This window comes from Saccharopolyspora indica (assembly GCF_027853965.1).
In the GTDB taxonomy this organism is placed as follows: Bacteria; Actinomycetota; Actinomycetes; order Mycobacteriales; family Pseudonocardiaceae; genus Saccharopolyspora; species Saccharopolyspora indica.
Map to the genome: position 1 here is coordinate 567,998 of NZ_JAQGLB010000002.1, position 112,838 is coordinate 680,835.

General features: G+C 67.4%; 120 protein-coding genes, 4 tRNA genes and 1 riboswitch (2 of these 125 running past the window's edge). Of the genes, 71 read left to right on the top strand and 53 right to left on the bottom strand.

The window, feature by feature from the left end:
- The 12 genes from OU416_RS06540 to OU416_RS06595 all read left to right on the top strand — a co-directional run.
- On the top strand, positions 1-845 hold the 3' portion of the coding sequence (locus OU416_RS06540) for a UDP-N-acetylmuramoyl-tripeptide--D-alanyl-D-alanine ligase (RefSeq protein WP_270925902.1). It extends 622 nt beyond the left edge of the window; 845 of the gene's 1,467 nt are visible here — the last part of the coding sequence; its start codon lies off the left edge, out of view; it ends in the stop codon at positions 843-845.
- Entirely contained in the window at positions 842-1,912 is a 1,071-nt protein-coding gene (gene mraY, locus OU416_RS06545; RefSeq protein WP_270925903.1) for a phospho-N-acetylmuramoyl-pentapeptide-transferase, read from the top strand. Before OU416_RS06540 ends, mraY begins: the two co-directional genes overlap by 4 nt.
- 62 nt (positions 1,913-1,974) lie before the next feature.
- The gene (murD, locus tag OU416_RS06550; protein WP_270925904.1) at positions 1,975-3,372 is read left to right on the top strand and encodes a UDP-N-acetylmuramoyl-L-alanine--D-glutamate ligase; all 1,398 of its coding nucleotides are present in this window, start codon (positions 1,975-1,977) and stop codon (positions 3,370-3,372) included.
- Between the two features lie 6 nt (positions 3,373-3,378).
- Entirely contained in the window at positions 3,379-4,779 is a 1,401-nt protein-coding gene (ftsW, locus tag OU416_RS06555) for a putative lipid II flippase FtsW (protein WP_270925905.1), read from the top strand.
- A 20-nt stretch (positions 4,780-4,799) separates the two neighbouring features.
- Positions 4,800-5,930: an undecaprenyldiphospho-muramoylpentapeptide beta-N-acetylglucosaminyltransferase gene (gene murG / locus OU416_RS06560; protein ID WP_270926087.1), complete on the top strand. Its 1,131-nt coding sequence runs from the start codon at positions 4,800-4,802 to the stop codon at positions 5,928-5,930.
- Between the two features lie 56 nt (positions 5,931-5,986).
- Complete coding sequence (gene murC, locus OU416_RS06565) at positions 5,987-7,351, top strand: UDP-N-acetylmuramate--L-alanine ligase (protein ID WP_372907161.1); 1,365 nt, start codon at positions 5,987-5,989, stop codon at positions 7,349-7,351.
- Positions 7,348-8,094, top strand: coding sequence for a cell division protein FtsQ/DivIB (locus OU416_RS06570; protein ID WP_270925907.1), 747 nt, complete (start codon positions 7,348-7,350; stop codon positions 8,092-8,094). Before murC ends, OU416_RS06570 begins: the two co-directional genes overlap by 4 nt.
- A 233-nt stretch (positions 8,095-8,327) precedes the next feature.
- On the top strand, positions 8,328-8,714 hold the full coding sequence (locus OU416_RS06575) for an effector-associated constant component EACC1 (RefSeq protein WP_270925908.1): 387 nt from the start codon (positions 8,328-8,330) through the stop codon (positions 8,712-8,714).
- Positions 8,715-8,718: 4 nt separating this feature from the next.
- Positions 8,719-12,882, top strand: coding sequence for a type VII secretion protein EccCb (gene eccCb, locus OU416_RS06580; RefSeq protein WP_270925909.1), 4,164 nt, complete (start codon positions 8,719-8,721; stop codon positions 12,880-12,882).
- Between the two features lie 147 nt (positions 12,883-13,029).
- Complete coding sequence (locus OU416_RS06585) at positions 13,030-14,361, top strand: ABC transporter substrate-binding protein (protein ID WP_270925910.1); 1,332 nt, start codon at positions 13,030-13,032, stop codon at positions 14,359-14,361.
- Between the two features lie 141 nt (positions 14,362-14,502).
- Complete coding sequence (locus OU416_RS06590) at positions 14,503-15,447, top strand: carbohydrate ABC transporter permease (protein ID WP_270925911.1); 945 nt, start codon at positions 14,503-14,505, stop codon at positions 15,445-15,447.
- Positions 15,440-16,240, top strand: coding sequence for a carbohydrate ABC transporter permease (locus OU416_RS06595; protein ID WP_270925912.1), 801 nt, complete (start codon positions 15,440-15,442; stop codon positions 16,238-16,240). Before OU416_RS06590 ends, OU416_RS06595 begins: the two co-directional genes overlap by 8 nt.
- Before the next feature lie 61 nt (positions 16,241-16,301).
- On the opposite strand, the gene OU416_RS06600 is transcribed toward OU416_RS06595, so the two are convergent.
- The gene (locus tag OU416_RS06600; protein WP_270925913.1) at positions 16,302-16,688 is read right to left on the bottom strand and encodes a hypothetical protein; all 387 of its coding nucleotides are present in this window, start codon (positions 16,686-16,688) and stop codon (positions 16,302-16,304) included.
- Positions 16,689-16,824: 136 nt separating this feature from the next.
- On the opposite strand from OU416_RS06600, the gene OU416_RS06605 reads away from it, so the two are divergent.
- Positions 16,825-17,706, top strand: a complete 882-nt coding sequence (locus OU416_RS06605; RefSeq protein WP_270925914.1) for a helix-turn-helix domain-containing protein — start codon at positions 16,825-16,827, stop codon at positions 17,704-17,706.
- Between the two features lie 24 nt (positions 17,707-17,730).
- Entirely contained in the window at positions 17,731-17,937 is a 207-nt protein-coding gene (locus OU416_RS06610; protein WP_270925915.1) for a DUF397 domain-containing protein, read from the top strand.
- A 75-nt stretch (positions 17,938-18,012) separates the two neighbouring features.
- On the opposite strand, the gene OU416_RS06615 is transcribed toward OU416_RS06610, so the two are convergent.
- The 4 genes from OU416_RS06615 to OU416_RS06630 form a co-directional block, all read right to left on the bottom strand.
- Positions 18,013-18,861, bottom strand: a complete 849-nt coding sequence (locus tag OU416_RS06615) for a WXG100-like domain-containing protein (protein WP_270925916.1) — start codon at positions 18,859-18,861, stop codon at positions 18,013-18,015.
- A complete protein-coding gene (locus tag OU416_RS06620) occupies positions 18,861-19,199 on the bottom strand; it encodes a type VII secretion target (protein WP_270925917.1) in 339 nt (112 codons plus the stop codon). Before OU416_RS06620 ends, OU416_RS06615 begins: the two co-directional genes overlap by 1 nt.
- Positions 19,200-19,209: 10 nt before the next feature.
- The gene (locus OU416_RS06625; protein ID WP_270925918.1) at positions 19,210-19,647 is read right to left on the bottom strand and encodes a YbaB/EbfC family nucleoid-associated protein; all 438 of its coding nucleotides are present in this window, start codon (positions 19,645-19,647) and stop codon (positions 19,210-19,212) included.
- A gap of 125 nt (positions 19,648-19,772) precedes the next feature.
- The gene (locus OU416_RS06630) at positions 19,773-20,555 is read right to left on the bottom strand and encodes a hypothetical protein (protein WP_270925919.1); all 783 of its coding nucleotides are present in this window, start codon (positions 20,553-20,555) and stop codon (positions 19,773-19,775) included.
- Positions 20,556-20,620: 65 nt separating this feature from the next.
- On the opposite strand from OU416_RS06630, the gene OU416_RS06635 reads away from it, so the two are divergent.
- A complete protein-coding gene (locus OU416_RS06635; RefSeq protein ID WP_270925920.1) occupies positions 20,621-21,610 on the top strand; it encodes a helix-turn-helix transcriptional regulator in 990 nt (329 codons plus the stop codon).
- A gap of 124 nt (positions 21,611-21,734) precedes the next feature.
- Here OU416_RS06635 and OU416_RS06640 read toward each other — a convergent pair whose 3' ends face one another.
- Positions 21,735-22,658: an SDR family oxidoreductase gene (locus OU416_RS06640; RefSeq protein WP_270925921.1), complete on the bottom strand. Its 924-nt coding sequence runs from the start codon at positions 22,656-22,658 to the stop codon at positions 21,735-21,737.
- A gap of 512 nt (positions 22,659-23,170) precedes the next feature.
- Here OU416_RS06640 and ftsZ point away from each other — a divergent pair.
- From ftsZ to OU416_RS06700, 12 genes are all read left to right on the top strand, one after another.
- Positions 23,171-24,607 carry a cell division protein FtsZ gene (ftsZ, locus tag OU416_RS06645; protein ID WP_270925922.1) on the top strand — a complete coding sequence of 479 codons (1,437 nt, stop codon included), beginning with the start codon at positions 23,171-23,173 and terminating at the stop codon, positions 24,605-24,607.
- Between the two features lie 170 nt (positions 24,608-24,777).
- The gene (pgeF, locus tag OU416_RS06650; protein ID WP_270925923.1) at positions 24,778-25,497 is read left to right on the top strand and encodes a peptidoglycan editing factor PgeF; all 720 of its coding nucleotides are present in this window, start codon (positions 24,778-24,780) and stop codon (positions 25,495-25,497) included.
- Positions 25,494-26,228 carry a YggS family pyridoxal phosphate-dependent enzyme gene (locus tag OU416_RS06655; RefSeq protein WP_270925924.1) on the top strand — a complete coding sequence of 245 codons (735 nt, stop codon included), beginning with the start codon at positions 25,494-25,496 and terminating at the stop codon, positions 26,226-26,228. Before pgeF ends, OU416_RS06655 begins: the two co-directional genes overlap by 4 nt.
- A gap of 74 nt (positions 26,229-26,302) precedes the next feature.
- Complete coding sequence (locus OU416_RS06660; RefSeq protein WP_270925925.1) at positions 26,303-26,935, top strand: cell division protein SepF; 633 nt, start codon at positions 26,303-26,305, stop codon at positions 26,933-26,935.
- Between the two features lie 19 nt (positions 26,936-26,954).
- A complete protein-coding gene (locus OU416_RS06665; RefSeq protein ID WP_093160639.1) occupies positions 26,955-27,239 on the top strand; it encodes a YggT family protein in 285 nt (94 codons plus the stop codon).
- Positions 27,240-27,286: 47 nt separating this feature from the next.
- A complete protein-coding gene (gene wag31, locus OU416_RS06670; protein ID WP_270925926.1) occupies positions 27,287-28,114 on the top strand; it encodes a DivIVA-like cell division protein Wag31 in 828 nt (275 codons plus the stop codon).
- 82 nt (positions 28,115-28,196) lie between these two features.
- Positions 28,197-28,622 (top strand): hypothetical protein, encoded by a 426-nt coding sequence (locus OU416_RS06675; RefSeq protein ID WP_270925927.1) that lies wholly within the window; start codon positions 28,197-28,199, stop codon positions 28,620-28,622.
- A 525-nt stretch (positions 28,623-29,147) separates the two neighbouring features.
- Positions 29,148-32,303, top strand: coding sequence for an isoleucine--tRNA ligase (gene ileS / locus OU416_RS06680; RefSeq protein WP_270925928.1), 3,156 nt, complete (start codon positions 29,148-29,150; stop codon positions 32,301-32,303).
- 147 nt (positions 32,304-32,450) lie between these two features.
- A riboswitch (SAM riboswitch) is annotated at positions 32,451-32,566 on the top strand.
- 36 nt (positions 32,567-32,602) lie between these two features.
- Entirely contained in the window at positions 32,603-33,940 is a 1,338-nt protein-coding gene (locus tag OU416_RS06685; protein WP_270925929.1) for an aminotransferase class V-fold PLP-dependent enzyme, read from the top strand.
- Between the two features lie 130 nt (positions 33,941-34,070).
- Positions 34,071-34,739 carry a signal peptidase II gene (gene lspA, locus OU416_RS06690; RefSeq protein WP_372907158.1) on the top strand — a complete coding sequence of 223 codons (669 nt, stop codon included), beginning with the start codon at positions 34,071-34,073 and terminating at the stop codon, positions 34,737-34,739.
- 41 nt (positions 34,740-34,780) lie between these two features.
- The gene (locus OU416_RS06695; RefSeq protein WP_270926089.1) at positions 34,781-35,665 is read left to right on the top strand and encodes an RluA family pseudouridine synthase; all 885 of its coding nucleotides are present in this window, start codon (positions 34,781-34,783) and stop codon (positions 35,663-35,665) included.
- A gap of 45 nt (positions 35,666-35,710) precedes the next feature.
- Positions 35,711-36,007 (top strand): hypothetical protein, encoded by a 297-nt coding sequence (locus OU416_RS06700; protein ID WP_270925930.1) that lies wholly within the window; start codon positions 35,711-35,713, stop codon positions 36,005-36,007.
- Between the two features lie 6 nt (positions 36,008-36,013).
- Here OU416_RS06700 and OU416_RS06705 read toward each other — a convergent pair whose 3' ends face one another.
- The 4 genes from OU416_RS06705 to OU416_RS06720 all read right to left on the bottom strand — a co-directional run bounded on the left by OU416_RS06705 (position 36,014) and on the right by OU416_RS06720 (position 40,233).
- Positions 36,014-37,393 carry an NAD(P)(+) transhydrogenase (Re/Si-specific) subunit beta gene (locus OU416_RS06705; RefSeq protein ID WP_270925931.1) on the bottom strand — a complete coding sequence of 460 codons (1,380 nt, stop codon included), beginning with the start codon at positions 37,391-37,393 and terminating at the stop codon, positions 36,014-36,016.
- Positions 37,390-37,695: an NAD(P) transhydrogenase subunit alpha gene (locus tag OU416_RS06710; protein ID WP_093345003.1), complete on the bottom strand. Its 306-nt coding sequence runs from the start codon at positions 37,693-37,695 to the stop codon at positions 37,390-37,392. The genes OU416_RS06705 and OU416_RS06710 overlap by 4 nt, the downstream gene beginning before the upstream one ends.
- Positions 37,696-37,740: 45 nt before the next feature.
- Positions 37,741-38,850, bottom strand: coding sequence for a Re/Si-specific NAD(P)(+) transhydrogenase subunit alpha (locus OU416_RS06715; RefSeq protein WP_270925932.1), 1,110 nt, complete (start codon positions 38,848-38,850; stop codon positions 37,741-37,743).
- 450 nt (positions 38,851-39,300) lie between these two features.
- The gene (locus tag OU416_RS06720) at positions 39,301-40,233 is read right to left on the bottom strand and encodes an AsnC family protein (RefSeq protein WP_270925933.1); all 933 of its coding nucleotides are present in this window, start codon (positions 40,231-40,233) and stop codon (positions 39,301-39,303) included.
- Between the two features lie 188 nt (positions 40,234-40,421).
- Here OU416_RS06720 and dnaE point away from each other — a divergent pair, with 188 nt between their 5' ends.
- Complete coding sequence (gene dnaE / locus OU416_RS06725) at positions 40,422-44,030, top strand: DNA polymerase III subunit alpha (protein WP_270925934.1); 3,609 nt, start codon at positions 40,422-40,424, stop codon at positions 44,028-44,030.
- A 57-nt stretch (positions 44,031-44,087) separates the two neighbouring features.
- On the opposite strand, the gene OU416_RS06730 is transcribed toward dnaE, so the two are convergent.
- Positions 44,088-45,641 carry a multicopper oxidase family protein gene (locus OU416_RS06730; protein WP_270925935.1) on the bottom strand — a complete coding sequence of 518 codons (1,554 nt, stop codon included), beginning with the start codon at positions 45,639-45,641 and terminating at the stop codon, positions 44,088-44,090.
- Positions 45,638-46,060 (bottom strand): hypothetical protein, encoded by a 423-nt coding sequence (locus OU416_RS06735; protein ID WP_270925936.1) that lies wholly within the window; start codon positions 46,058-46,060, stop codon positions 45,638-45,640. The genes OU416_RS06730 and OU416_RS06735 overlap by 4 nt, the downstream gene beginning before the upstream one ends.
- A 110-nt stretch (positions 46,061-46,170) precedes the next feature.
- Between OU416_RS06735 and OU416_RS06740 the strand changes: the two genes are divergently transcribed.
- Positions 46,171-47,055, top strand: a complete 885-nt coding sequence (locus tag OU416_RS06740) for a LysR family transcriptional regulator (RefSeq protein ID WP_270925937.1) — start codon at positions 46,171-46,173, stop codon at positions 47,053-47,055.
- Positions 47,056-47,128: 73 nt separating this feature from the next.
- Here OU416_RS06740 and OU416_RS06745 read toward each other — a convergent pair whose 3' ends face one another.
- Entirely contained in the window at positions 47,129-49,558 is a 2,430-nt protein-coding gene (locus OU416_RS06745) for a beta-glucosidase H (RefSeq protein ID WP_270925938.1), read from the bottom strand.
- Between the two features lie 180 nt (positions 49,559-49,738).
- Here OU416_RS06745 and OU416_RS06750 point away from each other — a divergent pair, with 180 nt between their 5' ends.
- Positions 49,739-50,965: a cytochrome P450 family protein gene (locus OU416_RS06750; RefSeq protein ID WP_270925939.1), complete on the top strand. Its 1,227-nt coding sequence runs from the start codon at positions 49,739-49,741 to the stop codon at positions 50,963-50,965.
- A 115-nt stretch (positions 50,966-51,080) separates the two neighbouring features.
- Here OU416_RS06750 and OU416_RS06755 read toward each other — a convergent pair whose 3' ends face one another.
- Positions 51,081-52,574 (bottom strand): potassium/proton antiporter, encoded by a 1,494-nt coding sequence (locus OU416_RS06755; protein WP_270926090.1) that lies wholly within the window; start codon positions 52,572-52,574, stop codon positions 51,081-51,083.
- A 153-nt stretch (positions 52,575-52,727) separates the two neighbouring features.
- Between OU416_RS06755 and OU416_RS06760 the strand changes: the two genes are divergently transcribed.
- The 3 genes from OU416_RS06760 (at position 52,728) to OU416_RS06770 (ending at position 55,581) form a co-directional block, all read left to right on the top strand.
- On the top strand, positions 52,728-53,912 hold the full coding sequence (locus tag OU416_RS06760; protein WP_270925940.1) for a sensor histidine kinase: 1,185 nt from the start codon (positions 52,728-52,730) through the stop codon (positions 53,910-53,912).
- Positions 53,909-54,556 carry a response regulator transcription factor gene (locus OU416_RS06765; protein WP_270925941.1) on the top strand — a complete coding sequence of 216 codons (648 nt, stop codon included), beginning with the start codon at positions 53,909-53,911 and terminating at the stop codon, positions 54,554-54,556. The genes OU416_RS06760 and OU416_RS06765 overlap by 4 nt, the downstream gene beginning before the upstream one ends.
- Before the next feature lie 77 nt (positions 54,557-54,633).
- The gene (locus tag OU416_RS06770; protein ID WP_270925942.1) at positions 54,634-55,581 is read left to right on the top strand and encodes a hypothetical protein; all 948 of its coding nucleotides are present in this window, start codon (positions 54,634-54,636) and stop codon (positions 55,579-55,581) included.
- 226 nt (positions 55,582-55,807) lie between these two features.
- Here OU416_RS06770 and OU416_RS06775 read toward each other — a convergent pair whose 3' ends face one another.
- The gene (locus tag OU416_RS06775; protein ID WP_270925943.1) at positions 55,808-57,778 is read right to left on the bottom strand and encodes an arabinofuranosyltransferase; all 1,971 of its coding nucleotides are present in this window, start codon (positions 57,776-57,778) and stop codon (positions 55,808-55,810) included.
- Positions 57,779-58,001: 223 nt separating this feature from the next.
- Here OU416_RS06775 and OU416_RS06780 point away from each other — a divergent pair, with 223 nt between their 5' ends.
- Complete coding sequence (locus tag OU416_RS06780) at positions 58,002-58,613, top strand: DUF2567 domain-containing protein (RefSeq protein ID WP_270925944.1); 612 nt, start codon at positions 58,002-58,004, stop codon at positions 58,611-58,613.
- A 60-nt stretch (positions 58,614-58,673) separates the two neighbouring features.
- Here OU416_RS06780 and OU416_RS06785 read toward each other — a convergent pair whose 3' ends face one another.
- The 3 genes from OU416_RS06785 to OU416_RS06795 all read right to left on the bottom strand — a co-directional run bounded on the left by OU416_RS06785 (position 58,674) and on the right by OU416_RS06795 (position 61,073).
- The gene (locus OU416_RS06785; protein ID WP_270925945.1) at positions 58,674-59,633 is read right to left on the bottom strand and encodes a hypothetical protein; all 960 of its coding nucleotides are present in this window, start codon (positions 59,631-59,633) and stop codon (positions 58,674-58,676) included.
- A gap of 259 nt (positions 59,634-59,892) precedes the next feature.
- Complete coding sequence (locus OU416_RS06790; RefSeq protein WP_270926091.1) at positions 59,893-60,564, bottom strand: LON peptidase substrate-binding domain-containing protein; 672 nt, start codon at positions 60,562-60,564, stop codon at positions 59,893-59,895.
- 56 nt (positions 60,565-60,620) lie between these two features.
- Positions 60,621-61,073 carry a hypothetical protein gene (locus OU416_RS06795; RefSeq protein WP_270925946.1) on the bottom strand — a complete coding sequence of 151 codons (453 nt, stop codon included), beginning with the start codon at positions 61,071-61,073 and terminating at the stop codon, positions 60,621-60,623.
- 42 nt (positions 61,074-61,115) lie between these two features.
- Between OU416_RS06795 and OU416_RS06800 the strand changes: the two genes are divergently transcribed.
- On the top strand, positions 61,116-61,736 hold the full coding sequence (locus OU416_RS06800; RefSeq protein ID WP_270925947.1) for a TetR/AcrR family transcriptional regulator: 621 nt from the start codon (positions 61,116-61,118) through the stop codon (positions 61,734-61,736).
- Here the strand turns inward: OU416_RS06800 and OU416_RS06805 are convergent.
- Both OU416_RS06805 and OU416_RS06810 read right to left on the bottom strand, forming a co-directional pair.
- Positions 61,703-62,458, bottom strand: coding sequence for a hypothetical protein (locus OU416_RS06805; protein WP_270925948.1), 756 nt, complete (start codon positions 62,456-62,458; stop codon positions 61,703-61,705). The genes OU416_RS06800 and OU416_RS06805 overlap by 34 nt on opposite strands.
- Positions 62,459-62,479: 21 nt before the next feature.
- Complete coding sequence (locus OU416_RS06810) at positions 62,480-63,130, bottom strand: NUDIX hydrolase (RefSeq protein ID WP_270926092.1); 651 nt, start codon at positions 63,128-63,130, stop codon at positions 62,480-62,482.
- Positions 63,131-63,282: 152 nt separating this feature from the next.
- On the opposite strand from OU416_RS06810, the gene nadA reads away from it, so the two are divergent.
- The 4 genes from nadA to OU416_RS06830 all read left to right on the top strand — a co-directional run bounded on the left by nadA (position 63,283) and on the right by OU416_RS06830 (position 67,864).
- Positions 63,283-64,299, top strand: a complete 1,017-nt coding sequence (gene nadA, locus OU416_RS06815; protein WP_270925949.1) for a quinolinate synthase NadA — start codon at positions 63,283-63,285, stop codon at positions 64,297-64,299.
- Positions 64,296-65,900 carry an L-aspartate oxidase gene (locus tag OU416_RS06820; protein ID WP_270925950.1) on the top strand — a complete coding sequence of 535 codons (1,605 nt, stop codon included), beginning with the start codon at positions 64,296-64,298 and terminating at the stop codon, positions 65,898-65,900. Before nadA ends, OU416_RS06820 begins: the two co-directional genes overlap by 4 nt.
- Positions 65,897-66,745 carry a carboxylating nicotinate-nucleotide diphosphorylase gene (nadC, locus tag OU416_RS06825; RefSeq protein WP_270925951.1) on the top strand — a complete coding sequence of 283 codons (849 nt, stop codon included), beginning with the start codon at positions 65,897-65,899 and terminating at the stop codon, positions 66,743-66,745. The genes OU416_RS06820 and nadC overlap by 4 nt, the downstream gene beginning before the upstream one ends.
- 198 nt (positions 66,746-66,943) lie before the next feature.
- Complete coding sequence (locus tag OU416_RS06830; protein WP_270925952.1) at positions 66,944-67,864, top strand: CPBP family intramembrane glutamic endopeptidase; 921 nt, start codon at positions 66,944-66,946, stop codon at positions 67,862-67,864.
- Positions 67,865-67,959: 95 nt separating this feature from the next.
- Here the strand turns inward: OU416_RS06830 and OU416_RS06835 are convergent, their stop codons facing one another.
- Positions 67,960-68,778 (bottom strand): SAM-dependent methyltransferase, encoded by an 819-nt coding sequence (locus tag OU416_RS06835; RefSeq protein ID WP_270925953.1) that lies wholly within the window; start codon positions 68,776-68,778, stop codon positions 67,960-67,962.
- A gap of 153 nt (positions 68,779-68,931) precedes the next feature.
- Complete coding sequence (locus OU416_RS06840; protein WP_270925954.1) at positions 68,932-69,723, bottom strand: carbon-nitrogen hydrolase family protein; 792 nt, start codon at positions 69,721-69,723, stop codon at positions 68,932-68,934.
- Positions 69,724-70,022: 299 nt separating this feature from the next.
- Here OU416_RS06840 and OU416_RS06845 point away from each other — a divergent pair, with 299 nt between their 5' ends.
- A complete protein-coding gene (locus OU416_RS06845) occupies positions 70,023-70,649 on the top strand; it encodes a GntR family transcriptional regulator (protein ID WP_270925955.1) in 627 nt (208 codons plus the stop codon).
- Positions 70,650-70,691: 42 nt separating this feature from the next.
- On the opposite strand, the gene OU416_RS06850 is transcribed toward OU416_RS06845, so the two are convergent.
- Positions 70,692-71,933 carry an MFS transporter gene (locus tag OU416_RS06850; protein ID WP_270925956.1) on the bottom strand — a complete coding sequence of 414 codons (1,242 nt, stop codon included), beginning with the start codon at positions 71,931-71,933 and terminating at the stop codon, positions 70,692-70,694.
- A gap of 21 nt (positions 71,934-71,954) precedes the next feature.
- Between OU416_RS06850 and OU416_RS06855 the strand changes: the two genes are divergently transcribed.
- A complete protein-coding gene (locus OU416_RS06855) occupies positions 71,955-73,493 on the top strand; it encodes a recombinase family protein (protein ID WP_270925957.1) in 1,539 nt (512 codons plus the stop codon).
- Positions 73,494-73,571: 78 nt separating this feature from the next.
- Here OU416_RS06855 and OU416_RS06860 read toward each other — a convergent pair whose 3' ends face one another.
- The 30 genes from OU416_RS06860 to OU416_RS40270 all read right to left on the bottom strand — a co-directional run bounded on the left by OU416_RS06860 (position 73,572) and on the right by OU416_RS40270 (position 93,444).
- Entirely contained in the window at positions 73,572-73,775 is a 204-nt protein-coding gene (locus OU416_RS06860) for a hypothetical protein (protein WP_270925958.1), read from the bottom strand.
- Positions 73,776-74,627, bottom strand: a complete 852-nt coding sequence (locus OU416_RS06865) for a peptidoglycan recognition protein family protein (protein ID WP_270925959.1) — start codon at positions 74,625-74,627, stop codon at positions 73,776-73,778.
- A 6-nt stretch (positions 74,628-74,633) separates the two neighbouring features.
- Complete coding sequence (locus tag OU416_RS06870; protein ID WP_270925960.1) at positions 74,634-75,191, bottom strand: hypothetical protein; 558 nt, start codon at positions 75,189-75,191, stop codon at positions 74,634-74,636.
- Complete coding sequence (locus OU416_RS06875; RefSeq protein WP_270925961.1) at positions 75,188-75,412, bottom strand: hypothetical protein; 225 nt, start codon at positions 75,410-75,412, stop codon at positions 75,188-75,190. The genes OU416_RS06870 and OU416_RS06875 overlap by 4 nt, the downstream gene beginning before the upstream one ends.
- Before the next feature lie 113 nt (positions 75,413-75,525).
- Complete coding sequence (locus tag OU416_RS06880; RefSeq protein WP_270925962.1) at positions 75,526-75,855, bottom strand: hypothetical protein; 330 nt, start codon at positions 75,853-75,855, stop codon at positions 75,526-75,528.
- 15 nt (positions 75,856-75,870) lie between these two features.
- Positions 75,871-76,512, bottom strand: a complete 642-nt coding sequence (locus OU416_RS06885; protein WP_270925963.1) for a hypothetical protein — start codon at positions 76,510-76,512, stop codon at positions 75,871-75,873.
- A gap of 4 nt (positions 76,513-76,516) precedes the next feature.
- Complete coding sequence (locus OU416_RS06890) at positions 76,517-78,994, bottom strand: hypothetical protein (RefSeq protein ID WP_270925964.1); 2,478 nt, start codon at positions 78,992-78,994, stop codon at positions 76,517-76,519.
- Positions 78,995-79,834 (bottom strand): hypothetical protein, encoded by an 840-nt coding sequence (locus tag OU416_RS06895; RefSeq protein ID WP_270925965.1) that lies wholly within the window; start codon positions 79,832-79,834, stop codon positions 78,995-78,997. It lies immediately after the preceding gene.
- A gap of 2 nt (positions 79,835-79,836) precedes the next feature.
- Positions 79,837-82,314: a hypothetical protein gene (locus OU416_RS06900; protein ID WP_270925966.1), complete on the bottom strand. Its 2,478-nt coding sequence runs from the start codon at positions 82,312-82,314 to the stop codon at positions 79,837-79,839.
- A 99-nt stretch (positions 82,315-82,413) separates the two neighbouring features.
- On the bottom strand, positions 82,414-82,797 hold the full coding sequence (locus OU416_RS06905) for a hypothetical protein (RefSeq protein WP_270925967.1): 384 nt from the start codon (positions 82,795-82,797) through the stop codon (positions 82,414-82,416).
- A complete protein-coding gene (locus OU416_RS06910; protein ID WP_270925968.1) occupies positions 82,794-83,165 on the bottom strand; it encodes a phage tail assembly protein in 372 nt (123 codons plus the stop codon). The genes OU416_RS06905 and OU416_RS06910 overlap by 4 nt, the downstream gene beginning before the upstream one ends.
- A gap of 112 nt (positions 83,166-83,277) precedes the next feature.
- Complete coding sequence (locus tag OU416_RS06915; RefSeq protein ID WP_270925969.1) at positions 83,278-83,898, bottom strand: phage tail tube protein; 621 nt, start codon at positions 83,896-83,898, stop codon at positions 83,278-83,280.
- Between the two features lie 2 nt (positions 83,899-83,900).
- Positions 83,901-84,197: a hypothetical protein gene (locus OU416_RS06920; protein WP_270925970.1), complete on the bottom strand. Its 297-nt coding sequence runs from the start codon at positions 84,195-84,197 to the stop codon at positions 83,901-83,903.
- A gap of 125 nt (positions 84,198-84,322) precedes the next feature.
- Positions 84,323-84,640, bottom strand: a complete 318-nt coding sequence (locus tag OU416_RS06925; RefSeq protein WP_270925971.1) for a DUF5403 family protein — start codon at positions 84,638-84,640, stop codon at positions 84,323-84,325.
- The gene (locus tag OU416_RS06930) at positions 84,640-84,993 is read right to left on the bottom strand and encodes a hypothetical protein (protein WP_270925972.1); all 354 of its coding nucleotides are present in this window, start codon (positions 84,991-84,993) and stop codon (positions 84,640-84,642) included. The genes OU416_RS06925 and OU416_RS06930 overlap by 1 nt, the downstream gene beginning before the upstream one ends.
- Positions 84,990-85,403, bottom strand: a complete 414-nt coding sequence (locus OU416_RS06935; protein ID WP_270925973.1) for a Gp19/Gp15/Gp42 family protein — start codon at positions 85,401-85,403, stop codon at positions 84,990-84,992. Before OU416_RS06935 ends, OU416_RS06930 begins: the two co-directional genes overlap by 4 nt.
- 210 nt (positions 85,404-85,613) lie before the next feature.
- Positions 85,614-86,630: a phage major capsid protein gene (locus OU416_RS06940; RefSeq protein ID WP_270925974.1), complete on the bottom strand. Its 1,017-nt coding sequence runs from the start codon at positions 86,628-86,630 to the stop codon at positions 85,614-85,616.
- 15 nt (positions 86,631-86,645) lie between these two features.
- Positions 86,646-87,143 (bottom strand): hypothetical protein, encoded by a 498-nt coding sequence (locus OU416_RS06945; RefSeq protein WP_270925975.1) that lies wholly within the window; start codon positions 87,141-87,143, stop codon positions 86,646-86,648.
- A gap of 60 nt (positions 87,144-87,203) precedes the next feature.
- Complete coding sequence (locus OU416_RS06950; protein ID WP_270925976.1) at positions 87,204-87,998, bottom strand: VG15 protein; 795 nt, start codon at positions 87,996-87,998, stop codon at positions 87,204-87,206.
- A 2-nt stretch (positions 87,999-88,000) separates the two neighbouring features.
- The gene (locus OU416_RS06955) at positions 88,001-89,404 is read right to left on the bottom strand and encodes a phage portal protein (RefSeq protein ID WP_270925977.1); all 1,404 of its coding nucleotides are present in this window, start codon (positions 89,402-89,404) and stop codon (positions 88,001-88,003) included.
- On the bottom strand, positions 89,404-90,777 hold the full coding sequence (locus tag OU416_RS06960; RefSeq protein WP_270925978.1) for a terminase large subunit: 1,374 nt from the start codon (positions 90,775-90,777) through the stop codon (positions 89,404-89,406). Before OU416_RS06960 ends, OU416_RS06955 begins: the two co-directional genes overlap by 1 nt.
- A complete protein-coding gene (locus OU416_RS06965) occupies positions 90,764-91,078 on the bottom strand; it encodes a hypothetical protein (RefSeq protein ID WP_270925979.1) in 315 nt (104 codons plus the stop codon). The genes OU416_RS06960 and OU416_RS06965 overlap by 14 nt, the downstream gene beginning before the upstream one ends.
- A gap of 50 nt (positions 91,079-91,128) precedes the next feature.
- Positions 91,129-91,202: transfer RNA gene (locus OU416_RS06970), tRNA-Leu, on the bottom strand.
- A gap of 63 nt (positions 91,203-91,265) precedes the next feature.
- Positions 91,266-91,338, bottom strand: a tRNA-Phe gene (locus OU416_RS06975).
- Positions 91,339-91,384: 46 nt separating this feature from the next.
- Positions 91,385-91,452, bottom strand: a tRNA-Trp gene (locus tag OU416_RS06980).
- Positions 91,453-91,501: 49 nt separating this feature from the next.
- Positions 91,502-91,576, bottom strand: a tRNA-Pro gene (locus tag OU416_RS06985).
- Between the two features lie 559 nt (positions 91,577-92,135).
- The gene (locus OU416_RS06990) at positions 92,136-92,501 is read right to left on the bottom strand and encodes a hypothetical protein (protein ID WP_270925980.1); all 366 of its coding nucleotides are present in this window, start codon (positions 92,499-92,501) and stop codon (positions 92,136-92,138) included.
- 18 nt (positions 92,502-92,519) lie between these two features.
- The gene (locus tag OU416_RS06995; protein WP_270925981.1) at positions 92,520-92,726 is read right to left on the bottom strand and encodes a hypothetical protein; all 207 of its coding nucleotides are present in this window, start codon (positions 92,724-92,726) and stop codon (positions 92,520-92,522) included.
- Positions 92,719-93,111 carry a hypothetical protein gene (locus OU416_RS07000; RefSeq protein ID WP_270925982.1) on the bottom strand — a complete coding sequence of 131 codons (393 nt, stop codon included), beginning with the start codon at positions 93,109-93,111 and terminating at the stop codon, positions 92,719-92,721. Before OU416_RS07000 ends, OU416_RS06995 begins: the two co-directional genes overlap by 8 nt.
- Positions 93,112-93,126: 15 nt before the next feature.
- A complete protein-coding gene (locus OU416_RS40270) occupies positions 93,127-93,444 on the bottom strand; it encodes an HNH endonuclease (protein ID WP_372907157.1) in 318 nt (105 codons plus the stop codon).
- Positions 93,445-95,071: 1,627 nt separating this feature from the next.
- Between OU416_RS40270 and OU416_RS07005 the strand changes: the two genes are divergently transcribed.
- From OU416_RS07005 to OU416_RS07145, 30 genes are all read left to right on the top strand, one after another.
- Positions 95,072-95,344, top strand: a complete 273-nt coding sequence (locus OU416_RS07005) for a hypothetical protein (RefSeq protein WP_270925983.1) — start codon at positions 95,072-95,074, stop codon at positions 95,342-95,344.
- 77 nt (positions 95,345-95,421) lie between these two features.
- Positions 95,422-96,009 (top strand): hypothetical protein, encoded by a 588-nt coding sequence (locus OU416_RS07010; RefSeq protein WP_270925984.1) that lies wholly within the window; start codon positions 95,422-95,424, stop codon positions 96,007-96,009.
- A gap of 60 nt (positions 96,010-96,069) precedes the next feature.
- Positions 96,070-96,333, top strand: a complete 264-nt coding sequence (locus tag OU416_RS07015; RefSeq protein WP_270925985.1) for a hypothetical protein — start codon at positions 96,070-96,072, stop codon at positions 96,331-96,333.
- A gap of 9 nt (positions 96,334-96,342) precedes the next feature.
- Positions 96,343-96,519, top strand: a complete 177-nt coding sequence (locus tag OU416_RS07020; RefSeq protein ID WP_270925986.1) for a hypothetical protein — start codon at positions 96,343-96,345, stop codon at positions 96,517-96,519.
- 67 nt (positions 96,520-96,586) lie between these two features.
- Complete coding sequence (locus tag OU416_RS07025) at positions 96,587-97,186, top strand: hypothetical protein (RefSeq protein WP_270925987.1); 600 nt, start codon at positions 96,587-96,589, stop codon at positions 97,184-97,186.
- 68 nt (positions 97,187-97,254) lie between these two features.
- Positions 97,255-97,485, top strand: a complete 231-nt coding sequence (locus OU416_RS07030) for a hypothetical protein (RefSeq protein ID WP_270925988.1) — start codon at positions 97,255-97,257, stop codon at positions 97,483-97,485.
- 28 nt (positions 97,486-97,513) lie between these two features.
- Positions 97,514-97,696: a hypothetical protein gene (locus OU416_RS07035; RefSeq protein ID WP_270925989.1), complete on the top strand. Its 183-nt coding sequence runs from the start codon at positions 97,514-97,516 to the stop codon at positions 97,694-97,696.
- Between the two features lies 1 nt (position 97,697).
- Complete coding sequence (locus OU416_RS07040) at positions 97,698-98,012, top strand: hypothetical protein (RefSeq protein WP_270925990.1); 315 nt, start codon at positions 97,698-97,700, stop codon at positions 98,010-98,012.
- Positions 98,009-98,812 (top strand): hypothetical protein, encoded by an 804-nt coding sequence (locus OU416_RS07045; RefSeq protein ID WP_270925991.1) that lies wholly within the window; start codon positions 98,009-98,011, stop codon positions 98,810-98,812. The genes OU416_RS07040 and OU416_RS07045 overlap by 4 nt, the downstream gene beginning before the upstream one ends.
- Positions 98,813-98,990: 178 nt before the next feature.
- Complete coding sequence (locus OU416_RS07050; protein ID WP_270925992.1) at positions 98,991-99,278, top strand: hypothetical protein; 288 nt, start codon at positions 98,991-98,993, stop codon at positions 99,276-99,278.
- A 178-nt stretch (positions 99,279-99,456) separates the two neighbouring features.
- Entirely contained in the window at positions 99,457-99,606 is a 150-nt protein-coding gene (locus OU416_RS07055) for a hypothetical protein (protein WP_270925993.1), read from the top strand.
- Positions 99,607-99,693: 87 nt separating this feature from the next.
- Positions 99,694-99,990 carry a hypothetical protein gene (locus OU416_RS07060; RefSeq protein WP_270925994.1) on the top strand — a complete coding sequence of 99 codons (297 nt, stop codon included), beginning with the start codon at positions 99,694-99,696 and terminating at the stop codon, positions 99,988-99,990.
- Positions 99,987-100,187: a hypothetical protein gene (locus OU416_RS07065; protein ID WP_270925995.1), complete on the top strand. Its 201-nt coding sequence runs from the start codon at positions 99,987-99,989 to the stop codon at positions 100,185-100,187. The genes OU416_RS07060 and OU416_RS07065 overlap by 4 nt, the downstream gene beginning before the upstream one ends.
- Positions 100,188-100,622: 435 nt before the next feature.
- Positions 100,623-101,174, top strand: a complete 552-nt coding sequence (locus tag OU416_RS07070; RefSeq protein ID WP_270925996.1) for a hypothetical protein — start codon at positions 100,623-100,625, stop codon at positions 101,172-101,174.
- A gap of 382 nt (positions 101,175-101,556) precedes the next feature.
- The gene (locus OU416_RS07075; protein ID WP_270925997.1) at positions 101,557-102,345 is read left to right on the top strand and encodes a RecB family exonuclease; all 789 of its coding nucleotides are present in this window, start codon (positions 101,557-101,559) and stop codon (positions 102,343-102,345) included.
- A gap of 67 nt (positions 102,346-102,412) precedes the next feature.
- The gene (locus tag OU416_RS07080; protein ID WP_270925998.1) at positions 102,413-104,194 is read left to right on the top strand and encodes an AAA family ATPase; all 1,782 of its coding nucleotides are present in this window, start codon (positions 102,413-102,415) and stop codon (positions 104,192-104,194) included.
- Positions 104,088-104,612 (top strand): endonuclease VII domain-containing protein, encoded by a 525-nt coding sequence (locus OU416_RS40275; protein ID WP_372907156.1) that lies wholly within the window; start codon positions 104,088-104,090, stop codon positions 104,610-104,612. Before OU416_RS07080 ends, OU416_RS40275 begins: the two co-directional genes overlap by 107 nt.
- Positions 104,613-104,684: 72 nt before the next feature.
- On the top strand, positions 104,685-104,894 hold the full coding sequence (locus tag OU416_RS07085) for a hypothetical protein (protein ID WP_270925999.1): 210 nt from the start codon (positions 104,685-104,687) through the stop codon (positions 104,892-104,894).
- A 26-nt stretch (positions 104,895-104,920) separates the two neighbouring features.
- Positions 104,921-105,148, top strand: a complete 228-nt coding sequence (locus OU416_RS07090) for a hypothetical protein (protein ID WP_270926000.1) — start codon at positions 104,921-104,923, stop codon at positions 105,146-105,148.
- Positions 105,129-105,518 (top strand): dATP/dGTP diphosphohydrolase domain-containing protein, encoded by a 390-nt coding sequence (locus OU416_RS07095; RefSeq protein WP_270926001.1) that lies wholly within the window; start codon positions 105,129-105,131, stop codon positions 105,516-105,518. Before OU416_RS07090 ends, OU416_RS07095 begins: the two co-directional genes overlap by 20 nt.
- On the top strand, positions 105,511-106,284 hold the full coding sequence (locus tag OU416_RS07100; RefSeq protein WP_270926002.1) for a metallophosphoesterase: 774 nt from the start codon (positions 105,511-105,513) through the stop codon (positions 106,282-106,284). The genes OU416_RS07095 and OU416_RS07100 overlap by 8 nt, the downstream gene beginning before the upstream one ends.
- Before the next feature lie 28 nt (positions 106,285-106,312).
- Positions 106,313-106,942 carry a hypothetical protein gene (locus OU416_RS07105; RefSeq protein ID WP_270926003.1) on the top strand — a complete coding sequence of 210 codons (630 nt, stop codon included), beginning with the start codon at positions 106,313-106,315 and terminating at the stop codon, positions 106,940-106,942.
- Between the two features lie 10 nt (positions 106,943-106,952).
- On the top strand, positions 106,953-107,189 hold the full coding sequence (locus tag OU416_RS07110; RefSeq protein ID WP_270926004.1) for a hypothetical protein: 237 nt from the start codon (positions 106,953-106,955) through the stop codon (positions 107,187-107,189).
- Positions 107,186-107,332, top strand: coding sequence for a hypothetical protein (locus OU416_RS07115; protein WP_270926005.1), 147 nt, complete (start codon positions 107,186-107,188; stop codon positions 107,330-107,332). The genes OU416_RS07110 and OU416_RS07115 overlap by 4 nt, the downstream gene beginning before the upstream one ends.
- Positions 107,332-109,359 carry a glycyl radical enzyme family protein gene (locus tag OU416_RS07120; protein WP_270926006.1) on the top strand — a complete coding sequence of 676 codons (2,028 nt, stop codon included), beginning with the start codon at positions 107,332-107,334 and terminating at the stop codon, positions 109,357-109,359. Before OU416_RS07115 ends, OU416_RS07120 begins: the two co-directional genes overlap by 1 nt.
- Positions 109,360-109,439: 80 nt before the next feature.
- Positions 109,440-109,655, top strand: coding sequence for a hypothetical protein (locus tag OU416_RS07125; protein WP_270926007.1), 216 nt, complete (start codon positions 109,440-109,442; stop codon positions 109,653-109,655).
- Between the two features lie 209 nt (positions 109,656-109,864).
- Positions 109,865-110,263, top strand: a complete 399-nt coding sequence (locus OU416_RS07130; RefSeq protein ID WP_270926008.1) for a hypothetical protein — start codon at positions 109,865-109,867, stop codon at positions 110,261-110,263.
- A gap of 65 nt (positions 110,264-110,328) precedes the next feature.
- Complete coding sequence (thyX, locus tag OU416_RS07135) at positions 110,329-111,060, top strand: FAD-dependent thymidylate synthase (protein WP_270926009.1); 732 nt, start codon at positions 110,329-110,331, stop codon at positions 111,058-111,060.
- A 79-nt stretch (positions 111,061-111,139) separates the two neighbouring features.
- Positions 111,140-111,895, top strand: a complete 756-nt coding sequence (locus OU416_RS07140; RefSeq protein ID WP_270926010.1) for a hypothetical protein — start codon at positions 111,140-111,142, stop codon at positions 111,893-111,895.
- 9 nt (positions 111,896-111,904) lie between these two features.
- Positions 111,905-112,838 carry the 5' end (the start) of a DNA polymerase gene (locus OU416_RS07145; protein ID WP_270926011.1) on the top strand. It continues 1,049 nt past the right edge of the window, so the window shows 934 of its 1,983 coding nt (coding positions 1-934); it begins with the start codon at positions 111,905-111,907; the stop codon falls past the right edge of the window.

The following is a 112,838-nucleotide window of genomic DNA, read 5'->3' on the forward strand; positions in this document are numbered from 1 at the left end:
TCGGGCACGCGCACCTCGGCGAGTTCGGCTCGCAGGAAGCGGTGGCGCAGGCCAAGGGCGAGCTGCCCGAGTCGCTGCCCGCGGACGGCGTGGCGGTGCTCAACGGCGACGACCCGCTGGTCGCGGCGATGGCCGAGCGGACCAGGGCGCGCGTGGTGCTGGTCGGGGAGCGCCCCGACGCGCACGTGCGGGCCGAGGACATCGACGTCGACGAGCAGGCCCGGCCGACGTTCACGCTGGTCACCGCCGAGGGCTCGGCGCGGGTGACGCTGCCGCTGTTCGGCGAGCACCACGTCGGCAACGCGCTGGCCGCCGCGGCGGTCGCGCTGGAGCTCGGCGCGAGCCTCGACGAGGTCGCCGAGCGGTTGAGCTCGGTGCGGCGGGTGTCGGCGCGGCGCATGGAGGTCAGCGAGTCCGCCGACGGCGTCACGGTCGTCAACGACGCGTACAACGCGAACCCGGAGTCGGTGCGCGCCGCGCTGAAGACGCTGGCCGCGATGACCCGCGGCCGTCCCGGCCGGGCCTGGGCGGTGCTCGGGCCGATGGCCGAGCTCGGCGAGGCCGACGTCGAGGCGCACGACGAGATCGGGCGGCTGGCCGTCCGGCTGAACATCGACCGGCTGGTGGTGGTCGGCGAACAGGCCCAGGCGATGCACCAGGCGGCAACGCTGGAGGGTTCGTGGGGAGAGGAGTCGGTTCTGGTGCCGGACGTCGATGCGGCTGTCGCGCTGCTGCGCGCCGAGCTGCGTCCCGGTGACGTTGTCCTGACCAAGGCGTCGAACTCCGCCGGCATGTGGCGGGTCGCCGAGGCCTTGCTGACGGGTGCGGGAGGGCAGACGGCGTGAAGCCGATCCTGGTGGCGGCCGCGGTCGCCCTCGTCATCTCGATCCTGTTCACCCCGTACCTGATCCGGGTCTTCTCCAGGCAGGGCTTCGGCCAGGAGATCCGCGAGGAGGTGCAGAGCCAGCACGCCGCCAAGCGCGGCACCCCGACCATGGGCGGGGTGGCGATCCTGGTCGCCATGTGGTGCGGCTACCTGGCCACCCACCTGATCATGGGCGATCAGCCCACCATCAGCGGGCTGCTGGTGCTGGGCCTGACCACCGCGCTGGGCGTCGTCGGGTTTCTGGACGACTTCATCAAGATCCGCAAGCAGCGCAACCTCGGGCTGAACAAGACCGCGAAGCTGGTCGGCCAGCTGGTGGCCGCGGTGCTGTTCGCGGTGCTGGCCATCCGGTTCCCGAACGAGAACGGCGTGACGCCGGCGTCCACGGAGCTGTCGTTCCTGCGCGACATCTCGGTGATCTCCTTCGGCGCGATCGGGTTCGTGATCTTCGCCTACGTGGCGATCAGCGGCTGGTCCAACGCGGTCAACTTCACCGACGGCATGGACGGCCTGGCCGGTGGTACCGCGGCGATGGTGCTGGCCACCTACGTGCTGGTGTCGTTCTGGCAGCTGCGCAACGACTGCTTCGCCGTCTCCGGCCCGGCGCCGGGCTGCTACACGGTGCGCGACCCGCTGGACATCGCGGTGGTCGCGGCGGCGGCGATGGCGGCCTGCGTCGGGTTCCTGTGGTGGAACGCGGCGCCCGCGAAGATCTTCATGGGCGACACCGGTTCGCTGGCGCTCGGCGGCCTGGTCGCCGGGCTGTCGATGGTCACCCGCACCGAGCTGCTGATGATCATCATCGGTGGCGTGTTCGTGGTCGAGGCGCTGTCGGTGGTGCTGCAGATCGTGGTGTTCCGGACCACCCGGCGCAGGCTGTTCCGGATGGCGCCGTTCCACCACCACTTCGAGCTGGCCGGGTGGGCGGAGACCACGGTGATCATCCGGTTCTGGGTGCTCGCCGGGATCAGCTGCATGTTCGGCGTCGGCCTGTTCTACGCGGACTGGCTCGCCCTGGCCCGGTGATCGGCACTCGGTGAGCGGCGGTGGGAGCACCGCCGCTCACGACTCACGATGAGGAGGACGGCGTGGCAAGCCGGTTCCAGGGATTGCAGGTGCTGGTGGCCGGGGCCGGGGTGTCCGGCCGCTCGGCCGCCGAGGCGCTGCTCGCGGCGGGCGCGTCGGTGACCGTCACCGACGGTTCCGCCGATCGGCTCGCCGCCCTGGCCTCGTTGCAGTCGCAGGGCGCGGAGCTGGTGGCCGGTCTGGCCGAGCCGCCCGCCGGCACCGATCTGGTGGTCACCAGCCCGGGCTGGCGGCCGGACGCGCCGCTGCTGGCGGCCGCGGCCGTCGCCGGTGTCGAGGTGATCGGCGAGGTCGAGCTGGCCTGGCGCCTGGACCGGGAAGCCGAATCCCCGGCGACCTGGCTCGCGGTCACCGGCACCAACGGCAAGACCACCACGGTCAGCATGCTGGAGTCGGTGCTGCGCGCGGCCGGGGTCGACGTGGTGGCCTGCGGCAACGTCGGGCTGCCGGTGGTCGACGCGGTCCGCGCCGGGCACGCGGTGCTCGCCGTGGAGCTGTCCAGCTTCCAGCTGCACTGGTCGGAGTCGGTCGAGCCGCACGCCGCGGTCGTGCTCAACCTGGCCGCCGACCACCTCGACTGGCACGGCGACCTGGAGTCCTACGGCGCCGCCAAGGCCAAGATCTACGCGGGCAACGCGGTTTCGGTGGCCAACTCCGACGACGAGTGGTCGACGCGGCTGGTCGCGGCGGCGGGCGGGCGGACGGTGTCCTTCACGCTCGGCGCCCCGCAGCGGGACCAGCTCGGCGTCGAGGACGGGCAGCTGGTCGACCGGGCCTTCGGTGACCGGGTGGTGCTCGCGTCGCTGGCCGACGTGCACCCGGCGGGCCCGCACAACGTCGCCAACGCGCTGGCCGCGGCGGCGCTCGCGCGCGCCCACGGGGTGCGGCCGGAGGCGGTGGCCGAGGGCTTGCGGGCGTTCCAGCCCGGCGCCCACCGCTCGGTCCCGGTGGCCGAAGCCGCCGGTGTGTCCTATGTGGACGATTCGAAGGCGACCAACCCGCACGCCGCGGACGCCGCGCTGCGCGCGCACCCCCGCGTGGTGTGGATCGCGGGCGGCCTGCTCAAGGGCGCGGAGGTGGACGAGCTCGTCGCCGCCAACGCCGACCGGCTCGCCGCCGCGGTGCTGATCGGCCGGGACCGGGCGCAGTTCGCCGCCGCACTGGCCCGACACGCCCCGGATGTGCCGGTGCGCGAGGTCTCGGCGGGGGACGATGCGGGCATGCTGCAAGCTGTCCGGTCGGCCCACGAGTTCGCGAGCCCGGGTTCGGTGGTGCTGCTCGCCCCGGCCGCCGCCTCGATGGACATGTTCACCGATTACGCCCACCGGGGCCGCGCTTTCGCCGACGCGGTGCGCGAAGTCCTCGCCGACACCCCGACGGCGCCCGCGCACGGCGGGTGATCCGCCGTGCCCACCGCCACCAAGACGGCCCGCAAGCGCGCCGGCCTGAGCGTGCTGTCCCCGCTGACCGCGTGGCTGACCCGGCCGCTGGCGTCGTTCCACCTGCTGCTGGCGGTCTTCGGCCTGCTGACGGTCTTCGGCCTGGTGATGGTGCTCTCGGCCTCCAGCGTCGACTCGTTCAACAAGGACGGTTCGTCCTACACCGTCTTCACCAAGCAGGTGCTCTACTGCATCGCCGGGCTGGTGCTGTTCTACGCGGCGATGCGGGTGCCGGTGAAGCTGATGCGCCGCTACAGCCTGATCCTGCTCACCATCTGCGTGGGCCTGCTGGCGCTGGTGCTCACCCCGCTCGGAGCCAAGGTCAACGGCGCGCAGAGCTGGTTCATCGTGGCCGGGGTGTCCTTCCAGCCGGTCGAGTTCGCCAAGGTCTCCTTCGCGCTGTGGGGCGCGCACGTGCTGGTCACCAAGCGCGGCCTGATGAACCAGTACCGCCACCTGCTGGTGCCGGTGGTGCCCGCCGCGCTGCTGATGTTCACGCTGGTGATGCTGCAGCCCGACCTCGGTTCGACGATCACGCTGTTCGTGGTGCTGCTGGCCCTGCTGTGGTTTGCCGGGGCGCCGCTGCGGCTGTTCCTGATGGCGCTGCTGGGCGCGGTCACCGCCGGCGTGACGCTGGCCATGGTCGCCGACTACCGGATGGCGCGGATCACCGCGTTCATGGACCCGATGGCCGACCCGTCCGGAAACGGCTTCCAGGCCCGGCAGGCGCTGTTCGCGCTGGCCGACGGCGGGCTGTTCGGCCGCGGGCTGGGGCAGGGCTGGTCGAAGTGGCAGTACCTGCCCAACGTGCACAACGACTTCATCTTCGCGGTGATCGGTGAGGAGCTCGGGTTCGTCGGCTGCGCGATCGTGCTGGCGCTCTACGGCACCACCGCCTACGTGGGCATGCGCATCGCGTTCCGCAACACCGACCCGTGGATCCGGCTGGTGTCGGCCACGCTGACCACCTTCCTGGTCGGCCAGGCGATCATCAACGTCGGCTACGTGGTGGGCCTGCTGCCCACCACCGGGCTGCCGCTGCCGCTGATCTCCTCCGGCGGATCGTCGGTGGTGACCAGCATGCTGGTGTTCGGCCTGCTGGCGAACTTCGCCCGGCACGAACCCGAGGCGATCGCCGCGCTACGGTCTTTGGGACCGGGCAGGGTCGGCAAGCTGCTGCGGCTGCCCACCCCGGCGCCGTACCGGCCGCCGGCCAAGCGTCGTCCGGCACGACCCACCCCACGAAGCCGACCGGGAGCGAAGGGCTCCGGCGCGGCGGCAACACGCCGGGGAGGCGGGGACACCCGCGCGCGCGGTGCGCGCAGCGGTCCCGGCTCCCGGGCGCAGACACGAGGAGGACACCGTTGAGCGGCGAGCAGACGGCCCGCATCGACCAGGGCGCGCTGGGCGACCCCAGGGGTGCTGCCGCGGCACGGCGCCCGCTGTCGGTCGTGGTCGCCGGTGGCGGCACCGCCGGGCACGTCGAGCCCGCGCTGGCGCTGGCCGACGCGGTGCGCAGGCTGCGGCCGGACGTGCGGGTGACGGCGCTGGGCACCGAGCGCGGCCTGGAGAACCGGCTGGTGCCCGCGCGCGGCTACCCGCTGGAGCTGATCCCGCCGGTGCCGATGCCCCGCAAGCCCAACGTAGACCTGCTGAAACTGCCGCTGAAGGTGCGGGATTCGGTGAAGCAGACCCGCGCGGTGCTCGACCGCGTCGGTGCGGACGTGGTGGTCGGCTTCGGCGGCTACGTGTCGCTGCCCGCCTACCTCGCCGCCCGCGGCCGGGTGCCGATCGTGGTGCACGAGGCCAACGCGCGCGCGGGCCTGGCGAACAAGGTCGGCGCGAAGTTCGCCGAGCGGGTGCTGGCGGCGACCCCGGACAGCGGCCTGCCGGGCGCGCAGACCATCGGGATCCCGCTGCGCGAGTCCATCACCAGGCTGGACCGCTGGGCGCTGCGGGCGCAGGCCCGACAGCACTTCGGGCTGCACCCGCACGCCCCGACGATCCTGGTGTTCGGCGGTTCGCAGGGCGCCCGCACGCTCAACAACGCGTTCTCCGGCGCGGCCGAGGCGCTGGGCCGGGCCGGGATCGGCGTGCTGCACGCGCACGGCCCGAAGAACACCCTCGCGGTGCAGCAGGTCATGGGCGCGCCGGTCTACAACGCGGTGCCCTACCTGGAGCGGATGGACCTGGCCTACGCGGCCGCGGACCTGGTGGTGTGCCGGTCCGGGGCGATGACGGTGGCCGAGGTCTCCGCGCTCGGACTGCCCGCGGTGTTCGTGCCGCTGCCGATCGGCAACGGTGAGCAGGCGCTCAACGCGCAGCCGGTGGTGTCCACCGGCGGGGCGCGGTTGATCGCCGACAGCGACATGACTTCGCAGCGGGTGATCGACGAGATCCTGCCGCTGGCGCTGGACCCGCAGCGGCTGCAGGAGATGAGCCGCGCGACCCTCGGCACCGGGCACCGGGAGGCCGACCACGTGCTGGCGCAGATCGTGCTGGAGGTGGCCGGCCAGTGACCGCGACGACAGACGTGCTGGCCAGGGTGCACCTGGTGGGCATCGGCGGTGCCGGGATGAGCGGCATCGCCCGCATCCTGCTGGCCCGCGGCCAGCAGGTGTCCGGTTCGGACGCCCGCGACTCGCGGACCGTGCTCGCGCTGCGGGCGCAGGGCGCGCACATCGGCATCGGGCACCGGGCGGAGAACCTGGACCAGTTCGACGGCGAGCCGACGGCGGTCGTGGTGTCCACCGCGATCCGCCCGGACAACCCCGAGCTGGTGGCCGCGCAGGAGCGCGGCATCACGGTGCTGCGCCGCGCCGAGGCGCTGGCGGCGCTGATGGCCGGGCACCGGGTGGCCTGCGTGGCGGGCACCCACGGCAAGACCTCGACCACGTCGATGCTGACCGTGGCGCTGCAGCACTGCCGGTTCGACCCGTCGTTCGCCATCGGCGGCGACCTCAACGAGTCGGGCGCGAACGCCCACCACGGCGACGGCAGCATCTTCGTCGCCGAGGCCGACGAGAGCGACGGCTCGTTCCTGGTGTTCGCCCCGTCGGTGGCGGTGGTGACCAACGTCGAGCCCGACCACCTGGACCACCACGGCACCGCCGAGGCCTACACCAAGGTCTTCGAGGACTTCGTGCGGCGCATCGAGCCCGGTGGCGTGCTGATCGCCTGCGCCGACGACGCGGGCTCGGCCGAGCTGGCCGACCGCGCGGAAGCAGCCGGGATCCGGGTGCGCCGCTACGGCAGGACCGCGACCGGTGCCGAGGACGCGCGGCTCGTCGACTACCGGGCCGAGCAGGGCACCGGCGTGGCGACCGTGGAACTCGGCGGCGAGCGCATCGACGTGCAGGTCTCGGTGCCGGGCGAGCACATGGCGGGCAACGCGATCGCCGCGGTGCTGGCCGGGCTGGAGCTCGGCGCACCGCTGGGCGGGTTGCTCGACGGGCTCGCCGCGTTCGGCGGGGTGCGGCGCCGGTTCGAGTTCCGCGGGCGGGCGCGGGGAATCCGCGTCTACGACGACTACGCGCACCACCCGACCGAGGTGGACGCCCAGCTGCGGGCGGCGCGCCCGGTGGCCGCCGACGGCCGGCTGGTCGTGGTGTTCCAGCCGCACCTGTACTCCCGCACGGCGGCCTTCGCCGCGGAGTTCGCGACCGCGCTGGCGCTGGCCGACGAGGTGGTCGTGCTCGACGTCTACGGCGCGCGCGAGGACCCGCAGCCCGGTGTCACCGGCAAGCTGATCGCCGACCAGATCCCGCTGCCCGCCGGGAAGGTGCACTACCAGCCGTCCTTCACCGAGGTGACGCCGCTGGTCGCGGGCCTGGCCCGCGCCGGTGACCTGGTGCTGACCATGGGCGCCGGGGACGTGACGATGCTCGGCGCGGAGATCCTCGCGGAGATCGATCGCAACGTCCCGGAGGTCCGGGGGTGACTTCGACGCGTCGCCGCGCGGGGGAGCGGCCCGGGGTGCGCAGCACCCGGGGACGCCCGGTGCGCGGCGACGCGGCGGCCGCACCGAAGTGGCGCCGCTGGGCGCTGCCGCTGGTGCTGGCCGCGGTGACGGTGCTGGCCCTGGTCCTGTACTTCACGCCGGTGCTGGGCGTGCGGTCGGTGGAGGTCCTGGGCAACACCTCGCTCGACCACGACGAGGTGGTGCGGGTGTCCGGCATCGAGACCGGGACCCCGATGATGCAGGTCGACGCGGGCGAGATCCGCGACCAGCTGCAGACCGTGCCGAAGATCGCCGCGGCCGAGGTGACGCTGTCCTGGCCGTCCTCGGTGCAGGTCCGGATCACCGAACGGGTCCCGGCGGCGTTCCTGGTGGCGCGCAACGGGATCCAGCTGGTGGACGCGACCGGGATGCCGTTCCAGACGGTCCCGGATCCGCCTGCGGACCTGCCGGAGCTCAAGGTCCGCGAGGCCTCCCAGACCGACCCGGCGACCAAGGCCGGGATGCTGGTGCTGACCTCGGTGCCGGAACCGGTGCGCGGCGAGATCACCGCGGTGCTGGCGGAGAACCCGAACGACATCCGGTTGCTGCTCGAGGGCGACCGCCAGATCGAGTGGGGCTCCCAGGAGGACGCGGAGAAGAAGGCGGCGATACTCCCGGCGCTGCTGACCCGCCCGGGCAAGGTCTACGACGTGACCACCCCGGCCCTGCCGACCGTCTCCTGATGCCGATAGGCCGTCCTCGTGCAGGTCAACTGCCGTGAGCGTTTTGTGGTGCCATAGCACCCCAAACCACTCACGGTCTTTGACCAGGGAGAACTGATCCGCCGTGGTCCGGGCCGCGTCCACGGCGTGACCACTCCGGCCCTGCCTGCCGCCGGTGTGATCGATCGGGCACGGTGGGTGAGCCGGTTTTGATATACATGGCTGGCCAATCGTGGAAGGCGTTGGGAGTGGGCATGGTTGAGGCGAGGATCAGCATCCACGAGCCGACCGCTCCGCCGCAGCGGCTGCACGAGCTGCACGACCAGCTGGCCCGCGAGCTCCGCTCGGTGCCGGGCGTCGAGTCGCGGCGGGCGCGGGAGGAGGCCCCGCAGGACAGCAAGTCCGGCGTCGGCGCCCACCTCGCCGAGCTGATCATCGGTGGCACGTTCTCCGTTGGCACGGTCGCCGCCGTCACGAAGGTCCTCATCGCGCTGATCAACCGGTCCGCGAGCCGCTCGGTGACCGTGAAGAAGGCCAACGGCGAGGAGATCACCGTCACCGCGGCCTCCGCCGAGGCCCAGCAGCGGCTGGTGGAGTTCTTCGCCGAGGACGAGGAAGCCCGGCGCGCGGCCGAGCGCTGACCCGATGGGCACCCGGCACGCGCTGCTCGTCGCGACCTCCAGCTACACCGATCCCGGACTGCGGCGGCTGCGCTCGCCGGTGCAGGAAGCGCACGAGCTGCGCGATCTGCTCTCCGACCCGGCCATCGGAGCATTCGACTCGGCGGTGATGGCCGTCAACGAGTCGAAGGCCGAGATCGAGCGGCGGATCGAGGCGTTGTTCCGCGATCGCACGTCCGAGGACACGGTGCTGCTGTTCATCTCCGGGCACGGCATCAAGAACGACTACGGCGAGCTGTTCTTCGCCGCCTGCAACACCGAGCTCCAGCTGCCGTACTCCACCGCGATCCCGGCCGTGGTGGTGCAGCGGCTGATCCGGGAGAGCCAGGCGCAGTCCGCCACCGTGGTCCTCGACTGCTGCTACAGCGGCGTGTTCACCAACGACATCCTCGCCCGCTCCTCGACCTCGATCGACGTCGAGGAGCAGCTGGGCGGCGGTGTCTACGTGATGACCGCGACCAACGAGATCGAGTACGCCTACGAGCAGGAGAAGCTCGTCCTCAACAAGCCGGTGTCGGCCAGCGTGTTCACCTCCGCGCTCATCGAAGGCCTGCGCACCGGTGCCGCCGACACCGACCGCGACGGCGTCATCACCGCGGAGGAGCTGTACCAGTTCGCGTCGCGGAAGGTCCGCGCCATCGGGGAGCAGACGCCCAAGAAGGGCGGGGTGGGCCAGGGCGCGATCCGCGTCGCGAAGGCGGCGCGCAGCCAGCTGTCGGGCGAGGGCGGGTCGAAGCTGCTGGTCGGCGAGCTGATCGCGCCCGATGCCGCGGCACCGGGAGTTCCGATCGGGAAGGCGCACGAGGTCGACCGCCACCACGGCGACCTGGTGCGCGTCGACCCGTTCGGGCACCAGGGGCACCTCGCGGTGGTCGGCCGGTTCCGCTCCGGCAAGTCGACCCTGCTGCGGACGCTGGTCGTCGGGCACGCCGCGACCCACCCGGCGACGGAGGTCCGGTTCCACTGCCTGGACAGCGATGGCGCGCTGGTCGGCCTGCAGCGCTGGGACAACGTCGCGGCCAACGCGATCGACCTGGCCGGAGCCCAGGCGGTGCTCCGCGACGTCGGTGACCTCATCGCGCAGCGCAAGCAGCTGTTCCACCGGTACGGCATCGAGAACATCGACACCTACCGGGCGCTGCGCCGCAAGAGCGCCGACCGGATGCCCGGCATCGACCACGCCGACGTGTTCCTGGTCGTCGACGGCTGGGAGACCTTCGCCGAGGACGTCCCGGACTTCACCACGTCCATCCGCAAGATCGCCGAACGCGGCCTGGCCTGCGGCGTGCACGTCGTCCTCACCGCCCGGCAGTGGGAGAACATCCCGCGCCAGGTGGCGCTGCTGCTGCAGGCGCACATCGAGCTCACCCTGGACGAGCCCGCCACCTCGCGCATCGACCCGGAGCTGGCCGCGACGCTGCCCGCGGAACCGGGATGGGCGCTGTCCGGCCGCCAGCGGTTCCGGGTGGCGCTGCCGAGGATGGACGACGAGGAGGAGCTCGTCGACCTCATCGACGTGCTGGAGCAGCCGGGCGTCGTGCCGGAAGCGCCGCGGGACGCCTTCGCCGTCCCGGTCGATCCGGCGGAGTTGTGGTACCTGGGCGATCGCGCACCGCGCCCGGTCGAGGACCGGTACAAGGTCGTGTTCGGCGTGGACGAGGCCGGGCGCCCGGTGGAGCTCGACATCAAGGAGACGGCGCGGGGCGGGATGGGCCCGCACGGCCTGTGCATCGGCTCGACCGGTTCCGGCAAGTCGGAGTTCCTGCGCACCTTCGTGCTCGGCATGATGGCGGCGCACGACACGACCGAGCTGAACTTCGTGCTGATCGACTTCAAGGGCCGTGCGACGTTCCAGGACTTCGCCGCCGCGCCGCACGTTTCGGCGGTCATCTCGAACCTGGAGAACGACGGTTCGCTGATCGACCGGATGGCCGACGCGCTGGCGGGCGAGCTGAACCGCCGCCAGGAGGTCCTGAACAAGGCCGGTGCGAAGAACGTCTGGGACTACCGGCAGATGGCCGCGGCGGGCGATGAGCGCTGCCGGGAGCCGCTGCCCGCGCTGGTCGTGGTCGTCGACGAGTTCTCCGAGCTGCTCTCGCAGCAGCCGGACTTCATCGAGCTGTTCGTGATGATCGGCAGGCTGGGCCGTTCGCTGCAGGTCCACCTGCTGCTGGCCTCCCAGCGGCTGGAGGAGGGCAGGCTGCGCGGTCTGGACGCGCACCTGTCCTACCGGATCGGGCTGAAGACCTTCAGCGCGGCGGAGTCCCGCGCGGCGCTCGGCACGCCGGACGCCGCGGACCTGCCCGCCTCCGGTGGGCACGGATATCTGAAGCACCCCAACGGGATGGACCGGTTCCGCGCGGCCTACGCATCGGGCCCGACGGATTCCGGTGCCAGCTTCCTGGACGAGGTGCTGGCCGGGCTCCGCGACCTGCGCCCGGAAGCCCGCGAGATCTGGCTGCCGCCGCTGGACCTCCCGCCCACTTTGGACGCTCTGCTGGCGGCGACCGGGCCGACCGGGCGGTTGCAGGTGCCGGTCGGGCTGATCGACGTGCCGTACCAGCAGCGGCAGGAGCCGATGCTGGTGAACCTGAGCGGCCCGGCCGGGCACGGCGCGGTCGTCGGCGGCACCCGCTCCGGCAAGTCCACCGCGCTGCGCACGATGATCGCCGCGCTGGCGCTGACGCACACGCCGCAGGAGGTGCAGTTCTACTGCCTGGACTTCGGCGGCGGCGGGCTGTTCGCGCTGCGCGACCTCCCGCACGTCGGCGGCGTAGGCGGCCGCCGCGACCGGGAGCTGGTCGCCCGGACCGTCGGCGAGCTCAAGTCGTTGCTGGACCGGCGGGAGGCCTGGTTCCAGCAGTACGGCGTCGAAGGCATGACCGACTACCACAACCGCAAGCGCGACGGCGCGTTCCGCAACGACCAGCACGGTGACGCGTTCCTGGTCATCGACGGGTGGCGGACGTTCCGCGAGGAGTTCGAGCACCTCGAGCACGACGTGCTGAACCTGGCCGCCAACGGGCTGGCCTACGGCATCCACGTCGTCATCACGGCGACGCGGTGGGCGGAGATCCGCCCCGCGGTGAAGGACCTGATGCAGACCCGCATCGAGCTGTGCCTCGGCGACCCGAGCGAATCGGAGATCGAGCGCAAGCTCGCGGTCAAGGTTCCGCACGGCCGTCCGGGACGCGGCCTGCACGCCTCCAAACTGCACTTCCTGACCGCGCTGCCGCGAGTGGACGGCGCGCGGCTCGGTGCGCGGCGGGACTGGGAGTCGTACAACGAGGACCTCGCCGAGGGCGTCGCCGCGCTGGTCGAGCAGGTGCGGAGCTCGTGGCAGGGCGCTCCGGCGCCGCCGGTCCGGTTGCTGCCGAAGCTGCTGTCGCACGAGCAGCTGCCGCGGCCGGAGCAGCAGCCGAAGCTGGGGCCGAAGCTGGTGCCGATCGGCATCGACGAGGACGAACTCGCCCCGGTCTACCTGGACTTCGCCGCCGAGCCGAACTTCTACGCGTTCGGCGAGCGGGAGTCGGGCAAGACCTCGCTGCTGCGCACGATCGTCCAGGGCATCACCGAGCGGTACACGCCGAAGGAAGCGCTGATCCTGCTGGTCGACTACCGGCGCACGATGCTCGGCTTCCTCGAAACCGGCCACCTGCTGGAGTACTCGGTCGCCGCGCCGCAGCTCCACGTCAACGTCAAGGACGTCGTCACATCGCTGAAGAGACGCCTGCCAGGACCGGACGTCACGCAGGAGCAGTTGAAGAACCGCTCCTGGTGGAAGGGCCCGGAGCTGTTCGTCGTCGTCGACGACTACGACCTGGTGGCCCCGCAGGGCAACAACCCGCTGGCACCGCTGGCGGAGTTCATCCCGACGGCCGGTGACGTGGGTCTGCACGTCGTGCTGGCCCGCAGCTCCGGTGGTGCGAGCCGGGCGTTGTACGAGCCGCTGATCGCCAGGATGCGCGAGACGTCGAGCCCGGGACTGGTGATGAGCGCGGACAAGGACGAGGGCCGGCTGGTGGCCAACATCAAGCCCCGCCACCTCCCGCCGGGCCGGGGAATCCTGGCGAGCCGGCGCCTCCGCGGTCCGCAGCTGATCCAGACCGCGTTCATCCCGCCGGAATGATCTTGCCCGGCCTACCACCCCGGCCTGCCCGAAGGTCCTGGATTCGATCTTCCTCCCCAGGTGGGCACGAACGGCCCATTGACCCGGGCTGCGAGTGATCCATAGCGTTCGGGCAATCGTTTTCCACGCGCCCGAAGGAGTGATCGAGTGGCTCGCAGGGCGATCAGCCGGCGCTCGTTCCTGGGCGGTGCCGGTGCCGCGGCGCTGGCCGCTCCGGTGCTGGCCGGGTGCGGTCCGGCGCGCAACCCGAACGAGATCACCTTCTGGAACTTCTACGGGCCCGGCGGGCAGCAGAAGTCGCAGAGCGACTGGTTCGTGCAGCTCGCCGAGGAGTGGAACGCCACCCACGAGGTCAAGGTCCGGCTGCGCTACGTGCCGACCAAGGACTACACCTCCGGGCCGACGCTGCAGACGTCGTTCAGCGCGGGCGCCGGGCCGGACGTCTTCCTGCTCAGCCCCGGCGACTTCCTGCGCTACCACAACGGCGGCGCGCTGCTCGACCTCACACCGCACCTGACGCCCGAGGCGCGCGCCGACTTCCTGCCGCAGGTGATGCAGACCCGCCTGGTCGGTGACCGCGTCTACGGCCTGCCGATGGAGATCGAACCGCTCGCGCTCTACTACAGCGAGGCCGCCTTCGAGCAGGCCAAGCTCGCCGAGGGCGACCTGCCGCGCAGCTGGGACCAGCTGCTCTCCGTCGCCGAGCGGCTGACCACCCCGGACCGGTTCGGGATGCTGCTGGAGACCAATCCGGGCTACTACCAGAACTTCACCTTCTACCAGTCGATGTGGATGGCGGGCGGCGAGGTGTTCACGCCGGACCAGCGGCGAGCGGCGTTCAACGGGCCGGAGGTGCACGCCGCGCTGCAGTTCTGGCAGGACACCGTCACCGCCGGTGTCGCGCCGCGCCGGGTGAAGGGCTCGGGCGCCAACGACTCGATCTCCAACATCTCCGACGGCTACTGCGCCATGCAGCAGCTCGGCATCTGGGGCATCGCCGAGATCGCCGAGCAGGCCCCGGACTTCCGCTACGGCGTCGTCCCCATGCCCAGCCCGGCGGGCGGCGCCTACACCACGGCCCTGGGCAGCTGGGCGATGGTCGCCAACGCGCACAGCGCCAACCCGCAGGCCGCGGCCGAGTTCGTGGTGTGGGCGCTGGGCTCCCAGGACCCGGCGTGCATCGAGCGGATGCGCCGCTGGAACACCGTGGCCAAGACCAACCTGCCGCCGCGCTACTCCGTGCAGCGCGCCGCGGAGCAGCACGGTGCCTTCGACAGCGGGCCGATGCGGGTGTTCAAGGAGCAGGTGATGACCCAGGCCCGGCCGGAACCGCGCTACCCGCCCGAGATCTACCGGGCCATCTCCGACGCGGTGCAGTCCTGCCAGCTCGACGGCGGCGACCCGGCGTCGGCGGCCGAGGCCGCGGCCCAGCAGATCGACACGTTCTTGTCCACCTACGACGGAGCGCCGATCAATTGAGAGCCCATTCGCGGTTGCGCTGCTCACGTGGTCATCTAGCGGAAGCTGAGAGCTTCCCCGGACTGCGCCTGACGCATGTCCGATGCACGGCGGAGGGGCCGTCCTCGCCAGGAAATCTCTCAGAACCCGCCGGTGGTCGCCATGCGTAGCAGGATGCAAGCGGCTGGCGCCGCTTCTACGAGCGCGGACGGCATTCGCCGACAGCAACTCGGCGACCGACGACGATCCGACGCCGCGGCGGCCTTCGGCTTCCTGGCCCCCGACGGCATCGGCCTGCTGCTGTTCATCATCATCCCGACGGCGATGGCCCTGGTGGTGGGGCTGTTCAGCGTCGACGGGTTCGGCAACGTCGAGTGGGCCGGGCTGGACAACTTCCGGCTGATGGCCGGGGACGGCCTGCTGTGGCGCAGCTTCGGCATCACCGCGGCCTACGCGGCCCTGTTCGTGCCGCTGGCGTTCTTCGCATCGCTCGGGCTAGCGCTGCTGGTCAAGGACCACTTCCGCGGGGTGGGAGCGGTGCGCGCGGCGCTGTTCCTGCCGAACGCGGTGAGCCTGGTGGTGATCGGCCTGCTCTGGCAGTTCCTGCTCACCGACAAGACCGGCGCGCTGGCGAAGCTGACCGGGCTGGACGGGGTGTCCTGGCTGGGCGATCCGAGCCTGGCGCTGATCACCCTGGTACTGATCAGCGTGTGGTTCCTGATGGGCTACCAGATGCTGATCTTCCTCGGCGGCCTGCAGGACATCCCGCGCGAGTACTACGACGCGGCCACTGTGGACGGTGGCGGTGCGTGGCAGCGGTTCCGGCACGTGACCTGGCCGATGCTGCGCCCGACCAGCTTCTTCGTGCTGGTCACCTCGACGATCAACGCGATCACCGGGATGCAGGTGTTCGACCTGGTCTTCGTGACCACCTCCGGCGGCCCGGCCAACGCCACCACGACGGTCGTGTTCTACGCCTACCAGCAGGCCTTCCAGTTCGGCAGGTTCGGCTACGCCGCGGCGATCTGCGCGCTGCTGGTGGTCGCGCTCGGCGCGATCACCGCGGCGATGTTCGCCCTGACCAGGGGAGGTCGCTTCGATGACTAGGGTGCGCGGGAAGGCCGTCGCGGCCTACCTGCTGGCGTTCCTGGTGGTCGCGCCGCTGCTGTGGTTCCTGCTCAGCGCGTTCCGGCCGGAGTCGGAGCTCTACGAGCTGGGCTGGCCGAGCGAGCTGACGCTGGACAACGTGATCTACGTGCTGACCGAGGTGCCGTTCCTGCGCTATCTCGCCAACAGCGCGATCGTGGCCGTCACGGTCACGGTGATCGCCCTGTTCCTGCACTCGATGGCCGCCTACGCGCTGGCCCGGATGTCCTTCCGCGGCAGGGGACTGGCGTTCGCGTCGGTGGTGGCCACGCTGCTGATCTCGCTGCCGGTGATCCTGGTCCCGCTGTTCATCGTGGTGCGCGGCCTGGGCATGGTCGACACCTACGCCGGGCTGATCGTGCCCGGTCTGTTCAACGCCTTCGGCATCTTCCTGCTGCGCCAGTTCTACCTGGGCGTGCCGCGTGAGCTGGAGGAAGCGGCGCGCCTGGACGGCTGCGGCCACTGGCGGATCTACTGGCACGTGATCCTCCCGCTGAGCCGCCCGATGCTGGCGGCCCTGGCGGTCCTGTTCTTCCTGGCGAACTGGAACTCGTTCCTCTGGCCGCTGGCGGTGGCCCAGGACGAGTCCCTGCGGGTGGTCCAGGTCGGCATAGCCTCCCTGCAGGGCCAGTACGCCTCCAAGATGCACTACGTGATCGCGGCGGCGGTCCTGGCGGCCCTCCCGACGATCCTGGTCTTCCTGCTGGGCCAGCGCTGGCTGGTCGCCTCCCTCAAGACGTCCGGCCTGCGCTGACCCTCCCGCTCACGCCGACTGGAGCTGGTTGGCCGAGTCTCGCCCCTGCGCGACGTGATTCTCACCCGGAATCGCTTGTCCGCGTTGGGCCTGGTCCGACTGGCTCGGCGGCACCGGATGCCCACACCAACCGCCCCGTGACGTGGCTGCCCCAGGTGAAGGCGCGTTGGGCATCCGCAGGGGAGCGGAGTTTCATGCAGAGGCTGCTGTCGATGCTGATGATCTCCACGTGATCGCCGAAGGCCATGCCCCACGCGACGATGCGCACGTCGACGCGTTCGCCGTACTCCTGAAGCACCGCGAACAGACGAGGTGCCGTTTCCGTGACCATGTCTGCTGTGATCGCGTTGAACTGCGGCTCGTCGCACATCGGGGGCATGCCCGATGGATCGGCGATGAGGGCGTCGAGCGGATGACCCGACAGTGCTTGTCCAAGCCGGACTGGCATCGTTGCCTCCCAAGCGTGCTTGATCCGGTGCGTAGCGTGATGATGAGAGTGCCAATCTGGACGTCCACTTTCAATCTGGACGTCCAGATGTTCACTCGAATCAGCGCATGACCAGCTGCGTCTGTGGAGGTTGAAGGTGGTGCAGGAGAACGGCCTCGCGAGCGCAACCGTTCGGCGGTGGCAGCTCACAGAAACGCTTCGTCGCTTCCGCGAGGAAGCGGGACTGACGCATGATCAAGTCATCGCCGAACTCCGCAAAGGACCGGGAAAGTGGTCGCGCCCGAAGCTCTCGCGCATCGAGAACCGCGAGCAAGGTGTTCGGCCCGGTGAGGTCGAGCAGCTGCTTGACGTCTATCAGGTGGCTGATCGGGACCTGCGAAAGTGGCTTGTCGAGCTTGCGGGGACTACGCGCGAGCGCGGGTGGATGATCGATCTCCGCAAGAACCTCCCGGAGGACTTCCACGCCTTCCTCAGCCTTGAGGTCGCATTGGTAGCCGCGCGAAGCTTCGAAACGCTGCTCGTGCCGGGGCTTCTGCAGACCGCCGACTACGCGCATGCCTTGATCAAGGGGATCAATCCCGGTATTGCGGAGGACGAGGTCGAACGTCGGGTCGCGGCTCGACTCGGCCGTCAGCAGATCTTGCGCAGGACCGAGCCACCGCAGCTGCACGTGATCCTCGACGAAGGACTTCTGGAACGGCAGGTGGGTTCGTCGCGGGTCATGCGCAACCAACTTCGCTTCCTCGCGGAGGCGGCGGAAGAGCCCAACGTGACGGTTCAGGTCATGCCGAAGTCGGTCGGCGCAAGCCCAGCGCTGGAAGGCCCGTTCTCGATCCTGACGCTGCCGGATCCGATCCCCGACATCGGATACTCGGAAGGGCCTGGTCGATCGGTCTACATCGAGGACCGAGAACTCGTGCGCATCTACACCCTCCGCTTCGGTATCCTCACCGAGCAGTCGCTGTCGCAGATCGACTCGGTGGACAAGATCTCCGAAGCCGCGAAGCGCTACCGGTGACGTGCGATCGAGGAGGCCGCGAGGATGGCGGACGAAGCGTTAGTCCGCGCCGTTTGGCGTAAAAGCAGCTTCTCCGGTGGCGGAGGTGTGGGCGGCGGCAACTGCGTTGAGGTGGCGCACCTGGCGAACGGTCGGGTCGCCGTCCGCGACAGCAAGAACCCTGATGCAGGAGTGCTGTCCTTCAGCCGCGCGGAGTTCACGTCCTGGATCGCCCGCCTCAAGACGAGCTAGCGCGAAGTGTTCCTGCTGGGCCAGCGCTGGCTGGTCGCCTCCCTCAAGACGTCCGGCCTGCGCTGACCCTCCCGATCACGCCGACTGGAGCTGGTTGGCCGCGCGGATCAGGCCGTCGAACAGGTCGCGGATCACGACCAGCCAGGTGACGGCGTCCTTCAGCGCGTTGCCGAGGGCCTTCATCAGCTGGCCCGCGATCCGCACCACCTGGGCGATCTTGCTGGTCGCCTGGGCGACGACCAGCGGGGCCGCCGCGCCGACGGTGCAGGCGAGCTCGATCGCCCAGCTCACCAGGGAACCCGCGATGGCCGACAGCAGGTCGCGGACCGCGGTGCGCACGCCGTTGACGACCTCGGCCATGCCCGTGGTCAGGCCCGCGATCGCGTGCGCGCCGCCCGCCGCTTCCTTGCACAGCCCGGCCAGCGTCTCGGCCTGCTTGCGGTAGGCCTCGGAGGCCTTGCCCTGCCAAGCTTCGGTGGTGCCCGCCGCCGCGGTCCGGTACTGCTCGCTGACCTCGGTCATCTTCTCCTCGACGTTGGTCCAGGACTTCGCGTAGCCCTTGACCATGTCGGGGTTGCCGGACAGCGCGTGCAGCGCGGCCCTGGCCGGCTCGATGTGCTCGAGCATCCAGGAGAACAGCTGGCCCGCGACGTAGGCGATCGGGTCGATGGCCGCGCCCGCCACGTCCAGCCCGAGCGCCACCATGCCGCTGACAGCGATCTTCCAGTCGCCCTTGTCGACGCCTTCGGCGATCGCCCAGCCCGCCTCGAAGGCGGTCACGCCGGTCATGAACCCGGTGCCCGACTCCTGGTTCGGGGCGCCCATGTTCTCCAGCGGGTTGGCGTCCTGGAGGTAGTTGTTGCGGACGTCGGTGCTGTCCTCGATCAGCGGGTTGTCCGAGGACTCGTCGATGCCGAGCGCCATCAGCGGCCTCCCGACACGATCGCGGCCGCTTCGTCGACCAGCTTGGTGAACGCCTCGGCGGCCTTCCGGTCGGCCTCCTCGATCACCGCGGCCGACTCGTCGAGCTCGCGGTTCATCCGGTGCAGCTGCTCGGCCGAGGTCTGCAGGAACTTGGCGCCGATCTCCTGCGGTGCCTTCAGCATCATGGCGAACGGCTGGCAGAACAGGCCGTAGGCGTCGTTGAGGTCGGCGAGCTGGGAGCCGGCGTCGGCGGCGGTGTCGGCGTTGCCCGCCAGGCCCGCGACCTCCGCCGAGTGCGCGCGGACCTGGTCCACGTGCATGGTGAATCCGTCCGTCATCGTCGTCCCCTCACCGCATGAAGGACTGGTTTCCCCAGTCCTCGTCGTCGTCACCGGCCGGCTTCGGATCGGCGGGCTCGGCAGCCGGGAAGCGGGATTCGTACTGGGCGATGATGTTGAGCGCGGGCGCGTCCTCGCCCGGCACGGTGCTCTGCACCAGCTCGGTCACCTCGGAGCGCAGCTGCGCCTGGGCCTGCTGCATGCAGGTCATGAGGAGTTCCGAGACCCGCGCGGGATCCATGCCGCGGGTCTGCTCGTTGAGCCGGAGTTCGGTGGGCACCCCGTTGGAGTCGACGGTCACCGCCACCGCTCCGTCCGGGGAGGTGGCGCGCGCCGTGGTGGCGTTCAGCCTGTCCTGCAGCTCGGTGTACTGCTGGGCGCGCTGCTCGAGGCCCTGCGCCCACTTCTCCAGCTCGTCCGCGGCCTTCAGCGGATCCTGGTCGATCATGCGTTCCTCCGGTCGAATCGGCGTTCAGCACGGTAATCGGAGGAAGGCCGCAGAGGGCGCGTAACTCGGAAAACGGCTTCCGAGACGTCATTCACACAAATTTCCCGTAAGGAGCGGAACCGCCGTCACGAGGTCCGCTGCCAGCGCGCGACGCGACGCTCCAGCAGGGCCACGAGCAGGGCGGCGTCGTGCACCGGCACCATCCGCTCGCCCGCCGCGGTGCTCAGCACCACCGCCGGACCGGCCGGGGCGTGCAGCACGGTGCCGTCGGGCAGCGAGAGCCACGGTTGCGCGGTCGGCAGGACGATCGGCCTCGCCCCGCGCAGCTGGTGGAACGGCACCGGCACGTCCACCTGCGGGCCGCCGTTGGCGCGGTGCCTGCGGGCCGTCCACTCGATCCGGTCCAGGTCGAGCACCAGGCTGCTGCTGACCAGGTCCGCCGCGTCCAAGGCGAAACGGGTGGCGATGCGCAGCCGCACGGGCATCGAGCCGAGCTCGGGCACCAGCGGCTGGAGCATCGTGCGGTGGCCGCGGGCGGCCAGCGCGCAGCTCACCGCGACCAGCACCAGACCCAGGGCGAACAGCACCCCGCCCAGCGCGCCGCCCGCCATTCCGGCAGACGGGATCAGTCCGACCAGGACGGTCGCGCCTCCGCAGGCGAACGCGACCTTCAGCGCGCTCGACGGGTCCGTGCTGCCGCTGCGCACCAGCCAGCCGATCTGGATCGCGGCCAGCACCAGCGCACCGGCGGCGGGCAGCGCGGCCCAAGAACCGGTGCCCGCGGCCATCGCGATCCCCGCCAGCGCTGCGCAGAGGCCGGTCAGCAGCAGGGGGAGCACGACGAGCGCGAGGAGCAGCAGGGTTCGCCCGCGGCGCCAGCGCGGTGCCAACTGCGATTCGGAGGACACGAGCTGAACCCTGACAGATCGGGCGGAACCGGATCAAAGGAGGTCCGCTCGGTACGCTCCCGGGTGTGCGGGCGTCGCGGTTGGTCTCGTTGTTGTGCTTGCTCCAGGTGCGGGGGTCGATGACCGGGCCGGAACTCGCTCGCGAGCTGGAGGTATCGGAGCGCACTGTCGCGCGGGACGTGCTCGCGCTGGCCGAGGCCGGAGTGCCGGTCTACGCCGAGCGCGGGCGGGCCGGCGGGTACCGGCTGCTCGGCGGCTACCGCTCGAAGCTCACCGGGCTGCACCAGGCCGAAGCCGAGGCGCTGTTCCTGTCGGGAGTGCCCGCTGCGGCGGCTGAGATGGGGCTGGGGGAGGCCGTCGCGGCCGCGCAGCGCAAGGCATCGGCCGCGCTGCCCGCGCCGTTCCGCGACGCTCCTGAGCGCGTGGGACAGCGCTTCCACCTCGACGCGCCGCGCTGGTTCCGCGGAGCCGAAACCCCCGCGGTGCTCCCGGATCTGAGCCGCGCGGTGTGGTCGGATCTCAAGGTCGCGGCGTCCTACGCCCGCGATGACCAGGTGGTGCGGCGTGAGCTCGAACCCCACGGCCTGGTCCTCAAGGCCGGTGTCTGGTACGTCATCGCCCGCCGCGACCAGCGGTTCCTGAGCTACCGGGTGGACCGCTTCCGGACCGTCGAGGTGAGCGCCGAACCGTTCGAGCGCGACGCGGACTTCGACCTGCCCGCGTTCTGGGAGGAGAAGGCCGAGGAGTTCGCCCGCTCCCTGCTGCGCGAGACCACCGAGATCCGGATCAGCCCGCCCGGCCTGCGCAAGCTGCGCGTGGTCGCGGATCCCGCAGGAGCGCAAGCGGCCGAAGCCGCCGCGGGCGAACCGGACGCCGACGGCTGGGTGAGCACCCGGCTTCCGGTCGAGTCCCTCGAAGTCGCCTACGACCAGCTGCTCGCCCTGGGCCCGGAGGTCGAAGTCCTCGCCCCACCCCAACTCCGCGACCGCTTCACCAGCACCGCCCACCGCCTCACCGACCTCTACTCCCGCACCACCCGACCAGCAGAGGACTGAAGGGCACCCTTCACCAAGCCAGTAGGCGAAAGGTGCCCGTCACCCCGATATCGATCGGGTGGCGGACCCCGGTGAAGGGCACCTTTCAGCAAGTTACTTGCCTAAAGGTGCCCTTCACCGGGGATCAGCGGTAGTCGTCGGGGGAGCCGGGGTTGCCGGGCCACTCGACTTCCTGGATGTAGCGCCAGGCGTCCGGTTGCGAGCCGTCGGTGTCGGTGAAGCCGTAGGTCTTGGCGAGGAAACCGCTGGAGAGGGACTGGGTGTTCCAGCGGGCCACGTCCGGATCGGCGGCCAGGGCGACCACCGCCCGGCCGATGTAGGCGGGGGATTCGGCGATGCCGAAGCCCTCCGGTGCGGTGGCGGATTCTCGCCAGTTCTCCTCGGTGACGCCGAAGAGGTCGAGCATCATCTCCGAGCGCAGCCAGCCCGGCGTCAGCGAAACGGCGGTGCCGCCGAACTCCCGGAGCTCCTCGCCCTCCGCGCGGGCCAGCCGGTGCATGGCCGTCTTCGCGATGTCGAAGAACGCGCCGCAATCGCTGCGGTAGTACTCCTCGTGGATCTCGGCGGTGCCGTCGGTGAGCTCCACGACCAGCCCGCCCGGCCGGCGGCTCAGCAGGCCCAGGGCGAAGTGCGCGGTGATCATGTGCGCTTCGATGCCGACCCGCAACCGCTGCAAGCCCTTCCGCAGGTCGTGCTTCCAGATGGTCGGCTCGTTCTTCCAGTCCGTCAGGTGCTCGCCGCCGAGGTCGTTGACCAGCACGTCCAGCCGCCCCTGCTCGGCCTCGATCCGCCGCACCAGCTCGCGGACCTGGTCCGGGTCGGTGTGGTCGACCTGGACCGCGATGCCGGTGCCGCCCGCGGCGGTCACCAGCTCGGCAGTGTCCTCAATGGTCTCCGGCCGGTCGTAGTCGGAGCGCTGCTCCCGGGTGCTGCGCCCGGTCCCGTACACCGTCGCGCCCGCCGCCCCGAGCTCCACGGCGATGCCGCGCCCCGCCCCGCGGGTGGCTCCGGCGACCAGCGCGACCTTGCCGTGCAGTTGTCCTGCCATGCCTCGGATTCCTCCTGGTTCACCAATCGGTCGAGCTCCGACCGTGACACCGAATCCGGACACCTCCGGTCGGGATTCCCGCGGCGCGTCCGGGTGTTTCCGACGTCGCGTCGCCGACGGCGCGGCGGAATTCGAGATCAGCACTTCTGCCTGCCTCGACCGGGTGAGGCGGTGGCCAGGTACGGTGTCGGTGGTGATCGCGTCCGCGACGCGACCACCGCAAGGGGAGGAATGAACTGGGCTCGCTGCGACTCGCCGGCGGACCCGCTGGAACCGGTCGATGGGAAAAGCGACGAGGTGCGCGGCGCAACACACCTGGTACGGATCCCGGCGTGGCTGCTGGACGCACCGGCGTCGCCCCGCCTACGGTCCGGATCAGGCACGGGAACGGCCGCACCAGGCGAACCCGAGCCGTGGCGACCAGGGGGACCGGAATCGGCGGCGACCGGCCAGCGACCATCCCGGCGGTCGACGCAGAGAGCACTCCAGCCACGATCAGGAAGGCGGATCCGATGACGCCCCCGCACAACTATCTCGCGGTGATCAAGGTCGTCGGCATCGGTGGCGGCGGCGTCAATGCCGTGAACCGCATGATCGAGGTCGGGCTCAAGGGCGTCGAGTTCATCGCGGTGAACACCGACGCGCAGGCCCTGCTGATGTCCGATGCCGACGTCAAGCTCGACATCGGCCGCGAACTCACCCGCGGTCTCGGAGCAGGCGCCGCACCGGAGGTCGGCCACAAGGCGGCCGAGGACCACAAGGAAGAGATCGAGGAGGTCCTCAAGGGCGCCGACATGGTGTTCGTGACCGCCGGCGAAGGCGGCGGCACCGGCACCGGTGGCGCGCCCGTCGTCGCGTCGATCGCGCGCAAGCTCGGCGCGCTGACCATCGGCGTGGTCACCCGCCCGTTCACCTTCGAGGGCAAGCGGCGCGCCGCCCAGGCGGAGCAGGGCATCAAGGAGCTCCGCGACTGCTGCGACACGCTGATCGTCATCCCGAACGACCGGCTGCTGCAGCTCGGCGACATCGGCGTGAGCCTGATGGACGCCTTCCGCTCCGCCGACGAGGTGCTGCTCTCCGGTGTTCAGGGCATCACCGACCTGATCACCACCCCGGGTCTGATCAACCTCGACTTCGCGGACGTCAAGAGCGTCATGTCCGGTGCGGGCAGCGCGCTGATGGGCATCGGTTCGGCCAGCGGCGAGGGCAGAGCCGTGCAGGCCGCGCAGAAGGCGATCAACTCGCCGCTGCTGGAGGCGTCCATGGAGGGCGCGCACGGCGTTCTGCTGGCCATAGCGGGCGGTTCCGACCTCGGCCTGTTCGAGATCAACGAATCGGCGTCGCTGGTGCAGGAGTCCGCACACCCCGAGGCCAACATCATCTTCGGTACGGTCATCGACGACTCGCTCGGCGACGAGGTCCGGGTGACGGTGATCGCCGCCGGGTTCGACTCCGGCACTCCGACGCACAAGAAGCTCGAACCGACCAAGGTCGGCGGCCGCACCGAGGACGCCGAACCCGCGCCGAGCACCGAGAAACCCGCCCAGCCGCAGGTCGTCGAATCCCGGGCGGAACCGGTGCAGTCCACCCCGGTGGCCACGCCGCCGCCGGCGGCCCCGGCTCCGACGCCGCAGGCGGAGCAGCCGGTCGCCACCCCGGAACCGGCGCCGCAGACCGCTCAGGCCCCGCAGCCGGCGACCCCGCCGCAGCCGGAACCGGAGCAGCCGGTGCGGCAGCGGCCGGACATGGGCCAGCGATCCGGGCTGTTCGGCAGCGACGGTTCGGCGACCGGTCAGCAGAACATCTCGGTGCCCACCACGCGGGGCGCGGGCTACCCGACGCACGGCGGGTCCACGACCCGGCCGGGCGGCGGCCTGACCAACCGCGCGGTGCCGGTCAACGACGACACCGACGACGACGTCGACATACCGCCGTTCATGCGCCGCTGACGTTCCGCAGCGGTGCGGCAGGCACCACAACCGAAAACAGCGTGCGGCCCGGCCTGCTGGAACCGGGGCCGGACGGACGCACCGCCCGGGGTGGCGGTGCATGGGCGAGAATCGACACCGGGAGCGGCACCGCTCCCGGTGTCGATCCATGTACGGGGAGGCTGACAGCAGTGCGGATCCGGCGCGTGATCACCACGCGGGAGGGCGGGAGTTCCAAGCCGCCGTTCGACTCGTTCAACCTCGGGGGCCGCGTCGGCGACGACCCGGCGGCGCTGGCGGCGAACCAGCGCAAGCTGGCCGACGGCATCGGCCTGCCCGAGGACCGCCTGGTGTGGATGGAGCAGATCCACGGCCGCACCGCGACGATCGTCGACGGCCCGCAGCCCGAGCCGGTGGAGGCCGCCGACGCGCTGGTGACCGCCGAGCCGAACCGGGCGCTGGCCGTGCTCACCGCGGACTGCGTGCCGGTGCTGCTCGGCGACCCGGAGAGCGGCGTCGTCTCGGCGGTGCACGCTGGACGGGTCGGAGCGCGGGTGGGGGTGCTCGTGGCGGCGCTCAAGGCGATGCAGCAGGCGGGCGCTCGCCTCGACCGCGTCGAGGCGCTGCTGGGCCCGGCCGCGTGCGGCGAGTGCTACGAGGTGCCCGCCGACATGCAGGCCGATGTGGAGCAGCACCTGCCCGGCAGCGCGTGCAAGACGCGCAAGGGAACGCCGGGCCTGGACCTGCGCGCCGGGCTCTGGGAGCAGCTGGCGGCCGTGGGCATCGCCAAGATCGGCGTGGACCCGCGCTGCACGATGGAAACGCCGGAGCTGTACAGCCACCGCCGGGACAACGGGCGCACCGGTCGGTTCGCCTCGGTGATCTGGGCCGAGCCGGAGGGAACCGAGTGAGCGAGGAACTGCGCCGTGCGGAGCTGGCGGAGTCGTTGAGCGAGGTGCGCGCGCGGGTCGACCGGGCCTGCCGCGCCGCGGGGCGCGAGCCCGGTGAGGTCGAGCTGCTGGCGGTCACGAAGACCTTCCCGGCGTCGGACGTGGCGCTGCTGGCCGATCTGGGCCTGACCGATTTCGCGGAGAACCGCGAGCAGGAGGCGCGCGGCAAGGTCGCCGAGTTCGCCGCGCTCCGCCCGGACTCGCCGGCCCGCTGGCACATGGTCGGCCAGCTGCAGCGCAACAAGGCGCGCTCGGTGGTCCGCTGGGCCGACGTGGTCGAGTCGGTGGACAGCGAGCGGCTCGTGGAGGCGCTGCGCAAGGCCACCGCGAACGCCCTGGACGCGGGTGACCGAACACACCCCCTGGAGGTGTTGTTGCAGGTCAGCCTGGATGAATCGGAGGGGCGCGGGGGTTGTCGGCCCGACGAGGTCCCGGCGCTGGCGGATATGATCACACTGACGAGTGATCTTCGATTGCGCGGTGTGATGGCGGTCGCCCCCCTGGGTGGCGACCCGGCTGTGGCCTTTGACACACTTTCCAAGATCTCCGAGCGGTTACGGGGAGATCACCCCGAAGCTGTCGAGGTGTCGGCGGGGATGTCCGGCGACCTGGAGAGTGCCGTTGCCCACGGCTCGACCCGGGTGCGTGTCGGAACCGCGTTGCTCGGTGGGCGGCGGTTAACCTCGCCGTAGCCGCAGGACAGAGGGGGTCGAGGGTCGGCCTCCTCGTGCTCGGTGGTAGGAGTCGCAAGAGGAAGGGCATGCCGATGAGCGCTTTGCACAAGTTGAAGGCCTACTTCGGCATGGTTCCGGCCGACGAGGTCGACGACTACGACGACGAGGTCGGCTACCGCGAGCGGTACGCCGATTCCGACCGCGACACCTACGACGGCCCCGCCGAGCGGGGCACCCGGCGCCGGGTCGGCACCCGCGGGGGCTACCAGGCGGAAGCCGACGCCGAGCCGGACTTCGTCGAGGACTACCGGGAACCACCGGCGCCGCGCCCGCGACGGCAGTGGGCGGCGGAGCCCCCGGCGCGCAGCAGTGCGCTGCCCACCGACCAGCCGCGCGAGAACGTCTCGCGGCTGCGGGCGGTCACCGACACGGGCACCCAGTTCAACTTGAGCAAGATCACAACGCTGCACCCGCGCAGCTACAGCGAGGCCCGCACGATCGGCGAGCAGTACCGGGACGGCACGCCGGTGATCATGAACCTGACGGAGATGGAGGAGGCCGACGCCAAGCGCCTGGTCGACTTCGCCGCCGGGTTGGCGTTCGCGCTGCGGGGCTCGATCGAGAAGGTGACCAACCGCGTGTTCTTGCTCTCACCGCCCAACGTGGACGTCGCCGCGGAGGACAAGCGGCGGCTCGCCGAGGGTGCCTTTTTCAACTACGGGTGAGTGGTGGCACAGTTGAGGCGTGAACCCGGTGCAGATCGTCCTGTTTTACGTTCTGTTCTTCTTCTGGCTCCTGCTCACGGCCCGTATCGTGATCGAACTCGTTCGAGTGTTCGCTCGCGATTGGCGGCCCGTCGGGGGGGTTGCAATCGCGTTGGAGAGCATCTACACAGTGACCGACCCACCCGTAAAGTTGGTGCGTCGGGTGATTCCGACGGTCCGGATCGGCGGCGTCGGACTGGACCTATCGATTATGGTGCTGCTGCTGGTCGTGTTCATACTGATGCGACTGGTGCAGCCCGGGTGACGGGGAACCCGGGCTACCCGCAGCCGAGGAGTGCGTGAGGTGATCTTGTGGGCCTGACCCCCGCCGACGTGCATAACGTCGCGTTCAGCAAACCTCCGATCGGTAAGCGGGGCTACAACGAGGACGAGGTGGATGCATTCCTCGACCTGGTTGAAGCCGAGCTTGCCCGGCTGGTGGAGGAGAACAACGACCTGCGCGGCCAGGTCGAGCAGCTGGAGTCCCAGCTGCAGACCGCGCAGGTCGACTTGGAGGACGCCCGCACCCAGGCGGCGTCCGCTCCCTCGACCCCGGCCCCGACGGAGGAACCGCGCCGGCTCACCCCGGTCCCGGCGCCGACCGCTGCCGAGCAGACTTCGCCCGGTGGTGACCACCACGTGCAGGCCGCCAAGGTGCTGGGCCTCGCGCAGGAGATGGCCGACCGGCTGACCGGTGAGGCCAAGGCCGAGGCCGACGGCATGCTGGCCGAAGCGCGGACGAAGTCCGAGCAGCTGCTCTCGGAAGCGCGCTCGAAGTCCGACAGCATGGTCAACGAGTCGCGGACCCGCGCCGAGACGATGCTCAACGACGCCCGCACGCGGGCCGAGACGCTGGAGCGGCAGGCCCGTGAGAAGGCCGCCAACCTGGAGCGCGACGCGCAGCGCAAGCACGCCGAGGTGATGGGCAACATCACGTCGGAGAAGAACGCTCTCGAGAAGAAGATCGAGACCCTGCGCACGTTCGAGCGCGAGTACCGCACTCGACTGCAGACCTACCTGGAGTCGCAGCTGCGCGAACTGCAGGACCGGGGCTCGGCCGCACCGGCCGAGAGCGGCAGCAGCCGTTCCGGTCAGCAGGCCAGCTACAGCTTCGGGGCACGTGCGGCCGAAGCAGGCTGACGGGACTGTCCGCATCGGCGGCGACGGGCGGCGCGCCCGTCGCCGCTGGTGTGCGTCCGGGCCGCGAGAGGTGTGAGACCGCGTGCTGTTGATCGTGCTGGGACTGGTCCTGCTGGCGGCGGGCGTGCTGGTCGGCGCTGTCGTCGCCGGTGACGGCGAGCTGGCATGGCTGTCGGTGTTCGCCAGCGCGGTCGCGGTCGGGCTGCTGGTGGCGGACCGGGTGCGGCGCCGCCGGGAGGCGGCGAAGCGGGACACCGCGGAGCCGCCGTTCGCCGACGTCGGCGAGGAGCCGGCGGAGGAGCGGAGCAACGCGGCGGAGGCCGCGAGGCCGGACGCGCAGGTGCTGGTGATCGACGAGCGCCCGCGCTACCACGTCCGCACCTGCGAGTGGATCGGCACGCGCAAGACCATCAAGCTCACCCTGGGTGAAGCGCGAGAGCTGGGCTTCACGCCCTGCGGCCTCTGCGCCCCCAACGCCACGATCGCGGCCGAGGTCCGCCGCTCCTGAACAGAGGTTTCCAGGCTCGTTCTGCGTGGCGGTGCAGGTGGCGGAACCTCAGACGCCGCCTGGTCTGCGGGAGCCTGTTCTTATGCATGTCCGATACACGGTGAACGGGCTGTCCTCGCCAGGCGAGCGCTGAGAACCCGCGGCGGTGCGGGTTGCGAGGCCTGGCGCATGCGACACCTTCCGGGTGTGCCGCGTTGACAGTCGCAGTTGCGGCCCCGACCGATCTTCGGGGTCGGACCGGTGAAAACCGGTGGCGGGGGCCCGGTACGCTGGTGGGACCAAGGCGATGATCCGGCCATCACCGGGGAGCTTCCGGAAGAACGGGTGCTGGGCACCTCAGTAGAACCGGACGGGTCCAGCCCGTCACAGCTGGCAACGAGTGGTCGTCGGTGTTCGCCGGCGGCAAGCGGGGTGGTACCGCGGATCTCGTGCGGAGCACGCGCACGAGGTGTCGTCCCCGCGTGGGCACCGGGTTCCGGTGCTCGTGCGGCGGCAACGACACACACCGCGAGGAGCGCATCCGCGATGTCATATCCCAAGGTTCAGTTCGGCGACGCCGGTGAGCGCGGCGTGGCTGCCCAGCCCGCGTTCCCGGCCATCGAGCGCCAGGTGCTGGATTTCTGGGCGAGCGACGACACCTTCCGCGCCTCGGTGCAGGCCCGCGAGGCCGGGACCAACGGTGCCAACGAGTTCGTCTTCTACGACGGCCCGCCGTTCGCCAACGGCCTGCCGCACTACGGGCACCTGCTGACCGGCTACGTCAAGGACGTGGTGCCGCGCTACCAGACGATGCGCGGCCGCCGGGTGGAGCGCCGGTTCGGCTGGGACTGCCACGGGCTGCCCGCCGAGGTGGAGGCGGAGAAGCAGCTCGGCATCACCTCGAAGTCCGAGATCGAGGGCATGGGCGTGGCCGCGTTCAACGACGCGTGCCGCACCTCGGTGCTGCGCTACACCGCCGAGTGGGAGGACTACGTCACCCGGCAGGCGCGGTGGGTGGACTTCGACAACGACTACAAGACGCTCGACCTGGACTACATGGAAAGCGTCATGTGGGCCTTCAAGACCCTGTGGGACAAGGGTCTGGTCTACGAGGGCTTCCGGGTGCTCTGGTACTGCTGGCGCTGCGAGACGCCGCTGTCCAACACCGAGACCAAGATGGACGACGTCTACCGCCAGCGGCAGGACCCGGCGGTGACCGTCGGCCTGCGGCTCCAGGCCCCCGGCAAGGCCTACGACGGCGCGCTGGCCCTGGCCTGGACGACCACGCCGTGGACGCTGCCGTCCAACCTCGCCGCCGCGGTGCACCCGGACGTCGACTACGTGCTCGTCGCGCCGGGCAACAGCTCGGAGCGCTACGTGCTGGCCGAGGCGCGGCTGAGCGCCTACGCGCGGGAACTCGGCGAGGACGTCGCCGAGCACGTCGTCGAGCGGTTCAAGGGCTCCGACCTGCTCGGCACGAAGTACCAGCCGCCGTTCGACTTCTTCGCCGGCCGCGAGAACGCCCACCAGGTGCTGGCCGCCGACTACGTGACCACCGACGACGGCACCGGGCTGGTGCACATCGCGCCCGCCTTCGGTGAGGAGGACAAGGTCGTCACCGACGCCGCGGACATCGAACCGGTGGTGCCGGTCGACGGCCACGGCAAGTTCACCGCCGAGGTGCCGCCGTACGAGGGCCTGCAGGTCTTCGAGGCCAACAAGCAGATCATCCGCGACCTCAAGGACGTCGGCCTGCTGCTGCGGCACGAGACCTACGACCACCCGTACCCGCACTGCTGGCGCTGCGACAACGCGCTGATCCAGCGGGCGGTGTCGTCCTGGTTCGTGGCGGTCAGCAAGTTCAAGGACCGGATGGTCGAGCTCAACCAGCAGATCAACTGGGTGCCCGGCCACATCCGGGACGGCCAGTTCGGCAAGTGGCTGGAGAACGCCAGGGACTGGAACATCTCCCGCAACCGGTTCTGGGGTTCGCCGATCCCGGTGTGGGTCTCCGACGACCCGAACCACCCGCGCACCGACGTCTACGGCTCGCTGGACGAGCTGGAGCGCGACTTCGGCGTGCGGCCGAAGGACCTGCACCGGCCGGAGATCGACGAGCTGACCCGGCCCAACCCGGACGACCCGACCGGCAAGTCCACCATGCGCCGGGTGCCGGAGGTGCTGGACTGCTGGTTCGAGTCCGGTTCGATGCCGTTCGCGCAGGTGCACTACCCGTTCGAGAACGCCCAGTGGTTCGAGCACCACTACCCGGGCGACTTCATCGTCGAGTACAACGGCCAGACCCGCGGCTGGTTCTACCTGCTGCACGTGCTGGCGACGGCGCTGTTCGACCGCCCGGCGTTCACCAACGTGGTGGCGCACGGCATCGTGCTGGGCGACGACAAGCTCAAGATGTCGAAGTCCAAGAAGAACTACCCGGACGTCAACGAGGTCTTCGACCGCGACGGCTCGGACGCGATGCGCTGGTTCCTGATGGCCAGCCCGATCCTGCGCGGCGGCGACCTGGTGGTCACCGAGGAGGGCATCCGGGAGGCGGTGCGCCAGGCGGTGCTGCCGCTGTGGAACTCCTGGTACTTCCTGGCGCTGTACGCCAACGCCGAGGGCGTCACCGGTGAGTTCCGGGTGGACAGCCAGCACGTGCTGGACCGCTACGTGCTGGCCAAGACCCACGAGCTGGTCGGCGACGTGCAGGCCGCGATGGACTCGCTGGACCTGGCCGGTGCGTGCAACACCGTCCGGGACTTCCTGGAGGTCCTGACCAACTGGTACGTGCGCCGCTCCCGCGACCGCTTCTGGGCCGGTGACCGCGATGCCATCGACACCCTGCACACCGTGCTGGAGGTGACCAGCCGGGTGGTGGCGCCGATGCTGCCGCTGACCGCCGAGGCGGTGTGGCGCGGCCTGACCGGCGGCCGCTCGGTGCACCTGACCGACTGGCCGCTGGTCGACGAGCTGCCCGCGGACGCGGCGCTGGTCACCGCGATGGACCAGGTGCGCCAGGTGTGCTCGTCGGCGTCGGCGCTGCGCAAGGCCAACAAGCTGCGGGTGCGGCTGCCGCTGGCCAAGCTCGTGGTGGCCACCGCGGAGGCGGAGGCGCTGCGGCCCTTCGCCGACCTGATCCGCGACGAGATCAACGTCAAGGAGCTGGAGCTGACCACCGACGTGGCTCAGCACGGCCACTTCGAGATCGCGGTGAACGCGCGGGCGGCCGGTCCGCGGCTGGGCCGCGACGTGCAGAAGGTGATCAAGGCGGTGAAGGCGGGCGAGTGGAGCCGCACCCCGGCCGGTGCGGTCGTCGCTGCCGGGATCGAGCTGCAGGACGGCGAGTTCAGCGAGCGGCTGGTGTCCACCGACCCCGGTGCCGCCGCGGCGCTGCCCGCGGACCTGGGCCTGGTCGTGCTGGACACCGAGGTGACCCCGGAGCTGGCCGCCGAAGGCGTGGCCCGCGACGTGGTCCGCGTCGTCCAGCAGGCCCGCAAGGAGGCGGACTTCCAGGTCTCCGACCGGATCACGGTGACCGTCTCGGCGCCGGAGGAGGTGCTGTCGGCGGTGGCGGCGCACCGCGAGTTCATCGCGGCGGAAACCCTCGCCGACGCGGTCGAGGCCGGTGACGCGGCCGACGGCTCCACCGGCACCGTCGGCGACGGCACCGAGATCGCGGTCGCGGTCACCCGCGTCTGACTTTCGAGGTGAAGGGCACCTTTCGCCAACTAACTCGGCGAAAGGTGCCCTTCGCGCTTGCTGCTGCGGTGTGACGGAGACCTCTCCCACGGTTCGGGAATCGGTGTTGCCCGGGGTGTGGGAGCTTTTCTAGGGTGCTGTTCCGAAGGTCATGAGTGCCAGCGCGAAGCCCCGGCTCGCTGGCCGGCAACCCTCCAACCGCGGTGGGGTGCCCCGGGTGAGGACCTGGCCGGTCGCGCAGGGCGATCCGGCAAGCGCGGGCCCCCTGGACGGGTCCGATGAGGCCCTGGAGGGGCATCGTGACGTCTGCCGTCGTCAACATCCCGACCCAGTCCACCGCCGACCACCGCGTGCCCGCGGTGGCGGGCAACGCGCTGCGCGTGCCGCTGGTCGGCGGGGACAGCATCGGCTACGCCAACCTCGACCACGGGGCCAGCGCGCCCTGTCTGAGCAGCGTGCAGAAGGCGGTCGACGAGCTGCTGCCGTGGTACGCCAGCGTGCACCGCGGTGCCGGTTTCGCCTCCCAGGTGTGCACTCGCGTCTACGAGGGTGCGCGGGACGTCCTGCGCGAGTTCGTCGGAGCCCGCCGCACCGATTCGGTGATCTTCACCCGCAACACCACCGACGCGCTGAACCTGCTGGCCAAGGCCTTGCCGCGGGGCACTTCCGTGGTCGTCTTCGACACCGAGCACCACGCCGCGCTGCTGCCCTGGACGGGTCCGCGGGTGCGGCGGATCGCTGCTCCGGCGACCCCGGCCGAGGCGGTCGCCGCGCTGGACGCCGCGCTGGCGGAATGCCCGGAGGGCCCGCGGCTGGCGGTGATCACCGGGGCGTCCAACGTCACCGGTGAGCTGTGGCCGGTCGCCGAGCTCGCCCGCGCCGCGCGCCGCCGCGGTGCGCGGACCGTGCTGGACGCCGCGCAGCTCGCCCCGCACCGGCCGGTGCGGATCACCGAGCTCGACGTCGACTACGTCGCGATCTCCGGGCACAAGCTGTACGCGCCGTTCGGCGCGGGCGCGCTGGTCGGGCGCGCGGACTGGCTCAACGCCGCGGAGCCCTACCTGGCCGGTGGCGGCGCCACCCGGCAGGTGCACGAGCGCGCGGTGAGCTGGACCAGCGGAGCGGAGCGGCACGAGGCCGGATCGCCGAACACGGTCGGCGTGCACGCGCTGGCCAAGGCCTGCCAGGAGCTGTCGGCGAACTGGGCGGACGTCGTCGCGCACGAGGAGGCGCTGCTGCGCAGGCTGCGGGCCGGGCTGCGCGAGGTGCCGGGGCTGCGCGAGCTCCGCCTGTTCGAGGCCGACCACGACCGGGTCGGCGTGGTGAGCTTCACCGTCGACGGCCAGGACCCGGGGCTGCTCGCCGCCGCGCTGTCCGCCGAGCACGGCATCGGCGTCCGCGACGGGCTGTTCTGCGCGCACCTGGCCACCCGGCGGCTGCTGTCGCGGGCCGGTTCGGACGCCGACCGAGCGGTGCGCGTCAGCATCGGCCTGGGCACCACGACCGAGCACGTCGACCGCCTGGTCCGCGCCCTGCGGAAGCTGGTCGGCGAAGGCCCGTCCTGGCGCTACGAGCAGGTGGACGGACGCTGGGCACCGGCCGACGACCCGCGCCCGCTGCCCGACTTCCTGCGCTGACCCGTCCACCGCTGGGTGGTGTGCGATTTCCGTCGAGATCGCATCGGCGGGGCTGCGCGTCGGGTGATCGACCGGTTGCGGAGTCGGTACTGCTGCGATGCGGCCGGTGCGGTTCAGGGACAATGGGGGCGTGAGCAGCGAGCAGTCCTCTCCCAAGCAGTCATCCCCGGAGCCGGTGGATCACGGGGAAGCCGCCGAACAGGTGCCCGAGGTCCCGGCCGAGACCGCCGAGACCTCCGGCGACGCACCTGAGGCCGGTGAACGGCCCCGCAAGTCCGGCAAGCTGCTGGCACTGCTGTTCGCGGTGGCGGTGGGCGGCCTGGGGCTCGACATCCTCACCAAGGTCATCGTGGTCGCCGAGCTCGAAGGCGAACCGCCGGTGGAGGTGCTCGGCGGACTGCTCTACCTCGACGTGCTGCGCAACCCCGGCGCGGCGTTCTCGCTGGCCACCGGCCTGACGTGGCTGCTGTCCCTGCTGGCCATCGTGGTGGTCGGCGTGATCGTCTGGCTGGCGCCGAAGCTGCGCTCGCCGGGCTGGGCGGTCGGCCTCGGGCTGGTGCTCGGCGGCGCGTGCGGCAACCTCGTCGACCGCATCTTCCGCGCGCCCGGCCCGCTGGAGGGCCACGTGGTGGACTTCCTCTCGATCCTCGCGCCCGGTGGCGCGGTGTGGCCGGTGTTCAACATCGCCGACAGCTGCATCGTCGTCGGCGGCGTGCTGATCGTGCTGCTGTCGCTGATGGGCCGCGACTACGACGGCACGGTGCACCGGAAGAAGAAGGCGGCGGAGAAAAACTCGTGAGCGATCTTCGAAACCTGCCGGTGCCCGAGGGGCTGGACGGCATGCGGGTCGATGCGGGCCTGTCCAAGATGCTGGGCCTGTCCCGCAACGCGGTGGCCACGCTGGCCGAATCCGGCGACGTGCTGCTCGACGGCAACGTCGTGGGCAAGTCCGACCGGCTGGTGGCCGGTTCGTGGCTGGAGGTGACGCTGCCCCCGGCGCAGCAGCCGCTGCAGGTCGTCGCGGTGCCGGTGGAGGGCATGGAGATCGTCCACCAGGACGACGACATCGTGGTGGTGAACAAGCCGATCGGCGTCGCGGTGCACCCGAGCCCGGGCTGGGAGGGCCCGACGGTGGTCGGCGGGCTGGCCGCGGCGGGCGTGCGCATCGCGACCTCCGGAGCTGCCGAGCGGCAGGGCGTCGTGCACCGGCTCGACGCGGGCACCACCGGCGTGATGGTGGTGGCCAAGAGCGAGCACGCGTACTCGGTGCTCAAGCGGGCGTTCAAGGAGCGCACCGTGGACAAGCGCTACCACGCGGTGGTGCAGGGCCACCCCGATCCCAGCCGCGGCACCATCGACGCGCCGATCGACCGGCACCCGCGCCACGACTACAAGTTCGCGGTGGTCACCGGCGGCAAGCCGAGCATCACGCACTACGAGACGGTGGAGGCGTTCCGCGCCGCCTCGCTGGTGGACGTGAAGCTGGAAACCGGTCGCACGCACCAGATCCGGGTGCACTTCTCGGCGATCAAGCACCCGTGCGTCGGCGACCTGACCTACGGCGCGGACCCCGTCATGGCGCGGAAGCTGGCGATCACCAGGCAGTGGCTGCACGCGCGGAGCCTGTCCTTCGAGCACCCGTCCGGTGGCTGGGTCACCTTCGAGAGCCAGTACCCGGACGACCTGCAGCACGTGCTCGACGAGCTCCGCGATCAGGACCGCTGAACCAGGTACCGTGGCGAAAAACCAGCTGTCGACCAAGGGGGCTTGATGGCACAGTCGAGATCGTTCGAGGGCTCGGATGCGCCGACGCCGCCCACCGGCATGCCGGTGATCGACCCGGGAGCCGATGCGGAGACCCCGCCCAGCGGGTTCAACAGCCTCGGCGACGTGATCAGCGCCGAGGACGTGGGCTCGGCGGCCCCGTCGGTCTTCGGCGCCCCGGAACCCGCGCAGCCGCGCGGCGAGGCGCAGGACTGGCCGAAGCTGGAGTACCGCAGCCGCAACAAGCCGGAACGCCCGAAGCGCTCCAGCCCCCTGGACTTCTTCCGCAAGAAGGAGAGCTGACGGTCGTCACAGGGCTTTGAGCTCTTCGACGACTTCGCGGACCGAGGACTTGGCGTCGCCGAAGAGCATCGACGTCCTCGGGTCCACGTAGAGCGGGTTGTCCACACCGGCGAAGCCCGCGCGCATCGAGCGCTTGAGCACGATCACCGTCCTGGCCTGGTCCACGTCGAGGATCGGCATGCCGTAGATCGGGGAGTTCGGGTCGGTGCGGGCCGCCGGGTTGGTGACGTCGTTCGCGCCGATCACCAGCGCGACGTCGGTGCGGGCGAACTCGTCGTTGATCTCGTCCATCTCCTTGAGCTGCTCGTAGGGCACGTCGGCCTCCGCGAGCAGCACGTTCATGTGCCCGGGCATCCGGCCGGCCACCGGGTGGATCGCGTAGAGCACGCCGACGCCCTTGTCCGCCAGCAGCTTCGCCATGTCCTGCACCGCGTGCTGGGCCTGCGCGACCGCCATGCCGTAGCCGGGCACCACGATCACCTGCCCGGCGTAGGCGAGCTGGATCGCCACGTCCGCGGCGCTGACCGAGCGCACCGAGCCACCGCTGGCCGCCGGTGCGGCCGCGGCCGTCCCGCCGAAGCCACCGGCGACGATCGACGGGATCGAGCGGTTCATCGCCTTGGCCATCTGGTCGGTCAGGATCGAACCGGAGGCGCCGACGATCATCCCGGCGACGATCATCGCCGTGTTGCTCAGCGCCAGCCCGGCCGCCGCCGCGGACAGCCCGGTGAAGGCGTTCAGCAGCGACACCACCACCGGCATGTCGGCGCCGCCGATCGGCAGCACCACCGCGATCCCGGCCAGCCCGGCCAGCACCAGCACCGCGACCAGCAGCAGCTCGGCGTCGCCGCCCAGACCGATCAGCACCGCGCACACCACCGCACCGGCCAGCAGCAGCGCGTTCAGCGGCAGCTGCAGGCGGCCCACCGTGATCGGGCGGCCCGGCACGATCTCCTGCAGCTTGCCGAAGGCCACCAGCGAGCCCCAGAACGAGATCGAGCCGATGATCGCGGCGAACAGCGTGGCGATCGGCACGAACGCGGGCTCGTCCTGGAACCCGGCGCTCTCCCGGAACTCCACCCACGCGGTGAGCGCCACCGCGCCGCCGCCGACGCCGTTGAACAGCGCCACCATCTGCGGCATCGCGGTCATCCGCACCCGCCGCGCCGCCGGGATGCCGATCACCGTGCCGACCACCAGGCCGAGCGCGATCAGCCCCCAGTTGCCCAGCCCGGGCGTGAGCAGCGTGGCGACCACCGCGATCACCATGCCCACCGCCGCGATCGCGTTGCCGCGCACCGCGGTCCGCGGCCCGGTCAGGCCCATCAGGCCGTAGATGAACAGCGCGAACGCGAGGACGTAGAGGACCGACCGCAGCGTGATCACTTCTCGGCGTCCTTCCGCGCGGCTTCCGGCTTGCGCTTGAACATGCCCAGCATCCGGTCGGTGACCAGGAAGCCGCCGACCACGTTGATGGTGCCGAAGATGATCGCCACCAGCGCCAGCAGCTGCGAACCCAGATCGTCCACACCGGATCCGAGCGCCAGCACACCCCCGAGCAGCACGATGCCGTGGATGGCGTTGGTGCCGGACATCAGCGGCGTGTGCAGCGTGTTCGGCACCTTGGAGATCACCGCGAAGCCGACGAAGCCGGCCAGCACCAGGATCGCCAGATCAGCCAGGAACATCGCCCCTCCCTGGAAGACGGGTAGGTGAAGGGCACCTTTGACCAACTAACTTGGTGAAAGGTGCCCTTCACCGGGTTCGGATCGGGTGATGCAGGCGGCGGCGAGGACCTCGTCGGTGAAGTCGGGGGCGAGGCGCCCGTCGACCAGCATCAGCTCCAGCAGCGCTTGGACGTTGCGGGCGTAGAGCTCGCTGGCGTGCTCCGGCATGGTCGCCGGGAGGTTCAGCGGCGCGGCGATGGTGACCTCGTGGTCCACGGTGGTCCGGTCGGGCTCGCTGAGCTCGCAGTTGCCGCCCGCCGCTCCCGCCAGGTCGACGATCACGCTGCCCGGCCGCATCCGGCGCACCGCCTCGGCGGGCACCAGCCGCGGCGCCGGGCGGCCCGGGACCAGCGCGGTGGTGATCACCACGTCGAAGCCGCTGATCGCCGCGCTCAGGCGCTGGGCCTGCTCGGCGCGCTCGTCCTCGGTCAGCTCGCGCGCGTAGCCGCCCTCGCCGACCGCCGAGACACCCAGGTCCAGCCACTTCGCCCCGACCGAGCGCACCTGGTCGGCGACCTCGGGCCGCACGTCGTAGCCGGTGGTGCGAGCGCCGAGCCGCTTGGCCGTGGCCAGCGCCTGCAACCCGGCCACGCCGACGCCCAGCACCAGCACCGAAGCGGGCTTCACGGTGCCCGCCGCGGTGGTCAGCATCGGGAAGAACCGGGTGCACTCGGAGGCCGCGAGCAGCACCGCGCGGTAGCCGGCGACGTTGGCCTGGGAGGACAGCGCGTCCATCGACTGGGCGCGGGAGATGCGCGGCACCGACTCCAGCGCGAACCCGGCCACCCCGGCCGCGCGCAGCCGCGGCGCCAGGTCCGGGTCGGTCAGCGGGGCGAGGAAGCCGATCAGCGTCGAGCCGCGCGGCAGCTTGCCGATCTCCGCCGCGCTGGGCGGGTTGACCTTCACCACCACGTCGGCCGACCACGGGTCGCCGAGGTGCGCGCCGGCTTTGGTGAAGGCGTCGTCGGGGATGAGCGCGGCCTGCCCGGCCCCGGGCTCGACGCGCACCTCCAGGCCCTGCGCGCACAACCGCTCGACCACGCCGGGGACGAGCGCGACCCGGCGCTCACCCGCCACCGACTCGCGCGGGACACCAACGCTGGTGCGAACGCCCACTAGCCCGCCTCTCCCTTATCCGCCTCTCCGCGATTCACACTGGTGGTCGCGTCCGGGATCGATCTCGCGTTTCGCGGTTTCTCGTGGCTGGGTTGCATCACGGTCCCCTGAGGTGCGGTTGAGCAGGGCCCCAGTCGACGCAGGGGGTGTCATGACTCCAGAAGTCCACAATGCGGACCGAACCGCAAGGCCCCACGCCCGTTCGGCCGCAGTGGATCACTGGTTCAGAGGTATCCCGGAGTGGTGATCACCAGTATTAACAGCGGCTGGGCGGCGCTGGGAACGCCTCGGCACGTGTGCCATGGTTCGTCGTAGCGCTTCGGCCGCACAGGTGGCCGTGCGCGTTTTGGGGCGCTATGGCACCCCAAAGCACTCACGGGCCATCACCAGCCAAAACGATTGCCACCACCGACGCATCGGTGGCTGCCCGCTCCGCGGCGCGAGCCGGGCTCAGAGGTCGGTGATGTCCCAGGTGAGGGTTCGCTGGGTGTCTCCTGGGCGGGGCGTCCAGCGGACCGCCGTCAGCTCCGTGGAGTCCGGGAGGACGTAGACCGTGTGGCCGCCCGCCGTTTCGCCCGGGGGGACGCCGATGCGGTGCGGGGGGCGGGAGGACAGCGAGACCGGGGACTTCGTCACCGCCGAGCCGTCCTGGGCGATCAGCTCCAGGTACAGGTCGGGCAGCGAGGTGAAGGGCGTCTGGCCGCGGTTGGTCAGCTCGGTGTGCACCACCACCGAGCGCTCGCCGTCCTTGAGCTCGTAACCGGCCGCGGTGAACAGGTAGTCCGCCGGGTCGACCACCTCGACCAGCAGGATCGTGATCCGCTCGCCCTCCAGGCCTTCCACGTCGAGCTTGCTGCCGACCTTGCCGGTGCGCACCGGCGGCTGCGGGGCCTGCTGGTCGCCGCGCGCCCACGCGGCCGAGCCGGGCGGGCCCCAGACGTTCATCGGGTCCTGCGGGGCGGGCTGCTGCGGGAACGAGGTCGGCGGCGGGCCGGGCACGAACCGCTGCGGCCCGCTGGGCGTGCCGTAGCCGGGGGCCGGGTAGCCGCCCGTGTGCATCGGGTAGCCGCCGGTGGGCTGCGGGTAGGAGCCCGAGTGCTGGACCTGGTGCGCGCCGCTGGGACCGGACACCGGGTAGGGGCCGCTGGTCATGTTGTTCTGCGCGGCCCAGTGCTGCGCGGCGGCCACCGCGTTGCGGATGGCCTGCGGGTCGCACTCGACGCCGACGATCAGCGGGAGACCGGTGGTGGAGAGGGCAGCGAGGCGCGCGGCGACGTCACGCACGTCCATGCCGAGCCGACCGGCGATTTCGGGCACCGCCGCTCGGCCCATCTCGGCGACGACGCTCAGCAGTCGCACGTCCACGGGATCAGGGCCAGCCACGTCGTGCCACGCTACCCGCTCGGCAGTTCCCGTGCGTAAACGGCACGGGGTTTCGCCGGCGGTTCCGCGCCTGCTCACCGCGCGCCCCGGCGGAAACGCACGCAACGCCGGGGGAATCGGCGGTCACACCGGGTGTGCGCGTTAGGCTGGCGGCTCTCCCGGAAGCTGTCGCGAAGGAGGACTTCCCCGTGCCTGTCGACCCCTTCGTTCACCTGCACGTCCACACCGAGTTCTCGATGCTCGACGGTGCGGCCAAGCACAGTGCGCTGTTCGCCGAGGTCGCTCGGCTGGAGCAGCCCGCGGTGGCGATGACCGACCACGGGAACATGTTCGGCGCGCACAGCTTCTACTCGAACGCCAAGAAGAGCGGGATCAAGCCGATCATCGGCATCGAGGCCTACCTGGCCCCGGAGAGCCGGTTCCACAAGAAGCCGGTGTTCTGGGGCGAGCGGGCCCGGACCGGCAAGCGGGAGCTCGACGAGTACGGCGAGAGCGGTGACGTGTCGGGCGCGGGTGCCTACACCCACATGACGATGCTCGCGAAGAACTCGACCGGGCTGCGCAACCTGTTCAAGCTGTCCTCGCTGGCGTCCATGGAGGGCTTCTTCCGCAAGCCGCGCATGGACAAGGAACTGCTGGCCGAGCACTCCGAGGGGATCATCGCGACGAGCGGGTGCCTGGCGGGCGAGATCCTGACCCGGCTCCGGCTCGGCCAGAAGGACGAGGCGCTGCAGGCCGCCTCGGACTACAAGGACATCTTCGGGCCGGGGAACTTCTTCATCGAGGTCATGGACCACGGCATCCAGATGGAGCGCAACATCCGCGGCGAGCTGCTGGACCTGGCCAAGCAGCTCGACCTGCGCACGGTGGCGACCAACGACAGCCACTACGTCACCGCCGACCAGGCCGGGCACCACGACGCGCTGCTGTGCCTGCAGACCCGGTCGATGCTCGCCGACACCGACCGGTTCAAGTTCAACGGTGACGGCTACCACATCAAGTCCTCGGCCGAGATGCGCGAGTACTGGGACGCCGAGGTGCCCGGCGCGGCGGACAGCACGCTGCTGATCACCGAGATGGTCGAGGGCTACGAGGACGCGTTCGCGGCGACCAACCGCATGCCGCAGGCCAAGATCCAGGCCGGCCGCACCGACGTCGAGGTGCTGCGCGACGAGGTCGAGGAGTTCATCCCGACCCGGTTCCCCGGCGACAGCTTCACCCAGGAGTACCGCGACCAGCTCGAGTGGGAGCTCAAGGTCATCACCGAGAAGGGGTACAGCTCGTACTTCCTGGTCGTCGGCGACATGATCCGGTGGGCCAAGAACAACGGCATCCGGGTCGGGCCGGGCCGTGGTTCGGCGGCGGGTGCGCTGCTGTCGTACGTGCTGCACATCATCGACATCGACCCGCTGCAGCACGGGCTGCTGTTCGAGCGGTTCCTCAACCCCGAGCGCGACTCGCCGCCGGACATCGACATCGACTTCGACGAGCGCCAGCGCGAGCGGGTCATCCAGTACGCGAAGGAGAAGTACGGCACCGAGTACTTCGCGAAGGTCATCACCTACGGCACGATTAAGACCAAGGCGGCGTTCAAGGACGCTGCCCGCGTGCACCTCGGGCAGGCCGGTTTCCAGCTCGCCGACCAGTTCAGCAAGGCGCTGCCCGCGCCGATCGCGGCGAAGGACATCCCGCTGTCCGGGATCGTCGACCCGCAGCACGAGCGCTACCAGGAGGCCGCCGAGGTCCGCACGCTGATCGAGAACGATCAGCAGATCGGCAAGATCTTCGACACCGCCCGCGGGTTGGAGGGCCTGATCCGCAACGCCGGTGTGCACGCGTGCGCGCACATCATCTCCCGCGAGCCGCTGCTGGACGTGCTCCCGCTGTGGAAGCGCGACGACGGCGAGATCATCACCGGCTGGGACGGCCCGCAGTGCGAGGCGGTCGGCCTGCTCAAGATCGATATCCTCGGGCTGGTCAACATGACCACCATCGACGACACCGTGCGGATGGTGAAGGCCAACCACGGCACGGAGATCGAGCCGCTGGACATCCCGCTCGACGACGTCAAGACGTACGAGATGCTGGGGCGCGGTGAGAGCCTGGGAGTGTTCCAGCTCGAAGGTGGGGGCATGCAGTCCCTGCTCAAGCGGATGATGCCGACCCGGTTCGGCGACATCGTCGCCTGCGTGGCGCTGTACCGGCCGGGCCCGATGGACGTCAACGCGCACCTCGACTACGCCGACCGCAAGAACGGCAAGAAGCCGGTGGAGCCGATCCACCCGGAGCTGGACGAGCCGCTCAAGGACATCCTCGGCGAGACCTACGGTCTGATCGTCTACCAAGAGCAGATCATGGCCATCGCCCAGAAGGTCGCCGGGTACACGCTCGGACAAGCGGACCTGCTGCGGCGTGCGATGGGCAAGAAGAAGAAAGAGGTGATGGACGAGCAGTTCGCCCGCTTCGAGGCCGGGATGAAGGAACGCGGCTACTCGAAGGAGGCCATCGACCAGCTCTGGGCGACGGTGCTGCCCTTCGCCGGCTACGCGTTCAACAAGTCCCACGCCGCCGCGTACGGCCTGGTGACGTACTGGACGGCCTACCTCAAGGCGCACTACCCGGCCGAGTACATGGCCGCGCTGCTCACCGCCAACGCCAACAACAAGGACAAGACCGCGATCTACCTGTCCGAGTGCCGCCGGATGAACATCCGGGTGCTGCCGCCGGACGTGAACGAATCCGTCGTCGAGCACACCGCGGTCGAGGGCCGGATCCGGTTCGGGATGGGCGCGATCCGCAACGTCGGTTCGAACGTGGTCGAGTCGATCGTCAAGACCCGCCAGGAGAAGGGGCGCTACAGCTCGTTCCCCGACTTCCTCGACAAGGCCGAGATCACCGCCTGCAACAAGCGGGTCCTCGAATCGCTGATCAAGGCCGGTGCGTTCGACTCGCTCGGGCACACCCGGATGGCGCTGGTCCAGCACCACGAGGCCGCGGTGGACGCCGTGATCGGTCTCAAGCGGCAGGAGGCGATGGGCCAGTTCGACCTGTTCGGCGGTGGCGACGACTCCGCGCCCAGCGATGACACCTCGCCGCTGGCGCACCTGCAGTTCACCGACGAGGAGTGGCCGCGCAAGCAGCTGCTGGCCTACGAGCGGGAGATGCTCGGCCTGTACGTCTCGGCGCACCCGCTGGACGGCGCGGAGCGGCTGCTGGCGCCGTACCAGGACACCAGCATCGCCGCGCTCGTCGGCGGCGAGATCGGGCCCACCGGCTTCGGCAAGGACAAGGAGCAGCCCAAGATCGCGGGGATGATCTCGGGCATCCAGCGGCGCATCAACAAGAACGGCAAGCCGTGGGCGATCGTCACGCTGGAGGACTTCGACGCCAGCGTGGAGGTGCTGTTCTTCCCGCAGTCCTACGAGATGTTCTCCGACTGCCTGGTCGAGGACAACGCGCTGGCGGTCAAGGGCCGGGTGAACGAGCGCGAGGGCGAGATCAGCGTCTTCGCCTCCGACGCGGTCCCGATCGACATCTCGGCCGCGGAGACCGACCCGGGCACCGACCCGGCGTTCGTGATCAAGGTGCCGGTGGGCCGGGTGGACCAGTCGCTGGTGGCGGAGCTGAAGCGCACCCTGCAAGCCCACTCGGGCACCACGCCGGTGCACCTCAAGCTGCAGAGCCCGCGCGGCGTGACCCGCCTGGCGCTGTCCAGCGACTACTTCGTCTCCACCGAGAGCGGCCTGCAGGGCGAGCTCAAGGGACTCCTCGGCGCGGGTTGCTTCGAGACGGTGTGAGTCCATGTGCCCGTGAGCGCTTTGGGGCGCTATAGCACCCCGAAGCGCTCACGGGTGTCACACCGTCTCGAAGGTGGCCATCATGCCCATGTCCTCGTGCTCGGCGTTGTGGCAGTGGAAGACGAAGCGGCCGCGGTAGCTCTCGAAGCGCGTGATCACCTCGACCGCTTCGCCCGGCTCCAGGTCGACCGTGTCCTTCCAGCCCGCGTCGAGCGGGCGCGGTTCGCGGTTGCCCCGGGACAGGACCTGGAAGTTGGCCAGGTGCAGGTGGATCGGGTGGTGCAGGTCCGCGACGAAGCGCCAGATCTCGACGTCGCCGAGGCGCGGCCGCGCCGCCACGTAGCCCGTGTCGAACGGCCTGCCGCCGATCAGCCAGCCCCGGCGATCGCCGTGATGACCGCTGCGGAAGCTGAAATCCCTGGTCACCACGGCTTGTTCGCGGCGCAGCGATTCCACTTCGGACAGTCGTGACGGGATGGCGGAGTCCTCGGTTCCGCGGCGGGCGATGCGGAACCGCATCACCTGCGCGGTCGGCCCGGTGCCGAGCCGGTTCACCACGGTGACCTCGGTGCCCACCGGGTAGCGGCCGAAGTCGACGATCACGTCATGGCGTTCCGCGGAGGCCAGCGTGATGCTCTCGTGGCCGACAGGTGAGCTCAGCAGGCCGCCGTCCGAGCCGATCTGCACGAACGCCGGGCCGTCCGGCGGTGGCGGGTCCAGGGCGAGCTCGTAGCGGCGGGCGTTGGAGCCGTTGAGCACGCGCAGCCGGTGGCGGGTCGCGGACACCTCGTGCACCGGCCACGGCACGCCGTTGACCAGGACGACATCGCCGAGCACGCCTGCCGCATAGGTGTCGGTCACACCGGGCGCGGTGGTCAGCGTCGGATCCAGCGAGGGGTAGTCGAACGAGCCGTCCGCGGCGAAGGCCCGGTCGGTGATCAGCAGCGGGATCTCGCGGTCGCCGCGCGGGAGCGGCAGGGCGTCCTCCTCGTCGTCGCGGACGACGTGCAGCCCGGCCAGGCCCCGGTACACGGCCGGGCCGGTGAAGTCCATCCGGTGGTCGTGGTACCAGAGCAGCGCGGCGCGCTGGTCCAGCGGATAGGTGTAGTCGCGGGTGCCGCGCGTGATCACGGCTCGCGGGTCGTGCATGCCGTGGTGGCCGTGGTTCCAGCCGCGCGTCGGCAGGACCAGGTCGGTCGGGTAGCCGTCGGATTCGGGCGGGGTGTGCCCGCCGTGCAGGTGCGCCACCGTCGGCACCGGGAGCTCGTTGCGGTGGCGGACGATCGCGGTGCGGCCGCGCCGGGATTCGATGGTGGGGCCGGGGAAAACGCCTTCGTAGCCCCAGATCGGCGTGCGCAGGCCGGGCAGGATCTCCGCCGTGGCTTCGCGAGCGGTGATCTCGTAGCGGTCGGCATCGGCGTCCCGCGCGGCGGGTTCCAGCACGGGCGGGATCACCAGCGGGAGCTGGAACGGCGCGGGCAGCGGCACCGCGCTGCGCAGCATCGCGCCCGCCGAGGTCCGCCGGGGGAGCAGCTGCGGGCCGCCCAGGCTCGCAGCGAGCACGAGCCCGGCGCCGCCGGTCAGGCCGAGGAAGCGGCGGCGTCCCATCATCGCGCGACTCCCAGGGCGCTCGGCCGCCAGAGCGCGACCAGCGCGGTCGTGGTCAGGGCGATCAGCGCGACGCCGAGCGGGAAGTGCACGTCGAGCGCGCCGAACAGCCCGGCGAAGTACTGGCCGGTCTCGCCGAGCAGGATCAGCCCGGTCACCGCGCTCGGCCAGCGCGGGCCGCCTCGCACCCAGAGGAAGATCGCGGCCGCCAGCTGGGCCATGCAGAGGTAGTACACGACGTCCGCGCCCACGGCGTGGACGTGCAGCATGTCGTAGTCGCCGCTGAGGAGGACGCCCGCGAACACGGGTTGGCCGAAGATCGCGATCGCGTGCGCCGTGGCGACGGCGCGGAGCGCGACCAGTGCCGGACGTTCCTTGTTGCGTGCGGGTTTGGCCGGTGCGGCCGAAGTGGACGGTTCCATTGTCGCTTCCTGGAGATCTTTGTTCCCGATCGCGACGGTAGATCCGGTTTTCGATGCCTTCCAAGACCAATTCTGCGATGAACTCATGCCCCTGGAGGCATGATGGGCGCATGGATCTGCTGCCGCTGCGCTATTTCCAGACCGTCGCGCGCCACGAGCACATCAGCCGGGCCGCCGCCGAGCTGCGGGTGTCCCAACCGTCCCTGTCGCGCACCATCGCGCGGCTGGAGAAGGAGCTCGGCGTCCCGCTGTTCGACCGGCAGGGCCGCCAGATCCGGCTGAACAGCTACGGCGCGGCCTTCCTGACCCGGGTGGACCGGGCGCTGACCGAGCTCGACGACGGCAGGCAGGAGCTCTCCGACGCGGCCGGACCGGTGCGCGGCAGCGTCTCGGTCGCCTCCGAGACGCTGCTGACGCTGGCCTCGGCGCTCGTCGCCTTCCGCGCCGAGCACCCGGACGCCGACGTGCGGATCTCCCAGTCGTCGGGAGTGGAGATGCTGCAGCGGTTGCGGCGGGGCGAAGTCGACCTCTGCCTGGCGTCGCAGCAGGTCGACGACCCGGATCTGGAGACGGCGGAGGTGCTGCGCGAGGAGGCGTTGCTGGCGGTCCCGGTCGGCCACCGGCTGGCCTCGCGGACGAGCGTGGGCATCGCCGAACTCGCCGGTGAACCGGTGATCACCACCAACGGCGAGTTCTGGCAGCGCGAACTGACCGACCGGCTGTTCGCCACCGCGGGCCTGCGCCCGAACGTCGTCTGCGAGGGCAACGAGCTGGCGGCGACCACGTTCCTGATCAGCCTCGGCCTGGGCGTGGGGCTCATCCCGGAGATGGCCAGCAGGCACGAGCTGGCGATGGTGTCGTTCGTGCGGATCGACGCGCCGGACTGCTACCGCACCCTGTCCTTCGCGTGGCGCCGCCACGGCTACCTCTCGCTCGCGGCGCGGCGCTTCCGCGAGCACGCCACCGAATCGCTCCGCCACGACGTCCGGGGCTGATCCGTCACCCGGGTGACGGTCAATTTCGTACGAAATTGACGCGTGGCCGGGTGATGGCGGCCGGGGCGGTTCGTCAGGTCGCTTCGACGGGGGTGCGCAGGCGGAGGTCGTCGAGGCTGCGGCCGGTTTCCGCCGTGTAGGTGCCCGGGATCAGGCGCCAGGTGCCGTCCCAGATCTCGGCCGCGCGGCGGGGCATCGCGATGGTCGCTTCGGCGGTCGCGCCGGGTTCCGCGGTCACCGAGGCGAAACCGGCGAGACGGCGGGCAGGACGTTCGACGGCGTCCGCCTCCGGGACCGCCAGGTAGACCTGGACCACTTCGCGTCCGGCGCGGTCGCCGGTGTTGCGCACGCGCACGGTGATCCTGGCCAGCTCGTCCGGGCCTTCCGGTGCGGTGAGCTCGGCGGATTCGTAGTGCCAGCCGGTGTACCCGAGGCCGTGGCCGAAGCAGTACGCCGGAGCCGTTCCGGCTCGCTGCCAGGCCCGGTAGCCGATGAAAACGCCTTCGTCGTAGTGCAGTTCGCCGTCGGTCGGCGCCACCCGGGTGACCGGTGCGTCCTCCAGGCGGGCCGGCCAGGTGGTGGGCAGCCGCCCGCCCGGTTCCTCGACGCCGAGGAGGACGTCGGCGAGGGCAGCACCGGCCTCCTGCCCGGGGAACCAGCTGAGCAGGACGGCCGCGACGTCGTCCCGCCAGGGCATCTCCACCGGCGAGCCCGAGTTGACCACCACGACGGTGTTCGGGTTCACCGCCGCCACCCGCCGCACCAGCTCGTCCTGCCTGCCGGGCAGCCGCAGGCTCGTGCGGTCGAAGCCCTCGCTCTCCACCCGGTCGGTGGTGGCGACCACGACGATCGCCGTCCCGGCCGCCCGCGCGGCGGCGACGGCCTCGTCGAGGAGCTCGTCGGCGTCGCGCTGCGGGCCGCGGTGGGCGAGGCCGAGCGCGATCGAGTCCAGCGACGCGGTGGTCTTGGGCACGACGTTGAGCAGGCTGACCTCGACCGCGACGCCGGCGGTGAGCTCGACTTCGGCGCGCGGCACCGGGGCCTCGAAGAACACGTCGAACGGATCGCGGCCGTCGGCCGAGTGCTCGCCGTCGAAGACGACCGCACCGGCGACGGTGAGCACGAACCCGCCCAGCCCCTTGCTGCCGAAGGTGTGCGGGCCGCTGTCCTGCGGCGTGAACGTGCCGGTGATCTCGACGCTGTGCAGCTCGTCGTAGCGCACGCCTTCGGGGAAGTCCCCGTGCCACTGCACCATGCCGTTGGGCAGCGCCTCTTCGCCGAGGACCCGGCCGCCCGCGTCGCGCACCACCGCGCGCAGGGCGAAACCCGCTCCGGCGGCCGCCAGTTCGTCGTTGATCTCGGTGCCGACGGCGAAGGTCACGTCGGGCAGCGCGGCGCGCAGCCCGTCGAGCGGCGAGACGACGCGGTCGGGGAACACCTGCGCCGAACCGCCGCCGAGCACCCGGGCGTCGCGGGCCGCGCGGCCGATCACGGCGACGTCGGCCGCCGGATCGAGCGGCAGCGCGCGGTTCTCATTGCGGACCAGGACGAAAGCGCGACCGGCGATCTCCCGCGCGAGCGCGTGCCCGTCGATCCGGTCGGGCCGCTGCTCGGGCGGCACCGCCGCCGGGACGCCCGCCAGCGCCCCGACGCGGGCGGCCAGCCGCAGGACGTTGCGCACCGCACCGTCCACAACGGACTCGTCGACCTCACCGGCGCGGACCGCCGCGGCCAGCGCCTCGCCGTAGACCGTGCGGGGCCCGGGCATGGCGATGTCCAGGCCGCCCCGGACGGCCCGCGCGGTGTGCCGGGCGGCGAACCAGTCGGAGACGATGCAGCCGTCGAAGCCCCACTCCCCGCGCAGGACCTCGTTCTGCAGCCGGGCGTGCTCGGTCATCGTCGGGCCGTTGACCGAGTTGTAGGCGGCCATCACGCCCCACGGGCGGGCCCGCGTGACGATCGCCTCGAACGGCGCCAGGTAGAGCTCGCGCAGCGCCCGCTCGCCGACGATGTTGTCGACCGTGAAGCGCTCGGTCTCCGCGTCGTTGGCGACGAAGTGCTTGACCGTGGTGCCGACGCCGCCCTCCTGCACGCCGCGCACGTAGCCGGTGCCGATCTCGCCGGTCAGGTGCGGGTCCTCGGAGTAGCACTCGAAGTGCCGCCCGCCCAGCGGCGAGCGGTGCAGGTTCACCGTGGGCGCGAGCAGCACGTGCACGCCCTTGCGCCGCGCTTCCTGGGCGAGCAGGTGCCCGGCGCGCCGGGCCAGCTCCGGGTCCCAGGTGGCGGCCAGCGCGGTGGGGCTGGGCAGGGCGATCGAGGGATCGCTCGCGGTCCAGCGCACGCCGCGCACCCCGACCGGCCCGTCGGACATCACCAGCGGTGCCAGGCCGATCTCGGGCAGCGCGGGCAACGACCACATGCCCTGGCCGGCGAGCAGCCGGGCCTTGGCGTCCAGGTCGAGTTCGGCGAGTGCCGCCGCGATTGCTGCGTCGTGGTCGACCACTTCGGGCTCCTCCGCTCGCTCGTTGGCAGCATCCTCACCGATCGGCCGGGAGAACAGTAGGGGGCGTTATGCGTTCGTTCCTGCGGCGGCGCTGAGGGGGCTCTCAGCTTCGTGTGACAGGTCGTGGTTAACGGAGTTCACTGGGTGGCAGGGGCCCACTGCCTAGTGCGAAGGAATCCGATGTCCACCACCGAGGCACACACCGAAGTTCCCGTCTTCGACGCCGCTTTCGTGCAGGACCTGCACGCGCGGTACGCCGAGATCCGCGACGCCACACCCGTGCAGCGGATGGCCACCCCGCACGGCCTGTCGGTCTGGGTGATCACCCGCTACGACGACGTCCGCGCCGCGCTGGCCGACCCCCGGCTGTGCAAGGAGGTCACCCGCATCCAGGAGGTGATCGCGGCGAACCTGCTGCCGGACTCCGGCGGCCGCGAGTTCGAGGACTCGCTGGCCTCGCACATGCTCAACATGGATCCGCCGGACCACACCCGGCTGCGCAAGCTGGTGGTCAAGGCCTTCACCAGCCGCCGGGTGGAGGCGCTGCGCCCGCGCGTCGAGCAGATCACCGAGCGGCTGCTCGACGACATGGCGGGGCAGTCCGAAGTGGACCTGCTGGACTCGTTCGCGTTCCCGCTGCCGATCCAGGTCATCTCCGAGCTGCTCGGCGTCGACGAGAGCCGCCGGGACGCCTTCCGCGCCTGGACGAACGTGCTGCTGGACGCCTCCGACCGCGAGGAAGCGGCGGTCGCGGCGGCGGAGATGTCGCAGTACCTCGCCGAACTCATCGAGGTCAAGCGCCGGGAACCGGGCGACGACCTGCTCACCGCGCTGGTCGACGCCACCGAGGACCAGGACCGGCTCAGCGACAAGGAACTGATCGCGATGGTGTTCCTGCTGCTGGTGGCGGGGCACGAGACGACGGTCAACCTGATCGCCAACGGGGTGCTGCACCTGCTGCGCAACCCCGAGCAGTGGGCTGCGCTGCGGGCCGATCCGGAGCTGGTGACCGGCGCGGTGGAGGAGATGCTGCGCTTCGACGGGCCGGTGATGCACGGGACCTTCCGGTTCACCGCCGAGCCGATGACGATCGGCGGCGTGGAGATCCCGGCCAAGCAGATCGTGTGGGTCGGGCTGGCCGCGGCCAACCGCGACCCGGAGCAGTTCCCCGAGCCGGACCGGTTCGACATCGGCCGCGACGCGCACGGGCACGTGGCCTTCGGCCACGGGATCCACTTCTGCCTGGGCGCGCAGCTGGCCCGCCTGGAGGCGCACACCGCGCTGCGCGGCCTCGTCGAGCGGTTCCCGAACCTCGCCGCGGCGGGGCCGCTGGACGACGTGCAGTGGCGCTTCAGCACCCTGATCCACGGCCTGCGCGCCTTCCCGGTCCACCCGGCCGGGCGCTGACCGGGGTCCGTTTCCGCTGGTCGTGACCCGTGAGCGCTTTGGGGTGTCATAGCCCCCCAAAACGCTCACGGGACTCGTGAGACCGAACGCCATGGCAAACTCAGCCCGGGTCAGCTCAGTCCGGGTCGCCGCGCTCGCCGAACCAGCGCGCGAGCTTGCCGCGGCGGCTCACGGCGCGCAGGCGGCGCTCCGCGGCCGCGCGGTGCTCCACGGTGGTGACCACGAGCAGTTCGTCGCCGATCTCCAGGTAGGTGTCCGGCATCGGGACGAAGGCGCGGCCGCGCCGCACGACCAGCGGGATCACCGCCGGGTCGGGCAACCGCAGCTCGACCACCGTCGTGTGGTGCAGCCGCGACCCCGGCGGCACGGTCATCGTCAGCAGTTCGGCGCCGACGACGTTGAGCGGCACCGAGTCGACCTGGATCTCCCGGGTGGCTTCGCGCGGGATGATGCCCAGCAGCCGGGCCAGCGGGCGCAGGCTGGGCCCCTGCACCAGGGTGAACACCACGACCAGCACGAACACGATGTCCAGCATCCGATCGCTGCCCGGCACGCCCCGCACGATCGGGAAGGTCGCCAGCACGATGGGCACCGCGCCGCGCAGGCCAGCCCAGGACAGGAACACCTGTTCCCGCCACGGGACGCCGAACCCCAGCAGCGGCAGCACGACCGACAGCGGCCGGGCCACCAGCAGCAGCACCAGCCCGATGGCGAGCGCGGGCAGCACCTGACCGGGCAGCTCGCTCGGCGTGACCAGCAGGCCGAGCAGCACGAACAGGCCGATCTGCGCCAGCCAGCCGAGCCCCTCGGCGAACGAGCGCGTCGCCGAGCGGTGCGGCAGCCGGCCGGTGTTGGCCAGCGCCAGGCCCGCCAGGTAGGCGGCGATGAACCCGCTGGCGTGCACGGCGCCACCGGCGGCGAAGGCGATCACGCCGAGCCCGAACGTCGCCACCGGGTACAGCCCGGCGGCGGGCAGCGCCAGCCTCGGCAGCACCTGCGCGCCGCCCCAGCCGATGGCCAGCCCGATCACCGCGCCGACCGCCAGCTGGTAGACCAGGTTCAGCGCGATCTCCAGCGGCGAGAACTCCAGCGGGACGGTGCTGAACAGCAGGACCAGGATCACCGTCGGCGCATCGTTGAAACCGGACTCGGCCTCCAGCAGCCCGGCGAGCCGTCGCGGCAGCGGCAGCACCCGCAGCACGGAGAACACCGCCGCCGCGTCGGTGGACGACACGATGGCCCCCACCAGCAGCGATAACTGCCAGTCGATGCCCAGCAGCAGGTGCGCGCCCAGCGCGGTGACCACCAGGCTGATGCCGACGCCCACGGTGGCCAGCAGCGCGGCGGGCGTGATCACCCGCTTGATGTCGGACCACCGGGTGGCCAGCCCGCCCTCGACGAGGATGACCGCCAGCGCCGCGGTGCCCAGGCTCTGGACGATCTCGGTGTCGTGGAACTCGATGCCGAGCACGTCCTCGCCGAGCACCACGCCCAGTCCGAGGTACAGCAGCAGGCTGGGCAGCCCGAGCCGGGTGGCGAGCAGCGCGGCCACCGCGCCGGTGAGGAGCACGAGCCCGCCGACCAGCAGCACCAGGTACAACTGCTCCAGACTCATCGCACCCCCTCCGCCGTGGACCCAGTACAGCAACATCGACCGCGATGCGCGGGCCGGGAACACCGGGCACCGCCGAATCCGGAAACCACAGTGGACCTCGTCCCCGAGGAGGAGGTCGGCGCGCCTGCGGGCGGATACGTTGGCGCAGTGCGGACTTCAACGGCGGAACACCGGTTCCTCATCGACGGCGCGGTGTCCGTGCTGTGCGGCGCGGTCGTCGGCGCGGCGTCGCTGACCACGGTGCGCGATGCGGATCCGGTCGTGGCGGCCGCGGTGATCGCGATCCTGGTCGGGCTCACCGGCTGCCTGGCCGTGCGCCGCATCCGGCCGACGGGCGCGTTCGTCGTCGGCTCGGCGCTGATGCTCGGGCTGGTCGCGCTGCCGAACCTCGGCGAGCAGGGCGTTCCGCCGATCCTGCTGCCGTTCTCGCTGATCCACCCGGTGCTGCTGTACGCGGCCGTCGCCTACACCGAGCGCTCCGCGCTGCCGGTCGCCTGCGGCCTGCTCGGCGCGGGAATCAGCGTGGTGCGCGGGGTGATCGGCTTCCCGTTCGATCCGCTGGGCACCGCCGGGGTGCTGGCGACCGCGGCGTTCGGATCGGTGCTCGCGGCCTGGGCGCTGGGCCGCTACCAGCGGATCCGGGTGGCCTACGTGCGGTCCCTGGAGGAGCGGGCGGCGCAGGCCGAGCTGCTGCGCGAGCAGCAGGTGCGCGAGGCCACCGCCGCGGAGCGCAGGCTGATCGCCCGCGAGATCCACGACGTGGCCGCGCACTCGCTGGCGGTCGTGCTGGCCCAGGCCGACACCGCCCGCCTGGTCTTCGACCGCGATCCGGAGAAGGCGCGGGCGATGATCGGCACCGCGGTCGAGGTGGGACGGCAGGCGATGGGGGAGCTGCGCAGCATGCTCGGCGTGCTGCGCACCGGCGACGAGCCCGCGCCCGCGGACGGCGACCTCGCCGAGCTGGTCGACACGTTCCGCCGCGCGGGCGCCGACGTCGAGCTGGTCAGCAGCGGGACCGAGCGGGAGATCGGCACCGCGCAGCGGCACGCCGTCTACCGCATCGTGCAGGAGTCGGTGACCAACGCGCTCAAGCACGTCGGGCCGGAGGTGACGTGCCGGGTGCTGCTGGACTGGGCGGCGGACCGGCTTACCGTGACGGTCTCGGACGACGGTCCGGGCACCTCGGCGGAGGAGGCCGCGGGCGGTGGGTTCGGCATCGCGGGGATGGCCGAGCGGATGCGGCAGATCGGAGGCGATTTCGAAGTGCGCAGCGCACCTGGCGGCGGAACCGAGGTGCGGGCCGGGTTCGGCCTGTCCGGAGCACCGCGATGACCATCCGCGTGGTGGTCGCCGACGACCAGCAGCTCATCCGCTCGGCGCTGACCACCGTGCTGGGGCTGCACGACGACCTGACCTGCGTCGCCGAGGTCGCGACCGGGCGGGAGGCGCTGGCGGCGTGCCGGGCGCACCGGGTGGACGTGGTGCTGATGGACATCCGGATGCCGGACCTGGACGGCATCGCGGCCACCGAGCTGATCACCGCCGAGCTGCCGGGCACCCGGGTGCTGGTGCTCACCACCTTCGACCTGGACGAGAACCTGTTCGCCGCGCTGCGCGCCGGGGCCAGCGGCTTCCTGACCAAGGACACCCCTGGCGAGGAGGTCGTGGCGGCGGTGCGCACCGTGCACGAGGGTCATTCGATCGTCTCCCCGCGCGCCACCGGCAGCTTGCTGGAGCTGGCCCGCAGGTCCGCGCCGCAGCCGCCGGAACCGCGGTGGGAGGCGCTGACCGGGCGCGAGCGCGACGTGCTGGTGGAGCTGGCGCGCGGTTGCTCCAATGCCGAGATCGGCGCCACCCTGCACCTGGCGGAGACCACGGTGAAGACGCACGTGGGCAGCATCCTGCGCAAGCTCGGCGTCCGGGACCGCCTGCACGCGGTGATCTGGGCCTACGAGAACGGCGTGGTGCGGGGGTGATCTCCTCCTCGAGGAGGAGGTGATCGGTCCGTCGCGGAGGAGGTCCGGCACGGGGGTTCCCGGCGAGCATTGCGGCCATGACTGCAACTGAGGAACACCGCTTCTCCCGCTGGGCGGCGGGAATCGTCGGCTCGGCGCTGCTCGTGATCCCGCTCGTGTGCTGGGCCGTCGGTGCGCCCAACCCGCTGGCCGCACCGGGTGTCACCTCCGGGCGCTCGTTGGCCTTCCTGCCGCAGCCCGCGGCGCACCTGGCGATGATCGCGTGCGGCGCGCTCATCACCGCCGCTGCCGTGGTGCGCGGCGAGCGGTTCGGCACCGCGGTCCGGATCGCCGCGCTCGGCGCGTTCGCGCTGCTGCTGGATTCCGGTGCGCTGGCGGCGATCGGGTACCTGCCGTTCATGGTCGTCTCGGCCGTGACCGGCCACGTCGACAACCTCGCCGCCTACCTCTCGGTGCCGCTGCTGATGCAGCTGGCGATGGCGGTGGCCGCCGCGAGTCTGCTGTGGACGGTGGTGGCCCGGCAGGTGCCGGGTGGCGCCGGATCCCACGACCTGGCCCGGATCCGCACCGCGCGGTGGACGTGGATCGCCATGATCGCACCGCTGGTCTACGCGGCGACGCGCGTCCTGATGGTGCTGGACGTGCCGGGCTTCGCCGTGCCGATGGACCCGGCAGGCAAGGGCGCCGGGCTCGGCCTGGCGGTGGCCGCGACGGGCGGCGCGGTGCTCACCTGGGGGCTGATCCGGCCGTGGGGCGAGCACTGGCCGCGCTGGATGCCGCGGCTCGCGGGCCGCGAGGTGCCCGTCGACTTCCCCGTGGTGGCCGCGCTGTCGGTGTCGGTGCTGGTGATGACGGCGGCCAAGGAGATCCTGACCATCGCCGCCATCCCGGGCTCGGCCCTCTCGGCCGCCCCCATGGCCTGGCTGCCGATGCTGCTCTGGCCCCTGTGGTCGATCGCGCTGGCCCTGGCTGCCCTGAACTACCGGCTCCGCCGCACCACGACCCCGCAGCCCGCGGCGGTGTAGCGGAGCGCCGGCACCGCCATCGGCTCCGTTTCACCAGCTCAGTACCCGTGAGCGGTTTGTGGGGCTATAGCACCACAAAGCACTCACGGGTACTGACCAGCGGAAACGGAGCCACAGAGGTGCCGATTCCGACGGGACCGCACCCATCACCCGGGGAGGCGTCAATTTCGCGAGAAATTGACGCCTCCCCGGGTGATGGTCAATTTCGTACGAAATTGACCGCGGCTCAGCGCCGGGCGATCACCGTGTACGGGCCGACCTCGCGCTGGACGAACTCGGGGGAGTCGAACACCGCGGGGTCGAAGTACACGTCGTAGTCGCGGACGTTCGGCAGCTGCGGGAAGGCGTCGCCCTTGAGCTGCAGCACCAGCTTGCCCTCCTCGCCCTCCGGCAGCTCCACGTCCGAGTGCGGGCTCGCCGGGTTGGACAGGATGAACACGTTGGGCGTGCGGAAGGCGCTGCTGCGCAGCATGCCGAGGAACTCCTCGCTGGTCCTGGCGGTGGTCCAGCGGTGGATCTCGGCGGCCCGCTCGTCGTAGTCGCCGAGCGGGTTGGCGTAGTGCGGCGTCTCCTGCTGGAAGCCCCAGTAGGGCTTGAACGACATCAGCTTGTAGTCGGTGCTCAGCAGCAGGTTCTGCTCCGGCGCGCGGCCGGTGAGCTCGGCGACCGCGCGGATCTCCTCGTCGGTCCACGAGCCGAGCTTCTCCGGGTCGCGCTGGCCCATCGCGTTGTCGCCGGTGGGGTAGTAGTCCTGGTAGGCGGCCTGCACCGAGTCCTGCAGCGCGACGCCCATCGCGCCCTGGTTGATGGTGATCGCGCCGAGCATCCCGAGCGCGCAGGCGACCATGCTGATCTGCAGCGCGTGCCGGGCGTCGAACTTGCGCCGCAGGTAGCCGATCAGCTCCAGCAGGCCGAACACCCCGGCCACCGCCAGCACCACGTCGAGGATCACGTTCAGCCGGAACGCCAGCAGCGTGGTCTTGGCGATGAGCGCCACCGTCGAGAGCACGAACCAGCAGTAGACCGCGATGACGATGGTGAGCATCGACGCCGCGACCTCGTTGCGGCGGCAGCGCACCAGCAGCCACACCAGACCCGCCAGGCACAGCACGCCGAACGCGGTGCCCTGCATCATCGGCACCGGCAGGAAGGCACCGTCCTCGGGCAGGTAGTGCAGCGCCGCGCTGCGCGGGTTGTTCAGCAGGAAGCTGGTGGCCAGCAGGTAGGGCAGCCAGCCGACCAGCGCGATGACCAGGCTGACCAGCCCGATCGGCAGCAGCCGCAGGAACAGCTGCCGCACCGTCGGCCACAGCCGCTGGCCCTGGTGCACCCGGAACGCGCCGATGAGCACCGCCATCGTCACGATCATCAGCACCGCGAAGCCGAAGTGCAGGGTGTAGGTGATCGAGGCGAAGCCGACGTAGCCGCCGATGCACACCAGCGTCCACCGGGGAGCGGGGCCGCGCCGCCGCAGCGCGTGCCAGGCCAGCACCGCCACCGGCGCCAGCCACGCGGCCGACGGCCAGGCGTAGGGCTCCTCGACGCCGTGCAGCATCCCGGCCAGCGCGGTCGCGATCGCGGCCAGCAGCGCGATGCGGCGGCGCACCACCACGCTCCACAGCGTGAACGCCACCACGGTGCTCACCGCGACCCAGGTCAGCGCGTACGGCTTGTAGGCGGCCCAGCCCTCCCAGCCGAGGAGGTTGGCGAACCGGCCGCCCAGCCAGAACCAGCCGCCCGGGTAGTAGGGCGGGGTGTCGGCGTAGTTCATGTCGGCCAGGCCGGGCGTGCTGGCCATCCGCGTCATGTACTGCATGCGGAAGCCGTTGTCCACAGAGGACCCGCCGTAGTAGAACCTGGTGGCCTGCAGCGGAATGGCCAGCGCGAGCGTGCTGAACGCGCTCAGCGACACCCAGGTCCCGAACAGCCGCAGCCAGCGCGGCGAGCGGCGGTGGCCGAGCGCCAGCGCCAGGAACAGCACGGCCAGCACCAGCCCGCTGCCCACCGCGGCGAGCGCCTCGGGGGCGAAGCTGGGTTCGCTGATGCTCAGGCGAGCGGCCGCGAACTGCAGCAGCATGCTCACCACGACGGCCACGACCGTGCCCAGCAGCAGCTCGGCGACGGTGTTGCGCAGCGGCAGGCGGACCGCTGAGTCCCGCCGCGGTTCGTCGATCGGGCTCGGTCCGGTCAACTTCATGCTCGGCAGGATTCCCGCCACTTCACGCGTCCTTCGGCGTAGCTGACATGGGGGCCCGCGCAGAATAGTTGATGTGCGCGGCGGACCCCGCCATCGGGTGATGCGGGCGGTGCGCGGCGTAGCGCTAGGGTGGCTGGAACGCGCCGGACCGCGGCTTGGAGCCGCGAGCCGGTCCCCGGAGCAGCCGCGGTCCGCGGTGTGGCGCCACTGAGGAGGTCGGCGGGTGGCGGAGAGTCCCCACGAATTCCACGGCACTCGTGCCGTCCCGGAGCGGGTAGGGACCGAGCTGGACCACCTGCTGCCCCAGCTCGCCGCCCCGCCGGTGCCGCGCGTGGTGGTGAAGGCCGACCTGCTGCCCGCGGTGAGCGCGGTGTCGCTGATCGCGCTGCTCGGGCTGCCCGCCGGCTGGGTGTGGTCCCGGCTGGCCCCGCCGCAGCAGAGCGTGCTCGGGCCGAACGGCTCGCTGACCCCGCTGCTGGTGGAGAGCTACCACGGCTTCGACGCGATCGCGATCTTCTCGCTGCTGACCTTCGGTCTCGGGCTGCTCACGTCCTCGGTGCTCTGGTGGGTGCGCCGCCGCCGCGGCCCGGTGCTGCTCATCGCGGGTGCGCTCGGCTCGCTGGTGGCGTCCTGGCTCGGCGTGCAGATGGGTGTCTCGTTCGCCGCCGGGCTGTACCCGATGCCGCCGAACCCGCAGCTGGGCGACCTGATCGCGGTGGCCCCCGAGATCGGCACCAGCTGGGTGCTGCTGGCGCAGCCGCTCGCGCTCGCCCTCGGCTACGGTCTGGCGGCCTCCTGGAACGGTCTGGACGACCTCGGTCGCCGCCTGCCCTGATCGAGAAGGAACGCGCCCCGGTCCGCAGCGGATCCGGGGCGCGTTCGTGCGTGCTGGAGGTCAGGGAGCGGCGCGCAGCGAACCGGTCAGCTTGTTGAGGTCTTCCTGGCTGAGCGCGCCCTCCACGCCCTGGTCGGCGGTGGCCATCATGACCACCGAGCTCTGCCCGTCGCTGTTGGTCGCCACCACGCTGGTCAGCGCGGTGGTCGCGTCGCACGCGCCCGGCTGGGGCAGCGTGACGCGCGCGGTGACGCGGACAGCGGGGACGTTGCCGGGGAGCTGGATGTGCTCCGGCGCACCGGTTTCGACGATCGGCGCGACGCCGTCGCGGCCGTGGGCGTACTGGACGAGCTTCGCCAGCGTCTCGGTGGCCACCGCGGTGTCGTCCGGGCCCTTGCGGGCGCTCACGCCCGAGGTCGCCCGGTAGCTGCGGGGATCACCGGGGCAGAAGCCGACCATGTAGTCGGCGACGCCGGTCATCGTCACCGGGTCGTCCGGCGGGCCGTAGGCCTGGATGTTCTCCGGGTCGGGATCCAGCTCCCACCCGGCCAGCGGCACGTCGTAGACCGCGGTGCGCTTGGGCACCCGCACCACCTGCCAGCCCGGGACCACCGGCTGCAGGTCCGGGTTGGCCGCGCTCGGCGGCGCGGTGGTGGCCTGGGTGGGCGTGCTCTTGGTGGTGGTCGGGCTCTGCGGCGGTGGCGGCGAGGCCTGCTGACCGCTGGGCACCAGCAGCACGACGGCCGTGGTGACGATGGCGATCAGCGCCACCGCCCCGAGCGCGATCGCGGTGATCAGCGGGCCCTTGCTCTTCTTCGGCGGCGTCGGGTAACCGCCGGGCAGGCCCTGGTACTGCGGCTGCTGGTACTGGGGCTGCTGCGGCTGGCCGTACGCGCCGAAGCCCTGGTACTGCTGAGCGTCGGGCTGCGGGTATTGCGCACCGCCCACCGGCTGACCGGTCAGCGGGTCGTACTGCTGACCGCCTCCGTGCGAACCCCATTGACCACCAGGTGACGACATGGGGTGATCCTAAGAGCTTGTTCGTGGTTGTTTTGCGTGGGTGGTCGGTTGGCGGAACCTGAGTGCTTCCCTGGACTGCGGGTGCCCCTCCTGATGTATGAACGAATACACGGCGGAGGGGCCGTCCTCGCCAGGAAAGCACTCAGAACCCGCGGCGGTGCGAGCTGGGTGCGTACTCGAAGCGGCTGGCGCCGCTTGTAAGGCGCGGACGGCTACGCCGACAGTGCTCAACGAGCCCACCAGGAGTGATCACCCCAGGTCAGTTCACGCTGGTGCCCTGGGTGAACTCGGCCAGCGGTGCCGGAACGGCGCGCAGCTCGCGGAGGAACTCGGCTTCGCGCAGCAGCAGCCTGCGGACGTTGCGCAGCCGCGCCAGCGGATCGGTCTCGGCCAGCAGGTCCTGCCGGTCCTCCACGGTCAGCACGCAGTCGTCGGCCAGCAGGTAGGACAGCTCCGCGGCTCCGGCGTCGGGCGTTTCGCGGTTGCCGCCGCGCAGGCCGGTGGCGTGGTAGCGCTGGTGCGCCGCGCGGGCGGCGGTGGTCAGGTGTTCGCGGCGGGCCGGCGAGTCATCGGCCGGTTCGGTGTCGGGCAGCCACTGCACGTGCGCGATCAGGTAGGGCGCGGTGCCGCGGTCGATCTGCAGCAGCCGGAACCGCCGCTCGCCCGCGGCGCTGACGTCGTAGCGGTCGCCGGGCAGTTCGCGGACCTGGTCCAGCACGGCGGAGCAGCCGACGTCGTACATCGAGTCCACGTTGTCCTCGCCGACCTCCCAGCCCTGCCTGATGGCGATCACGCCGAACCTGCGGTCGGGCACCGACTCGCCGACGAGGTCCTCGACCAGCTGCCGGTAGCGCGGTTCGAAGACGTGCAGCGGCAGGTGACCGCCCGGCAGCAGCACCGAGCTCAGCGGGAACAGCGGCAAGACGTCCAGCACGCCACCAACCTACTTGCCGGGTGAAGGATCGGCCCCGCGAACGTGACCAGCGGCTAGCCGGGAGCGGTGAAGTACCGGCGAGCCGATCGCGGTGCCCAGACGAGCCCGAGCACCACCAGGTGGAGGGCGTTGTTGAGGATCACCGACCACTGGAACTGCAGGCCGGCGTCCCAGGAGGCGAAGCTGCCCGCGGTCGCGAGCACCAGCAGGACGGTCAGCGCGATCCGGCCCCAGCGGCGTCCGCGCAGCGTCGCCGCGGTGAACCAGATCAGCAGCGCGATGCTGATGGCGTGCACCACCCCGGAGTAGGCGATGGCCGCGGCGACGGCGAAGTCGACCGCGGTGCCGGTGAGCTCCGGGTTGCTCCGGAGCACCGACGCGCGAGTCGTCCCGGGCGCGAGCGCCATGACCACCGGTAGCGCGGCGTAACCCAGCGCGAGGACGGCGCATGCCGGGCTGAGCCAGCGGAGCGGAATCGGTCTTTGGTGGTACAACTGTGCTTCCATGGTGGATTATGTTAGCGAGACCGTGCTAGCTAAGATGGCGGAATGCCGAAGTTGATCGACCACCGGAAGCGTCGCGAAGAACTCGCGCTGGCGGCGTGGCAGATCATCCTGCGCGACGGGGTGGCGCAGGTGTCGGTGCGCGCCGTCGCCGCCGAGGCCGGTCTGTCCGCGGGCTCGGTGCGGCACGTCTTCCCGACCCAGGACGAACTCCTCGTCTTCCTGATGGACTTCGTCGGCGAGCGGGTGAGCAGGCGGATCTCCGCGCTGCCGCCGCGCGTCACGATCCGGGCGACCGTCGAGGAGGTGGCGGCCCAGCTGCTCCCGCTGGACGCGGAGCGCACCGCGGAGATGCAGGTCTCGATCGCCCTGTTCACGGCGGCGAACACCGAGGGCAGGCTCAAGCAGCCCCGCGACGACGCGCACCGCGCGCTGCGGGGCCTGTGCCGGTGGATGGTCGAGCAGCTGGACAACGGCGTCGACCTGGCCGCGGGCAGCGACGTGGAGGTCGAGGCGTGGCGCCTGCACGCGCTGCTCGACGGCCTCGCCGTCCACCTCGTCTACGAGCCCGACGAGCAGGGGCCGGACTGGGCGGTGCGCGTCCTCGCCCGCCACCTCGACTCGCTGCGGGCTCAGGCCAGTTGTTCGGCGAATTCCTCGCCGTAGCCGACGATCAGCAGGCGCCGTTCGGCGAGCAGCGCGGCCAGCTCGGCCCAGCAGGTGGAGTCGGGTGCGCCGTAGAGGTGGACGAGGTCGGCGATGACTGCTCGCGCTGCCTCCGGTGTCGGCGCGCTCTCCCGGTCGAAGGCGAGTAGCTCGGCGCCGGTTCCGATGTGGCGGTAGCCGTGCGTCGCCATCCTCCGGACCACCGCGTGGTTCTGGAACGTGTCCCAGTCGCCGGTGAAGTAGCCGTTCGGGATGGCCGCGAGGGCGAGGTCGTCGCGGGCCACCGGCACCCGCTGGACGAGCACCACGTCGTCGAGCGCTCGGTCCGGGTCGCGGTTCAGCTCGACCAGCGCCGCCGCGTCCTGCTCCCCGCCGGTCCGCGAGCCGGGGAGCGCTTCCCACTCGATGCTCCCGGCGTCGAGGGCCGCGGCGATGTGCGCGGTGCGCGCGTCGTCGGTGCGATGCCTCGTGGCCGGGTCGTCGCTGTCGTCGGTGTCGAGCCAGAGCCGGTCGTCGAGCGAGGCGTGACCGCTCGTGTAGGCGCACTGGTCGACGTCGTCGAGGGTGCAGAGGATCCGCGCCGGAGCGTGCGCGGTGCGCAGCTCGTCCAGGACGGCGAGCACTTCGGCGAACGTCTCGACGCCGTCGAGCCGGGCCACCGTGTTGGAGTTCAGCCGCCCCTGCAGCGCCGGTTCCAGGAGGTCGAAGCGGGTCACCTGCATTCCCGGGATCCTGCCAGAGGCCTAGCTCGGCGGGCGGAAGACGGCGAAGGGGTCGGTGACCTGGAGGTCGCGGCTGGTGAAGCGGAACAGCGCGGGCGGGCGCCCGCCCGCGGGGCCGGCGGGCAGCGTGCGGCCGGTGGGTTCCAGCGCGCCGCGGCGGGTGAGGACGCGCTGGAGGTTGGTCGGCGCGACCTGGTAGCCGAGCGCCGCGGAGTAGATGCCGCGCAGCTCGGAGACGGTGAACTCGGCGGGGGCCAGCGCGAAGCCGATGTTGGTGTAGGACAGCTTGGCGCGCAGCCGGTCCCGGGCGGCCAGCACGATCTGCTCGTGGTCGAAGGCCGTCGGCGGCAGCGCCTCGACCGGGTGCCAGCGGGTGTCGGCGGGGACCTCGGGGTCGACGTCGGAGGGCACCAGGCCGAGGAAGGCGGTGGCCACCACGCGGCGGTCGGGCACCCGGTGCGGGGCGCTGAACACCGAGAGCTGCTCGACGTGGGAGAGCTTGTGCACGTCGACCTTCTCGGCCAGCTGGCGGCGGATCGAGGTCTCCACGTCCTCGGTGGCCGCCAGCCGCCCGCCGGGCAGTGACCACCGGTGCACGTCCGGTTCCCGCGCGCGCTGCCAGAGCATCACCTGCAGGTGGTCGTCGCGGACCTGCAGCACTCCGGCGAGCACTTCGTGACCAGCGTCGCTCTCGTTCGGGTGACCTGCGGTGTTAGGATGTGGCACGTTTTCGATTCTAAGGCGAAAACCTCGGAGCGGTTGATCCGGGGTGTGGAACGGACCTCCCCGGCCTGCCGACCGGGGGATCCGGCGAGGAGGACGACATGGCCGCTACTGCCACCTGGGAGCGGACCGACGCCGGTTACACGGGAGTGCAGGCCGACGCCGACTGGGCCCGCGAGATCCGCGCGCTGGCCGACGAGCGGGACGCGGTGCTGCTGGCGCACAACTACCAGCTGCCCGAGATCCAGGACGTCGCCGACCACACCGGTGACTCGCTGGCGCTGAGCCGCATCGCGGCCAGCAGCAGCGCGAGCACGATCGTCTTCTGCGGCGTGCACTTCATGGCCGAGACCGCCAAGATCCTCGGTCCGGAGAAGACGGTGCTCATCCCCGATGAGCGCGCCGGCTGCTCGCTGGCCGACTCCATCACCGCCGAGCAGCTGCGCGCCTGGAAGGCCGAGCACCCCGGCGCGGTCGTGGTGTCCTACGTCAACACCACCGCCGATGTGAAGGCCGAGACCGACATCTGCTGCACGTCCTCGAACGCCGTCGACGTGGTGCGCTCCATCCCGGCCGACCGCGAGGTGCTGTTCTGCCCCGACCAGTTCCTCGGTGCGCACGTCAAGCGCGAGACCGGCCGGGACAACCTGCACATCTGGGCGGGCGAGTGCCACGTGCACGCGGGCATCAACGGCCCGGAGCTGGCCGAGCGCGCGGCGGCGAACCCGGACGCCGACCTGTTCATCCACCCGGAGTGCGGCTGCGCGACCTCGGCGCTGTACCTGGCGGGGGAGGGCACCGTCGCCCCGGAGCGGGTGAAGATCCTGTCCACCGGCGACATGCTGACCGCCGCCCGCGACACCGGCGCGCGGTCGGTGCTGGTCGCCACCGAGGTCGGCATGCTGCACCAGCTGCGCAAGGCCGCGCCGGAGATCGACTTCCGCGCGGTCAACGACCGGGCCTCCTGCCGCTACATGAAGATGATCACCCCGGCCGCGCTGCTGCGCTGCCTGCGCGAGGGCGCCGACGAGGTGCACGTGCCCACCGACGTCGCCGACCGCGCGCGGGCCTCGGTCGAGCGGATGATCGCCATCGGCAAGCCCGGAGGCGGCGAATGAGCTGGGAAGCGGGCGCTGACCTGCTCGTCGTCGGCACCGGCGTCGCGGGCATGACCGCGGCCCTGCGGGCCCGCGAGCTGGGCCTGCGGGTGCTGGTGGTCAGCAAGGACTCGGTCGACGCGGGCAACACGAGCTGGGCGCAGGGCGGCATCGCCGTGGTCCGGCCCGACGAGCTCGACCCGGGCGACAGCCTGGCAAAGCACGTCGAGGACACGCTGACCGCGGGCGTCGGGCTGTGCTCGCGCCCGGCGGTGCGGGAGATCCTGGCGGGCGGCGCGGCGGCGATCGACCGCCTGCGCGCGAACGGCGCCCGCTTCGACGTCGGAACCGGCGGCGAGCTGGCGCGGACCCGCGAGGGCGGGCACAGCGCGTTCCGCGTGATCCACGCGGGCGGCGACGCCACCGGAGCTGAGGTCCAGCGCGCGCTCGCCGACGCGGTGCGCGGCGGCGGAATCCCGGTGCTGGAGCAGCACTGCGTGGTCGAGCTGCTGCGCGGCGATGACGGCTCGATCGCGGGAGCGCTGGCGATGGACGGCGAGAGCAGGCCAGGGGTGCTGCGCGCACCCGCGGTGCTGCTGGCCACCGGCGGCCTCGGCCAGCTCTACTCGGCGACCACCAACCCCGAGGTGTCCACTGCGGACGGTGTCGCGCTCGCGCTGCGGGCCGGTGCCACCGTGGCGGACCTGGAGTTCGTGCAGTTCCACCCGACGGTGCTCTACACGCCGGGTGGCCCGCGCGGCCGCCGTCCGCTGATCACCGAGGCCGTGCGCGGTGAAGGCGCGGTCCTGGTCGACGTGCGCGGCCGCCGCGTGATGGCGGGGGAGCACCCGCTGGAGGACCTCGCCCCGCGCGACGTGGTGTCGGCGGCGATCAACCGCCGCGCCGCCGAAACCGGCTCGGAGCACGTGTTCCTGGACGCGACCGGCATCGGCGCGGGCTTCGCGGCCCGGTTCCCGACGGTGCACGCGGCCTGCCTGGCGGCCGGGATCGACCCGGTGCGCGAACCGATCCCGGTGGCCAGCGCCGCGCACTACTCCTGCGGCGGCGTGATGTCCAGCGTGGACGGCCGGACGTCGGTGTCCGGGCTCTACGCGGCGGGCGAGGTGGCCTGCACCGGGCTGCACGGCGCGAACCGGCTGGCCTCCAACAGCCTGCTGGAAGGCCTCGTCGTCGGGGCGCGCGCGGCCGAGGCGGTGGCCAAGGACCTGTGCTGCGGTCTGCTGACCCGCAAGCCGGTCGGCGAGGTCGGCCCGCCTGCGCTCGCAGTGGTCGACCGCGAGCTGCTGCAGACCACCATGAGCCGCCACGCGGGCATCGGCCGCTCCGAAGAAGGGCTGGCCGCGGCCACGAAGGCGCTGGACGGCGCGGCGATCGTCCGTCCACTCAGGACCAGGGAAGCGGTGGAGGACGCGTCGATGCTGATGACCGCGCAGGCGCTGCTCGCCGCGGCCCGGCAGCGGGCCGAGTCCCGCGGCTGCCACCGGCGCTCGGACTTCCCGGACACCGACGACCTGCGCTGGCGGCGCAGCACGGTGTTCCGGCTGGACGCGTCGGGCTGGCTCATCCACACCACGGCCGGGATTGCGAGGACGGCGGCATGACGATCGACATCGACGACGCGCGCGAGGTGGTGCGCACCGCGCTGGCCGAAGACCTGCGCTACGGCCCGGACGCGACCACGGTGGCGACGGTGCCCGCCGACGCGATCGCCGAAGCCGGTTTCAACACCCGGCGCGCCGGTGTGCTCGCGGGCCTGCCGGTGGTGCGGATGGTCCTCGACGAGGTGCTGGGCGCGGACGCCTACGCGGTGCTCTCCGAGCGCTCCGACGGCGACGTGCTGGCCCCGGGCGACTGCGCGCTGCGGGTGAAGGCCCCGGTCCGCGGCCTGCTCACGGCCGAGCGCACGGCGCTGAACCTGCTGTGCCACCTGTCCGGCATCGCCACCGCCACCGCGGCGTGGGTGGACGCGGTGGCGGGCACCGGCTGCCGCATCCGGGACAGCCGCAAGACGCTGCCGGGCCTGCGCGTGCTGCAGAAGTACGCGGTCCGCTGCGGTGGCGGCGTCAACCACCGGATGGGCCTGGGCGACGCGCTGCTGATCAAGGACAACCACGTGGTGGCGGCGGGCTCGGTGGTGGCCGCGGTGCGGGCCTGCCGCGCGCACGCGCCGGAGCTGCCGATGGAGGTCGAGGTCGGCACGCTGGACGAGCTCGACGCGGTGCTGGCCGAGGACGTGTCGCTGGTCCTGCTGGACAACTTCACCCCGGACCAGTGCGCGGAAGCGGTCCGCCGCGTCGCCGAGGTCTCCCCGCGCACGGAGCTGGAGGCCTCCGGCGGCCTCACCCTCGAAGTGGCGGCGGAGTACGCGGAAACCGGAGTCCAGTACCTGGCGGTCGGCGGCCTGACCCACTCCTCCCCAGCCCTCGACCTCGGCCTCGACATGTGAATCTCGGGCGGAACACCGCTGGTCAGAGCCCGTGAGCGTTTTCTGGTGCCATAGCACCCCAAAGCACTCACGGGCCCTGACCAGCAGAAACGTTATCCGGGCGCGTCGCCGTTCGACGGGGTTGCTCACTCGTGGGCGGGGCGGAGATTACTCTTCGTGGCGGGCAGGTGTCGTTCGCTGGATCGGGGAGGGAACTTGGTGAACAGCGCGCAGCCGGAACGGGTTCTTCCGTCGCCGTTGCTGGCGGGGATCGAGCGGGCTCGGCGGCCCAGCGGGCCGATCGTCGGGGTGCTCGTGGTCGTGGGGTGCCTGCTGGTCGGGCAGACGCTGGCCGCGCTGGTGCTGTTCCCGCTGTTCGGGGCTTCGGCGGCTGCCGCGCTCGGCGGGGCGATGGAGCTGGCCGATCAGCTCGCGATGCTGCTCAGCTTCGTCGGCATCGCCGGGCTGCTCGCGCTGTGGATCCGGCTCAAGGAGCGGCGGCCGTTCGGCAGCGTCGGGTTCTTCCCCGCTTCGCGCATCGGCGCGCACCTGGCGATCGGTACCGGAGTGGCCGTGGTGCTGCTGGGCGTGCCCGTCGGCGTGAACCTCCTCAGTGGACAGTTCGACGTCGGGGCGGTGCACACCGCGCAGGTGGGCGCGGCGTTCGTCGCGCTCATCGGGTTCGCCGTGCAGGCCAGCACCGAGGAGATCATCACCCGCGGCTACCTGATGCAGGTCACCTTCCGGAAGTGGGGACTGACCGCGGCGGTGGTCCTGCAGGCCGCGGTCTTCTCGCTGCTGCACGGCACCAACCCGAACGTGACGGTGGTGGCGCTGGTCAACATCCTGCTCATCGCACTGCTGCTGGCGTTCTGGGCGCTGGCCGAGGGCGGGCTGTGGGGCGTCTGCGCCTTCCACGCGGTGTGGAACTGGTGTCAGGGCAACGTCTACGGCATCCAGGTCTCCGGCATGGACGTCCGCACGACCATGCTGAGCATCGGCGGAGCCCCGGGCAGCGCCGACCTGCTCACCGGCGGCGGCTTCGGCATCGAAGCCAGCCTCCTCACCACCGCCGTCCTGGCGATCGGCACGGCCCTCGCGATCCTCGCCTACCGCCGCACCCGATCGGCGTCGAGGTGAAGGGCACCTTTCGCCGAGTAAGTGGGCGAAGGGTGCCCTTCACCTCGGCCACCGGGGAGCAAATGCGGTCGGAGGCGCCGTGGTCGAGATGGGCGTCAGGGCTTGCGTCCCAGCCCTGCCAGCGTGGTGGTGTCGCGCCGTGCCAGCTCCGGGTCCTCGGCGTGCCAGTGGCCGGACCGGACCACTCCCGGTTCCACCAGCTCCAGGCCGGTGAAGTAGCCGGCGATCTCCTCCGGCGTGCGGTGGTTGTACGGGATCGCCCCGGACTCCGCGTAGCGCCGGGCCGCGTCCACCGCTGCGGAGTCGCTGTCGTCGACGTCGAACAGCGCCAGGTAGGAGCCCGGTGGCAGCGCCGCCAACAAGGTGTCCACAATGGATCGTGCGCGGGCGTACTCGGGGATCAGGCCCATGATCCCGAACAGGATCAGGGCGACCGGCTGGCCGAAGTCCAGGGCTTCGCGAGCGGCTTCGATGATCGTCTCGGGCTCGTGGACGTCGGCGTGGACGTACCGGGTGGCCCCCTCCGGCGTGCTCGTCAGCAGCGCGCGGGCGTGGGCCAGCACGAGCGGATCGTTGTCGACGTAGACGATCCGGCATTCCGGGGCGGCCCGCTGCGCGATCTCGTGGGTGTTCTCCGCGGTCGGCAGGCCGGTGCCGACGTCCAGGAACTGCCGCACCCCGCACTCGGCGACCAGGTGCCGGACCATCCGCCCCAGGCAGCCCCGGCTGGCCTGCGCCGCCGTCCGCATCCCCGGGAACACCTGCAGGAACTCCTCGCCGGCGGCGCGGTCGACCGCGTAGTGGTCCTTGCCGTCGAGCCAGAAGTTCCAGACGCGGGCCGCGTGCGGCACGGTCGTGTCCATCTCGCCGGAAACGCTGGACACCCGTATCTGGACGTCCTCGGAATCGGACATGCCGGATTCTCCCTGAAAGCACTGGATGACTACTGACGGCTACTGTCTACCGCACTTCCGCCATCCCGTGCAGAGCCCCCGCAGAACCCGCTGGCATCCGCGGTGAAGGGCACCTTTCAGCAAGTAAGTTGCTGAAAGGTGCCCTTCACCGGGTCAGAAGCGGCGGTTGGTGAGGACCGGGATGGCTTGGCGGGCCTGGGTCGTCGTGGTCGGGTCGATGTCGACGACCTCGATCTCCGGGGCGTCGGCGAGCTGGGTGTGGATCTGGCCGTAGGGGGTGGCGACCAGGCTGTGGCCGATGCCGGTGGGGGCCTTGCCGCTCGGTTCGCGGCCGATGCTGCGGGGGTCGGCCTGGCCGACGGCCACCACCCAGGACGTGGAGTCCAGGGCGCGGGCGCGGGACAGCAGCTCCCACTGCTCGCGCTTGCCCTCGCCGGAGCCCCAGGAGGCCGAGGTGATGATGACCTCGGCGCCCTGGTCGGCCAGGGTCGTGTAGAGGCCGGGGAAGCGGATGTCGTAGCAGGTGGCGAAGCCGATCTTGGTGCCGTCCAGGTCGAGCACGAGGGGCTGGTCGCCGGGGGCGACGGTGTCGGACTCGGCGAAGCCGAAGGCGTCGAAGAGGTGGATCTTGTCGTAGCTCGCGTCCAGGCCGCGGCCGGTGATCAGCAGCGTGTTGGTGACCCGGCCGTCGGGGGCTGGGGTGAACATGCCCGCCACCACCGCGATGCCGGCCTCATCGGCCAGGCGCCGCACCTCGGTGGCCCACGGTCCGTCCAGCGGTTCGGCCAGCGGGCCGAGCTTGACGCCGAAGCACGCCATGGTCGCTTCCGGGAACACCGCGAGGTCGGCGCCGCCCTCGGCGGCCCGCCGGATGCCGTCGGCCACCAGCTCCAGGTTGGCCTTCGGGTCCGGGCCGGTCACGATCTGGCACAACGCAATCCGCATAACCATCCTCCACAACCGTTACCATTGTTTTGTATACCAGCGATATGCAAGAAGGGTCTGTCGGCGTAGCCGTCCGCGCTTGTGCAAGCGGCGGCAGCCGCTTCGAGTACGCACGCAGCTCGCACCGCCGCGGGTACGGTGGCCCGCCACTGGGTGGCTCCCTGGGCGAGGACGGCCCCTCCGCCGTGTATCGGACATACATCAGGAGGGGCACCCGCAGTCCAGGGAAGCACTCAGGTTCCGCCACTCGCACCGCCACGCAAACCAACCACCAACAATGTTCTTCTAAGGGGTACTCGTTGCCGTCCGGACGCGAACTCGCCTACGACCACCTCAAGGACACCGTTCTCAGCGATCCGTCGATGCAGGGGCAGTTCGTCAACGAACAGGCCCTGGCCGACGAGATCGGGGTGTCCCGCACGCCGATCCGGGAGGCCCTGCTGCTGCTCGCCGCCGAGGAGCTGGTGCAGCTGGTGCCCAAGCGCGGTGCCTACATCGCGCCGGTCGGCGGGCGCGAGATCCGGGAGCTGTTCGAGATCCGCACCATGATCGAGTGCTACGCGGCGCGGCGCGCCATCGAGCTCGACGCGGTCCCGGAAGCCGAGATGCGCGCCGAGCTCGACGCCCAGCGCGACCTCGCCGGTGAGGGCGAGGCCCGCGCGTTCATCGACCGCGACCACCGGTTCCACTCGGCGCTGGTCCGCGCCGTCGGCAACGACATGCTGAGCAAGACCTACGACGGGCTGCGCGCCAGGCAGATCCGCGCGGGCATCGTGGCGCTGTTCGCCCACGGCGGCCGCCGCAAGGCGGTGCTGGTCGAGCACGAGGCGATCGTCGTCGCGCTCGTCGCGGGCGACGCCGAAGCCGCCGAAGCCGCGATCACCAGTCATCTCTCGGCCACCCAGCAGGTCTTGATCGAGGGCTGAGCCGTGAGCGGTTCGGGGCCTCCCGAACCGCTCACGGGCACGTCACTGCGCGTCGCGGCGGCCCAGCGCGAGACCGATCAGCGTCACCGCGCACGTCGCCACCAGGTACGCCGCCGGGGCGATCCAGGTGCCGAAGTGGGCGAACAGCGCGGTGAACAGCAGCGGTGCCAGCGCGCCGCCGATGACGCCCGCCAGCGTGTAGGCCAGCGACGATCCGGTGGAGCGCAGCGCCGGGCTGAACTGCTCGGACACGAAGGCCGCCTGCGGGCCGTACATGAGCGCGTGCCACACCAGGCCGACGATCACGCCGATGACCAGCAGCGTCGCCGACCCGCCCTGGACCATGGGGAAGAACACGAACGGCCACACGCCCGCGCCGATCGCGCCCACCGCGTAGATCCGGCGGCGCCCGAACCGGTCGGACAGCGCGCCGGACAGCGGCATCAGCACGAGCTGCAGCGTGGAGCCGAGCATCACGCCGGTGACCGCCCAGCTCTTGGGCATGCCCAGCTGCTGCGTCGCGTAGGTGAGCACGAAGACCGTGAACAGCGCGTAGAGCACGTCGGGGCCGACGCGGGAGAGGATCGCCGAGACCAGCGCCCGCGGCTCGCGGGTGAAGACCTCGCGCACCGGCGCACCGGCCTGCTCGCCCTTGGCCTGCAGCTCCTTGAAGACCGGGGTCTCCTCCAGCTTCACCCGGATCCACATGCCGAACAGCACGAGCACGGCCGAGAGCAGGAACGCGACCCGCCAGCCCCAGGACATGAACTGCTCCTGGGTGAGCGTCGCGGCCAGCACCGCGAGCACACCGTTGGCCATCAGGTTGCCCGCGGGCGGGCCGATCTGCGCCGCCGACGCCCAGAAGCCGCGGTGCTTCTCGCTGCCGAACTCGCTGGAGAGCAGCACCGCGCCGCCCCACTCGCCGCCGATGCCGACGCCTTGGGCGAACCGCAGGATCACCAGCAGCACCGCGCCGAGCGCCCCGACCTGGCCGTGCGTGGGCAGCAGACCGATCAGGAACGTCGAGATGCCGGTGACCAGCAGCGTGATGACCAGGACCTGCTTGCGGCCCAGCACATCGCCGAGCCGGCCGAAGACGAAACCGCCCAGCGGCCGGGAGACGTAGCCGACGGCGTAGGTCGAGAACGCCAGCAGCGTGCCCGAGAGCGGGTCGTGGCTGGGGAAGAACAGCTGGCCGAACACCAGCGCCGAGGCCACCGAGTAGGCGGCGAAGTCGTACCACTCCAGCGAGGTGTCGCTGAACCTGCTTTGACAACATCTCAATCTCTTGGAAAGATGCAGGTCATGACGGTGCGAGTGCTCTTCGCAGAGCGAATCAGCTTCGACAAGAAAGACTCAGGTTCGATCGAAACCCAGGATAGGAAGCTCCTGGCCCGGTTGGATGAGGACCCTCGCGAAGTCGTGCTGGCCGGGCGGGCGGTGGACCGCTCGGTGTCCGGCGATGTGGACATGCCGGATCGACCGGCGTTGGGGAAGTGGCTGACCGAGGTCGGTCGGGACAGCTGGGACGAGCTGTGGGTTACGACGCAGGACCGGCTCAGCCGGAACGACATGCACTTCATGGCGTTCGTCTTCAAGATCCTCAAGTGGGGCAAGACGCTCATCGTCCTGGACGACCCGTCGCTGGACCTGACAACGCCTGAGGGGCGGGCCATCGCCCACGTCAAGGCGATCGGGCCGCACAAAGAGCTGGAGCGGATCAAGGGGCGAGTTCAGGACTCCCACGACACGCGACGGTGGACTGCCCGATGGCACGGTGGGTTTCCTGGGTATGGCTACACGACAAAAACAACCGTTGAAGTTGGGGAAGACGGAAAACCCAAAGAGGCAAAAGTCCTTGTGTTGGACGAGTACTCCTGTGGCGTCCTGCACGAAATCAAAAACTGGGTAGTCGAAGAGCGCCTTCCGATTACGATCTGCGCTGACCGACTGATTGAGCGTGGAGAGCTAACGAGTGGAAACTTGTGGCGTTCCCGGAAAGAGCACCCGCTTCGTGACGAGACGTGGACGTACACGGGATTGCGGTCGATTCTCCGGAGTCCGCACCTTCTTGGAGTGAAGATGCGTGGTGGAAAGCCGATGACCAACCGTGACGGGTCATACTTCGTTATTGCAGAACCGGTATTCACTCCTGAGGAGTGGGAAGAGCTTCAGAGCGCGTTGGACGAGCGCTCCCAGACAAACTCAAGGGTAAATGGGGCCTCTCCTCTTCTGGGGGTCGGATTCTGCTGGGAATGCAAGAGGCCGCTCGGGCAGAAAGTCACCGTACGGAAGAGTGCTAAGAGCGACAAGGAGTACTCCTACCGGTGGTACAGGTGTCGGGGCAACAAGAACACACGCGCCTGCGTTGGTGTCGGCATGAAAGCCGACATCGTTGAGGATCTTTTGGAAGAACGGTTCTTACGGGAGTGCGGAAAGGAGTTCGTCACTGAGCGAACTTTCCAGCGTGGAGAAAACCATGCCTCAGAAATCAAGGAACTGGAGCGGCGGATTCAGCGGCTTCGAGAGGACCGGGAGAACGGGGCCTACGATGAGGACCCGGAGTACTACGCCGAGAAGATGAACGAGTACACCACTCGGAAGAAGGAGATTTCTAAGGTTCCGGTTCGGGAATCTGGGTGGGTCTACAACAAACTTGATGTCACCTACAATGAAGTGTGGAAAAAGGCTGACGATCAGGAGAAGCGTAAGCTTATGGTCGCTGCTGGAGTAGAGTTCAGGATGTTCAGGAACGGCGATCAAGTTGAATGGGATATCTACATCCCAGAGGACATCAAGACTCGAATGAAGGAGTATGCTGGTGGGGTTAATGAAGAAGACTGACCCCTGAAACACAAAAAGCCCCCTCCCGGACCCTTACTTGGGTCTAGGAGGGGGCGATTTCGTCGTTTACAGGGCTTCTCAGCTCTTAGGGTTTTCCTCGTCCACCGGGACGACCCACTTCCGAGCGTAGATCACTACGAGCGGGGCAACAACCGCGACCACACCAAGAATGGCCTTGGTCTGGTCCTCGGTCAGATCCACACCGAAAGACACGAGCAGGGCAATCACGGCAGAGACAGCCGCAGTGACACCTGCAACGGTGATGACAGGTTCCTTCTTCATTCACTTCTCCATTCCTGCGAGAACCCGGTCCAGCTTGTCATTCACCTCGTTGACTCGCTCCTCAAGAGCGACAACCCGACCAAGGGTCTGGTTGGTCCAGCTGCCAGCGTCGAACCAAAGGTTCGCCGCGTTGGTCTGGTTCTCGTCTCCAGGAATCCGGGACTTCTGAAGGCCAAGAATCGCCTGCTCGATCGCCCAGACACGCTTGTCCACGTTCATTGCCCAGCTGTAACCGGTCTGCTTATTGCCAGCCCAGTCGGTGAACTCATCATTCAGCGCCATGATAATCAGATCCTCTCCACCCGCAGGCGGGTTAGTCATGTACTTGGCGACATGCGCCCTTTCGGCATTCATGTCAAGTCCAGCAGGGTCGATCTTTCGACCGCGGGGAGTCGCGTATTCCTTGTGGCCGATAGCTCGTTCGGAGCCGAGACCGAATGCACGGAGAAGCGCTGCGGTGCCGCGCCGGTACGAGTCGAGCTGAGCCGGCGACCACGGTTCCCCGGTGCCGGTGTTCTCTGCCTCAACGCCGATCAGGTGCCTATTGCCCCCGTTCCGGGGAACACCGGGGTACACGCCGTTCCCGGCGTGCCAGGCGACTCCAGCGGCGATCACGATCCACGTGCCATCGCGGGCCAGGCCGAGGTTCGCCAGCGGACCCGCGAGCCCAGGACGGCCGCGCTCGACTACGGCGAGGCTCGGGTAGTTCCCGCTCCGGGCACCTGCCGTGTGGTGCCAGAGAACGCCTTCGACCTTCCCCATCGGGCCGTGCCCTCGGGTCTTCCAACCCGGCTGCTCGATGACTCGGAGCCCAGCACCCCGCAAGATGTCTGCGAGGTTGGTCAGCATCATTCTCGATCACTTCCATTCAGTCACGGTGCATTCCAGGGCTCCATCGAGTTCGCCAGGCGTGCAGCTGACCTTGGTGGGACTTCTGCCGTCCCTGCCATCGGTTCCGTCTTCGCCCGGATCTCCTTTGGGGCCCTGCTTGCCCTCTGGCCCCTGTGCTCCGATGTCCCCCTTCGGGCCGGGAATCGACTTTCCGTCGAGCCCGTTCTGGCCATCAACCCCGTCTCGGCCGTCTACGCCGTCGCGGCCGGGCTTGCCGTCTTGACCATCAAGCCCAGGACGCCCGTCGCGGCCATCACGTCCGTCTTCACCCGGCAGACCCGTCTCGCCTTGCTCGCCCTTGGTGACCTCGATTTCCTGAGCGGTATCGCAGATCCCGGCTCTACGAAGCTGGTCGATCACCGCGGGCTCGCCGGAGACGCATACCTCTGAGACGCGACTGGCGAACTCGGCCGATTCGTTCTCGGCCTGGTGTTTATCCTTCTGGGTGAGGTACTGGGAACCCACGAAAAACAAGACAGCAAGCACCGCTCCCAGTAAAGCGATCCGCTGTAGGCTTTTGCTCATAGTCTTCCCCGTCGCGCCTCTGCGGCTGCGTCTTCGGCTTTGCGGCGCTCCTCCCGCTCGACATCCAACTTGAGCTGTAGCTCTTCAATTCGTTCACGCAGTGCGCGGATCTCGTCTCGTAGCTCTGCCAACTCTTCGTCGTGGGCGGCATTGATCCGGGCGTATTCTGCGGTGAAGCGTTCTTGGGCGGACGATTCCCGTTTGAACATGATGAACAACATCGCCACGAATATGCTGCCGACGCCGGCTTGCGGGAGAGCACCAAGAACAGCGGATAGTTCCACGATCGTCCTTGGTTAGTTGGAGCCCGGCTCCGAAGAGCCGGGCCTGCTAATCACTCCGAAGCAACTTCCTCGGTTGCAGAGGTCGCAGTGTCTTCGACAACTTGCGGCAGCGCGGAGGCGGGGTAGAACTCCGCGTTCAGCTGGCTGGCGGTCTTCAGTACGAGCTGAGGACCCCACGGCGTCGCCTCTGCGTTGACAAAAGTGCCGGGGGAAATGATCCCGACGGTACCCCGTTCGGTACTTACGACCACCGTGCTGTCTTCCCGAAACTCGGACAGGTAACCGGCCTGGGTCAGATGAAGTTCCAACTCAGCCGAGTTCGCTCCGTCGTACGGGAGGTACCTGTTGGTCTCGGGGCGACGGATGACGTGGATAAGCAAGTCAAAGCCCTTCTTCTATTGTCCGATCCAAGTCGCGGTGAGCAGGTTTCCCCGAGCCCGCCAAATGGTTGTCTTGCCTCCAGCGGTCCAGATCGCCATGTACGAAGAAACCTGTTGTCCCGCATTCAGGCGGACCACGGTGCTGGTTGAAAGTGCAGTAGAGTCCTGGCCCGCTGCAATGAGACCGTACTTAGTTCCGGCCGGGGTGTTGGCTGCGTTCCCCAAGGCGAAGTAGATTGCTCGAATGCCGATATTGTCGGCCCCTCCAATAGTCTGGAGGGACAAGTTGAGCATCCACAATCCAGCGTTGTTAGCGGTGAATGTGCCATTCGACAGCGAGCAACCAACTGGGGTGCCGATTGCGGTGCCGATGTCGGTCATCTTGACGCCATCGCCACCTCCGCCAGAGGCGTTGTCGACATTGACGCCTGCCCCTCCATTGTTGTCCGTCCACTGGCCGAAGAACGCACCTGCCTGTGGACGACCAAGAGCGGCTTGAACCTGAGTCGCCCAGGACGAAACCGTGTCTGTCGTGGTGAATACGCCAGTTCCCACGGTTTCAGCAACGCGGGTATTCGAGTTGACCTGATCGATCAGTCCGTTCTGGTGCGCAGAACTGGCCACCGAGCCGGCCTGCACGTGGGAGATCACTGCCATCTGTTCAGCTCCAAATCAAAGACTGGTCCCAGCGCCCGTACTGGTCGTCGTCCCAACGGCCGATTCCTGGAACCTCGATGACCTCAACCTGGTAGGTGTCTCGAAGTCCTACGCCGTCTTCGATCTCCCTGCTGATGCCGAGAATCTGGAGACGGGTGAGACCGCCGAGTCCGTCAGGGTCGGTGATGTCGATGCAGTCGCCGATCTGGATACGCGGGTCGCCAGGCACCGAAATTGCATCCGTAACCGGAGTAGGGCGACCGTACCGCTTCATGACCTCACGAAGCATCTGACGAGTCTGGAACTCGTCTTGCAGCCACCGATTTCCGCCAAGTTCGATGACTCGCTGCCCGTAGCGACGGATGCTCTCGCCGTAGGTGCCGACCGGTTCCCCGATTGCTGTCGCTTCGCGAGCGACGTCATCCGTCGAATACGTCCAGGTCCGCTCCGGATCTTCCGTGACAACCGTTCCACCAACCCGGAACCAAGGCTGATCATTAGGACCAACGAACCCGACCGTGTTAGGTCCGGGGTTGCCGATTTTCAATTCGGTCCAGTTGCGGTCGGACTTGCGGACGACAATGGGCAGGTTCACATTCTGGTAGACGTTCTGCCCGTTGATGTAGGAATACGGCTTGTAGTCGAACCGCGGCCAATGGTCATTCCAAGCCAGATTCTCAACCGACCTGAACATGTCCGGGTGAGCACTCATTACGTACTCGTTGTCCTGGAGCCAGAACTGGTGATACTGCCCGTTCGCAGGGACGGTGAAGTTCGCCAGGCGTGAATCCTTGCCACTCCGAACGTAAGGAACATCCGACCTGGAGAAGTCGTAGATGATCCCTGGAGACGAGAACCCCGTCTTGGAAGTGATCTTCCAGAAATTACGAACAGAATCCATCGTCAGGCGAAGGTCGAGCCCTGAGACGTCATCGATGGACAGGCTCTTGACTGACTTCTGCTGGAGCTTCAAGACATCGGCGTAGTTCCAGAAATTGAACTTGCCATCTTCGCTGAAGAACGTTACGCCGTATTCGGCAGCAGCGACTTCTTTAGCAAGCTCCCACGATTCTGTGCTTTCATCTCGGAGCGTGTAGGTAACCCGGTTCCGACCCCAGGATATGTTGGCGTTGTTGTACCGGGCAGTCTGATAAGGGATGTCCAGGCTGAAGCCCCAGAGCGAACGGAGAATGCACAGGTCGCTCAAGGCGTATTTGTTCTGGACGGTGACAAGTCCGCTTCGGCCGCTCTCCGCCACACCGCCGAGAGCCCATCCAGAATCCACGATGTCGGACCTGTTGGAGCCGAGCAGGGTGCGAATCCGAGTGGTACCGTTCGGGCCGTCGTCGGCGAATGCAGCGCCGACGAAGTACCAACCTGGCTCGTTGGGCAGGAACATGGACGGCGAGTCGAATTGCCCAGGACGTCCGTCCGCGGTGAGCCGGCCGTAGACGCCACCGTTGGATTGGACGATCAGACGGTAAGCCCGGTTCTGCCACTGGAGGAGAATGACGTCGGAAGTCTCGTCGTGATTGACTCCGGTCCAGTAAATCCAGGTTCCGAGATAGGTGGTTCCCCATGGGTCGTCATCCCAATAGAACTCGGAGAAGTCGCACCAGTAGAGCTTGCGAGCATGGTTGTTGAGAGTTCTCGGAACGGCGTTCAGGGCCAGATTTCCCCAAGGCCCGTCTCGGAACTGCTCGGCCCGCCATTTCAGGTTCTCGTCCTTCTCCCAATCCTCGGTGAGGTGGAACTCGAACTCGTTATCGAAGAACCCGATCGTCGGCAGGTGCGAACCGTGGAACGGGACTTCGAGAGCCTTTTTGACTCCCCAGGTCTGATTGCTGGGCTGCCATTGCGTTTTGTGTGCGGTGTCCCATCCTTGAGGGCCGGAACTGAATCCCGCAGAACGAGCGGCCATATCGATGAGCGAGGACGAGTCAACCAGCATCGACCTCTTGTAGCCGTTGACGAGATAGTCTTTGTACATCGCGTACGGCGGAATCGACACCGGGGTTCGCATCCGTTCCGCGTTATCCAGGCAGTGAAGAGTCACTGTTCCCTGTTCGCGATTCAGCTCGACCTCGCGAACGATACCCGTAAACTGTCGATACCATTCCCAACCGTTGTCCGTCCAGACGGCGATCTCGTAGTACATCCGCACACCGAGAGACAACCCCTGCGAATAAAAGACCGACCGACCGTTATACGGGGCGAAGTGGCCAACCAGGGAAAGACCTTGGTATTCGCCCGCCAGCTCAACATCCAGGGATGCTGCTGCGTAGCCCTCGATGAGCATCAGCTCTTCAGGAGCTGTGGAAGTAAGAGCCTGGTCTCGTGTAGTCCGAGTCGCCCACCGCGACATATCGCTAAGAGGGTGGTTGTATCGGCCGTTGTTTCCCCAGTCCACCATCAGTCGGTGGTTGAACTCTCGCTGTGGAGATTCGATTGCCTGAGCAGCCTCGGGCGTGTACTCGTGCACTCAGACCTCCAATAGCGATAGCGAAACAGACTGATACGGGAAGAACGGGGAAGTGGTTTCCATCTTGTCGAATGCGACTCGGATTGATCCGCCGCCCATAGTGGCGTCGGTGGGGTCGCTGCTGAATTCAGCCTGCGAACCGATGATCTGAATCGGGGACGTGCCTCCGCTGACGTACTGCAAGGCCAGTGACGCCTCGTCGTAGTCCTGGGTATCGGGCAGTGCAGCCGCGATCCGAGTCCACACCCCAGCCGGGCAGGTCGTGTCGGGACCAGGAACGGACCTGATCCCTTGGCCTGCTCGGTACAGCTGGACGTTCCACCGAAGAACAACCTCGTCGGCCGGTTTCACGTACGCCGATGCCGTCACTGGGGTTCCAGGCAGCAGCGGGAATCGCCGGCCGAAGTCGATGAAGAGAACCTTCTCGGCCGTGAACCCGGCCCACTGCGCGGCGCGCTGGGTCCAGTCGAGCGGGCTGTCCGTGACCCGGAGCCAGGACAGCGAACCGCCGTCGACGGAGATCCCGCGGAAGTCCATGCCGGCGGGGCGGGACGACGAAGCCTCGCGCGAGACCAGGTTCCGGCGAAGCGGGTCGAGCAGAAAGTAGGGGCCAGGGATCTGCTGGGTGTAAAGAGACTCAAGGCGTGCGTATTCGGTCAGGTCGATATGCCTGATCTCGAATTCGTACCGGCTCTTGTAGCCCAGGACATCAACCGTCCGGCCCCCAGAGATGGAAGTGTGAACGCCACCGAAACGATCGATGGCGTTCACGACATCCATATCCATCGGGGGAAGAGGACGGAGATCCCCGGCAGGGCCGAACAGCCATTCGGGGATCATGCCTACCTCCGGTTATTCCGTGTGTTTGTCTTGTTCACGAGCTTGGCCATTCCGGCTCCGTCTACCTGGAGGCGGGAGCCGTGGAATGCGGCCAGGACGCCTTCGTAAACAGATCCGGTCATGCCGAATCCGTCAGAAGAGATGTGTCCGCTCCATTCCGCCGTCGCGGTCTGGTCAGCAGCACCCATCATTCCTTCGACAGCTCGTTCTGCGAGATGCGCACGCTGATCAATTCCCTTGGCGAAGTCCTCAACCAGAGCACGACCGGAATACAGCGTGTAGCCGCGACCGCTGAAGGGGCCTTCCTTAGCGGGCGAGAACGGGAAGAAGTTCCGGGCCGCATTCACCACAGCGGAAGCGGCAGCCTTGACTTTCCCGATCATCGAGCGGATACCGCTGACGAATCCCTGGATCAGGGACTGACCGGAGCCCTGGAGCATCCCGCCAACCGGGCCGATCCCGTTCGTCACCGCACCAGGGATCTGGGCGGCCTCGTTCCGAGCCCTGTCCTTGCCCTGCCGGACGGCATCGGACATGCCCGCCATGCCTTCTCGCATCTTGTCGCGAGCCCCAGCACCGCCACGAGATGCAGAGTTCACGATGTCGGTTGCCATGCCCCGGACATCTCCTGAGATCCCAGACGTCGCGGCACCGATTTCGCCTTGCAACCCGAGGAAGTTCCCTCGGGTCTGCTCGCGCATTTGCCGTGACCGAGCAGTCACCTGGTCTAGGGCATCGAAGACGCCCATCATCGCCGGGTTGACTGCGATCACGAGTCCCTTGAAGAACGACAGGACTTCGTCCGCGATCATCATGAACCCGGACAGCGCGAAGCCCAGCATTGTGAACGCCTCGATCAGCAGATCGAACCCGCCGCTTGCCGCGAAATCCTCCACCGCCAGGATGATCGAGTGGAGCGACATCATGAAGCGGTCGATCGTCTGCTGCGGGATGTTGCGGATCGCTTCCGCGATCGTGTCGAACATCCCCCCGAATGTCTCGCCCGCGTACTGCCAGTCGATTTTCCCCAGGAACTCGGTGATCGAGTCGAAGAAGTTGGCCAGGCCCGGACCGGCACCGATCAGAAAGTCCGTGGCTGCGATGGCCATCTGGCTGAACAGGTCAACCACTGCGTTCAGGACGATGCGCACGCGGTCGAGCGCGTTCGCCAGCCGGCCGTTCTCCTGGAGCCTCGCGAGGAATTCAGCGAACCTCTGGGCAACCTGGCTGATCGTGTCCCCGAGGATGCGGTAGTAGATCTCGGTGCCAGCGATGTCGAGCAGCTGCCACATGATCGCCTGGAGGCCAGGACCCATCTGCTGGAACGCCAGCTTGATTCCGTTCGCGGCACCGCGAAGGTTCTCCATGCCGACCTGGGAGGTCAGCATCTCGGCGATACCGCCAGCAGCCCGTACGGCTTCGTCAGCGACACCGACCAAGGCGTCCTGGATGATCGGGAAGATGACGCGGAGCCGGTCGAAGACGGGGGTGAGCCCACGCTCGAAGGTGTCCTCCAGCGCGGACTTGAGCCGATCGACCTCGGGCTGAAGGGTCTTGGCAGCGCGCTGGATTCCCTCCATGCCGAGCTTCACCGCAGCGAAGGCAGCAGCAGCCGCAGCAGCCACCACCGGGAGCCCGGCGAAGCCCGCGACCAGGCCGCCAAGGGCAACGCCGACGACGCCGACCAACGTCACGATCAGGCCGACGACGACTTGGAGCGCGACAGCGACCAGGCCGAAGAGCGCTACGAGAAGAGCGGCCTGGACGGCCAGGAGAACACCGCTCGCTGCCGACTGCGCGAGGCCCTGAGCGACCCCGCCGAGAGCCTGCCCAGCACTGAGCGAACCCTGGATCAGCCCGGACATCGAGCGCACCACGAGCTGGATACCGTCAGCCGCGATGACCGCGAGGTTGCCCATCATGCGGAACGACATGCCGAGCATTCCGCGATCCCGGCCGCCCTTGCGCCGACGCTCAAGGGAATCGAGGCTGTCAAGCAGACGCTTGTTGTTCTTCTCGACCTTGGTCGTCTCCGCCGCCCAGCGCCAGAGCGACATCCGGTAGGACTCGTTGGCCTGGGCGACTTGCCGTGTCGAGTTCACCAGCTTGCGCCGGAGACTGGCCAGGTTCTCTTCCGCAGCCGCTACTCGTGAGGCGCTGCGGAAGGCGGAGTTCCGGGTTTCGGTCAGCTGGAGTTCAGCGACCCGAACCCGGCCCATGAGATCGAGGTGCTGATCCCGCGACTGCCGGATGCGGTCCTCTGCTCCTCGGAGAGCAGCCGCCAGCTTCTCCGTCTCGGACTGGACAAGCCGGGTCATCCGCTGCACCGAGGAAGCGGCGGCCCCCTGGTCACCACCTACGGTGTTGATCCGCAGCGTGGTCGAAAGGCGATCTCGCTCGACCCTGCTCTTGAACTGCCGCCATTCCGTGGCGGCTTTAGTGGTGTCGAGATCAAGATTGACCTTGAACTCGTCGTCCATTGCCTCAAGCTGGGCTCGAAGCCGACGCCGGAACTCCGAGGTATCCGGAACAACCTTGATTGAGATCCGGCCGACTTCTTGTCCGCCAGGGCTTGTCATCTATCCTCCCTGAGCCTGTTTTGCGGCCTGGAGATGCATCCGGGCCGTCTGCGCAAACGCGCCCGCATTCCTCTTGTTCGATGGCCGCTCAACCGGCTTAGGCGCTTTCGGCTTTCGCTTCGAATTAGCCGCGACAACCGCGTAGGTTGTTTGCTGGATTGCGTCGATGACGTTCGCCAGCAGGTACCGGTCCTGTCCCCAGCCGACGAATTGGGCCCCGCCGCGAATCTCGGCGTACGTTCGGGACTCCAAGGGAAGCTGACGGATCAGATACAAAACCCGGATCGGGGAGTAACCCGATCCGGGCCGAATGACCTGCGCCAGGTCTAGTCCGTAGTACTGCTGGAAGTCAGCAAGAATTTGCTCGCCGCACCGGTCGATCAAGCCGGCGAGTTCTGAGCTTCCCCCGGCTGAGTCGCCTCCGTCCACTTCTGGAGAACCTTCATCAGCACCAGGACGTCACCGCCCAGCAGCTTCACGAGCTTGGTCCCCTTGCCATCCGCGGTGACCGTCTTGATAATCAGCTCGACGGTTTCGACTGCGGTGTCTTCCGACACGGTGTCGTCTTCGTCAGCGTTCTCCCGCTCGTTGTCGAGCGCGGTCATCGCAGCAATGACCTTTTCCCGATCCTTCTTCGGGACTCGCAGCAGCGAACGGAGAACGAACTCCTCGCCGGCTGCCTTGAAAACCAGGGGAGCGTATTCGCGCTCGATTTCCTCCTGGAGCGACTCAAGAGTGAACTCGTTAGACATAGGTGGCAGACCTCTTTCAGCGATATGCGGACCCAAAGGAGAAGGAAGGGCACGGGGGTCCGCCAAGAAACCGTGCCCTTCCAGTTATTGTCAACTCATCAAAGGTTGAGAATCAGACCTCTGCCGGAGGGGCAGCCGGAGCTGCGATCGTGTCGGCGATCCAGGCGAACAGCGGAAGGTCGTCGCCCGCCTGCGGCTGGGTGAAGGTCGCCCGCAGCGGCAGGAACGCGAAGGCGTCCACCGACAGCTCGACCTCGCCCTCGCGCCGGATCGAAGCCCGAGGAGCGTAGAAGCCGACGTTGGTGTTGCCGTCTCGGATGATCACCAGGAACGAGTGGATCTGCGGGGTGTTGGTCGCCGAGTTCACCCGGAACACGCCAGCGGTATTCGGGTCGGAACCCGAGCCGCCACCCGTGCCGTAGTACAGCCGGAGCGCGGTCTCATCGAACTGGTGGACGTTGAAGGTCACGTAGTCCGCGGGCGGCTCGGTCTGCACCTCTCGCAGAATCTCGGCCTGCCAGGTGCCCCGGGTTTCCAGCTCGCCGCCTTCGAACCCGAAGACCGGCAGCTCATCTCGGGCGGTGTGGCCGACGTTCGTCCAATCCCCGAAGGTGCCAGTTGCGCCTGGAACCCAAGCGTCAACCTCCGCCTGAGTCGGCATCGCGGTGTGCGGGTCGTTAATGAAAATGTGGCCGATCGCCGGGGTGATAACCGCGGCCTCGTTCAGAGCCATATCTATCCCTTTCTCGGCCGCAAGCCGAGTTGAATCAGCGCTTGGACACGCCAGGTATCCTCAAAAGGCGAATCGAACTGAGTTGCGCCCATCGTGTCGCGATACGAATGCAGGTGACCCGCTTCCGTCACCGTCTGATTCCGAACCGCGTCCCAGATAACCTGGCGGGCATCTAGCAAGACGTCCTCGGCGTGAGCCAGGTCCACATCCGAATAGACCGTCAGCTCGATCGTGGCTCGGTCCAGCAATCGGGGATCTACAGACAGACCTCCGAGCCGGCGAACGTTCACGATCGGCATTCGTCGGTCTCGGATATCTGGTACCCAAGTGGTGACCTGTACGCCGGGGAGCGCTTCCCGCAAAAGCGGGACTACCACGTTTTGAACCCGTGGCATTCTTCGCTCTACCACGAGCGTTCCCACTTTCAGATAAGACCGGCTGCGCCCGTCAGGACGTACTTGCCGGGAATGAACACTGGCTGTTCCTCGCCGTACAGGTTGAGCCAGTGACCGAACTCGATGCTTAGAGCGGCCTCGTCATCGAGGATCACGTAGGCGTCGACGTCGCCCTTGCGGACGAGAACCTGCGACTCCCCGGTTCGGTTCTTCGACGCTTCCAGCCGTGCCTCTGCCTTCGCACCGACCTTGAGCGCGTGACCCCAGACGGCAGCCTGGACACCCTTCTTGTCCTTCAGGCTGTTGTTGAACGCCTTCTGCGACCACAACGATTGAACCTTCGCCATCACGCCCGCCTTAGTGCGTAGTCCATGTGCGCAGTTCGGTGGGAGCCGTTGTAGCGGCGAGGGAAGCCAACGACGGACCACAGCTCGCCGCGCCATTCGACTCGGGCGCGAGGGCCGAGAAAGACGTTCTGCCCTCGGACGATCCGAAGCCGGTAGTTCTCCTCGGTCTCGACGCCTTCGTTGTCCTGTTCGGCCCTTCGAGCGCTGGTTCCCGATGCGGCGGAGACCTGGACGACCGCGGAGACCTCGATCCCGGTGGGGCTCGGGTACCGCATCGGGTTTCCGTCCGAGTCGACGCCTTCGATCTCCGGGTAGACGATCACCGTCTCCGTGCCTCGATCGAGCAGGCTCATTGGAAGAACCACCACCAATCCGGGTACCGGGCCCGGTACTGCGGGATGGGGTCGAGGCGCGGCCGGATGGTGAACGCGCCCCGGCGAACACCGAGCCACTCCCACTCTTCCGGCAGGATCAGAATCCGACCCGGAGCTGCCGAACTCGACATCGAGTACGAGTAGTTGCCATCGGTTTCCTGGCTGTATCCCTCTGGATTCCGGAGAACTCGAAGGACTGCTTCGCACTCGATCATCACCAGGAGTTCGAGCGGAATCTCACCGGATTCGACCTTTTCGTCAAGGTCCGGAATCCGAGCTCGGATGACGGCCTCCACATCCTCCAGACGAGCGGCGACCATCGCTTTTTCTTCCTCGGTCAGCTCTCGCGTGAACCGAGCTTCGACGTCTTCCGGAGTTGCGTAGGCCATCCGTCAACTCCTCAGTCTTCAGTTTCCTTCTTAGGGCGGCCACGCCGCTTAGGAGCGGGGGAGGCCGGAGCCTCGGCCCGGATAGGCCGAGGCTCCGTCCAGCCCTGCTTAAGCAGCAATGCGCCCTTCTCGGCCGAGACGGAAACTGTCACGCCTCGGGGAGAAACGAGCTTCATAGCAGACCTTTCGTTATTGTCAACTGATCAAAGGTCAGCCCTCAACCGGGGGAGCCGGCGGGACCTCGTTGAACTTCACGAAAGCGTCCAGATCGCCCACGACCCAACCGAAAGTAACCTCGATCAGAATGGCCAGCTGGTTCGTCTGCCACATCGAAATCGTCTGCGTACCATCGGTCAGCGTGGCCTGGTCCGTAACCTTAACCCGAACCTGATCCGCATAACCGAAGCGGAGCTGCGAGAAGTCGCCGCCAATCAGGCGGATGTTCGAATCCGTCGCAGCACCCAGATCACCACCAACAGCGCGGCCGAACTGAATAGGGAAGCCCAGCAGCGAGCTGTTCTGGGTGGCCAGGTTCAGCGCGCCAGGGTCAGCGACATTGCCATTCACATCCCGGACAACCATCGCCCGAGCGAGGCGACCACGGTAACGTGGGTCCGCAGCCCAGCCGGAGAACTCGTGGTTCACCGACACCAGGTCGTAGCCGGCGAGCAGATCCTCAACCGGGTCCGCACCGAAGTCGACGGAATTGGTGGTCTCGGCCAGAACGTTGGCTCGGTCGATACCCTGGAGGTTCGCGCCGGAAAGCGGCTGCTTGCCGTGGAAAACCGCGAGATCAATTCCGCGGCCAATGGCATACGCGAGGTCGCTCTGGATCTGGGTGTAAAGCCCATTGACGTTGGCCCGAGCGAACTCTTCGGAAACCGTGACAATGGTCGCCAGCTTAATCGGGCTGAACGACCGGGAACCCCAACCGACACCCGACAGCGGCTTCTGTGCGCCCTCTCGCTGCTCGTTCGAAGTGCCGGTACCGACCTGGCCGACCTCCGGTCGCTTAGTGTTGACGGGGATGATCGTTTCGCCATAGGTGACAGGAATCTGCTGGCCCATTCGCAGAACCAGGCTCGACTCCTGAGCCTTTTCGAAGATTGGCCCGACGATTTCCTTTGGGAGCAAATCGCTCGGCAGGTGCGCCAGCCGGCCCTGGTGATCGCCGCCCTGGCCGTTAACAGGAGCGGTATTCGGAGCAAGCTCGTTAATGGTAGCCATGCTTTTCTGCTGTCCTTACTTGAGGTTGTTCAGAATGAATGCGCCGAAGTTCGAAGCAGGGTCGGACGCAACTGCGTTTCCGCCGAGTCCCTGAGACGGATCGGTAAACCGCGGCTTCTTCGAAGACGAGCTGGCCATCAGTTCCTTGACCTTCTCGGCGTGCTCGCGGATCTCGTTGTCCGTCTCGCCCTGCAACAGCTCGGCAAATTCGGCAGCAGATTCACCAGGAATCCCGACCGCCAGTGCCGCGCGGAGCTTGGAAATAGCCAAGTTCGCGTTGTTCAACTCGGCGGTCAGTGCCGCCTGCGCGTCCGTCAGCTCCTTGATCTGAGAACCGAACTTCTCCTCGGCCTCGAACTGAGCCTTATCCTCCGCGTCCTTGGCCCGCTGGCGGTACTTCGCCGCCTCGTTGTTGGCCTTGGTGATCTGGCCCCGCACCCACGACGGAACCGAATCCTCGGTCGTCTCGGCAACAGGGGTGTCAACCGTCTCGGTCACGGATTCGTCGGACATAGCAGCCTCCTGGGCATGAAAAAAGCCCGCACCTGGCGGGCTTGGATTGTGTGAGCGGACCTATGCCGCGATTGAGTAATCCGGCATTTTGATTTCGCCGCGCTCAAGCGCGCGACGGAAAGCGTTAAGGGCGTCTTTGTAGCTGACGTCCTTAGTGAATCGGTTCCAGAGCTCTCGGGCGTCGAGGTAGGCGTCCCGGCCTGCCCAGTTAGTTCGATCGAAAACTGGGACTACCTTGCAATCGCATCCGGGATGCCACCGCTTCGCCAACTCGTCCATTGCGGCCTGGTCGTTCTTGCGCCACAACTCCTCGGCCGTAACGTCATCCGTATCAAGACCAGCGGAGCGAGCCGACAAGTAAACCGGACCTCGGGAAACCATCATCAAACAGAAGCCACAGGTTTCACGACCTGTGGCAACTCGTGCCCAGCCCTTCACCACCGGATCGGAATCCACCATCTTGAGGATCTGTCCGCGCCCGGCGTTCTCGATCTCTTTGGTGATTCGCATTGCGGCTTCCTTGACTGCCGCATCCGATGCATCCTGCTGAGCCAACTTCCTGCGAGCGGGCTCCATCGCCTTCACGAAGTCCTGAAACGTGTAGTGATCGAGGAATGCGTCATGCCGGCCGGAGCCTGGAGCGTGCTCCTCGCGCTGGGCGTCGTAGAATTCCCGACCCAGGTCCGACGACTTCCTCCGGGCCTCCTGGACCTCAGGGAAGATCGATCGGAGCAGGTTCAGCCACTCCTTCACCGACAGCAAGGGGAACCGGAACATGGAGAGGACCCCGAGGACGAAGCCGGTCGTCTGCGCGACGATCGCGGCTTGCGCTCGTGCGAATTCCTCGGCGGTCATCCCTACTCCTCTTCGGCTTTACTCCCTGATGTCGCGAGCGGCGGATTTGCCACGGACATGAGCGCGTTCAGCTGCGCAGTGGGGGATTGGTTATCCCACTGCTCCATCTCGCGAAGTTCTTCCTCGGAGTAGCCGAGATCGATTCGGCCTCGCTCCACCGGAATCACCGAACGGCCATCAGGCGTAACCGCGGTGACCAGCTTGACCACGGCGTCGGCCTTAGCCGCGTAAGTCGGCGTCGCCGGATCACGCCACAGCGTCTCCATCCGGTAAGCCTCCTGCGGAATCTCGCCATCCATAATCAGCATGGCGATTCGCATGGTCTGCTCCCACGCTCCGCCGAACATCCGGCACTTCCGCTCCGCCTTCTTCACCAAGCGGGACTCGGCGGATCGAATTGCTTCTGCCGAAGCGGGGTTATCGGAGTGGAAAGACAGGTATTGAGGCGGCAAACCTGTATACGCTGCGACCTGCTTTGCCAGCTGATCGAGAACATCCGTGAAGTTGCGAAGCTCTGCAGCGGTGAACTGAGTCGCCGAAGCCGCTTCGTTCTCGAATGCCATGATTCGCGCGTAGTAAGCGTCGAGAACGGGGCCAGGGTTATCTGGGTCGCTCTCGAATTCGTCGCGAGTCACGCCGAACAACAGCCGTTGCGGGACCGCCATGAGTTCCGCAGCTGCCTGAAGGTTCATCATCGTCCTGGCGGCTGCGTCGGTCACGCTCCTGATCTCCGGCAGGATCTCTGACCGGCCCATACGATCGCTCAGGCGCTCGCGGTTCAGGATCGGCACGACCGGCACCAGGTCCGGCCCTTCGACCTCGGACTCAACCCGCCAGCGCGACATCGGGCCTGAAGACCGGACCAGGTAGTAGACGCGGCCGGGAACCATCAGCGTCGCTGCCTCGTCCGCGGTGGGTTCTCCAGCCGGAGCCGGGTACAGCCGCAGGAACGCCCGAACCGCGCCCGTCCGGTGATCGATGTCGGCGATCGCGGACCGAGGCGACTCCACCCGGATCACGGGGGTGTCCTGGTCCGGCGCGGTCTCGTCCGGAGCCGTCACCGTGACGTAACTCAGGCCGTAGATCATCGCTTCCAGGTGGCCGATCGAAGACTCCTCATCGAGGTTGTTGATCTGCCACCAGGACCAGAGCCGCTGATCTGCCTCGGACGAGCCGGCGAGCCGGAAGCCCTCCACGTCCAGGCGCTCCTCCAAGCTGTCGAGGTAGACCCTCGGCCAGCCGATCGCGGAGACCATGTGCCGCATCTCCGGGGGAGTAGCGACCCCCAGCGCCTTTGGCCGGAACAGCGCCTCGTAGTAGTCGGAATCGGCCCGCATGGTCGGCTGTGAGGCCGAAAGGCGGTTGCTGAGGTCTTGGACCAGCTCCTCGATAAATGGGGCTGCCATTATCGGAAGATCGCCACCTTTCGTCCTCGGTTCTTCTTGCTCATCAGGAGTTCTTGCCGAGCGCCGTAAGCGAGCACGGCGCAGACCGCGGCGTCGATCTTTCGGCTGGAGTCCTTGCTCGCCTTACCGATCGAAATGCCGTGGTTGTTCGGGCGTCGGTGCGCATTCAGAATGTGCTGCCGAAGAGTCGGATCACCGTTGTGCGTGATCTCGCCTTCGACCACCGAGTCCTCAAATCGCTCGCAATCGAGCGTGAATTGCTTCGTGTTGCCTCGCATGTCAAATGCGACCGGATGCCGTGGCGTCGCCTTGATCTTCAACTTCTTGCCAAACTTGACGCCCCACTGATCGACGTACGCCTCGAATTCGCGGACGTCGGCTCGCATTGCGCGGACGTCGTAGTGCGCGAACGTGTGCTCGACCGTGGCGTTGACCTGTTCCCGAGGAATCTGTCCGTCCCACTTCTCTGGGTTCCAGACCTTGATGGGGAAGAGCGCCCCGTCATCGATCCGGCAGGCGACTAGTGCAGTCCAGTCATTCCCCTTGGAGCCGTCGAAGCCCAAGGTGATCGAGTCGCCGTATTCGAGTGGCTTGATCTCGGCACTCATGCACCGGTCCCACTCCTGCGGAGTGATCCAGGCATCCTCAGCCGCATTGATCTGGTTGAGGAACTTCCTGCGGCTCTCGGTAACATCGTTCTTGACGTCGAGAATCGACTTGACCAACGTGTCAATGTCGAGCCACACCGCGTCGCCCCGAGCGGTCACCAATCCGTCATGGAGCTTCTGCAGAAGTTCCTCGTACAGCTGCGGGTCCTCGGATGCCTCCGCGATCTCTGAGACCGGCGTGTCAGCCGGCGCTTCCAAGGCGTCGTAAAGGAGCCCCGTGTCCACCGCGTTGCCTGCGAGAACGTCCTGGAACGCTTCCCAGTCCTGTTCTGCGTCCGACTCTTCTCCGGGCCGGTGAGCGTTGCAAATGCTCAGTACGCGACAACCGCCGTAAGCAGCTTTATCGACGTTGCCCTGAATGACGTTCGCCATTTCGTGGCCGTTGTTATTCTCCAGCCACCATTGCGTCTCGTTCTTCAGGACAAAGGTGGGCCTTTTTCCTTCCATCGAAAGCGGGGAAGACGTAATCGCCTCGATCAGCCCGCCACCCTCGGCGTAGATAATCGTCTTGTTAATCTGGAGGCCGTATCGCTCCTGCATCAACGGCGACGCCATCTGCGGGAAGATGCGGAAGGTGTTGTTCGTCTGGTCCTGCGATACCGCGACGATCTGAACCCATGCGGCAGAGCGGGTGGCCCCGACAGGTTCGCCATTGCTATCGAAACGCGCGAACACAACCGGGCCGCACAGCTCAACCAAGCTCATCGCGGCAGCGAGGGGATCTTTTACCGGCGCCTTTCATGCGCCGGAAGACCCCCTTTCTGTAAGCGAATCGACCGCGGTCATCGACCGCGTACCACCAGAGCAAGAATCTCGCTTGCTCCAGAGTCGGCAAGAAAGCCTCTTTTGCATTCGGCCCATTGGGCTGACGCAAGTACTTGACCATCCAGTTGATGACCTGCCAGCCCAAGGTCTTCTCGGGCAAGTACCAGCCCCCGGACTTGAGCCGCCGCCAGGTGGGGCCGATGACATGGCTCGGAACCGGGAGCAGTTTGGATTCATCCACTCCCGTGCTCCTGTTTAGCTAGTTATTCAGTGCTGCTCGCGCGAATGAAGTACCTTCGGAGGGATTCGAACCCCCAACCTTCCGGGTCTGAGCCGGACGCCTCTACCAATTGGGCTACGAAGGCAAAGCCGGACTCATCCCTATCCGACGTGTAGGCCCCCTGCCGTCCTGTGGCCTATTCCTGCTGTGCACTTCGGCAGGACTCGAACCTGCGCCCTCCGGGCTTCAACCGGATGCTCTGCCGTCTGAGCTACGAAGGCGAACATCCCCCAAGTGCGCATCGTTGAGAGGCGTGGGGGATACGAGCCCGAGTGCAGGGAATCGAACCCCGCCAACTGGTTTTGGAGACCAGTCCGCGCCCAGCGCCCACTCGAATCGAAGGCCAGGCCGGGTGCTGAGAGCAGAGCCGGATGCTGGCCGTCGTCAGGCATCGAGGATTCGAACCTCGGACTTCCCGGATCCAAACCGGGCACTCTGTCCAAACTGAGCTAATGCCTGTGAACCCTGGAGCAGGCACCGCTCCAGGGAGCCCCGTTGTTCACCGCTGAAACGGTGCTGCACGGGGCCACACAGGTGCCGCTGCGGGATACCGGGAACCGGGGTGCTCGGCCATCGGTAGAGCCGATCAGCGGCGGGGTGATGCCCTGGGGACCACGCCATGCGCTGGTCCGCCAGGAGATCGAGGGGTGTTGTTGTGACGCCGAGTTACGTGTGATAGCTTGCTGTCGCTCCCCACGCAGGTGGGGGTGACCCGTCGTTAGTCCCTCAGGGACTTCCCTTCGGGTAGCGCTCTCCACGTATGTGGAGGTGACCCACGACTGGCCGTTCCGGCAGATCTGAAGGTCAAGTGCTCTCCACGTATGTGGAGGTGGCAGCTTCTTCGGAGGCTGAGGATCGCAACAGTGTTGTCGCTTGGTGCGACCTTGGTTGGCCCTGCGAACGCGGGGACCCAGAAGCCCCCGGCTCCGGCCGGGGGCTTTCTGCTGCCCGGCGCGGGGAGGAGCAGCGAAGGGAAGGAGAGAGGAAACCTTCGCGCTCTACTGCCCGCGCCGGGAGTTCAGTGCTCCGGCTGGAGCTTCGTTCGCAGATTCACTGAATTGAGGATGACGGTCTCGGTGCCGTCTGCGGCTCGGTGGTTGACCTCCGCCAGGATGCCCAGGCTCCCGAGGAACCCCGCAAGCAGCACCCCGAAGTCGTCCGTCTCGGAGCGCAGATGCACACGGGTGAGACCGAACTGCGGGTGCTCCCGGTCGGCGACGAACACCCCGATCGCCGACCGCAGCGGCGCGATGAGGTCGTTGACCCGTTCAGGAGCGATCCCTCGGAGATCTGCGTACAAGTCGGCGTCGTCGGCCGTCACGTTGCCCGTGACGACCACGACCTGGACGAATCCGTTACTGAGGCTCATGCTCTCCACCTTCATCAGCCGACCCTGGCAGTGCTAGGGGTTTCCCGTTGTCCCCTGCGAAAGAAGTAGCCGGTACAGCTGGGCTGCGTCGACGGCCAGGTCGCCATCGACCTCGGTCACGTACTCCGAGCCGGCGATCTGGAGTCCGAACCGGCCGCGGGCAAGGTCTTCGGCCTGGTTCGCGACGGCTTCGAGCGGGCTCGCCGACTTCTTCGAGCCGGTCCTCCGCGCCCTAGCCATTCCTCTTCCACCTGGCGTTGGCGGCCTTGCGGGCGGACTCCTCGCGGGACATCGGGACCACCTTCTTCGGGTCCTCCTGGCCCTCGTCGCCCTCGCTGTCGATCTCCGGGAGCTTGAGCGCCTTCCACAGCGACATGGCCGCCTGGCGGTGCATCCGCAGCTCGCTGAAGATCGGGTTGATCTGCTCGCCACCGTGGGAAGCGCGGATCATCAGCGGGGCATCCGTGAGGGACGCCTGGAGGTGATCCACGATGGTGATCTCCATGCAGAAGTCGGTGAGGAGCGACAGCTCGTCCTCTCGAAGCTCGTAGTGGTCGAGCGTCTTCGACCAGACCCGCTTGGCGCGGTTGCTGAGGCCGCTGGGAGCGGCCGGTTTCCTGGCCACTCGTTGGACCTCCGGTTATCTGAGCCGGCCGGGGTGGGCTGGCTTCTTCCTGAATCGAGCAGCGCGGAGAGCTGCCCGCGCTTGGTGTCCTTCTTGGGACGACTTCGACTTGTGGCAAGTCGTGCACACTGACTGGAGGTTGACCAACCGGTGGTCATCCCCGGCTTTGATGTGGTCAACCTCGGTTGCCCGACCTTCACAGCGGGGTCCGCGGATCTGGCAACGGTGGTTGTCTCTACTCAGCGCTGACTTTCGAAGTGAAGCCCAGTTACCTGGTAACCTCGAACCTCGGTTTGAACCACGCCAACGATTAGATTCTCTCAAGTGCTTCACCTCGGTTAACTTCAGTTAACTAAGGCGACCGAGGAAGTACCTCCTTCGGTTCTCCACTCCGTGGAGAAGTACCTGAGTCGATGTTCAGTTAACTAAGAAGAGGGTCGGTCGTTCGAGGAACTTCGTTCCTCTCTCCCTCCCCTAGTTATTAGGTGTTACACCGCTGAATCTCCGACGCCCGAACCCTGGTTTGTGGCGAAGACCACTCTCTTGGAGTAGTGATCCGCGGGCCGGGGCGAGAAAACCACCCTGGGCACTCTCTGCGACGCATGATTACGCGCTGCCGCTATACCTGGCCGATCGAGAAGGCCCCCGAGGGGAACCCTCCCCTGGGGGCCAGCGACCCTAATCTCACTGTCAATCCAAACTCAACCACACAACAACGTTCTTGTCAACTCTTGCCGATGCAATCCGCGACACACTGACAATGCCAACGCCATGCACTAGCCTCACGCGCGCCCATGCCTGCGTGTGCGCAGACCTAGTGCGCACACCTCGCCGTGGTGATGGCGTTCGTGCTTGCTGGCCATGAATGGGGAGGGCTTTGAAGTGGCCATAGAGGCACTGGAATAAACGGCGGAGTGGGAGGCGCCTGAAGGGCGTCTGCTCAAGCGAGAGGGCCCATTCAGGGCCGGGAATCCATAACCGTGCTCGATTGGCCTGGCTGGTTTCTCCGGTAGGCCGATGAACCTGGAGTGATGTGACCGGCGACACGCTTCCATGAGTTGACACGAACGTGAATCGGGGCGTAGTTTCGTTGTTGTCAGGCCGAGAGGTCAGGCGGAAAAACTCCAGACGCAGCAGCGAACGAGTTAGGTCACTCTGACTGAACCTCAGTTGACAATAACGGTCGTTCGTGTAAGCTCCGGGGTAGCACTAAGCGAACAACTCAAGACGGACCAGCGGGAGCCCTACAGCGTTTGGGGGTTTGAGCGCCAGTCAGCAACAGCTACGCGGTCCAGTTGACAAGAACGCGAAATGTGCTAAGCTCGAAAACATAACTCCAGACAAGCCCACCGGGAAGTCAACCAAGAGTTGACAAGAACGGGAAAGCTGATAAGCTGGAGCCAAGCAAAACCTGAACCTTGAGAACCGAATACGGGACCGCAACTCCCACGAGCGATAGGTAGAGCCAGCCGACCGATGGTCGGACTCTATCGCGGGAACACCCAGCTAGAACCCGGCAAGGCCGAACGGCATCGGCAAACCGGCAAACGCTCCGAACGGGAGCCAGGCTGATCGAGACAACGAGTTGCGGACGGACACCCGAACGCCACCAGGCTAGGCAGCTGCGAACACAGTTCGCGCCCGGTTCGATTCCGGCTGGTGGCGCGCATGATCGGCACTTCTATCATGAGTTGACAATAACGTACTCGACAGTTAGAGGATTGGCGAGGCAATGAACGAGCAGTGGATTGTCACACGCGACGGCAAACAGGTTTCACCTGTTCTCAGCAGTGAGGCCGACGCATGGACGTGGATTCTGAAGCACCAAGCGCAAAGCGTTGATTGGGCAATCCGGTACGAGGGTTACCGGATCAAGCACGTTGAGGACGCAGACCTCTGAGCTTTGGGTCCGGCTGAACCTGAGTCAGCCGACGCCTTGAATTCAGAGGCAAGGAGAGACATGATCGTTCGAGTTACCGAGACTTATGACAATGCTGCCCCTGGTGCCGAGCCGAATTCGTGGCTGTTCGAGAACGTGTCCGATCTGTCGTTGACGCTGGCAATTGTTCTTGACAACGAAGCCCGCGACTGGCGCGAATACAACAAGCTGTTTGTTACGGCTGCTGTAGATGAGCTGTGCGCGATGCTAGAGGCCGCCGCAAAAACGGTCGTTGAGCAGCGGCTCACCAGCATTCAGGTAGGGGAGCACTTCTACCAGATTTCTGAGGTGTGACCTCTGGGCTTTGGGTCAGGCAGGACCAAGTGCCTGCCTGTGCCTTGAATTCAGAGACTTCGAATTGGGGAGAGAAAATGACTGCTCAGATCTTCGCGTTCATGACTGCAAGTGCTCACCGGTTCGAGGAGGGATGCTCGGACCCAGAAGAACAGCACGGGTGGATTGACTGGAGCTGGTCGCACACCCAGCTGCACGAATCGCGGAACGACGTCCGGCCGCGAATCGACTCGCCGGAGGATGACGAACACCTGGCAGATGAGATCCGCGACTTGATCGGTGACGCTACCGGTTGGGAGAACAACGGAGACGGCACCCTGTACGACCAGAATCCGTATGAGTCGCTCGAAGATGGCTGGGATTACACGTACGCGGTCCACTTCTCCAAGAAGTACCACCACGCGACTAAGGGTTGGGTTGAAGAGAGATTTGACCCGATCGAATTCCTGAAGTCGTTCCAGGAGTGCGAGCACTGCGGGGGCCTGATCAAGACCAGTCTCAAGCGCCCGGTGTGTTTCGACTGCGCCGAGATGTATGAGGTTGAGGGCGTCGAGAACGGCGCGGTTGCCCTGGCAATCGAGACCGCTCGTCACAACAACGTGTTTCCGACGGTTGACGAATTGGACGCGGCGGAGAGCGACGACTTGGAATCTGAATCTGAGTAGTAATCGACCGGGCGGTTACGCCCGTCCGGTCTGTTGATTGCTCAGAAAAGGAGGCGTGAAATGGCAAAGGGTTGCATTGAAGAACTCGCAAAGGTCTACCTGATCTGGGACGAGGAACGGAACGAGTACGAGATCGATCCGCTCACGTTCAGCGGACCGCTTGACGGCTACGACGGCGGTGCGGCGGTGGGCAACTGCGAATGCGAGAACCCTGGCGAACACGATGAGGAGATCGAGCGGGCAAACGCGACGCCTCTTCCCTCGGGCGTGGAGCTGACCGCACTGCTGGTTGAGGCACTTGCTCGGTTTCAGGGTCGGAGTTGAGGGAGAGAGATGGAAGCCACGGAGCTTTGGGCACTGCTTCGCGAAGAGGTCGACAAGTGGCGTGAGGCGTGCGTCGAGGCGAACAAGTCGGATCACTATAGCGATTGGGACGATGCGGACGATGCAGCGCACACGATCGCGCAAACCGTCGAAGCCTTGATCGAACGGAATGCGATTCCGTCCTGATCGGAGCCGTTTGGGTTGGGCGCGGGAAACCGCGCCTCTCCCTGATCGCTCGGAATTAGGAGAGAGAATGAACAACGATGTGATCGTGCTGGAGCTTGCCCGGAAGATCGCGGCTGAGCTGGGCGACGGCTGGCAGGCCACCGAGGGCTCCGCCCCCTCGAACAATATCGCCCGCCTGGTGCATTCCACGGGGGCGACGCTGCACCTGAGCACGCATGGTTGGCGGAAGTCGGACGAGGGCAAGCTGGGGATCACGGCGAGCCTTCAGCAGTACGGCAAGGTGACCGAGTACCGGGAGCCGACTCACGAGATCAAGGTTTCGTACAACAAGAAGACCCCAGCGCAGATCGCGCAGGATATCAAGCGGCGACTTCTGCCGAACTACCAGAAGCGGCTAGCGGAGCTGGCCGAACTCCAGGCGCAGTACGACGAGCACGAAGCGGAGCAGGAAGCTTTCATCCGGGACCTGGCGGCCACGCTCGGAGACGCTGCGCGCCGGAGTTCCTTCAGCCGGGAATGGATCGACTTCCGCGACCTGGGCCAGATCGCGAACGGGCACGCGCGGGTCCTCAGCGCCACCGTGGAGTTTCAGGTCGAGGTCCCGAAGGAGTTCGCGCTGCTGCTGGCGGCGGAGCTGGCCGCACTCGGCAAGCGCAAGAAGGGATGAGTGCTTTGGGTGAGAGCCGATTCCGGTCGGCTCTGCGCCTTGACCACTTAGACCAAAGGAGATTTGAGATGCGCAAGCACAACACGATCAACCGCGCCCGCAGCCTGTTCGTCGCTCAGTCGCTCGCTGCCGAGATCAGGAAGGGCGGGAAGCGCAAGGGGTACCTGGGCCAGGCGAACGAGCTGATCGGCGGGCAGCACCGGACGAAGCGGGCCGCCCTGGCCGCGTTGGTGAACGAGCTGCGGACGACGTTCGGCTACGTCCCCACTCGGGTCGTCCGCAGCGCGCTGGCGTCGTGAGCTCGGAGCTGGGTCTGGAGGTTTGAGGATGAACAAGTTCGCTGCGGTCGCCTTGCTGGTCTTGTCCGGCTTGCTGGTCGCAACCGTGTTCGCAGGCATCGCCTCGCTGTCAGCCGGGGACGACAACGGAGACGGAGTGATCATGGAGGACGAAGCCGGCTGGGACTGCGAGGTCATGGGGAATCGGATCTGTGGGTGCGGAGAGGCTTGAGATGGATATTCAGGACGGCGAGCGGGTCGACTGGACCGACCAGCAAGACGAAGACGCTTACAACATGTTCGTAGAGCTGGCCGAAGGCGATATGGTGGGGCGTGCTCAAGAAATCATGCGCGGTGTTCAGCGCATGATTGGCGTGGCATTCACCGATGAAGACTTGGCGGCGTGGGTGAAGCGCTACGTGGACGAGCACACGGTGATCTGCGAATGGTTCCCGGCGTGCGAGAACGAAGCGACGACGGTGCAGCCCCACAGCGTGCTCGGCTTGGTTCCGATCTGTGAGCGTTGTCAGGAGCGAGCATCGGCATGAAGCTCAGCGCGAAGAGGATTAGTGCGCTTCGGAAGATCGCTGAAACCGAGGCGCGCAAGAACGCAGGTGAATACATTGAGCACGTTTGCGCTACTAGTGCTGCGTGGGAAGTGGCACACCCGGACCTAAACGCTATTCATATCGCCACCGCACGATCGATGGCGAGAGATGGCTTGGTTACCATCACCCGGATTTCTGGTGACGAGCTCTGGAATGAGCCGACGAAATCGTACGTGGAGTTTACGGACGCTGGTCGAGAGGTTTGGGAGCTGTACTGCAAGGACGCCCTGGAAGCTAAGGAGGAGGCTTCGCCGGTGGAATCGGTTCTGAGCATCAAGGGCACGTTCGCCGACTGGTTGGAAGGGTCGGGAGTCCTGCAAGGGGATGACGACGACCCGCAAGCCGTCCGGGTGCGGGAGGCTTGGAGCGCAGCCGCGGTGATCCGCCGAGGCCGCAGCCGCACGGTTCAGGTCGCCGTGGAGACGTCTTCGGTCGCCGAGTGGATCGAGACGATGGCGAGCACCCTGCTGGGCCTGGACGATGTCAGCAAGGCCGAGGCGGACGGGGCCAGGGATGCCCTGCAGAAAGCAGCGGAGCTTCGGAAGAGGCTTGAGGAGGCCGAGCGGAAGCGGGCTGAGAAGCCGCGTAAGGCCCCGAAGGAGTCCGGGTTCGACCACGCACACCAGCTCTGTCGCGAGTGCCAGCAGGCGGCCTCCAGGGCTCGGGGAGCTGCCTTGGAGCACGGGGCAGATATCGGTGAGTGGATCGAGGGTGAACACTGGGGGACATGGAAGGCGTGAGCGAGGAGAACGACTACCCAAAGTATTTGACGATGTTCTGGTGCCCGGCGTGCGGGTTGTTCAAAGGCTCCGGATCACCGGGCGGTCATCGTCAACAAGGCCGTGCTGGTGCCCCAGTCTGCTCTGGGGCACCAGTTCCGTTGAGGTACGTATTCGATGGACGGATCGAGCAGGGATCATGAACGAGAAGCCGTGCCCAACCATTTCAGATGGCGGTGAGTTCTGCGTGGGATGCGGTCGCCACCTGAACGTCTGTGAGATGAAGGAAGCGAAGATCATGAGCGAGAGGGTATCTAATACTCCCGGCAACATGGTTCGCGAAGTCGTCGCGGAGCTGAGTGAGGAAATGGCCCAGCCGATGACCTACGATACCCGAGAGGCCATTCGGCGAGTGGTTGAGAGGCTTGAAATCTTGACCTCGGATGTCGAGGGCTGGGAGTTGCGGAACGAAGGGAGCGAGGCATGAACGAGTTGCCAACGGGTCCGCTGAGGCTCGAAGAGTGGCAGACGCTCTCCAACTTGCTCCGGCGATTCGAGGTGAATCACGCCTCCGATCTCGGAATGAAGCTCGCAATTAAGCAAGCGGACCGAAACATCCGATCCGTGTACCAAGACCTGTACGTCCAGGAATAAGAGGAGTCAACATGAGTAACGCGGTCTGGTCGATCTGGGGTGACGGTCTCGAACCCATTGAAACGGGTTTGACCTGGGCGGAGATGAAACAAAAGGTGGACGACGGACCAGGCGACTGGTACGGCGATAACTCCGACACAGGAGAGACCTACGAACCGTAGGAATCTTCACAAAGCCATGAGCCGGATAAGCCGGTCGCCTGAATGCAGCGTAGGGCATGGCGCTATTTGATACGCCAAAGGAGAGGCATGAGTACTCAGAAAGAGATCGTCGTCAACTTCTTGACCAATGTTGTCGGGTTCAAAGAGTTGGACTCAGAGCAGGAACGGCAGCTGGACGAGCTAATCACGGAGCTTCAGAACGCCGACGAACGGGAGCACCTGAGTCCGGAAACGCGGGAGGCGCTGAAGGACGTCCAGGAAGGGCTGTTCGGCATGGCCCGGATGCTTCGGGGCGGAGTGATCCCGCCCTCTGAAGTGACGGCAGTTGTAGTCACCGAGAACGCTGTGCAGGTCCGGAAGATCCTTGGTGAGGAGAAGGCATGACCGAGAAGGACGCAGCCCGCGCCCGAGAGCTGCGAGCAGCCGCGGTGCTCCTGCGTGCGGCCGAGGAGCCAGGGCCGGAGGAGGCGCTGTTCACCGTGGCCGCCGAGGTGTACGAGGACGGGTACGAAGACATCCGTGCCCGCACGATGGCAGCGGCAGCGTACGGAATTGCGAAGAAGCATCTCGATAAGGCTTGACCTGTGAGCCTCCGCCAGGGGCACGAGCGCCTGGCGGTCACTGGTGGGTCAACACAGGTAGACCGACACCACACCGCAGGTTACTTGACCTGCGGTTTTGATCTTGATATCGAAACCTTGTGCGACTGGTCCGTTCGGGTAAAGGTTTGGCAATGATGCTCGACTGAGACGCCTGTACCACATAGCCTCTGCCCCAACGGGTGGAGCCAGGTTCCCCTGGTCAGGGGAGCGGAGTGTAGTGAACGGGTGACTCAAGTAACACTTTGTTGAAGCTTGAAACGAAACCCGGACCAAAACGATAATCATGGCGAAGCTGGGGAGCTTTGCCGACTGGGGAGTCGGTTGCACTGGGGAGGGGGATATCCATGACTTGACCCCGAACGGGATAGTCATGCTACTCTCATTTAGTTGGCGAGAGGAAGGCTGCACCCTGACATGGCTAACACCCAAAACCCCGTGATTACGTATGAAGAAATCAAGGCGTGGATACGTCAGATTAATCCGGAGACAGGGAAGAAATACACCTACGCCGATATTGGCGCGATGTACGGAGTTACCCGGCAGTACATTTCGCTGATTGTGAGGAGGAACGAAAAGGATCGACCGAAGACTGCTCGGGAAAAGGTTCGAGAGCACTTCCCGTGGCGGGTAAGTAAAGAATTCATCGAAAACGCCCCATGCAAGCGCCTTCGGGACCATGCGGAGTACATGGAAACGTATGGCGAAGGAATGAGCCGAGAAAAGCTTGAGCGACTACTCTGGTTTTACAGAAAGCTCAAGGATGAGGACGTTGTGGTGGAGTACGACCCCGAGATTCCGCCCAACCCGGGCGAGGTGATCACTGGAGGTTTCGCTTACCGAAAGCGACTTCCTTCGGACGGCAAGCTGATCATCCGCGTCAATAAGCACACTCACCTTACGCCCGAGGGTGAGACTCTGTGGCGTATGCCTAAGCATATGCCAGATCTTGATCGGGCAGCTGACTGAGAACAGGAACCGGCGAGGGAGGTCGGTTTCTGTTCTCTCCCCGAACCGTGAACGAGGCATGAGTGCGTACCTTTGTCGCCACCACGCAACCAATGGAGATTGCATACTCAGACGGCTTCATTGAAGCTTGGGTTTTCCAACCCAGCCCCGAATTGAATCCTCTTCTGGAGGTTTGTGCCCATAGAGAAGTCGACCCAGACGACACGATTATCCAGCCGGTCTACGAATACCTATCGGACAAGTGCTTTTCCCTGATGGAGGCAGAGGTGGTGAAAGATCCAGCTTGGGTAACTCGTGGCTACTACCGGGTCGTGCACTCGATCTACCCAGGCTGTCCTGGAAAAGGAGTAGATCACGTGTGCACCCACGAGAGGAGTGAGGGTTGGCAGAATATCGATCGGTATCTCAGCTAAAGGAATACCAGAAGTGCGCGTACGCCTACTACCTGCACCGGATCGAGAACGCTTGGGAGCGTCCCGCGGCCTGGTTGCCACAAGGCTTGGCCGTTCACGAAGCTGCTGAGGCTTGGGAGCGATCCGGCCGGACGATGAGCCTGGAGCAGGCGCAGGACGTCTTCAAGAGCTCGTACGCGACGCACACCAACCGGCTGGCAGGGGACACGCCGAACTTCGAGTACTGGTTCTCGTCCGGCCCGTACAAGGGCGAAACCGACGCCGCGCGAAGGCTCGGTATCGGCCTGGAGCAGGTGGAGAAGTACATCAGGTACTACATGGAGGCAGCGCCGGAGCAGGTCATCTGGATCACGCCGAGCGGCCAGCCGGCGATCGAGCTCGGGTTCGACATCGACCTCGATGGAGTCCGCGTCAAAGGCTTCATTGACCAGGTGATTTCGATAGATGAGCACGGCGAGCCGATCGTTCGTGACATCAAGACCGGAAACAAACCGGGTGACGATTTCCAATTGGCGGTCTACGCGGTAGCCATGAATGAGATGTACGGCACCGACATCAAGACCGGCGACTACTGGATGGGTCGTCAGGGCAAGCCGACGAAGGAGAATTACGACCTGGAGGTTTGGACGAAAGAGAAGGTTTCAGAAGAGTTTCACAAGGTTGACCAGAGTATCCGGGCTGGCGACTTCCCCGCCTCTCCGGAGGCCGACAAGTGTCGGTTTTGCTCGGTGGCCTCCGCGTGCGGTTTTCGTATTTGATGAGTTGACAATAACGTATCGACCTCCTTCGGGAGGTCTTTTTGTTGCCCTGATGAAGGAGGGATGAATGTCCAGTCGCGTCGAGGCAGTACAGGATTACCTGAATCGCGGATGGACTCCGTTTCTGTACGAGAGCGAGTTCAACCCAGGGTCGAACTGGCAGAACTCGAAGGCCGAAGACATCCACTTGGACGTCGTGCGGAACTCCGACTCCCCGGTGGCCCTGCTGCTGGGCAAGGCTTCGGGAATCGTCGCGATCGACATCGACGTGCAGAACGGCGGCAGCGCGGAGGCGCTGTTCAAGAAGTACGGGGAGCAGATCAAGGACACCAGAGTCCACAAGACGGCAAGCGGTGGCTGGCATCTGCTCTTCCGCTACCCGGAGAGCATTGAGGACCTGAAGGGGATCATCGACGCCGGGAAGTGGGTCAACCAGATCGGTCCGGGGATCGACTTCCTCGGGGACCGGAGGCACGTCCAGGCTCCGCCCACGGTGCGCGTAGGTCACCCGAAGAAGCCGAACGGCAGCTACAAGGTCCTTCGGGACCAGGATCCTGCTCCGCTGCCGGAGGCGCTTCTCCGGGACTGGCTGAGCGTCATCGGGGACCGGCCGGCGAACGGCATCCCGATCGAGAAGGCGAGCCCGCTCCAGTACAAGCGGCTGCTCGACCTGCACCACAACAACGTCCAGGCGGCGCGCGATGCCATGCCCGGCACGCTGGACAACACGTTCTATGCCCGGCTGGCCAGCTCGATGCGGATTGCTCGTGTCCTGCCTGACGAAGTGCTGTCCTACGACGACGTAGAGGCTTCGTTCGGCGACATGCCGTACCCGGTGAGGGACTTCGCCGGTAAGGCTCAGCGAGCTCGGGAGTTCGCCCAGTCGAATCCGTGGGAGGAGCTGACCACGGATGAGTTCAACATCGACATCCCGCCAGGGGTAGCCCCAGAAGACCTCTGGGAGTACCTGATGCAGCTCCGCAAGCGCCGGGTGCAAACCGCGGTGCAGGACCAGATCACGAAGGAGCGGATCGAGCGGGAAGCCTCGAAGGTTTCGTTGCCGGACTTCGAGGTCGGCGACGACTTCCTTTCGCAGGAGATCGACGCCGAGGAGTGGCTGATCGAGGGCCTGCTCCACCACCAGGGCAAGGCGCTGCTGTCGGCCCAGATGAAGAGCGGCAAGTCCACGATGATGCTGGAGATCATCCGATCGCTGACCTCGGGGACCGAGTTCCTTGGTCGGTTCAGGGTGCCGAAGCCGCTCACGGTGGCCTTCTACGACATGGAGCTTGGCCGCTCGATGGCACAGCGGTGGCTGCGGGACATCGAGGGAGCCGACTTCAACCGGCTGCACTACGTCTCGCTCCTCGGGCGAGGCAACGCGGTGGACATGAGGTCCCGGCAGATCCGCGAGGCAACCGCCAGGCGGCTCTCCGGTCTCGGCGTTGACGTCCTGGTGGTCGATCCGGTGTCGCCGGTGCTGTCGGCCCTGGGGATCTCGGAGAACGACTCCGAGTCGGTCAGGCCGTTCCTGGACAGCTTCGACCAGTTGGCGGTGGAGGCCGGGTTGTCCGGCGTCATCATCACCGCGCACACCGGGCACGAGAACAAGTCGCGCGCTCGTGGCTCCACGGCATTCGGTGACTGGCCGACGGCCTTGTGGAACATCCAGCGGGAAGGTGAGACCCAGGATTCGCCTCGGTCGTTCGCCGCGTACGGGCGAGACGTGAACGTGCCCCGAGGTGCATTGGTGTTCCACGACCGCACACGCGGATACACATTCGAAGGGGGGTCGTTTGACCACATCACGCAACAGGAGTACGAAAGCCCGTTCTCGGAAGTCCGATAAGCGCTGCAAGGACTGCACCGCGGAGGGGATCACCACCCGACGCAAGGCACCTTATCCCGGCCCCCGGTGCACCACTCACCACCGAGCAAATAAGAAGCAGCGCAAGGAGTATTCGCACAAGTCCCACGTCGAGGAAACGTACGGAATCACGTACGAACAGTACTGGGCGATCTACAAAGCACAAGGCGGTGTTTGCTTCATCTGCAAGCGGGCCAATGGGACTCGGCGCAAGTTATCGGTTGATCACGACCACTCGTGCTGTTCGGGTTCGACCTCATGCTCAAAATGCGTCCGGGGTCTTTTGTGCTCGACGTGCAATAGGTATGTCCTCGGGCATCTTCGAGACGACACAACGGCACTGCAACGAGCAATCTGGTACCTGGCCAATCCACCTGCACACGGAGTAATAAAGCGATGAAGAACTACGAAGACGACGAGATCTACGACGAAGCGTACGGCCCGGTCAGCCCCCGGAAGGTGCGGTACTGAGATGGAGGAGGAGCGCGGGACCGAGTTCGACACAGCGGTAGCGGCCGGGTTCTTCGGAACGGCGCTGACCTGGTTGATGTGGGATCTCGTTGCCTGGTGGGCAGGCTTGATCACGCTGGTGGTGCTCCTGCTGGGAGCGGCCATCGGGTTCTTCATCTGGCGGGAAGTCCAGATCGATCGCGAGTTCCAGAAGCGCATTCGTCGGTTTTGATCAGTTGACAATAACGAAGGGGAGAGATGTACGAGGCGCACAAGGTCATCGTGATTACGCCGGAGTCGGCGAACGAGTTCGTCAGTGAGTCGGAGATGCCTATCTCGATCGATGATCACCGAAGCCTGTATGTGGCAGAGGTCCAGGACGGCCGGCTCGTCCGCTACAAGGTCTATGCGGCGGATAAGTGGGACACGGTTGAGGTTCAGCTGGTTGAGGTCGAGGAAGAGGGGGTTGACGACTTTGGTCTCTGATCGGGTTCAGTTCGAGGGCGGAGGGATGCGGGACTCCGAAGCGAATAAGCCTCGCTTCGACCTGCTGCTCCCGAAGGGCGTTCCGTACGAGCAGCAGTACCTCACCCGGATTGCCCGGCTGATGGCTCGTGGGGCTGCACACTACGCGGACCGGAATTGGGAGCAGTTCTCTGATCAGGAGGCATTGGACCGAGCGAAGTCGAGCGCGTTCCGACATTTCATGCAGTGGTTTACCGATGACGAAGTGATCCGTTACGTCGAAGACGAGAACGGTGAGCTTTACGAGGTCAACGAAACCGAGGATCACGCCGCTGCGGTGGCGTTCAACATCATGGCTGCCGAGCACATTAAGGGGAAGCTGAGTGGGTAAGGACAAGCGAATTGTCGTCATCTCGGATACGCAGTGCCCTTACGAGGACACTCGCGCACTCAAGGCCGTCATTAGGTTCATCGGTGAATATCAGCCCGACGAGGTGATTCACATTGGGGATGTGGTCGATTATCCGCAGCCTTCGAGGTGGACAAAGGGAACCCGCCAGGAGTTCGAGGGCTCCGTGTTCGCTGACTCGGAATACACGATCAAGAACCTGATTCAGCCTCTCCGAGAGGCGTATGGCGGTGAGATCGGTTTCCACGAAGGGAATCACGACGAACGTCCTCGGGTGTACCTGGACAAGTACGCTCCGGCGTTGTCCGGCCCGGCGTACTTCAACTTCGAACACCTGCTGGAGTTCGAGAACTACGAGATCCGACGCTTGCCGGAGTTCAACAAGGTCGCTCCCGGCTGGATCACGACCCACGGCCACCGCGGTGGGATCAGCCTCTCCAGGATCGCCGGAAACACCGCTCTGAACGCCGCTCGCAAGCTCGATTCCAATCTCGTGATGGGGCACACCCACCGGCTTGGTATCGGTTCTGAGAGCCGTGGGCGAGGCGGAGTGATCACGTCTCGCGTTACCGGTATGGAGGTCGGCAACCTGATGGATCAGAAGAAGGCCGGTTATTTGAGGGGTGGTTCGGCCAATTGGCAATCCGGATTCGGGATCATCCAGGTTAGCGGACCGCACGTGCAGGCCACGCCGATCAGCATCAATGGAAAGAAGTTCACCGTTGATGGCGTCGTTTACCACGTTTGATCAGTTGACAATAACGCAAGGAGAGAAGTTGATCGAGTTCAAGGAAGAGGTCGAGCGGGCCGCTAGCTACGTGGCTCGTGACTGGCCAGGCGTCATCGAGGCCGACGACATCGTTCAGGAAATCTGGATCAGGCTGATGGAGTCGCCGAAGGCGCAGGAATCCCTCCGAGAAGCGGAATCAGCTCTGCGGTTCGATGTACTTAAGCGATGGGGGAAGCAGGTTGCAAGTCAGTATTCGAACTCCTACGAACTGTTCTCCGGCAATTCGTACTACGGCACTGACCGAGTTCGTAGTTTGCTCAAGTCGGGCCTGCTGACTGCCGCCCGCTGGGATCTCGGCGAGATGAACGAGACACTGACCGAATTCCTGGATCTGCATGAGGGGTTCGATCACCTCAAGCGAACCAGTGATTACGGCCAGGTCATCTGGGATGAATACGTGGAGGGCGACTACAGCAAGGAGAAGCCTTCGGAGCGAATGAAGCTCTCCAGGGCGGTTACGGCACTCACCGACGCGATGAACCAGACGCACAAGCGACGGTTCGCGGAGCACGCCGAGGGGCCAGGAACACGCAAGGTCGTTTCAAACGAGAAGGCTCGACTGATTTCCAAGTCTGACCTCAACGAGGACAACAAGGTCAATGCCTTCGCGCAGTAAGGAGAGGGAAGTGGCTGCGACCCTGATCGGCCTGTTCCGTGGAGACATCTCCAAGGGAATTTACGACGATGAGGATCTAGACGATTACGAGCGGCAGCAGGATCGAGCGCTGCCGCACAACCCGTATGCGGATGACGAAGAGTTGGAGCTGGAGCTGACACCATTCGACAAGCCCTACAGGTTGGAGAACTGGCCGATTGAGGATCTGATCGGTTACGTCGGAGGAGCTAAGGAGCTGTATCCGTGAAAGAGCCGTTCGAGATTCGGTCAATGGTCGAGGCTGCACTTGCCCTGCACGAGTACTACACCAGCCTGATCGAGGCGGGATTCAGCGAGGGGCAGGCATTCGAGCTTACCAAGATGATGATTACCGGAGGGAATGCTAGTTGATGTCGTTCGAGCTTGACGACAGCTTTGTTGACGGCTACATCGGCCGCACGGTTCCGTGGGGTTACTCGGATGCTGCGGGTAATTCGCTCGGCGAGATCACTTTCCTGCGGACGTACTCGCGGAAGAAGGAGGATGGCAGTAAGGAAACGTGGGTCGACGTCTGCCGCCGAGTCATCGAGGGGATGTTCTCGATCCAGCGGGATTGGGCGTTCGCCAACCGGCTGCCCTGGGACGAGGAGAAGGCGCGCGGCACCGCGGAGGACGCCTTCGACCGGATGTTCCACTTCAAGTGGACTCCGCCCGGCCGAGGTCTCTGGATGATGGGTACCGCGCTTGTCAACAAGCAGCGTAATTCCGCCGCGTTGCAGAATTGCTCGTTCGTCTCCACCGCCGACATGACGCCCGAGCACCCCGCTGAGCCGTTCGCCTTCCTGATGGAAGCGAGCATGCTGGGCATCGGGGTCGGCTTCGACCTGAAGGGGGTGGAGAACAACCTCCGGGTCTACCGGCCGCACTCCTCCAGCTCGAAGTGGGTCATCCCGGACTCCCGAGAGGGCTGGGTCCGGTCGGTGATGCGCCTGCTGGAGTCGTACCTGCTCCCTGACTCGACCGAGATCTGGTTCGACTACTCGGAGATTCGTCCGGCCGGAGAACCGATCAGGACCTTCGGCGGGACCGCAGCCGGCCCGGAGCCCTTGGTGAAGCTCCATACCCAGCTCCGCCGAGTGCTGGAGCGACGGGTGGGGGCTCCGCTCACGTCCACGGACATCCTCGATATCGGCAACCTGATCGGAGTCTGCGTCGTCAGCGGCAACGTCAGGCGGTCGGCTGAGCTGGCTCTCGGCTCGATCGATGATCCGGAGTTCCTGCGGGCCAAGGACGCGGAGTGGTTCCCGGAGCGGAACTCCTACGACCCGGAAGCGCCCGGCTGGGGCTGGATGTCGAACAACAGCGTCGAGGTCCAGGTTGGAGATGACCTCAGCCGGATCGTGGAGGGCATTCGCCGGAATGGCGAGCCTGGCGTCGTCTGGATGGACACCAGCCGGGACTACGGCCGTCTGACCGATGCTCCGAACTACAAGGACCACCGCGCCGCGGGCTACAACCCGTGCGCCGAGCAGACGCTTGAGAGCTTCGAGTGCTGCACGCTGGTCGAGACCTACCTGAACCGACACGAAACCCTGGAGGACTACAAGAAGACGCTGAAAATCGCTTACCTGTACGCGAAAACGGTCACTCTGCTTCCAACACACTGGCCGCGAACGAACTCCATTATGCAGAGGAACCGACGCATCGGGACAAGCATGTCCGGCGTCGCGAACTTCGCCGACCGGCGAGGGATGCAGGAGCTTCGGCGGTGGATGGACGAGGGCTACAACACCATCCAGCACTACGACGACGTGTACTCGGAGTGGCTGTGCGTCCGGCCGTCGATCAAGACGACCACGGTCAAGCCGAGCGGCACCGTGTCGATCCTGGCGGGCGAGTCCCCTGGAGCTCACTGGGCACCAGGCGGCGAGTTCTTCGAGCGCCGGATTCGGTTCGCGAACACCGACCCGATGGTCACCTTGTTCCGCTGGGCGGGCTACGACATCGAGCCTGCGAGCGAGTCGCCGGACACGACGTCGGTGGTGGCCTTCCCGATCCGCTCCAGCGCCAAGCGGTCGGAGAAGGACGTCAGCCTCTTCGAGAAGGCACACCTCGCAGCGATGGCTCAGCGGTATTGGTCGGATAACTCGGTTAGCGTCACGCTCTCGTTCGACCAGGAGACCGAGGGCGAGCACATCGGGACTGTGTTGGCGATGTACGAGGGCCAGCTCAAGACGGCGAGTTTCCTGCCGCAGGGAAACCTGACCTATCCACAGATGCCGTACACCGAGATCGAGCCCGACGATTTCTCGGCGGCAGAGCTGCGGCTGATGCCGGTGGATTTGTCCTCGGTGTACGCGGGCAATGCCGCAGATGCCATCGGTGAGGCGTTCTGCACGACCGACGCCTGCGAAGTCAAGACGATTACGAACAGCTAAGGAGAGAAATGGCGCACGATCCATTCCTCGAAAGTGTCCCAGAAGAGAAGACTAGTGACGTGTGGAATGAGGGTCCTGTGATGGAGAAGAAGGACAACTGGGTTTCGTTCAGTTTCAACTCTGCGCCCGGTTACGACAAGATCGGAGCCACGGTTCACGGCGAGCCAGAGTTCGTGGCGAAGGTTTTCGCCGTCGAGAACTTCAATGGCAAGGTCAGCACGCTGATGAAGCAGGCCGTTGAGATCGACAAGTACTTCAAGAAGCAGTACGCGAAGGACCAGCCGGGAAAAGCCTGAAGCCTGGTCAGCCGGCTGGCAGCGTCGAGCCACCTGATTGGGCTGGGGAAGCCCCCGAATGCGAGCACGGACAGAAGCGTGCTTACAAGTCAATCATGAAGAAAGACGGGTCGATCGGGCACCTGTGGGAATGCACAGCTGTTCCGTATCCCGACCCGAATCAGTGCAAGTCCGACTGGATTAACAAGAACTCTAAGGAGCGTAAGTAAATGGGTTACCAGGAGATCGGCGGCGGCAATGGCGGTAGCTTCGAGCAGCGCGAGTTCGTCAGCGCCAAGATCGGCACCGAGTTCGAGGGGGCGTTCGTTGACCTCGGTCGTCTGACCGAGGGCCAGTACGGCCAGTACCGAGTGCTCGCCTTCGACACCGAGGATGGCCGGAAGATGGCCTGCAGGGCGAGCAAGATCCTGTTGGAGCGGTTGGAGCAGGCCGGGCTGAACCCTGGCGACAAGCTGAAGGTCACCGTGGAGTCGGCGACCTCGAAGCAGGGCCGAACCTACGCGCTGCCCCGGCTGTTCGTGAGCCGCAGCAGTGATCAGGCGGGCGTGGTCACCACTCCTCAGCAGGCGGCCCCGAAGCCGGTCCAGGACGACGAGCCGCCTTTCTGATGAATTGACAATAACGTTCGGGGGCTCCCTTCGGGGAGCCCCCTTCTTGTTCAAAGGAGAGAGCATTGCAGGTCCACCTTCTTGCCCACACCAAGATCGAGCTGGATTTCCAGGAGACGAGCACCGGATTTAACGAGCTGATCGACGTCACGGAAAACTGGATGGAGACTGATCCGGATTCCATCGATGCGGACATTCTCGCCGAGTTCGCGGGCCGTGCCTGTTACCAGTCGTTCCACAAGCCGAACCCGAAGACGGCTGCGAATAAGGACTACTTGGCGAACATTCTCCATCAGGGGCATAACTCGGTCCTGGAGCACGCTTCGGCGACGTTCTATATCGAAGGTGTCAGCCGTGCGCTCACGCATGAGCTGATCCGGCACCGGCACCTGTCGTATTCGGAGATGTCTCAGCGCTTCGTGAATATGGAAGACGCCGAGATGGTTGTTCCTCCGGCACTGCGTGATGACTTTGAGGATCTGAGGGATGACTTTGGGGACCTGAACATCTTTGATGAGATCCGAAGCGAGTACAACGGCTTTGTCAGCTACCTGATGGGTGTTAAGGGTCTTTCTCGAAAGCAAGCTCGCGAGGCTGCCCGCACGGTAATGCCGAACGCCACTGAAACCCGAATCGTGGTTACCGGAAATCATCGAGCTTGGCGGGACATGCTGGCTAAGCGCTGGCACGTTGCAGCGGACGCAGAGATCCGTGAGTTCGCTGGCGAGATTCTTCGGATCCTCCGAAAGGTGGCCCCTAACCAGTTTCAGGACTTCCCAGAGAAGCCCTTCGAATGATCGCGCTCGTGTTCTTCGCGAGCTTCATCGCGATTGTCGTCTTTGTTGTCGCAATGATTCTGATGTTTGGAGAGGACGAGTGATCCCGTTGGGTAACTGGCAGGACCGTATTGACGAATTGGAGTCGGAGAACTTCGACCTGACCGAAAAGAACACCCGGCTGGAAGAAGAGATCGGCTACTACAAGACCGCTGCGGAGATCTGGGAGCAGGCGTCGGATTCTTGGCGCAAGCGTGCCGGGGATGGCGAATACATGAGCAAGCTCCACTACCGAAACTCCCAGGGCGCGGAACGGCGACTTGCAGAACTGGAAGAACGCCTTGCGGTCGAACGGCAGCGCGCCGAAGACACATCACTTATTGCTCGTATTACAGAGAAGGAGCGGGACGAAGCGATCGCTCGTGCGGAAGAAGCAGAGTCTCTGATCGATCGGTTTGCCCGGGATACGAACGAGGCGAACGACCGCGCCGAGAGTGCAGAGGCTCGCGTGAAAGAGCTGGAGACGCACTACTGGTCCGCGATTCATTCTGCTCGCGCAGAATACGACTTCATGGAAAGCCGACTGCGTGAGGAATGGGCACTGCGGAAGGCTGCGGAGGCAGAACGGGACGAGTACAAGACCGGATCGGCTGCCTGGGAATCGTCCTTCCTGCTCCTGGAGCACATGCACGACGAGGTTCAGCAACGAGCGAATTCCTGGTTCGAGGCAGCCAAGGACATGACCCGCGCTCGAAATGCCTGGGTGGACGTTGCAAATACGCACTTGGACGGCCGGATCGAGGCTCAGAAGGACCTGAAGGAACTGAAGTCGGCGCTTCGAGTGCTGGGGCAGTAAGGAGGAGAATTGAAGCCGACCGGCACGCTGGTTTTTGATATCGAGACGCACAGCGCCGAGTACCTGCACACGATGGCTCCGGAGACGTTCGTCCGCCTGATCGGGTACAAGTGGGTCGGTCAGCCGGAGATCGCCCTCACCGCGGATCTGGAGGAGATCCGGGAGCAGATCCAGCGGGCTCGGTGGATCATCGGGCACAATATCCACGCCTTCGACCTGCCTGCGGTTTTCGGAACCAAGTCGGATTTTCCGATGGAACTGGCGGACCAAGGCCGGGTGTACGACACGTGGACTCACGCGGTTCTCGTGCACCCGGCCCCGTTCCAGTACGTCAACCGCTTCGGCAAGACCGCGCTGGCCAAGGGGCCCGGCGAGATGAAGAAGTGGTTCTCCCTGGACGAGCAGGCTCACCAGCTCGGGGTCAAGGGTAAGACGCACGACCTCAAGGCGCTGGCTGCTGAGTTCGGCGGATTCGGGGAAATCCCGATCGATGACCCGAGGTACCGGGACTACCTCCGAGGCGACGTCGAGGCGTCGGAGGCGGTTGCGCGGGCGCTGCTGAAGAAGGGACCGCTCGATCCGTACGCCATGCGGAGGCAGCGGGTTTCCAGCCGTGCAGCGGTCATCTCCAGCAACGGCCTCCGGCTCGACATCGAGCGGGCGACTCGGCGACGGGATCAGCTGGCGGCCCGGCGAGACGTGGTGCTCGGTGAGCTGTCGGCGAAGTACGACCTACCGACCGACAGTGATTCCCCGTGGTCCACGGACAAGGGCAAGAAGGCGATCCTGGCCGCGCTGGCGGATCACGGGATCACGCCAGGGACCGTGGACTGGCCGAAGACCCCTGGATGGCAGAACAGGGACAAGAAGCTCGCGGAGGCCGAGGACAAGATCGAGGAGCTGGAAGCCAAGATCCGGCTCTGGGAGTCCGAGATCCGAGCCG

Excerpts from the sequence above, each read along its gene's own strand:
- murC (WP_372907161.1), top strand. The coding sequence starts at position 5,987 with ATGAGCGGCATCGCCCGCATCCTGCTGGCCCGCGGCCAGCAGGTGTCC.
- OU416_RS06575 (WP_270925908.1), top strand. The coding sequence starts at position 8,328 with ATGGTTGAGGCGAGGATCAGCATCCACGAGCCGACCGCTCCGCCGCAG.
- eccCb (WP_270925909.1), top strand. The coding sequence starts at position 8,719 with ATGGGCACCCGGCACGCGCTGCTCGTCGCGACCTCCAGCTACACCGAT.
- OU416_RS06590 (WP_270925911.1), top strand. The coding sequence starts at position 14,503 with ATGCGTAGCAGGATGCAAGCGGCTGGCGCCGCTTCTACGAGCGCGGAC.
- OU416_RS06595 (WP_270925912.1), top strand. The coding sequence starts at position 15,440 with ATGACTAGGGTGCGCGGGAAGGCCGTCGCGGCCTACCTGCTGGCGTTC.
- OU416_RS06600 (WP_270925913.1), bottom strand. The coding sequence starts at position 16,688 with ATGCCAGTCCGGCTTGGACAAGCACTGTCGGGTCATCCGCTCGACGCC.
- OU416_RS06610 (WP_270925915.1), top strand. The coding sequence starts at position 17,731 with ATGGCGGACGAAGCGTTAGTCCGCGCCGTTTGGCGTAAAAGCAGCTTC.
- OU416_RS06615 (WP_270925916.1), bottom strand. The coding sequence starts at position 18,861 with ATGGCGCTCGGCATCGACGAGTCCTCGGACAACCCGCTGATCGAGGAC.
- OU416_RS06620 (WP_270925917.1), bottom strand. The coding sequence starts at position 19,199 with ATGACGGACGGATTCACCATGCACGTGGACCAGGTCCGCGCGCACTCG.
- OU416_RS06625 (WP_270925918.1), bottom strand. The coding sequence starts at position 19,647 with ATGATCGACCAGGATCCGCTGAAGGCCGCGGACGAGCTGGAGAAGTGG.
- OU416_RS06640 (WP_270925921.1), bottom strand. The coding sequence starts at position 22,658 with ATGGCAGGACAACTGCACGGCAAGGTCGCGCTGGTCGCCGGAGCCACC.
- ftsZ (WP_270925922.1), top strand. The coding sequence starts at position 23,171 with ATGACGCCCCCGCACAACTATCTCGCGGTGATCAAGGTCGTCGGCATC.
- OU416_RS06660 (WP_270925925.1), top strand. The coding sequence starts at position 26,303 with ATGAGCGCTTTGCACAAGTTGAAGGCCTACTTCGGCATGGTTCCGGCC.
- ileS (WP_270925928.1), top strand. The coding sequence starts at position 29,148 with ATGTCATATCCCAAGGTTCAGTTCGGCGACGCCGGTGAGCGCGGCGTG.
- OU416_RS06695 (WP_270926089.1), top strand. The coding sequence starts at position 34,781 with ATGCGGGTCGATGCGGGCCTGTCCAAGATGCTGGGCCTGTCCCGCAAC.
- OU416_RS06700 (WP_270925930.1), top strand. The coding sequence starts at position 35,711 with ATGGCACAGTCGAGATCGTTCGAGGGCTCGGATGCGCCGACGCCGCCC.
- OU416_RS06710 (WP_093345003.1), bottom strand. The coding sequence starts at position 37,695 with ATGTTCCTGGCTGATCTGGCGATCCTGGTGCTGGCCGGCTTCGTCGGC.
- OU416_RS06730 (WP_270925935.1), bottom strand. The coding sequence starts at position 45,641 with ATGATGGGACGCCGCCGCTTCCTCGGCCTGACCGGCGGCGCCGGGCTC.
- OU416_RS06735 (WP_270925936.1), bottom strand. The coding sequence starts at position 46,060 with ATGGAACCGTCCACTTCGGCCGCACCGGCCAAACCCGCACGCAACAAG.
- OU416_RS06740 (WP_270925937.1), top strand. The coding sequence starts at position 46,171 with ATGGATCTGCTGCCGCTGCGCTATTTCCAGACCGTCGCGCGCCACGAG.
- OU416_RS06750 (WP_270925939.1), top strand. The coding sequence starts at position 49,739 with ATGTCCACCACCGAGGCACACACCGAAGTTCCCGTCTTCGACGCCGCT.
- OU416_RS06765 (WP_270925941.1), top strand. The coding sequence starts at position 53,909 with ATGACCATCCGCGTGGTGGTCGCCGACGACCAGCAGCTCATCCGCTCG.
- OU416_RS06770 (WP_270925942.1), top strand. The coding sequence starts at position 54,634 with ATGACTGCAACTGAGGAACACCGCTTCTCCCGCTGGGCGGCGGGAATC.
- OU416_RS06775 (WP_270925943.1), bottom strand. The coding sequence starts at position 57,778 with ATGAAGTTGACCGGACCGAGCCCGATCGACGAACCGCGGCGGGACTCA.
- OU416_RS06785 (WP_270925945.1), bottom strand. The coding sequence starts at position 59,633 with ATGTCGTCACCTGGTGGTCAATGGGGTTCGCACGGAGGCGGTCAGCAG.
- OU416_RS06795 (WP_270925946.1), bottom strand. The coding sequence starts at position 61,073 with ATGGAAGCACAGTTGTACCACCAAAGACCGATTCCGCTCCGCTGGCTC.
- OU416_RS06800 (WP_270925947.1), top strand. The coding sequence starts at position 61,116 with ATGCCGAAGTTGATCGACCACCGGAAGCGTCGCGAAGAACTCGCGCTG.
- OU416_RS06805 (WP_270925948.1), bottom strand. The coding sequence starts at position 62,458 with ATGCAGGTGACCCGCTTCGACCTCCTGGAACCGGCGCTGCAGGGGCGG.
- nadA (WP_270925949.1), top strand. The coding sequence starts at position 63,283 with ATGGCCGCTACTGCCACCTGGGAGCGGACCGACGCCGGTTACACGGGA.
- OU416_RS06820 (WP_270925950.1), top strand. The coding sequence starts at position 64,296 with ATGAGCTGGGAAGCGGGCGCTGACCTGCTCGTCGTCGGCACCGGCGTC.
- nadC (WP_270925951.1), top strand. The coding sequence starts at position 65,897 with ATGACGATCGACATCGACGACGCGCGCGAGGTGGTGCGCACCGCGCTG.
- OU416_RS06835 (WP_270925953.1), bottom strand. The coding sequence starts at position 68,778 with ATGTCCGATTCCGAGGACGTCCAGATACGGGTGTCCAGCGTTTCCGGC.
- OU416_RS06840 (WP_270925954.1), bottom strand. The coding sequence starts at position 69,723 with ATGCGGATTGCGTTGTGCCAGATCGTGACCGGCCCGGACCCGAAGGCC.
- OU416_RS06855 (WP_270925957.1), top strand. The coding sequence starts at position 71,955 with ATGACGGTGCGAGTGCTCTTCGCAGAGCGAATCAGCTTCGACAAGAAA.
- OU416_RS06860 (WP_270925958.1), bottom strand. The coding sequence starts at position 73,775 with ATGAAGAAGGAACCTGTCATCACCGTTGCAGGTGTCACTGCGGCTGTC.
- OU416_RS06865 (WP_270925959.1), bottom strand. The coding sequence starts at position 74,627 with ATGATGCTGACCAACCTCGCAGACATCTTGCGGGGTGCTGGGCTCCGA.
- OU416_RS06870 (WP_270925960.1), bottom strand. The coding sequence starts at position 75,191 with ATGAGCAAAAGCCTACAGCGGATCGCTTTACTGGGAGCGGTGCTTGCT.
- OU416_RS06875 (WP_270925961.1), bottom strand. The coding sequence starts at position 75,412 with ATGTTGTTCATCATGTTCAAACGGGAATCGTCCGCCCAAGAACGCTTC.
- OU416_RS06885 (WP_270925963.1), bottom strand. The coding sequence starts at position 76,512 with ATGGCAGTGATCTCCCACGTGCAGGCCGGCTCGGTGGCCAGTTCTGCG.
- OU416_RS06895 (WP_270925965.1), bottom strand. The coding sequence starts at position 79,834 with ATGATCCCCGAATGGCTGTTCGGCCCTGCCGGGGATCTCCGTCCTCTT.
- OU416_RS06900 (WP_270925966.1), bottom strand. The coding sequence starts at position 82,314 with ATGGACGACGAGTTCAAGGTCAATCTTGATCTCGACACCACTAAAGCC.
- OU416_RS06910 (WP_270925968.1), bottom strand. The coding sequence starts at position 83,165 with ATGTCTAACGAGTTCACTCTTGAGTCGCTCCAGGAGGAAATCGAGCGC.
- OU416_RS06915 (WP_270925969.1), bottom strand. The coding sequence starts at position 83,898 with ATGGCTCTGAACGAGGCCGCGGTTATCACCCCGGCGATCGGCCACATT.
- OU416_RS06920 (WP_270925970.1), bottom strand. The coding sequence starts at position 84,197 with ATGCCGATCGTGAACGTTCGCCGGCTCGGAGGTCTGTCTGTAGATCCC.
- OU416_RS06925 (WP_270925971.1), bottom strand. The coding sequence starts at position 84,640 with ATGGCGAAGGTTCAATCGTTGTGGTCGCAGAAGGCGTTCAACAACAGC.
- OU416_RS06930 (WP_270925972.1), bottom strand. The coding sequence starts at position 84,993 with ATGAGCCTGCTCGATCGAGGCACGGAGACGGTGATCGTCTACCCGGAG.
- OU416_RS06935 (WP_270925973.1), bottom strand. The coding sequence starts at position 85,403 with ATGGCCTACGCAACTCCGGAAGACGTCGAAGCTCGGTTCACGCGAGAG.
- OU416_RS06940 (WP_270925974.1), bottom strand. The coding sequence starts at position 86,630 with ATGGCTACCATTAACGAGCTTGCTCCGAATACCGCTCCTGTTAACGGC.
- OU416_RS06945 (WP_270925975.1), bottom strand. The coding sequence starts at position 87,143 with ATGTCCGACGAATCCGTGACCGAGACGGTTGACACCCCTGTTGCCGAG.
- OU416_RS06950 (WP_270925976.1), bottom strand. The coding sequence starts at position 87,998 with ATGACCGCCGAGGAATTCGCACGAGCGCAAGCCGCGATCGTCGCGCAG.
- OU416_RS06955 (WP_270925977.1), bottom strand. The coding sequence starts at position 89,404 with ATGGCAGCCCCATTTATCGAGGAGCTGGTCCAAGACCTCAGCAACCGC.
- OU416_RS06960 (WP_270925978.1), bottom strand. The coding sequence starts at position 90,777 with ATGAGCTTGGTTGAGCTGTGCGGCCCGGTTGTGTTCGCGCGTTTCGAT.
- OU416_RS06990 (WP_270925980.1), bottom strand. The coding sequence starts at position 92,501 with ATGAAGGTGGAGAGCATGAGCCTCAGTAACGGATTCGTCCAGGTCGTG.
- OU416_RS06995 (WP_270925981.1), bottom strand. The coding sequence starts at position 92,726 with ATGGCTAGGGCGCGGAGGACCGGCTCGAAGAAGTCGGCGAGCCCGCTC.
- OU416_RS07005 (WP_270925983.1), top strand. The coding sequence starts at position 95,072 with ATGATCGTTCGAGTTACCGAGACTTATGACAATGCTGCCCCTGGTGCC.
- OU416_RS07010 (WP_270925984.1), top strand. The coding sequence starts at position 95,422 with ATGACTGCTCAGATCTTCGCGTTCATGACTGCAAGTGCTCACCGGTTC.
- OU416_RS07015 (WP_270925985.1), top strand. The coding sequence starts at position 96,070 with ATGGCAAAGGGTTGCATTGAAGAACTCGCAAAGGTCTACCTGATCTGG.
- OU416_RS07020 (WP_270925986.1), top strand. The coding sequence starts at position 96,343 with ATGGAAGCCACGGAGCTTTGGGCACTGCTTCGCGAAGAGGTCGACAAG.
- OU416_RS07025 (WP_270925987.1), top strand. The coding sequence starts at position 96,587 with ATGAACAACGATGTGATCGTGCTGGAGCTTGCCCGGAAGATCGCGGCT.
- OU416_RS07030 (WP_270925988.1), top strand. The coding sequence starts at position 97,255 with ATGCGCAAGCACAACACGATCAACCGCGCCCGCAGCCTGTTCGTCGCT.
- OU416_RS07035 (WP_270925989.1), top strand. The coding sequence starts at position 97,514 with ATGAACAAGTTCGCTGCGGTCGCCTTGCTGGTCTTGTCCGGCTTGCTG.
- OU416_RS07040 (WP_270925990.1), top strand. The coding sequence starts at position 97,698 with ATGGATATTCAGGACGGCGAGCGGGTCGACTGGACCGACCAGCAAGAC.
- OU416_RS07045 (WP_270925991.1), top strand. The coding sequence starts at position 98,009 with ATGAAGCTCAGCGCGAAGAGGATTAGTGCGCTTCGGAAGATCGCTGAA.
- OU416_RS07050 (WP_270925992.1), top strand. The coding sequence starts at position 98,991 with ATGAACGAGAAGCCGTGCCCAACCATTTCAGATGGCGGTGAGTTCTGC.
- OU416_RS07055 (WP_270925993.1), top strand. The coding sequence starts at position 99,457 with ATGAGTAACGCGGTCTGGTCGATCTGGGGTGACGGTCTCGAACCCATT.
- OU416_RS07060 (WP_270925994.1), top strand. The coding sequence starts at position 99,694 with ATGAGTACTCAGAAAGAGATCGTCGTCAACTTCTTGACCAATGTTGTC.
- OU416_RS07065 (WP_270925995.1), top strand. The coding sequence starts at position 99,987 with ATGACCGAGAAGGACGCAGCCCGCGCCCGAGAGCTGCGAGCAGCCGCG.
- OU416_RS07070 (WP_270925996.1), top strand. The coding sequence starts at position 100,623 with ATGGCTAACACCCAAAACCCCGTGATTACGTATGAAGAAATCAAGGCG.
- OU416_RS07080 (WP_270925998.1), top strand. The coding sequence starts at position 102,413 with ATGTCCAGTCGCGTCGAGGCAGTACAGGATTACCTGAATCGCGGATGG.
- OU416_RS07085 (WP_270925999.1), top strand. The coding sequence starts at position 104,685 with ATGGAGGAGGAGCGCGGGACCGAGTTCGACACAGCGGTAGCGGCCGGG.
- OU416_RS07090 (WP_270926000.1), top strand. The coding sequence starts at position 104,921 with ATGTACGAGGCGCACAAGGTCATCGTGATTACGCCGGAGTCGGCGAAC.
- OU416_RS07120 (WP_270926006.1), top strand. The coding sequence starts at position 107,332 with ATGTCGTTCGAGCTTGACGACAGCTTTGTTGACGGCTACATCGGCCGC.
- OU416_RS07125 (WP_270926007.1), top strand. The coding sequence starts at position 109,440 with ATGGAGAAGAAGGACAACTGGGTTTCGTTCAGTTTCAACTCTGCGCCC.
- OU416_RS07130 (WP_270926008.1), top strand. The coding sequence starts at position 109,865 with ATGGGTTACCAGGAGATCGGCGGCGGCAATGGCGGTAGCTTCGAGCAG.